Source organism: Lysobacter concretionis Ko07 = DSM 16239 (genome assembly GCF_000768345.1).
Lineage (GTDB): Bacteria > Pseudomonadota > Gammaproteobacteria > Xanthomonadales > Xanthomonadaceae > Novilysobacter > Novilysobacter concretionis.
Map to the genome: position 1 here is coordinate 57,065 of NZ_AVPS01000008.1, position 111,993 is coordinate 169,057.

Here is a 111,993-nt window from a genome sequence, read left to right on the forward strand (position 1 = left end):
TGTTCTGGGCGCGGCGCGCGGCGAGTTTCCCGGCGGCGCCGGCGACCTCCTCTTCCAGCTTGAGGTAGTTGGCGAAACGCCGCGGGTCGAGTTTCCCGCCTTCGATCGCGGCACGGATCGCGCAACCGGGCTCCTGCGCGTGCCGGCAGTCGCGGAACCGGCAGTGCGCGGCCAGTGCCTCGATGTCGCTGAAGTTTTCGGCGACATCCTCCTCGCCGGTCGGTTTCAGCTCGCGCATGCCGGGGGTGTCGATCAGGCAGGCGCCAGTGGGCAACGGGATCAGCGCGCGGTGGGTGGTGGTGTGGCGGCCGCGTTCGTCGCTCTCGCGCACCGCGCCGGTTTTCATGCGCTCGTGGCCGAGCAGGGTGTTGGTCAGCGTCGACTTGCCCGCGCCCGAGCTGCCGACCAGCACCGCGGTGGTGCCCGGGCGCAGCCACGGATCAAGCGCGGCGACGCTGTCGGGATCGCGTGCATTGACCGCGCGTATCGCGACGTCCTGCGCCGCCAGATCGATCAGCGCTTCCAGCGAGCCGGCCACGTTTTCGGCTTCGTCGGCCTTGGTCAACACCACCACGGGTTCCGCGCCGCTGCCGCTGACCAGCAACAGATAGCGCTCGATCCGGCGCGGGTTGAAGTCCGCATCCAGCCCGCAGACCACGAACACGGTGTCGACGTTGGCCGCGATCAGCTGCTGGCTGTAATGCTCGCCGGCGGCGCCGCGCTTGATCGCGCTGCGGCGCGGCAGCAGGGCGACGATCTGGTCCGGGGTGTTGACGGTGCCGGCCGGTGCCGGCTCCACCAGCACCCAGTCGCCGACCCCGGCGCGCTGCTCGGCCGGGGTCGCGCCCTTTTTGTAGCTCGGTGCCCGCTGCCATTCCGGGGGCGACTCCACCGGCGAGCTGTGGTCCGGCCCGTCGGCGACGACGTAGCCGCTGCGGTGCTGTTCGACCACCCGCGCCGGATGCGCGGCGGGGAAGCGGGCCAGCATCTCGCGCCATTCCGCCACCGCCGGCCGGCCGTCGTCGTCAAGCGGCCAGCCAATCGCCTGCAGGGCGCGGTCGGGGTTCACGGAGCGTGCTGGAATCGGGGCATGGCGCGATTCTACATAGCGGACGGGTGCCTGCTTCCGGTCCAACGGGGACTTCCCTGGTCGCAGGAGCGGCTTTGGCCGCGATCGGGAATCGTTCGCCCGCGCCAACTCCCGATCGCGGCTGAAGCCGCCCTGCACGCGAGCCAAACACCCTGCAACGTGCTCCCGGCAGGAGCGACGTGAGTCGCGACAGCACGGCGAAATCGGATGCCAGTGCATTCGCGACTCACGTCGCTCCTGCAGAAAAGTGCGTGCCGTTTGATAAGGACAGTTACTCCTACAACCGCCCGGGAATCGGCTAGGCTTCGTTTTTCCCCCTATTCTGCCCGCCCCGATGTCTCCTGCCCGCCTGAAAACCCGTGCCCGCCTGTCGGAAGTCCGTTATGAAATCCGCGGTGAGCTCGCCCGCCGGGCGCGGGAGCTGGAGGCCCAGGGCCGCACGCTGATCAAGCTCAACATCGGCAACCCGGGCGCGTTCGGTTTCCGCGCGCCGGCGCACCTGCAGCGCGCGATCGCCGGGCGGATCGCCGACACCGACCCCTACACCCACCAGCAGGGACTGCCGGCTGCGCGCGAGGCGATCGCCGCCTTCCATCGCGGGCGCGGCACGCCGCAGGCATCGGCGGAACGGGTGTTCATCGGCAATGGCGTCAGCGAGCTGATCGACCTGTCGCTGCGCGCGTTGCTGAACCCCGGCGACGAGGTGCTGCTGCCGTCGCCCGACTACCCGTTGTGGTCGGCGGCCACCATCCTCAACGACGGCCGGCCGGTGTATTACCGCTGCGCACCCGAGCACTCCTCCTCAGGGCAGGGTTTCCTGCCCGACCCGGTGGAGATCGAGGCGCTGGTGTCGCCGCGCACCCGCGCGATCGTGCTGATCAACCCCAACAACCCGACCGGCGCGACCTACCCGCGCGCGCTGCTGGAGCAGATCGTCGCCATCGCCCGCCGGCACGGCCTGCTGCTGATGTGCGACGAGATCTACGATTCGATCCTGTACGACGGGGCGACGTTCGAGCCGGTCGCGCCCCTGGCCGGCGACCTGCCGTGCCTGTCGTTCGGCGGACTGTCCAAGGTCCACCGCGCCTGCGGCTGGCGGGTCGGCTGGGCGGTGCTGTCGGGCGATCCCGCCGCGAGCGCCGACTTCCACCACGCGATGGACCTGCTGGGCGCGCTGCGGCTGTGCGCGAACGTGCCGGGCCAGTTCGCGATCGACGCCGCGCTGCATGGCGAGGACACCATTACCGCGCTGTGCGCCCCCGGCGGCCGGCTGCACGAGGCGCGGCGGGTGGTGGTGGAGGCAATCAAGGCCAGCGCGCACCTGCAACTGGTGGCCCCCGCCGGCGCGCTGTACGCGTTCCCGGCGGTGACCGGCATCGCCGCCCGCGGTTTCGACGACCACGCCTTCGCGCTGGAGCTGCTGGAAACCGAGGATGTGCTGGTGGTGCCGGGTTCCAGCTTCAACGTGCCGTACCGCAACCACTTCCGGGTCACCCTGCTGCCGCAGCCGGAGCAACTGGCCGAAGTGTTCCGGCGGATCGAGCGGGTGCTGGACCGGGTCGCCGAGCGTGCGACCGGACTCGCCGCCGCAAGTTCGCCGGAACCTGCGACCGCTGCAGTCGCGGTGGCCTGAGATGGCCGCGATGCGCTGGCTCGCGCTGGGCGACAGCTACACCATCGGCGAGGGCGTGGCCGAAACCGCGCGCTGGCCGGTGCGGCTGGCCGCGCAGCTGCGTCATGCGGGGATCGACATCGCGGACCCGCGCATCATCGCCACCACCGGCTGGACCACCGACGAGCTGTCCAGCGCGATGGACGCCGCCGAGCCGCTGGGCCGCTGGGACCTGGTGAGCCTGCTGATCGGCGTCAACAACCAGTACCGCGGCCGCAGCGTGGCCGACTACCGGGGCGAGTTCCACGGCCTGCTGCGCCGTGCGATCGCGCTCGCCGGCCAGCGTGCCGACCGCGTGCTGGTGCTGTCGATACCCGACTGGGGCGTGACCCCGTTTGCGGCCGCGCAAGGTCGCGACCGCGCGCTGATCGCGCATGAGCTGGACGCCTACAACGCCACCGCCGCGGAATTGTGCAGCGTGCACGGCGTGGCCTTCGTCGACATCACGCCGGTCAGCCGCGCACACGGCGGCGAGCCCGCGATGCTGGTCGACGACGGCCTGCACCCGTCCGCGTCACTGTATGCGCTGTGGGCGGAGCAGGCGTTGCCGGTGGTTCGCGGACTGCTGGCGGGAGCGTCGGCAAACGCGCCGGCAAACGCGCCGGCCGGCATGCGCCAGCCCGGCGGCGACATCCGCTGATGGATCCAGCCGCGCTGGCGCTGCATTGATGGAGGCGACAACGCGTCCGATGTCGCCGGAAAGCGCGCACGGGATTGCCGCCGCATTCGCATCGGCAGGCCGGTTCGGCAAGGGCTGGGATTACCACTACGCCCGCAGCAAGTTGCTCAGCGATCCGCTGTACCCCGGCGTCTGCGCGGCGCTGCAGGGCAGCCAGCCGCCGCTGCTCGACCTGGGCTGTGGCCTGGGCCTGCTGGCTCACGCCCTGCGCGCCGATGGCAGCGGGCTGGCCTACCGCGGCGTCGACAACGACGCCGGCAAGATCGAACGCGCGCGCCATGCATCGCGACGGCGGGAGCTGCTCGACACCCGTTTCGAGTGCATCGACCTGGCCCGCGGACTGCCCGCGCACCAAGGCAGTGTGGCGATCCTCGATGTCCTGCAATTCCTCGATGCCGATGCCCAGCAACGCACCCTGGACGCGGCCATCGCGATGCTGACGCCGGGCGCGCGGCTGGTGATCCGTACCGGTCTGGACGATGGCAGCCGCCGCGCGCGCCTTACCCGCGCGGTCGATGTGTTCTCGCGCCTGATCGGCTGGATGAATGCCGGGCCGCGCCGTTACCCCGACCCCGACGCATTGCGCGGGCGTTTCGCCGCCGCCGGCCTGCACAGCCGGTTCACCCCGCTGCACGGCAGAACCCCGTTCAACAACTGGCTGGTGGTCGCGACCCGGCCGGATCAGTAGCGGCGGGCGCGCGCGTCAGTCCAGAGCCAGTCACAGCGAGCAGTCATCGTCAGCCCGTCACAGCGAGCCGGTCACAGCCAGCGCGCGTCCCAGAACGGGTAATCGCCGACCCGCTCCACCAGTCCCGCGCGCACCGGGTTCATGACCAGATAGCGGGCGGCGTGGATCAAGGCTTCGTCCTCGCGGATGGCGCGGTCGTGATAGCCCGTCGCCCATGTCCGTTCCAGTGCGGGGTTTGCCTGCCGGGCGTGCCGGCTGGTGTTCGACTTGATCCGTTGCACCAGCGACGGAAGGTAGTCCAGATCGCCCAGCCTGATCAGCCCATGCCAGTGATCCGGCATCACGACCCACGCGAGCAGCTCCGAGGACACCCACAGGCGGCGGTCGATCAGTGCCCGTGCTACCGCGCTCGCGCAGTCGGGATCCTTGAAAAGGGTGAGCCGCGCGAAGGTGGTGAACGTGACGAGGTAAACCTGATGGGTTACCGAAGCCCGCCCGCGCCGCAATGCAGCGTGGCCTCGGCGAACGGGAGACAATGCGCTCATGCCACGAGGGTGCGTGCCCCCGAGTTGCGGAAACATCGGGATTGGCCCCGGCGTCGCATCGGATAACCCTGCGCGTTCGCGACTGACGTCGCTCCTACCAAGCGCTTGGTTACGTTTTGTCCGACTGGACCAGCCTCGATCGTAGGAGCGACGTCAGTCGCGAACGCCCAGAACCTCAATGTGCGACCGGCTCACGACCGTTCCTGGACGAGCCGGCCCAGACCGCCTGTCGGAAGCGCCGCCGGGCCGTCCCTCCGCTTTGTCGGGCCCACTCCGCGGATTGCGGCGGATGCCGCCCCATACGCCGCCCCACGGTCGCGTCGCCGTGACCCCGGTCAGCCGTCCATCGCACCCGCGCGGTAGAATCGGCCGCATCGATCCCACCTGTTCACGAGGCGCGGCCACGGGGCCGCGAGGCGCATGACCCATACATACGAAAGCCCGCTCAACGAGCTGATGCACAACGATCCGGACCCGACCGAGACCCGGGAGTGGATCGAGTCCGTCGAGGCCGTCATCCAGCGCGACGGCACCGACCGTGCGCACCAGCTGCTCGAGCGCATGGTGGAGGTCTCGCGCCGCGCCGGCGCGCACCTGCCGTTCGAGCCGACCACCGATTACATCAACACCATCCCGCCGCACCTGGAGGCCAAGAGCCCCGGCGATGCCGCGATGGAATGGCGCATCCGCTCGATCATCCGCTGGAACGCGATGGCGATGGTGGTGCGGGCCAACCGCAAGCCCGGCGACCTGGGCGGCCACATCGCCACCTTCGGCTCCTCGGCGACGCTGTACGACGTCGGCTTCAACCACTTCTGGCGTGCCCCGAGCGACGACCACCCGGGCGACCTGCTGTTCATCCAGGGCCACGGCTCGCCGGGCATCTACGCCCGCTCGTTCCTCGAAGGCCGCATCAGCGAGGACCAGCTCGACCACTTCCGCATGGAAGTCGATGGCCGCGGCATCAGCTCCTACCCGCACCCGTGGCTGATGCCGGACTACTGGCAGACCCCGACCGTGTCGATGGGCCTGGGTCCGATCAGCGCGATCTACCAGGCGCGCAACTTCAAGTACCTGGAAGGCCGCGGCCTGATGCCGAAGACCGACCGCAAGGTCTGGTGCTTCCTCGGCGACGGCGAGACCGACGAGCCCGAATCCCTCGGCGCGATCTCGGTCGCCGGCCGCGAGGGCCTCGACAACCTGGTGTTCGTCATCAACTGCAACCTGCAGCGCCTTGACGGCCCGGTGCGCGGCAACGGCAAGATTATCCAGGAGCTGGAAGGCCAGTTCCGCGGCGCCGGCTGGAACGTCATCAAGAACGTCTGGGGCAGCTACTGGGATCCGTTGCTGGCCCGTGACAGCAGCGGCAAGCTGCGCCAGCTGATGATGGAAACCGTCGACGGCGAGTACCAGAACTGCAAGGCCTTCGGCGGCGCGTACACCCGCGAGCATTTCTTCGGCAAGTACCCGGAGACCGCCGAGCTGGTCGCCAACCTGTCCGACGAGGACGTCTGGCGCCTCAACCGCGGCGGCCACGACCCGCACAAGGTCTACGCCAGCTACCACCAGGCGGTGAACACCAAGGGCATGCCGACCGTGATCCTGGCCAAGACGGTCAAGGGCTACGGCATGGGCGTGGCGGGCGAGTCGCTGAACCCGGCCCACGGCACCAAGAAGATGGATGACGATGACGTGCGCGCGTTCCGCGACCGCTTCAACATCCCGGTGACCGACGACCAGCTCAAGGACAGCGCGGTGCCGTTCTACCACCCCGGCAAGGACTCGCCGGAGATCGAATACCTGCTCGAGCGCCGCAAGGCCCTCGGCGGCTTCCTGCCGCAGCGCCGCCGCAAGGCCACCCAGCAGCTCGAAGTGCCGCCGCTGGCGACCTACGAGCGCCTGCTCAAGTCCACCGGCGAGCGCGAGATCAGCACCACGATGGCGTTCGTGCAGATGCTCAACATCTCCCTGCGCGACAAGCTGGTCGGCCCGCGGCTGGTACCGATCGTCGCCGACGAGGCGCGCACCTTCGGCATGGAAGGCCTGTTCCGGCAGATCGGCATCTACGCCCCGTTCGGCCAGAAGTACAAGCCGGTCGACCGCGACCAGCTGATGTACTACCGCGAGGACACCGCCGGGCAGGTGCTGCAGGAAGGCATCACCGAGGCCGGCGCGTTCGCCTCCTGGCTCGCCTGCGCCACCAGCTACAGCAGCAACGACCTCGCCCTGCTGCCGTTCTACATCTACTACTCGATGTTCGGTTTCCAGCGCGTCGGCGACGCCGCCTGGCAGGCCGGCGACATGCGCGCGCGCGGCTTCCTGCTCGGCGCCACCGCCGGCCGCACCACCCTCAACGGCGAAGGCCTGCAGCACGAGGACGGCCACAGCATGGTGCAGGCCGGGCTGATCCCGAACTGCCGCAGCTACGACCCGACCTTCAGCTACGAAGTGGTGACCCTCATCCAGCACGGCATGCAGCGCATGCTCGTCGAGCAGCACGACGAGTACTGGTACATCACCCTGATGAACGAGAACTACGCCCACCCCGACATGCCCGAGGGCAGCGCCGAGGGAATCATCAAGGGCATGTACCTGTTCCGGGATGCCGGCAAGCCGAAGAAGGACCAGTTGCGCGTGCAGCTGCTGGGCAGCGGCACCATCCTGCGCGAAGTCATCGCCGCGGCCGAACTGTTGGAGAAGGATTTCGGCGTGGTCGCCGACATCTGGTCCTGCCCCAGCTTCAACGAACTCGCCCGCGAAGGTGCAGACGTCGAGCGCCACAACCGCTTCCACCCCGAAGCCAAGGCCCCGCGCAAGGCCCACATCACCGGCCTGCTGGAAGGCCGCCAGGGCCCGGCGATTGCCGCCACCGACTACATCCGCACCTACGCCGAGCAGGTCCGCGCCTACGTCCCGATGCACTACACCGTGCTCGGCACCGACGGCTACGGCCGCAGCGACACCCGCGCCAACCTGCGCCGCCACTTCGAAGTCGACCGCTACTACGTCGCCCACGCCGCCATCGCTGCGCTGGCAGCGGAAGGCAAGATGACCGCGAAGGACGTCGCAAGGGCGATCAAGACGTACAAGATCGATGCGGAGAAGCCGAATCCGTTGGGGGTTTGATTGGAGTTATGAGGAAAGATAAAGGCGGCCAATGGCCGCCTTCGTGCCCGCTCCCTGGACTTCCGCGAGAGCCTAGATTTCGCATGTCTAGGTAAAGCTGATCGCCGCTGTAGTCGATTTCCAAACAAGTCGCTCGCTTGCTGAACTAAGTGTGCCAGTCACTTATACGGCGGTCAGATCCAATAACAATTAAAAAGCGATCTACTTGCACCAGCGTTGGCTTGAGTTCCGCAAGGGCGGCGCCAAGTGAATGCCAGTTCTTTCGCGATCTTCCGCCGATCATTTTCGTCTCACGATAGAAACCACGATTTTCTTCGAGGAAAAGATAATTCGTGGCGGTCGATATGTCATGTTGCTGCGCAGGAACCGTGGGAAGCCGCGAGATCATTCTCAACTTCGCGCTTAAAACTATGTCGAGTGCGGCGGCGATTGCAAGAATTTCGTGCGCCATCGACGTAAGCCAAGTATGGCTGAACTTAAAACCAGCAACGTGAGCAGCGCTATGACGTCTATCCGCTAGATTTTGATATGCCTGCGCGAGGTCAGGTAAGCCGCCACCAATAGCATCGCAAATAGCTTTCAATGTACCCCATCCTCCGCTTATGCCGAAAGCAACAAGTATTTCGGAAATTTCAGATGCGGTGACATTCGAACCGCCTGAAGCCAGGGATACGCTTGATAGCTCGTAAGTATGGCCAGCCGTAGAATATATTTTTTGTGATTCAGTTTGAATCAGGGTGAGCCAGTCGCGCCCAGACTTTTTTTCAATCTTTGCTCGCGCGTTTAAAGTCTCCAAGGCATTGAGGGTGGCCGCAGTTCGCATCTTCTCCGGGAGGTTATCGAAGGCCAAGCCAGAGGATGAAATTGTGGACAAAGCCTCAATCGTCCTGCTTTTTACATAATCCTCAAGCAAGTTAAATCCAATAATACCCACGCCCTTTCGCAGCAGGTTCGCTCTTCCATTGTGCTCGCTTTGAGCTATTCCATTGTCAACAAGTTCTCCGAGAGCGATTGCTGAGCCGAGGTACCTAAGCCGTTCAAACAGATCAGTCTTCGCAGACATACTTAGATCCCTTTTAAGCGATCCAAGTAGGTGCTAATCCGATAGTGAACGTTTTTTGGATTAGATGTGAACTGCGTTACGGATAGGTAAAAATCCTGATCGCTTTTTAGAAGGTCGTTCAGTGCCTTCTTTGCATGTGTCGGATCGCCGAGTACTTTTTTCTTTTGATTCTGACTTAGCAGGCTAAAACAGATCATTTCAATGTCGTAAAAGCCTTGCAAAAATCTGCTGTTTGATCTCGGGTTAGTGAAGGCTTGGTCGCCCCAACATTTCTCACAGAAATCAATCGACGATTCAAATATAGCTTTTAAATTTTCGACTTCTTTCGCTGAGGTCTTTTGGTGCTCCTGCATGTAAGCGTCCATCGCCTTGTCCATGTTTCCAGGAAAGTTCGACCAGTACTCGCGGATTGTGAAAAATCTGAGAACGTACTGAACATCGGTCATTTCACGATAGACTTTGGACTGAGGCGTGGTCTTCAGGCGGGTAGAAAAAAATTGATTCTCAGATAGGCTAAAGAGCAGGTCATTGAGCCGTCCTCGAAATGCCACGTTTCTGATTTCTTGGGAGTTAAGTGCGACACCAGCCTTGTTTAGCCTAAGGAATACCTCGTGCTTGAGGTCTGGATCCGATTGTCGCAAAAGCGTCACTACGCGCAAGTAAGGTCTAATCTTAAGGGCATTTGCTAGGGGGCTTGGCAGCGTGTCAAAGGTGAAGTCCTCAAGTTCAGTAAACTTTTTCAGCGACGTGAGTTTCAAGTTGCTATTGAGGAATTTATGAATAGCTGTTATTCGTTGCTTTCCATCAATGACTGAATATGTCCCGTACTCATCTTCAGCTAGGTAGATTGGGGGTACTGGTATGTTGAGAAGAAAGGACTCAATTAGCTCAGATTCTTTTATATTGTCCCATCGTTCTCGGCGCTGATATTTTGGGCTTATGTCTATCGCACCCGAGGCCACCATGTCAGATACCGACTTAAGAGATAGGTCTGATTGCTGAAGAACCAGAGCATCCTGTGATCGAGCGAACTTTTCGATAATTTTGTTTCTTAATTTGTCGTCCATGCCGTACCCTCGATTTCAAGTTGCTGGCCCACTAGCTGCGCTAATTGATCCCACACATGTGCGACCCGCGAGCTGCGGTTGCGTGTGAAGTAGTAGGGCAAATTAGCATGGGCTACGGCACCTCGCTCGAGAGGCGCGCTGTACTGCGGGTGCGGGGCGCATGTCCTTGGCGGCTGGACTTGAATGCCGACGGGTTCACGGGGTATGCGCTTCGACGCGTGGGGGCGAAGGGTGAAAAAGGTCAGAGAACATTGATGCGCTCAGCCAATAAAGACCGTCTCACCGCTCAGTAGAATGGTGCTTCCTTCGTCACTCCGGCATCGCACCGTCATGTGTCCGCCCCTTTTCATCCGCTTTCTCGCTGCCACCTTGTGCCTGATCCTCGCGCTGCCATCGGCAGCCCGGGATCAGCAGCCGCCGACCATCGGCGAACAACGCGAGGCCGTCCTATTCTGGCCGCAGGCGCAGCGGGAGGCGGAGTTCCGAGAGATGGATCGGCGCTTCCCCAGCGACCGCGTCGAGCGTGCTGCACATGTCCGCGAATTGCCCGAAGGCCAGCCCCTGACGTTGGGCGAGGCCGGCGATTCCTCGTGGCTCGACAACTACATGGATCAGCACCACATCGCCGGCCTGATGGTGCTGCAGGACGGTCGCGTCCGTCTGCAGCAATACGCGTTGGACTTCGGGCCGGAGCAGCGCTGGGAGTCGTTCTCGGTCGCCAAGTCGGTCACGTCGGCCTTGCTCGGCATCGCGCTGCAGCAGGGGCATATTGGCAGCCTGGACGACGCGCTGGTCACCTACATCCCGGAGTTGCGCGACAGCGCCTACGCCGATGTCACGGTGCAGCAGTTGCTGACGATGACCTCGGGTGTGCGCTGGAACGAGGACTACGCCGATGAGCAGTCGGACGTGGCGCAGATGTATCGCGGTGCCTGCGTCGATGGCCGTGCGCACGTGCTGTCGTACCTGATGAAACTGCCGCGGCAATGGCCGGCCGGCACGCACTGGAACTACAACACCGCCGAGACCGACCTGCTCGGCATCGTGGTGGAACGCGCCACGCGCCGATCGCTGGCGGCCTACCTGTCGGACACGATCTGGCAGCCGTACGGCATGGCGGCCCATGCGAGCTGGATCAGGGACGAGTGTGACGGCAGCGACACCGGTGGCAGCGGCCTGTCGGCGACGCTGGGCGACTACGCGCGGTTGGGGCAGTTCATGCTCGACGGCGGCCGCATCGCGGGCGAGCCGGTGATCGCCGAAGTCTGGCTGCAGGGCGCGATCAGCGAGCAGGAAAGCGTGGACGCGCCCGAGCGCGGCTACGGGTATCTGTGGTGGACCGATACCGACGGCAGCTACGCCGCGGTCGGCATCTTCGGCCAGATGGTCTACGTCGATCCCGCGCGCCGGCTGGTCATTGCCCAGGTGGCGGCGTGGCCGAAGGCGACGTCGAACGAACTGGTCGCCGCGCGGCGCGGGTTCGTGGCGGCGGTCAAGCGTGCGGTGGATGCGGAGCGGAAGCCGACAGTCCACTGATCGGCTGGCTTCTGTGCGACGGCCGCAGTAGCCGTGCCCGCACCAACCCGTGCCGCCCTGCGGCGGCTGTCGATCTTTTCGGCACGCAGGCGGGAAGGGCGCGGCGGTTTGCCGGCGTCCCGCGCGTCGCTTGCCTAACGGCTGGCGTTTCGGGCCGTCCGCTCTACCTGCGCCATCGCGTCGTCGGTGGCGCGGCGGGTGCAGACGGTAGTACTCGGCGTGCCGTCCGGAAACAGCTCGGTCAGCTCCCCGCATATCCGGGTGGCCGCGGCCTCGACGCGTCCCTTCAGCGTGTAGAGGTCGGCGGTCCGCGTGAGGTCGAGATCACCGTAATCGACCATTGCGCTCTTTTGTGCGATCTCCAGTTTCTTTGGAATCGCCGATTCGCGGTCGCGGGTGGTCTGGTAGGTGATGCGCGGCGCCAGGACCGTGATCGTATTGAGATCCGTCGGTTCCTGGGCAACGGCCGAGCCAGCGGCCGAAACCCCGATCAACAACGCGGCAAAACCGGCTCCAGTGGCAGAAATCCTGCTGGTCATGGTGGTTCTCCTCGAGAGGTGTCGCGACCCATTCAGAGATGAACGGGCATCGCCACGCCACGGTCGAATGGGACCGTAGCGCTGATAGGTAATACGCACCGGGCTGGAGAAAGTGGCCACGCCGGAGGACCACCTCCACCATCGAGACGCAGCAGCATCGGCGGGGACCCGGTTGCGAGGCGGATGCAGGTCTCAGTGGGCGGCGGGGATGCGTTCGTCACCCAGTCTTGATCGGCACGTAACCCCGATGCGCGCAGGGTGTCTCCCCCGCCCGCATGCGGGCAGCGACAGGAGAGCGAGATGGCCTACATCGATGGTTTCGTGCTGGCCGTACCCACGGCGAACAAGCAGGCCTTCATCAACCAGGCCGGGCAGACGGATGCGGCCTGCCTGGAGTACGGCGCGACGCGCGTGCTGGAGTGCTGGGGCGATGACGTCCCGGCGGGCAAGCAGACCGATTTCCAGCGCGCGGTGCAGGCCAAGGACGACGAGACGGTGGTGTTTTCGTGGATCGAGTGGCCGGACAAGGCGACGCGCGACGCCGGCATGGAAAAGATGATGAAGGACCCGCGGATGAGCCCGGAGAACAACCCGATGCCGTTCGATGGCAAACGCATGATCTACGGCGGCTTCGATCCGGTCGTCACTCTGGCGCCGGGCGCCCGTCCGAACGCCTGACCCGTGCAGATGTCCCGGCTACGTGACCGGCATGCGGTCCGCCGGATGGCATGACCGCGCGGGCCCTTGACGCAACTTCCGGAGGCGAGGAATGGACAAGGTAAGCACCTGGCTGTGGTGTAACCGCGATGCCGAGGCGATGGCGGCGTTCTACACCGGGCTGATTCCCGACAGCCGCATCGTCGAGGTCGTGCGCTCGCCGGCGGACTATCCCAACGGCAAGGCCGGCGATGTGCTGACGGTCGAGTTCACGCTGGCCGGGCGCAGCTTCTGCGCGCTCAATGGCGGCCCGGAATTCACCTTCAGCGAGGCGATCTCGCTGCAGATCAGTTGCGAGGATCAGGCCGAGGTCGACCGCTACTGGCACGCGCTCAGTGCGCACCCGGGGAACGAGCAGTGCGGTTGGGTGAAGGACAGGTACGGCCTGTCCTGGCAGATCGTCCCGCGCCGTCTCACTCAACTGATCGCCGACCGCGACCGCGCCCGGAGCAAGCGCGTGATGGAAGCCATGATGTCGATGAAGAAAATCGATCTGGCCGAGCTGGAGCGCGCGGCGCAAGGGTGAAGGCGTGGCGCGTGTCGCCGTTGGCACCCGCCACCCTCTAGCATGGAGCCCCGCCCACGCACGTCCGCGGCCGAATCCGCTGGCGGTTCCAGGAAATGCCCATGAGCAGTTACAGCAAGACCCCCGACGCGATCGCCCGGCTCACGCCCGAGCAGTTCCGTGTCACCCAGCAGAACGGCACCGAGCGTCCCGGCACCGGCGAATACCTGGAAAACCACGCGCCCGGCATCTACGTGGACATCGTGTCGGGCGAGCCGCTGTTCGCCTCGTCGGACAAGTTCGAGTCCGGTTGCGGCTGGCCGAGCTTCACCAGGCCGATCGAGCCGGCCCACATCAACGAGTTGCGCGACACCACCCACGGCATGGTCCGCGTCGAAGTGCGCTCGACCCACGGCGACAGCCATCTGGGCCACGTGTTTCCCGACGGCCCGGCGGATCGCGGCGGGCTGCGCTACTGCATCAACTCCGCGTCACTGCGCTTCATCCATCGCGACGACATGCAGGCGCAGGGCTACGGCGAATACCTTGATCAGGTGGGGGAGCGGCGATGAGCACCGAACGCGCGGTGCTGGCGGGCGGCTGCTTCTGGGGCATGCAGGACCTGATCCGGCGGCAGGACGGCGTGATCTCCACCCGGGTCGGCTACAGCGGTGGCGACGTCCCCAACGCGACCTACCGCCATCACGGCAACCACGCGGAGGCGATCGAGATCATTTTCGATCCCGCGGTGCTGAGTTACCGCCGGCTGCTGGAGTTCTTCTTCCAGATCCACGACCCGACCACCGTGGACCGGCAGGGCAACGACCGCGGCAGCTCGTACCGTTCGGCGATCTTCACCACGTCCGACGAGCAGCGCCGGATCGCCGAGGACACCATCGCCGACGTGGATGCCTCCGGCCTGTGGCCCGGCAAGGTGGTCACCGAGGTGGCGCCGGCCGGCGATTTCTGGGAGGCCGAGCCGGAGCACCAGGACTACCTGGAGCGTTACCCCGAGGGCTACACCTGCCACTTCATCCGGCCCGACTGGACGCTGCCGCGCCGCGGGGCAGCCGGTTGATGACGGCCCTATGAGTGGCGCGTCCGAATCACCGGCCGCCAGACGCGCAAAGCCGACCCAGGGTTCCGGCGCGGCGGCCGGGCTGCACCCGCGCAACCGGCATCAAGGCCGGTACGACTTCGCGCTGCTGACGGCGCACTGCCCGGAGTTGTCGGCTTTCCTGATCACCACGCCCGCCGGCGGGACGAGCCTCGACTTCGGCAATCCGCAGGCGGTGCGGGCCTTGAACCGCGCGTTGCTGAAGGTCCAGTACGGCGTCGCGCACTGGGACATTCCGGACGGCTACCTGTGCCCGCCGATCCCGGGCCGGGCCGACTACCTGCACGGGCTGGCGGACCTGCTGGCCGAAGCCAATGGCGGGGTCGTCCCGCGTGGCCCGGGGGTGCGCGCGCTGGACATCGGCGTGGGGGCGAACTGCATCTACCCGCTGCTGGGTCACGGCGAGTACGGCTGGCGGTTCGTCGGTTCGGAGGTCGATGCCACCGCATTGCGCTCGGCCGCGGCCATCGTGCGGGCGAATCCCGGTCTGGGCGAGGCCATCGAACTGCGCCACCAGCCCGGGCGAGGGGCGATATTCGCCGGTTTGCTGCGCCCGGACGAGGCGTTCGACCTGACGCTGTGCAATCCGCCGTTCCACGCCTCCGCAAAGGAGGCCGCGCGCGGCAGCCGCCGCAAATGGCAGCAGCTCGGCAAACCCGCTCCGGGCCGCGACGGCCCGGCGCTGAACTTCGGCGGCCAGGCGACCGAGCTGTGGTGCACCGGCGGCGAGGCCTCCTTCATCCGCCGGATGGTCCGCGAGAGCGCCGGCATCGCGCAGCAGGTGTTGTGGTTCAGCAGCCTGGTGGCGAAGTCCGAACACCTCGCCGACGTGCGCCGCCATCTGCACAAGGCCGGTGCACAGGACGTGCGCGAAGTGGCGATGGCGCAGGGCAGCAAGCAGAGCCGGTTCGTCGCCTGGACGTTCCACGATGCGGCCCGGCGCGAGGCGTGGGCGGTGGCGCGCTGGAAAGGATGAGGCGGGCGGCTGGGCCTTGCGCCGACGCGATGCCTGGGACGTGTGCGGTGTGGTCGAAGCGGTAGCCGGGTGCGCGGTGGCCGGCAGAATGTGCCGGCATCGTTTGTCAGTTGGCCGGCGCAGTCCGCGACCGGGTCCCTCCCGGAGATTCCCCCATGAATATGCTCACAAGCGTTTCCGTTTCGCTCGCGGCGGCGGGCATCGTCGCGATAGCCGCAGCCACCCCGGCCCAGGCCGCCAGCGTGAATATGGAACTGACCCAACTGCGCCAGGCCACCGCCGGATTCCAGGCCCTTGATCGCGCCTTTGTCGCCGGATGGACCCAGGACATCACCGGCTGCCTGGCCACGCCCGCGGGCGGCATGGGCCACCACTTCGCCAACTTCGATGCGCTGGGGGACGGCGGCGTGGTGGAAGCAACGCGGCCGGAACTCCTGGTCTATGCGCCGCAGCCCAATGGCGGACTGAAGCTGGTCGCGGCGGAGTACCTGGTGTTTGCCGACGACCTGGCCGTCGGTGACCCGATCCCGGTGCTGTTCGGCCAGCAATTCCACTTCAACCCGGTGGTGAATGCGTGGGTCCTGCACGCGTGGATCGGGCAGCACAACCCCAGCGGCATGTTCGCGGACTGGAACCCGGACGTCAGCTGCGACTGACGTGCGGCGGCTGCCGGGCTCGCGCAACCACGACGCTCACCGCTGGACGAGCGACTCCGCTGGTTCGCAATCCGGGCCCGGCATGCCGCCGTCGGCACGGACGCAGAGATGGAAGCCGTGCAGACCGGGGACTTGCCGGCTGTCGCCGTTCGCCAGTGCGAAACGCTCGATCGGCCCGGACCGGCAGCGATCGGTCGTGCAGGTACGCGGATACACGGTGTAGTGGCACTGCCCGCTGGTGCTGCGCACGCACTCGAAGCGGGCGCTGCCGGCCGCGGTGGTGGCGCGGCTGTACAGGACATCGGCACCATCGACGGTGTTGCGGGTGACGTAGGTGCTGCCGCCGATGTCGAAGCCGAACAACGACAGCGCGAAATAGATCAGGGCGATGAGTTTCATAAGTCACCTCGCGAAAACATGGAACGGTCGGTGCGCGGGTCGGGCACCGGCTTTGCGGTTGCCCGCTATGGACGGCGGCAGGCGGCGATCACATGTGCCGGTCACATATGGCGGTCACATGTGACGAAACAGGGTCATGAACGGTGCGCTGACGGCCAGGGTTTCGGGCCGGGTCTTGAGGCGCACGGTGCCGCGGCCGCTGTCGTCGCGGACGATGCCCGCGATGGCGCGCAGGTTGACGATGGTCGAGCGGTGGATCTGCTTGAACGTGGTCGCGTCCAGCACCGTCAGCAGTTCCTTGATCGGCGTGCGCAGCAGCGCCTCGCCCTCGGCCGTCATCACCGTCGTGTACTTGTTGTCGGCACGGAAGTAGGCGACGTCGTCGACCAGGATCAGCCGGGTCTCGCGGCCGGCGCTGGCGGTGATCCAGGTCAGCGGTTCGGGTGCGTCGACGGCGCGGGCGGCGGGCGCCAGCCGTTGCAGCAGGGCGGACAGCGCGGCGGCCTCGTTGTTGCCGCTGCGTGCCTGCAGGCGCTGGACGGTGGCGGCGAGGCGTTCGGCGGTGATCGGCTTGAGCAGGTAGTCGACCGCGCCGCGCTCGAAGGCGTCGATGGCGTACTGGTCGTAGGCGGTCACGAACACGATCTGTGTGTGCGGGCTGGCTTCGATCGCGGCGGTGGCGACCTCCAGCCCGGTCAGGCCGGGCATGCGGATGTCGAGGAAGGCGACGTCCGGCCGGTGCTCGGCCAGCGCTTCCAGTGCACTGGCGCCGTCCTCGCATTCGGCGAGGATCCGCAGCTCCGGCCAGGCCTTGCCGAGGCGCTCGACCAGCGCCCGGCGCAGCAGCGATTCGTCTTCGGCAATGATGCAGGTGGGGGTGGTGGACTCAGCCATGACGGGCCTCGTGTTCGGGCGTTGTCGATGTGGCGGGCACGGTGAGCGTGGCGGCCACACCGGCGGGGAAGTTGGCGACCACCGCCAGCGCGGCGTCGCTGCCGTAAACCAGCCGCAGGCGTTCGCGCACGTTCTTCAGGCCGATGCCGGTGCCGCTGGTTTTTGTGTTGAAGCCGTCGCCGTCGTCGGCCACGGTCACCGCAACAATGTCGTCGCTGCGGCGCGCGCGGATCCAGACCGTGCCGCCGCCGGTGCGCGGTTCCAGCCCGTGCTTGATCGCGTTCTCGACCAGGGTCTGCAGCATCATCGGCGGCAGCGTCGTGGCACGCAGGTTCTCCGGGATGTCGACCTGGACCGACAGGCGCGGGCCCATGCGGACCTTGAGGATCTCCAGGTAGGCCAGCGCGCGTTCCAGTTCCGCGCCCAGGGTGGACAGTTCGTTCTCGGTGCGCGGCAGCGAGTGGCGCAGGTACTGGATCAGATGGCCGAGCATCTCGTCGGCGCGCGCCGGGTCGCTGCGGGTCAGCAACTGCGCGCTGGCCAGGGTGTTGTAGAGGAAGTGCGGCTCGACCTGCGCGTGCAGCAGACTCAGCTTGGCGACGGTGAGTTCCTTCTCGGTGGCGGTCTGCGCCGCGTCGGCCTGCTCGTTGCGGCGGCGCTCGGCGACGCGGCGGGTGATCGCGCGGGTGATCGCCTCGGCGTTCTCGAAGTTGGTGGCGTCGTCGAACAGGAACCAGTCGCTCCAGGCCAGGGTTTCCGGCTCGCAGATCAGAGTGACGCTGCCGCTGTCGTCGCCGGGCGTGACGGTGGCCAGGATCTGGTTGCGCGGTGCGCCGAACCACAGCATCGGGTTCCAGCGCCCCAGCGGGCGATCGAGATATGCCTCCGGCCGCGCCGCCGTGGCCCGCACCTGCAGGCTGTCACGCGTGCTTTCCACCTGCTGGATGCGCGGCAGTTCGCGGATCGCGGCATCGATGAGGTCGAACGCCTCGCCGGCCTCGAACGGCACTTCCACCTGCCGGCGATGCCGGTTGCCCAGCGTGGTCCGGTCGATGCGTCCGGCGATCAGCCGGACCCGGCCCACGTGGGAGATCGCGCCGATCACCACCAGCGCCATGACGATCATGCCCGCCAGCGTGACCGGCCATTCCAGCCGACCGATCAGCGGCAGCTCCGACCACAGTCCGGCGAACAGCAGGATGGCAAGCAGCCACGCGGCGGCGATGCGGATGACGAAGAAGATGCTCTTGATCACGGGGTTTTCCGGACGGGTTTGGATTGCCGTGGAGCATAGTGACCCCGGCCCCGTCAGGGGTGCGGTGTGCGACGGAACCGCGGCTGCGGCGACGGATCATCGCGATCCGGCGATGGAGCGTTGCAGGACGCGTCGAGTGCCCGTGATCCTGCGGTGGTTGGTACCCGGCTGGCACGGATTGGTGGTTCCCGTTCGCCCGCTACTTGCGCTCGAGTTCGAACACGGCCGATACGCGCTCGGTGTACTCGACGCTGGGCTGCAGGTACTTGCCCGCATTGAGCCGGGCGCCGGTCACCACGATGCGATCCAGTCGGCCGCCATATCCGTTGGCGAGGTGCGAATGAACACTGTTGATGCTGTAGATGGCGCCGGCCTCGGATCCGAATGCGTGCGCCAGTCCGGAGGCTTCCTCGCGGGCACCTGCGACGGCCTTGGCGCGCGCCTCTCGCTGCAATTCGGCCTTGTGTGATGAGGCGAACACCACGTTCTCCACGCTGTTCAAGCCCGCCGCCAACGCCGAGTCGATAAATTCGCCAAGCCGGTGCAACTGGCGCAGTTCCACCGTGACCGCCCGGCTTGCAACGAAGCCGTTGTTGCGGCGACGGCCGGCATCGTCGTAGTCGATGTCCTCCGATAACGACAGATCGGAGGCCGTGACGTCGGTGGTTGCCAGCCCAAAACCGGGCGCGGCCCGAAGGAATGCCTCGATGGCAGCATCCACCCGTTGCTTGGCGGTTGCCGCTGCCATGTCGCGATGGCGAACCTGCAGGGTGATGGTGGCCAGATCCGGGGCAATGGTCACCTTGCCTTCACCGCTGGTGACCACATGCGGGCCGTCGGGCAGCGGCGAACCCGCAAAGCATGGCGGGACGAGCAGCAGGGCGGCGAGCAGTGCGATGCGCATGGGACGGGTCCTCGGGTGGTTAGGGAGGGGTGGTGGGATGGTTCAGTCCAGTGTGCTGCGGGCGTGGATGTCGTATTGCCCGATCCGCCCGACCCGCTCCACCGCTGCGATGACGTCGTCACGTGCGAGCAGTTCCTCGCGCCGGCTCCGGTACACGTGATCCGCAGGAAGCGGAGGAAGGCTGCGGAACCGCTGCACCCAGACGAGGGTGTCCAGGCGGGTTTCGGTTGACTCCAGAAGTGACGCGAGCGTTCCGGCCGCTTCGTCCAGATGATTGGCTTCCAACAGCGCCTGCAACAGCGCCGAGGGCGCCGTCGCGCTGTGGTCGCGCAGATAGGCCAGCGCTTCGTCCGCACCGGTCGCATCCCCGCTGCGTCGCATTGCGCAATGCTGCACGGCGGCGCGGACCATGCGTCCGTAGTCACTCATGTCGTTGACCGATGAGATGGCGGCGAGTGCTTCAGGGAACCGCCCCAGGCTGCAGTAAAAGCGGCCAAGGTTCAGTGCCTGGCTGACATTGGCGCCGCCGTTTTCGGCGAATCCGCTTGCGATCTCCATCTGCACCAACGCTTCATCGATGCGGTCGAGCCGGCGCAAAGCAATCGCGCGGTTGTTCATCAGCCAGACCTGATCCTCGATGTTCTCGAATAAAGCAGATTCCACCGTTGCCGACGAAAGCGCCGCCAGGGCGGCATCGGTCATCGCCAGGACTTGCCGCTCCTCGCCTGCCGCGAGCATCGCGTAGGTCAGCTCCATCAGCAGATCCAGGCGCTCCGGGGCGAGCATGGCCTTCGTGCGCAGGTCGTCGGACCGCAAGCGCGCCGCGCGTTGGATGTCGAAGCGTTTCAAGGTCGGATCCACCAGTGCATCGAACCGGCGGTCGATGCGCAGCATGACCAGGTCCATCGGTCCGTCGATGTGTTCGATGCTCGCCCGCGCCGCATCCGTGTCACCGCGTTCGACCTGCATCAGCGCAAGCTCGTGCCAGAAATGGCTGGTGCCAAGACCGTTCAGTGTCCACGGCCTTGCGAGCAGGGCGTGCAACACGGTCAACCGTGTTTCGGGGAAAGGAATCAGCTCCCGTACCAGCTGGGCGAAGTACCCGTCAGGCAGTTCTTCCTGCAGCTCCGGCCAGTGTTGCAGCAGGTGCAGCAGGCGGTCGGCGGAGGCTTCGGGGTTGTCTAGATCGAACTCCAGCAATGCCAACTGGTACCAGACATGCGATTCGTTGGCGGACAGGTCGATCGCGGCCAAGTAGAAATCGCGCGCGCGGGCAAGCTCGCTCCGTTGGATGGCGCTCCAACCGGCGGCCGAGAACGTCGCATGGCGGATGTCGGCGGGCAGCGCGTCGAAATCTGGATGAGCCATGAGCGTGGTCAGTGCAATCCCGGTGGCGGTCGGGTCGTTGTCGTCCACAGCCGAGAACGCGATCGCCAGCTGCTCCTCGACGGTTGCCGCAGCGTCCACGATGGATACGCCGGCCGGTGGCCGCTGTGTGCCTGCCATTGCCACCGTAAGGACTCCGGTCCAGAGCACCAGTCCCGCGAGGATGCCTGCTATTTGATTGGTTGGTCGCATGCTCGGGTCCATGTCGATTGAGGAGTATGTCGGCGCCCGGATCGCCTACCAGATCTCCACCCGGTCCTGCGGTGCGAGGTACAGCTGCTGCCCCTGTTTGACGTCGAACGCGGAATACCACGCGTCGAGGTTGCGCACGGTCTGGGTGCGGAAGCGGCCGGGGGCGTGCACGTCGGTGAGGATGGCATTGCGCAGTGCGGGCTCGCGGTACTTGCCGCGCCAGGCCTGGGCAAAACCGAGGAAGAAACGCTGGTCGGGGCTGAAGCCCTCCAGGGTCGCTGGCGGCTTGTCTTGCAGTGACAGGTGGTAGGCGTCGTAGGCGGTGGCCAGACCGGCGACGTCGGCGATGTTCTCGCCCAGGGTCAGCTTGCCGTTGACCGGCAGGTCGTCGAACGCCTTGTACTGGCTGAACTGTGCGGCCAGCGCGTCGCCGGCGGCCTCGAAGCGCTGCAGGTCCTGCGGCGTCCACCAGTTGTGCAGCTTGCCGTCCTTGTCGAACAGCGCGCCGAGGTTGTCGAAGCTATGGCTGATCTCGTGGCCGATGACCGCGCCGATTGCACCGTAGTTGACCGCATCGTCGGCGGCGGGATCGAAGAACGGCGGCTGCAGGATCGCGGCCGGGAAGATCAGCCGGTTCTCCAGCGGCACGTTCAGCGCGTTGACCGTCTGCGGCAGCAGGTACCACTCGTCGTGGTTGACCGGCTGGCCCAGCTTGGCGAGGTTGCGGCGGTATTCGAAAACCTCCGCACGCCGGGCGTTGCCGAGGGCGTCGTCGGGCTTCACTTCCAGTGCACTGTAGTCGCGCCAGCGGTCCGGATAGCCCAGCGCCACATGCAGGCCGGCGACCTTGGCCCGCGCCTCGGCCTTGGTCTGCGGGCTCATCCATTCCAGCGCGTCGATGCGCTTGCCGAACGCCGCGATGAGGTTGGCGACCATCGCCTCGGCGCGGGCCCTGGTCTCGGCGTTGACGTGGCGCGCCACGTACTGCTGGCCGACGGCCTCGCCGAGGGCGTCGTTGGTCGCCGCGACCGCGCGCTTCCAGCGCTCGCGCTGCTCGGGTGTGCCGTTGAGGGTCTTGCCGTAGAACGCGAACTGCTCGTCGGCGAAGGCCCTGGGGAGGTATGCGGCGGCGCGGTCGAGCGCGTGGAAGGCGAGATAGTCCTTCCAGGTAGCGAGCGGCTGCGATGCCACCAGCGCGGAGATGCCGGCGACGGCGTCGGGCTGCCAGACGATGAAGTCCTGCTGGCCGGCCAGTCCGGCCGCCTGCAGGAAGGCCGTCCAGTCCAGTCCGGGTGCCTTGGTCGCGAAGTCCGGTTGCGCCCAGGAGTTGGCGCCGGCCTCGACGTCGTTGGTCTGTTCCTGGGTGGCGTGCACGCGGGCGATCGCGGTTTCCAGCACGACAATGCGTTCGGCGCGGGCCGCGGCATCATCGATCCCGGCCAGCTCCAGCACTTTGGCGACATGGGCCTGGTAGGCAGCGCGCAGCTCGGCCATTCGCCCGCCGTCGAGGTAGAAACTGCGGTCGGGCATGCCCAGGCCCCCTTGCACCAGGTACGGCACGTTGCGCGTGGGCTGGTGCAGGTCCTGCGAGACCCACAGGCCGAACAGGCGGTCGGTGTAGTAGTCGGTGGCATTGAGCAGGTCGACGTCGGCGCGTAATTGGCCGCCCAGTTCGGTCGCCAGTGCCCGTTGGTCGGTGATGGATGCGATGGCGTCCAGTTGCGGCTGGATCGGTGCGATGCCCTTGGCCTCGATCCCGGCCTCGTCCATGAACGCGGTGTAGGTGTCGCCGATCTTGCGGGTCTCGCCCTGTGAAGAGGTATCGGCGGCGGCGTCCTCGATGATCCTGCGGACGTTCTGCTCGGTGTCGATGAGGATGCGGGTGAAGCTGTTGAAGCTCGACCGGTCGGGCGGAATCTGCGTGGTGGCGACCCAGGTGCCGTTGGCGTACTCGAAGAAGTCGTCGCCGGGGGCCACGTTGCGGTCCATGCCGGCGGCATCGAAGCCGAAGCTGCCCAGTGCCGGCGCGCCAGCCTTGGCATCCGTCGTCGCAACGGGCGCCGTCTTGCCGGTATCGGAGTGGTCCGGAGAGCAGCCGGGCAGGCCGGTGGCGATCAAGGCGGCCAGGGCCAGCGACAGCAATGTGGGGTCGGGTTTGCGGGACATGGTCGGGCACCGGCGGGAGGGTGCCTGCCAGCGTAGGACTGGCGATGGCATGACGCAAAGGTTGCGGGGCCGGTGGCCAGGCGTTGGCGACGGGTCAGTCCATCACGGGCTTTGCCGGTGCGGTCGGTGCGTGGGACTTCCCGTTCAGCGCACCACCACCGTGGTCGCCTTGTTGGCGATCAGGTAAGGCTGCAGGTCGTCGATCTGGCGCAGCTTGCCGATCGCGCGCTGGGCGAACTTGCGGGTGGTGATTCGGACGTGGCAGTTCTGGAACGGGGCGTCCGGGTTCTTGCCCTTCGAGGAATAGACGACCCGGCCGTCGCGGTCCCAGCCCAGTACCAGCCGCTCCTGCTGGTTGCTGGTCTGGTAGATCCAGCCTTTGTGGATATCGCTTTCCGACATCGCCATGGTGGTGGCCCTCGTGTGGTGGACGGCGCGGTCGCGACGTGGCCGGGAATGATGACAGCGTGCGATGGCGGGTTCCATGCGGCATCGCCCGCGCGTCGCGCGGGCGGTCGCTGGCGCGGAGTGTTAGAAAGGGGCGGACGCCGGCACCGACCGGGCCAGTGTTGGAGTGACGACCATGGCACGACCCGCCGACCGGATCCGCCCGCGGGGGATGAGCAACCACGAGGCTGCCATGAACGAACAACTGCAGCGGATGCGCGCCGCCCACGCCGCCGACCCGATGCCGCCGTGGTCGGCACGCGCCAGCCGCCTGCAGGCGCTGCAGTCGATGCTGACGGAGCAGCGGCAGGCGTTCGCCGACGCGATCCAGGCCGATTTCGGCCAGCGCCCGGCGGAGGAGACCGACCTGCTGGAGATCTTCCCCAGCCTGTCGGGCATCCGCCATGCCCTGCGTCATGGCCGCCGCTGGATGCGGCCGCGGCGCGCCTGGGCCGGACTGGCGTTCCTGCCGGCGCGCACCGAACTGCGGCCGCAGCCGCTGGGCGTGATCGGCATCATCGTGCCGTGGAACTACCCGCTGTACCTCGCCATCGGACCGCTGGTGGACGCGCTGGCGGCCGGCAACCGGGTGATGCTGAAGATGAGCGAGTTCACGCCGCACTTCTCGGCACTGTTCGCCGAGCAGGTCGGTCACTATTTCAAGCCCGACGAGGTCGCGGTGGTGAACGGCGATGCCGCGGTGGCGCAGGCGTTTTCGGCGCTGCCGTTCGACCACCTGTTGTTCACCGGCTCGACCGCGGTCGGCCGTCACGTGATGCGCGCGGCGGCCGCGAACCTGACTCCGGTGACGCTGGAGCTGGGCGGCAAGTCGCCGGCGATCATCGGTCCGGATGCGCGTTTTGCACACGCGGTGGAACGCATCGTGTTCGGCAAGCTGGTCAATGCCGGCCAGACCTGCATCGCGCCCGACTTTGTGCTGCTGCCGCGTGCGCGGGTCGACGAATTCATCGACATCGCCGGTGGCGCGATGGCGCGGATGTATCCGCAGCTGGAGCGCAACGCGCAGTACGCCAGCATCATTTCCGACCGTCAGTACCAGCGCCTGGTCGCGCTGCGCGACGACGCGGTGGCGGCGGGCGCGCGCGTGCATCCGTTGAGCCCGGCCGCCGGTTGTTGCCGCCGGTGTTGCTGAGCGACATCCACGACGACATGGCGGTGATGCGCGAGGAGATCTTCGGGCCGCTGTTGCCGCTGGTGCCGTACGACAGCTTCGACGAGGCGGTGGCCTACGTCGCCGCGCGGCCGCACCCTCTGGCGCTGTACGTGTTCGAGCAGGACACGCGCCGCATCGACGGCGTGCTGTCGCGGACCCAGGTCGGCGGCGTCACCGTCAACGACACCCTGTTCCACATCGCCCAGCACGGCCTGCCGTTTGGCGGCGTCGGGCCTTCCGGCATGGGCGGCTACCACGGTGAAGCCGGGTTCCGCACGTTCTCACACATGAAGCCGGTGTTCCGGCAGGCCCGTTTCAACGGCAGCGGACTGCTCGATCCCCCGTACGGCGCGCGCTTCCGCCGGATGCTGGAGCTGCTGCTGAAGCGCGGCTGATCCGCGGCCGAAGCCCTGTTGCAGAGGCGCTCCGGCAAGCTGTGAACCTTGATTTCCAAGGTGTCCGACGCCATGCCGGATGATCCCACCGTCACGGAGTCCGACATGAAAAACGTCCTGATCACCGGTGCCAATCGCGGCATCGGCCTTGCGCTCACGCGCCGGTTCACCGCGCGTGGCGACCGCGTGATCGCCGTCTGCCGCCAGACCAGCGAGGCGCTGGATGCCACCGGCGCGCAGGTCGAGGCGGGCGTCGACGTGACCGATGACGCCGCCCTCGCCAAGCTGGCGCAGCGCCTGGGGGACACCCGCATCGACGTGCTGGTGCTCAACGCCGGGATCATGACCCGCGAGGTGCTGGGCGAGATCGGTTCGACCGGCTGGGACGACATGCGCCGCCAGTTCGAGGTCAACGCGCTGGGCCCGTTGCGGGTCGCGCAGGCGCTGCTGGGCCATCTGGGCGAAGGCGCGAAGATCGGCATCGTCACCAGCCGCATGGGCTCGGTCGCCGACAACGGCTCGGGCGGCCGCTATGGCTACCGCGCGTCGAAGTCGGCGGTGAACGCGATCGGCAAGTCGCTGGCGGTGGACCTCGCGCCGCGCGGCATCGCGGTGTTCCTGCTGCACCCGGGCTTCGTCGCCACCGACATGGTCGGCGGGACCGGCGAGGTCAGCCCGGAGCACGCGGCCGGGCAACTGGTCGAACGGCTGGACACGCTCGGCCTGGCGCAGACCGGCACGTTCTGGCACGCCAACGGCAGCGAGCTGCCCTGGTAATTCCTTCGCGCAATCGATGCGCGCGTGAAACTCCCGACGCCATGGTTGCGCCAATGGGTGCAACGGCGGCGGGAGCGGTTGGTCATCCGCCGGATGATCCTCACCGGTTCAAAGGGTGTCTGAACAGCTGTTGCCGTGCCCGGCGAAGGCAGGCGCCCATGGACGTTAAATCAGGGACGTTAAATCAGGGACGTCAAATCAGGGACGTCAGATCGCTGATTGGCGACGTCCCTGGACTCCCGCCCGGGCGGGCGTGACGATCAGAGGCGGGTTGATCGGAACCTCCTTGCTTGCTTACTTGCGGGCCATCCGGAACGTGCCGGTGAACGGCCGGGTATTGCCTTCGGGGTCCGTGAACAACCCGTCGAAACTGCCGTCGACCGCGATCACCTTGGCGCTGTAGCGGCCTTCTTCGACCTGCGCCGACTTGATGGTCAGGGTGCCGGATTGCGAGGTGTATTCGGCGGGCAGTCCGGCGCCCTTGTCCTGCGGAATCACCACGGTGGCGCTGTCCTCTCCCGACACCTCGGGGCCGAGCTGGTAGGTTCCCGGTCCGGTCTGGCCGGCGGCGACCTCCAGGGTGAACGTACCGAAGCTGGCGAGCGCCTTGTCGCGCAGTGCATCCGGATCGGCCTCCTTGCCGGCGGCGGTGACCCGTTCGGTATCCATCCAGCCAGCCATCAGCCGGAAGCTGAGCGGCGCAGACAGGTAGCCGGGCAGGAAGGCTGGAGAGGTCGTGGCGTCCAGCGACCAGTCACCGCTGGCGAGCGTCACGCCATTCGCGTTGCTGTCCGCCTTGCCGCCCGATGCGCGGGAACCGGCCTCCGTGCCGGCACCGCCACAGCCGGCCAGGGCCAGGGCCGAGATCACGAGTGCGGCGGGCAGTGCGAATCGCGCGATCGCATTGAAGCGGTTTCCGGTGGATACAGGCATCACGTCACTCCTTTTGAATCGTTGATTGGATCGTGTGGTCGATGGAATGCACGCTGCTTCGTGTGGATACCGGACAGCCAAGCCGCATCGATATGGAAATCCCGGGTCCCGAGGGTGGAGTTCCGGCCGATGACAGCCCGGCGCCCGGGAGTCGCGCGCCGGCACCACCGGCGTGGTTGCGGCGGCTGCTCGATCAACTGCATCCGGCGTTAACGCGGTGGGGACGAAGCTGGCATGGCGCGTGATATTTCCCACCCGTTCCGGAGTCCACCATGGCCACCGTCCTGATGATCGTCACCAGTGTTTCCGCGATGCCGACGGGCGATCCGACCGGACTGTGGCTGGAGGAGTTCGTGGTGCCGTATCAGGTGTTGACCGAGGCCGGGCACGAGGTGGTGGTCGCCAGTCCGGAGGGCGGGACGACGCCGGTGGATCCGCGCAGCGCGAAGGCGGAGCAGCACCACGATTGGACCGATGCGGTCGAGCGGCTGCGCGATACGGTGCCGCTCGCCGGCGTGCGCGCGGAGGACTTCGCGGCGGTGTTCATTCCCGGCGGGCACGGGCCGATGTTCGATCTGCCGGGGAATCCGGAGGTCGGCCGGTTGCTGGCGGACTTCCATCGGCAGGGAAAACCCATCGCCGCGGTCTGCCACGGCCCGGCGGCCTTCGTCGGCGTGCTGCGTGCGGACGGCAAGCCGCTGGTCGAGGGCTACACGCTGACGGCGTTTTCCGATATCGAGGAGAAGCTGGGCGGTCTGGATGACCGCGTGCCGTTCCTCCTGTCCCACCGGTTGAAGGAGTTGGGGGCGGACGTGGAAAACAGCGTGCCGTGGCTCAGTCACGTCAAGCACGACCGCCAGTTGATCACCGGCCAGAACCCGGCCTCCAGCTGGCATGCGGCGGAGCTGCTGCTGAAGGCGCTGGACGAGGCGTGACCGGCGCTGCGGATGGCGCTGCGGACGAAAGTCTGTCCGCGCCTACCAGCTGTCCTCCAGCATCCTCGGCTTGCACGCCAGCCAGCCGCCGAACGCCAGCGCGACCAGGCTGCTGCTGAGAAACGCGAACGGCCACAACCAGCCGCCCGACAGCTCGTGCAGCCAGCCGAACATCAACGGGCCGGCGCAGCTCAGCGCGTAGCCCAGCCCCTGGGTGAAGCCCGACAGCGCGGCGGAGCCGGCCGGGGTGCGGGTGCGCAGGTTGATCAGCGTCAGCGCGAGCGGGAAGGTGCTCGGCCCCAGCCCCAGCAATGCGGTCCACAACAAAGTCAGGCTCATCGGCGCCAGCAGCAGGCCGAGGAACGCGCCCAGGTGCAGCACGCAGCACAGGATCACGATCGGGAACGGGTTCCTCACCCGCACCGCGATGACCGGCATCACGAAGCCGCTGACCAGCCCCATCGCCGAATACAGCCCGACCATTGCGCCGCCCAGCGTCGGGCTGCCGCCGGCATCGACCAGCAGCTTCGGCAGCCAGGTGAAGATCGAGTAGCTGTTCAGCGAGGTCATGCCGAACATCAACGCCATCCCCCAGGCCACCGGCGAGCGCCACACGCGGCCGCCGGGCGGCGGCGCGGCCAGCTCGGGCGCGGCGTCGCCGGGCGTCACGGCGCGGTCGTGGATGGCCGCCAATGCACGCGCCTTGGCGGAGCGGCCATAGCGCTCGTGATACAGGGTGATCGCCCACGGCAGCGCGGCGGCCACGGCCACCAGCGACCACGCCCCCAGCGACACCCGCCAGCCCAGCGCCTCGGCCACCGGCACGGCGGCCAGTGCGGGCAGGATCGTGCCCATCTGCAACATGGTGATGTACATCGCGCTGACCCCACCGACCCGGTCGGCGAAATAGCGCTTGACCAGCGGCGGCAGCACCACGTTGCCGATGCCCATGCCGGACAACGCCACCGCCGAGGTCAGCAGCAGCTGTCCGGTGTCGTTGGCGAAGCTGCGGGACAGCAGACCGATGGTCGCCAGCAGCATCGCCCACAGCGCGGTCCGTTCCAGACCGAGGCGGTGGGCGATGGCCGGGGTGGCGACGCCGAACACCGCGAAGGCCGCGGTCGGCACGATGCCGAACACGCCGGTCATGGTCGGGCCGAAATCGAAGGTCCGGCCCAGGCTGTCCAGCAGCGGGGTCAGCGAGGTCACCGCGGTGCGCAGGTTCAGGGCGGACAGCGCGATGCCGAGCAGGATCAGGCCGCGGCCGTGCCACAACGGCAGGCGGGGTCCGGCACCCGGACCGGTGACGGCGTGTTCGGGTGAAATGGGTGGGGAAGTCATGGGCGCTGGAGGGGAGGGAGGCGGTCGCGCCGTCGGCCGCGGAGGCGGATTGGTGGACAGGGTGGCGGCAAAGTATAGAAGCCGGTCGTGACGGCGGCTGTGCCGGACGTGCCTGTCGCCCGCTTCTCGAGGTCCGGGCGAGGTGCTGGTCTGCGTGCCGGGGTCAACCGGCCCGACCTGCGGCCGCGTGAGGACGGGTATCCCCCGCAGGCGCACGCCGACCCGGAAGGCGGAGGCCACACCGGCAAGGTGGTGCTGGAGGTATGAGCGCCGCGACCTCAGAACCGCGATGCCACCAGTTCCACATCGGCGTGCTGCCACGCCTGCGCGAACCGGCGCTCGGCATCGGCCGCTTCGCGCGTTCGCTGCTGCGCCTGCAGGCTCTGCGCCAGGCCGTGCAGTGACCAGCCGTTGCCGGGGTTGCGCTCCAGCTCTTCGCGGTACACCGCTTCGGCGTCGGCCGGCCGGTTGGCCGAGAGCAGCAACGCGCCGAGCGAGTGGCGAACGGGGGCGTGCCAACCCGGTGGCTCGTCGTAGGGAATCCGGTCCTCGATGGCGACGGCTTCACGCAAGGCGGCGATCGCGGCGGCCTGGTCGCCGCGGGCGGCGGCCACCTCGGCGCTGACGCTGCGCTCGGCGATGCGGACGGCATGGCTGAGCGGGTAGCGGTCCCACATGGTCAGCGTCTCCATCACCGGGTCGGCGGCGAGCGTGCGCAGCGCGTCGCGGTGTTTCACGGCGTCGTCCTGCCGGCCCTGCCGCACCGCGGCGATGCCTTGCGCGTAGTGCCAGATCGCGGTGACGTAGGGCAGGTCGCTGGCCGGGTTGGGAGCGGCCGCGATCTCGTCCCAGCGGCCGAAGCGCACGCGGTCGAACCACGGCGTCATCCAGTAGTGCTGCAGGCTGGCGAAACCGGGTTGGCGCATCAGTTCGGGCAGGTGGGTGCGTTCGGCGGTCGCCAGTGCCGCCGCGCGGGCCACCTGGCTGTCGCCCTCCATGCTGGCGGCGAACCACAGGAAGTCGTGGTTGTGCGGCACGTAGCCCAGCGGGTACACGCCGCGGGTGTTGCCGCGGCACATCGCCAGGTATGCATCGTCGGCCTCGATCGCGCGCTGGTTGGCGATCACGGCGTCGTGCCAGCGGCCGACCCGCGCGTAGATGTGGGCGGGCATGTGGACCAGGTGGCCGGAGCCGGGGATCAGCTCGCGCAGCCGGTCGGCGGCGTTGACGCCTCGCTGCGGATCGGCCGAGGCCTCCACCGCGTGCACGTACAGGTGCAGTGCACCGGGATGGTCGGGGTGGCGGTCGATGACGGATTCGAGCGTGCTGACGATCTCGCGGGTGTTGCCGATCGGTTGCCGCTGGTCGTCGTAGTAGTGCCAGGGCTGCAGGTCCATCAGCGCTTCGGCATGGAAGGTCGCGGCATCCAGGTCGTCGGGGCGCTCGCGCACCAGCTCGCGGGTGGCGTCGGCATAGGCCTGGTCGAGCGATGTGCGGTCCTCGGGCGGGTCCTTGGCATAGCGCGCCGACAGGGCCTCGATGAAGGCCTGTTCGCGCCGGCTTGCGTTCGGCGCCAGGGCACGGGCCTTCTGCAGCCGCGACCAGGCGTGGGCGTTGTCGGCCGGATTCATGCTGGCGTTGACATGCGGCCCGAGCACCAGCGACGCGCCCCACCAGCACATCGCGCAGTCGGGATCGAGCTGGGTTGCCTTGAGGAAGCTGCGTTCGGCGGCGTCGTGGTTGAAGCCGTAGCTCAGCATCAAGCCCTGGTCGAACCAGCGTTGCACGTCGGGATGGCGGCTGGTGACCGCGAAGTGGTGGTCGCCGAGGCCCTCCAGCAGGTTCGCGCCGAGCGCGGCTTCGGGCGGGGACACCGACTGGACCGCGGTGGCGGGGCCCTCGTGGGAACCCTGGCACGCACTGGTCGCGAGCAGGATGGTGGCAGTCAGCAAGGCGAGTTGGCAGGGACGGAACATGGCAACCTCCAAACTCCCTCCCGTCGCCCGTTCTACGCCCCGCTTGCGGGTCCTGCAAGAGCGCCGCAACGACGCAAGAAGCGAGCCAGGTGAGGCGCGCGGCGCCTTCACGGATCCTCGCGTCGAGGGCGCGCACAAGGCCGGCGACAGACGCAAAGCGCCGCGACGCCGGCGGATATCGGCATGGAAGCGGGCGCCGCGGATAATCCCGGCGGTGGCGCACGGCATCGGGACGGAAGCACTACCATCGGGCATCGGGTGCCGTCCTCGCCCGGCGCGGAATTCCGCGACCGTTGCCCGCGATCCCGATCGCCTTCCTCCCAGGACCAAAGAATCATGGCCCACATCCATGCCCCCGGGCTGGTGCTGCATATGTATCCCGACACTCTGCTCGCATTCGGCGCCAGCCACACGGTGGAGCCCGAAGACGCGGCCGCCGCCCAGCGCTACTTCGTCTGCCTGTCCGCCGATGCGGTCGAAGGCCTGTGGACGCCGCTGCATGTCACCCGTGGCGAGGACCGGCTGATGATTCCCGAGGAGGCCAAGTCCGGCCATCCGCGCTGGCGTCGCGGACCGTCCTATTACGACCCCGACGAGCTGTGGTGCATTCCGCACAAGGCCGCCCAGCGCGGCGCTGCCGAAGCGCGCGACCAGAGCAGTCCGAAGGCCCCGAACACCGTGGCGCTGTCGTCGCTGCCCAGCCGCAGCCAGTTTCCATCCGCCGCCGCGTTTCGCGGGGTGGTCAAACACCCGGCGCAGGGCTGAGCATCGCCGGTCTCGCCGGTCTCGCCGGTCTCGGCATGCGGCCGGCACCGCGTGCACTGAGCGGACGCTAAAGATCCGTCCGGGGCGGCCGATAACGTGCCGAAGCCCGGCGATCCGGGTGGCCGTCGGGAGTGCGCGTGCGTCCGGTCGTTGCAGACGAAGTGGAGCTTGGTTCGCCCTTGGCGTGGTCGGTATACGACCGCGACGGCAAGCTGTTGTTCGTGCAGGGGATGGTGCTGACAAGCCCGGCCCACGTCGACCTGGTACTGGAGCGCGGCATGCTGGTGCCCGATACCGACGCCACTGCGGGCGTGCTGGTGCCCGAATTCGATCATTTGGCGGACGGCGCGGAGACGCCAGAGACCCCTGACGACGCCGGGGAAGACGCGCCGCCCGCGGCGCCGGAGCCGCCGGTGTTCCGCGAGATGCAGAAGCTGCGCCGCGAGTTGCGCGCGCTGCACGACGAGCTGCTGCAACGCAGCGGCGAGCCGCTGACGGAGCGCCTGTTCGAACTGGCGCTGCGCTTGCGTGCGCTGGTCGCACGCGATGCGGATGCGGCGCTGGCGGCGATGCAGCTCGAGGTCGGCGACGACGGCCAGGTGGCGAGGATCCTGCATGCCGCAACCCTGTGCGAATTGCTGGTGCGCGCGCGCGGGTGGGACGAGGTGGAAAGCCTGTCGGTCATCGCGGCCGCGTTGACCTACGACATCGCCTTGAATCCGTTTGCCGATGCCATGAACCAGCAGCAGACCGAACTGTCAGCCGACCAGCGGCTGGTGATCGCCGGCCATCCGCAAGCCGGCGTCGAACTGCTGCAGGAGGCCGGCGTGGAGGACCCGGTCTGGCTGGCGGCGGTGTTGCAGCATCACGAGCGCATCGATGGCAGCGGTTACCCCAACCGCCTGTCCGGCGATGCCATCAGCCGCGGCGCACGCAAGCTGGCGATTGCCGACATCTACTCGGCAATGGTGCGGCCGCGCGCCTATCGCGAGGCGGTGCACGCCCGGCATGCGCTGCGCAGCCTGTTCCTGGAGCGCGGCAAGGCCGTCGACGAAAGCCTGGCGAGCCTGCTGGTGCGCGAGATCGGCGTGTTCCCGCCGGGCACGCCGGTGCGGCTGGCCAACGGCGAGGTCGGCGTGGTGCTGCGCCGTGGCCGCGGTGCCACGCGGCCGATCGTCGCGCGGCTGATCAACGCCAACGGCACCCTCGCCGCGCTGGCCGCCCAGCGCGACAGCGCCGTGCCCGGATACGCGATCACCGAGACCGTCCCGCCGCGCAAGTACCAGGCTCTGGTGGCCAGCGCGAGCGAGCTGTGGTGCAGCGAGCGGACCTTGCTGCGGCCGTAGCTGCTGGGTTCAAGGTCGCTGCAGCCGATCCCCCTCCTGGGTGTCTTCTTGACTGCACCCCGCCCAGGTCGACTCGCGGCGCGCGAGTTCACGCCGTGATGTCACTCACCGCGATTGCCGACGGCATGACGTTGCCTCCACTGCAGGGCATGTCACGATTCCCCGACCCGCCTCCGGATGTGCCCCATGAACGCCGACGACCCCGAGTTCGACCCCGACGACAACTTCGCCAACCACCTGCAGGCCGACGCGGATATCGACCCGGAGGCCGACGACACGCCCGAGGCACTGGTCTGGCAGTTGCTGTTGCTGATCAATCCCGGCGACGAGGAATCGGCGCTGCAGCAGTTCGCCGAGTACCGCGACGCGCTGGCCGAGAGCGCCCCGGACGAGGTCCAGCCGGTCTGGTTGCTGAAGGACGTGATCGACTGGAAGGCCGGCTTCTACGTGGACGGCACGGATGCGGTGTCATTCATCGACACCATCACCGAGCTGGCCGCGCGCTGGAACCTGCGCATCGACTGGGGCGTGGAGGATGCCAGCGACGAGGACTTCCTCGCCGATGCCGACGTGCCGTCGCTGATGGCAGTGGCCTACGACCGCCTGCGTGAATACGGCTACAGCCTGTGGACCTGGAACACCGCCAACGGACCGTCCGGCGACGAGGACATGCAGGCCGGCTGGATCACCCTGAGCAGCGACGACGAGGCGATGCAGGAGCTGGCGCACGCGCTGGACATCGAACTGCGCCCGGGCAGCGATCCGTTCCATTGAGGTCGATGGATGCCGGGGCGTCAATCACGGCTCATCCCGCCGCTTGCCGTACCACAGCGCCAATTCATCCCTCGACCTGAGCATCCTCCGGCCGCGCCACAGGAACCGCGCCAGCAATCGCAACTGCTCGCCCAGCGTGTGGGTGCGCAGTTTGCGCGCCGAGGTCATCACGATCTCCTTGAGGATCACCAGCCGCCCGTGCCGGGCCAGCGCGCGGCCCATCGCGACGTCCTCGCCGGCGTAGTACGTCTCGTCGAAACCGCCTACCGCATCGAACGCGGCGCGGGTGCAGAACAGGCTGCAGCCCGGGGTCACGCCCACCCAGCGGAAGATGTGGATCAGCAGCAGCTGACCGATCCGCTCGTGCAGCCGCGCCTTGCCGAGCAGCTTCACGCCCGCACCGCCGCCGGCCGCGCCGCCGCGCATCGCGGCCATCGCGGCGCGCACGTAGGCCGGGTGGATCAGCGTGTCGGCATCGATGAAGAACAGGAAATCGCCGCGTGCTTCGCGTGCGCCGGCATTGCGGGTGGCGGCGATCTGCCGGTGCGAGACGTGGATCACGCGCGCACCGTGTTTGATGGCGACCTGCGCGGTGCGGTCGGTGGAGGCGTCGTCGACGACAATGATCTCGTAGTCACGCCCGGTTCCGAGTCCGACCCCCCGCGCGGCGGCGTGGATCGCAACGAGGGTGTCGGTGATCAGGCGCTGCTCGTCGTGGGCCGGGACGATGAAGGAGACCATGCTCGCTATCGTGGCACAGCGTGCTTGCCGTCCACCGCGCGATGCACCGGGTTCGCTACGATTCCCCACTTGCCGACGCAACCCCGGAATCCCGCGTGCCGCCGATCATCTCCGTCCAGAATCTGACCAAGACCTACGCCTCGGGTTTCCAGGCGCTGAAGGGCATCGACCTGGAGATCCGTCGCGGCGAGATCTTCGCCCTGCTCGGCCCCAACGGCGCCGGCAAGACCACCCTGATCAGCGTCATCTGCGGCATCGTCAACGCCAGCAGCGGCACGGTAACTGCCGACGGCCACGACATCGTGCGCGACTACCGCGCCGCGCGCGGCAAGATCGGCCTCGTGCCGCAGGAGCTGTCGACCGACGCGTTCGAGAGCGTCTGGGCGACGGTGCGGTTCAGCCGCGGCCTGTTCGGCAAGCCGCCCAACCCCGCGCACCTGGAGAAGGTGCTGCGCGACCTGTCGCTGTGGGACAAGCGCGACAGCAAGATCCTGGCGCTGTCGGGCGGCATGAAGCGGCGGGTGCTGATCGCCAAGGCGCTCGCGCACGAGCCGCGGATCCTGTTCCTCGACGAGCCCACCGCCGGGGTCGACGTCGAGCTGCGCCACGACATGTGGCAGATGGTGCGCGGGCTGCGCGAGCAGGGCGTGACCATCATCCTGACCACCCACTACATCGAGGAGGCCGAGGAGATGGCCGACCGCATCGGGGTCATCAACCATGGCGAGCTGGTGCTGGTGGAGGACAAGCACGTGCTGATGCGCAAGCTCGGCAAGAAGCAGCTGACCCTGGTGCTGCAGGAACCGCTGGCGCACCTGCCCGAGGGCCTGGCCGGCCTGCCGCTGGAACTGGCCGGGGACGGCAGCGCGCTGGTCTACACCTTCGATGCGCAGGGTGAGGCGACCGGCATCGCGCCGCTGCTGCGCCAGTTGAACGCGCTTGGGATCGACTTCAAGGATCTGCATTCCAGCGAGAGTTCGCTGGAGGAGATCTTCGTCAGCCTGGTGCATTCGTCGACGTCGCGCGGGCAGGGGGCCGGCGCATGAACGTCCACGCGATCCTAGCGATCTACCGCTTCGAGATGGCGCGCACGTTCCGCACGCTGGCGGAGAGCATCGTCTCGCCGGTGCTGTCCACCTCGCTGTATTTCGTCGTGTTCGGCGCCGCGATCGGCTCGCGCATGGGCGATATCGACGGAGTCGGCTACGGCGCCTTCATCATCCCCGGCCTGATCATGCTGTCGCTGCTCAACGAGAGCATCTCCAACGCGTCCTTCGGCATCTACATGCCCAAGTGGTCGGGCACGATCTACGAGCTGCTGTCGGCGCCGGTGTCGTACGTGGAGGTGGTGATCGGCTACGTCGGCGCGGCGACGACCAAGTCGGTGATGGTGGGCTTCCTGATACTGCTCACGGCGCGGGTGTTCGTGCCCTACGAGATCGCCCACCCGGTGTGGATGCTGTGCTTCCTGCTGCTGACCGCGGTGAGCTTCAGCCTGTTCGGTTTCATCATCGGGCTGTGGGCGGACGACTTCCAGAAACTGCAGGTGATCCCGCTGATGGTCATCACCCCGCTGACCTTCCTCGGCGGCGCGTTCTACTCGATCAGCATGCTGCCGCCGGTGTGGCAGAAGATCACCCTGTTCAACCCGGTGGTGTACCTGATCAGCGGGTTCCGCTGGAGCTTCTACGGCGTGTCCGACGTCAACGTCGCGGTCAGCGTCGGCGCGATCCTCGGCTTCCTGGCGCTGTGTCTGGTCGCCGTGTGGTGGATTTTCCGCACCGGGTGGAAGCTCAAGGCCTGAGCGGCGGCATCGGCGGTGTCAGCGCCGCCCGCGCCCGCACGCGCTCGATCAGGGGCGGCAGTGAACCGCCCCGCGCAATTGGGGTGATACAGCGGGGCGCTGCCGGTTGCCGGGATGTGCGGCCGGCCCTGGTGCGTCACGCCCTGTTCGGAATCCGCTATTCGGTATCCGCTTCGGCATCGCCGATTTCGGCATCGAGGAAATATGCCTCGACGGTGCCGTTGAACTTCATCGTCATCGCGTTGCCGCGACGGTCCAGCGACTTGCCGACCGGCAACCGCACCCAGCCCTCGCTGATGCAGTACTCCTCGACGTTGGTCTTTTCCTCGCCGTTGAAGCGGATGCCGATGCCGCGCTGGAACAGCTCCTCGTTGTAGTACGGGCTGCGCGGGTTGGCGGCGAGGCGGTCGGGCGGGGTGGTCGGGTCGGTCATGGCAAAAGCTCGGTTGAACGGAAGAGTGGGCGGCGTCAGCCCGTCGGGATCGGCACAGGATAATCGGCGCGGCCGGCAGATGGGGCTTTGCGGGTCCCGCCGCGCCGGCCGGCCCGGGCGGCGGCACTGAATGCAGACACACCGCGGTGCAAAAGTTGTTGCAATCCGAATCTGCTGCCGTTAGGGTTCGCCTTGCTGTTTGCCAGGGTCACCGTGAATCGTGGCCCGATGCTGTAGATCCCAGATCCGCTACATCGTTGCACCTCGCTTACTCCTTGCAACCAGCACCTCGCCGCGAAAGCGGTATTTCAGAAAACTAGTTCCAAGGAGCAAGAAAATGTCGAACCGTGAAACCGGTACCGTCAAGTGGTTCAACGATGCCAAGGGCTTTGGCTTCATTTCCCGTGAGAATGGCGAGGACGTGTTCGTTCACTTCCGCGCGATCCAGGGTCAGGGCTTCAAGTCCCTGCAGGAAGGCCAGAAGGTCAGCTTCACCGTCACCCAGGGCCAGAAGGGCCTGCAGGCTGACGCGGTCGAAGCGCTGTAAGCATCGATCGACTGCAGCTGCTTCGGCAGCCGCACGAGATACCAGGAAAACCCGGCTTCGGCCGGGTTTTTCTTTGTGCGTTGACAGAGCCTCGGTGAGGCGGGGCAGGTGCAGCCCGTCGTGGTCGGCACGCCTTCTCCGCTCATGTCCCCCGGTCTCCGCCTTTACTTCGCTGCGAAGGCCTGCCGACCACGACGGGCCCGGCTTGCGGAGGTGCTGAACCTACGAGCGGGGACACCCGCGTGCGACCGGCCTGGGCTGGCGCCGTGGCTTGATCGTCACGGCCACTGCCCCAATCCATAGGTATCGGTCCCTTCGAGCCACTGCCATGTCCAAGCCCCTGCGAATCGATTTTGTCTCCGACGTTTCATGCCCGTGGTGCGCGGTCGGGCTGAAATCGCTGCAGCAGGCGATGGCCAACGTGGGCGACCAGGTCGCGGTCGAGCTGCACTTCCAGCCGTTCGAGCTGAATCCGCAGATGCCGCCCGAGGGCCAGGACACCAACGAGCATCTGGCCGGGAAATACGGGCTGGACGCCGATCAGCTGGCGCAGAACCGCGAGGTGCTCCGCCAGCGCGGTGCCGAGGTCGGGTTCACCTTCAACCAGCGCAGCCGGGTCTACAACACTTTCGATGCCCATCGGCTGCTGCACTGGGCAGGCGCGCAGGGGCGCGCGCAGGAGCTGGCGCTCAAGGACGCGTTGCTGCACGCGTACTTCACCGATGACCTGGACGTTTCCTCGCACGAGGTGCTGGTGCGGCTGGCCGGCATGGCGGGTCTGGACGTTGCGCGGGCCCGCCAGCTGCTGGCTTCCGACGAGTTCGCCTCCCAGGTTCGTGCGCAGGAGCGGTTGTATCAGGAGCGCGGCATCCACGCGGTGCCGGCGGTGATCATCAACGGGCGCCACCTGATCCAGGGCGGGCAGCCGGTGGAGCTGTTCGAGCAGGCCCTGCGGCAGATCGCGGCGGCGGACTGAACCGGCCGGCGTCGGTTCACGCGGACCAACCAGCCGGCATCAGGCAGTAGCGATTCCTCCCGGATCCAGGCGCTTGATTGCGAGGATCCGGTCCACCCAGACATCGTGCACACGCGCGGTTTCCGGGTGGTACATCGCGGGCTGTTCCAGTCGCAGCACCGCGTTGGTGCCCTCCTCGCCATCGGGGCCGAAGAACACCTGGGCGACCGGCCGTGCGGCGACGATGCCCTCGACCTGACTGCCGTCCTCCATCCGCAGGCTGACGTGGGCGCCGTTGGGAAGCTGCTCGATCTGCTGCTGTATCCGGGCGATGTCGGCCGGGTCGGTATGCACGCGTTCGGCATTGCGGGTCATGGGGCGCGCCTTGCGGGGAAGTCCAGCGCCAACCCTATCGCCGTGGACAGCAATGGGCGGTGAAATCCGCTCGACACGTACATCACGCCGGACTTTCGATACTTGATGGCCGCATGTGGCTGCCGCAGGAGTCCCCATGGCCCGCCCGATCTGGTCCGGAACCTTGTCATTCGGTCTGCTCAACATCCCGGTGTCGCTGATGTCGGGCGAACGTCGCACCGACATCTCGTTCCGCATGCTCGACGCGCGCGACAACACGCCGATCCGCTACGAGCGGGTCAACGCGGACAGCGGCGAGGAGGTGGCCTGGAAGGACATCGTCAAGGCGTTCGAGTACGACAAGGGCAGCTACGTCGTGCTCGAGCCCGAGGACATCAGGTCCGCCGCCCCGGAAAGCCATGACGCCATCGAGGTGGAAGCCTTCGTCCAGGCCAGCCAGATCGACCCGCGCTATTTCGAGAAGCCCTACGTGCTGGTGCCCGCCAAGAAGGCCGAAAAGGGCTACGTGCTGCTGCGCGAGGCGCTGTCGGCCACCGGCCGGATCGGCATTGCGCGGGTGGTGATCCGCACCCGTGAGCACCTGTGCGCGGTGATGCCGCACGGCGATGCGCTGCTGTTGCTGATGATGCGTTACCCGCAGGAACTGGTGGACATCGACGAGTACCGGATCCCCGAAGGCAAGGGCGCCGATTACCGGATCACCGCCCGGGAGCAGGCGTTCTCCGAGCAGTTGATCGAGACCATGTCCGGCGATTGGGATCCGACCCAGTACCAGGACGAATTCCGCGAACGCCTGCAGCAGGTGATCCGCCGGCGGATGAAGGACAAGGGCGTGGTCAGGCGCGAGGACGAGGAGCCGGAGCTGCACGAGAACGCGGCGACCAATGTGGTCGATTTCATGTCGTTGCTGCAGCAGAGCATCGCCAGGAAGCGGCGCACGCCGGCCCAGGCATCTGCGACCGGTTCGGATGCCCCGCAGTCCGATGGCCCGGCGAAGAAGGCCGCGAAAAAAGTCACGGCAAAACCGGCGCCGAAGGCCAGCACGAAAGCCGCGAAGGCCGCTGCCGAAAAGGCGGCCGGCGCGGCTTCCAAACGCGCCTCCAGGAGCGATTCCAGCCCGGCCAAGCCGGCGCGCAAAGCGGTCACGAAGAAGCGCGGCAAAGTCGCCTAGGCCGGGTTCGGCATGAGCCTGCAGGAGTACGCCCGCAAGCGCCGGTTCGGCCACACCCCCGAGCCGGTCGGCGCGACCGGCACCCGGCGCAGCAGGCGGTCAATCTTTGTCGTCCAGCTGCACCACGCCAGCGTGCGGCACTACGATTTCCGGCTGGAGATGGACGGTGCATTGAAGAGCTGGGCGGTGCCGAAAGGGCCGTCGCTGCGGGCCGGCGAGAAGCGACTGGCGGTGCAGGTGGAGGATCACCCGCTGGAGTACGCGACCTTCGCCGGCGACATCCCGGCGGGACATTACGGCGCCGGCCACGTGGACGTGTTCGACCACGGGGTGTGGAGCTGTGACGGCGACCCGCTGGAGGCATTGGCGGCGGGCAAGATCGATTTCGTCCTGCACGGCGGCAAGCTCGGCGGCGGCTGGAAGCTGATCCGCACCGCGAAGCCGGCGGCCAAGCCGCAATGGCTGCTGCTCAAGCGCGACGACGAGTACGCCGCCGACGCGGAGGCCGACGATCTGGTCGACGCACCAGCGCCGGCAGGCTGGAAGGGACGGCGGCCGTCGGGCCCGGAAAAACCTGTGGGAACAGCAGCGAAACCGGGGGGCGCGAAATCGGCAGCAAGGAAGTCGACAACCGCTGCCTCGTCCACCGCCCCCGCCAAGGCAACGGGCGTGAAATCGGCCCGCGCCACCGCCGGGCCGTCACCCGCGCGACGCCGGAAAACCGACTGGCATCGCCGCGCCGCGGCCCTCGACGGCGCCAGGCCGTTGCGCGGCGATACCGGATTCGCTCCCCAGCTGGCGACCCTGCGCGGGTCACCCCCGACCGGCGACCATTGGCTGCACGAACTCAAGTGGGACGGCTACCGCCTGCTCGCGCGCATCGACGATGGCAAGGCCCGTCTGCGCTCGCGCAATGGCCTGGACTGGACGGCCGACTACCCCGAGATCGTCGTCGCGCTGGAAGGCCTGGGCGTGGCGTCCGCGAGCCTGGACGGCGAGCTGATCGCGCTGGATGCCCAAGGTCGCAACAGTTTCTCCGCGCTCCAGCGCACGATCGAGGGCACCGCCAACGCGACCTTGCGCTACGTCGTGTTCGACCTGCCGAGCCTGGCCGGGATCGATCTCACCGGCACCCGTCTGGACGCACGCAAGGCGTTGCTGGAGAAGCTGCTGGCGGGCGCGCCGCAGGACGTGCTCGCCTACAGCCAGCACATCGCCGACCACGGCGCGGAGGTGTTCGCGGCCAGCCGGAAGCAAGCCATGGAGGGCATCATCAGCAAGGCCATCGATGCGCCCTATACGCCGGGGCGGTCGAGCACCTGGCTCAAGATCAAGCACGCGCAGACCGACGAGTTCATCGTCGTCGGCTTTACCGCGCCCAAGGGCTCGCGGGTCGGCTTCGGCTCGTTGCTGGTGGCGACGCGCGATGCCGGGCAGCTGAAGTACCTCGGCCGGGTCGGCACCGGTTTCGACGATGCGCTCCTGCGCGACCTGGGCATCCGGCTGCGGCGGCTGTCGCGTGACGAGGCGACGGTAAGCCTGCCGCCGCATGTGCCGTTTGCCGCACGCGAGGTGACCTGGGTCGCGCCGGAGCTGGTGGTGGAAGTGGCGTTCCGCGGTTGGGGCAAGGAAGGACTGCTGCGCCAGGCCAGCTACCAGCGGATGCGCGAGGACAAAGACCCGGCCGATGTCGGAGCAAGCGAGGTGGAGGGCACCAAGGTGGACAGGCAGAACGTGCGCGATCAAGCCACGGCACGGCTTACCAGCCCGGACAAGCTGATCTATCCGGCCGAGAAGATCACCAAGCAGCAGGTCGCGGAGTACTACCGCGCGGTCGCCGCGCGGTTGCTGCCCGAGGTCGTGCAGCGGCCGTTGTCGCTGCTGCGCTGTCCGGACGGCGTGCAGGGCCAGTGCTTCTTCCAGAAGCACCACGCCGCCAGCCTCGGCGGGCGCGTGCATGCCGTGGCAATCAAGGAGAGGGGCGGCGCGCGGGCGGAGTACGTCTACATCGACGACCTCGACGGCCTGCTCGATCTGGTGCAGATGAACGTGCTGGAGCTGCACCCCTGGGGCGCGCGGATCGAGGACGTCGAGCATCCCGACCGGCTGGTGTTCGACCTGGACCCCGGCGACGGCGTGCCGTGGTCTGCGGTCAGGGCGGGCGCCCGCGACGTGCGGGCCCGGCTGGACGAGATCGGCCTGGCGAGCTTCCTGCGCCTGTCGGGTGGCAAGGGCGTGCACGTGGTGGTGCCGATCGCGCCGGGGCCGGGCTGGAGCGAGACCAAGGCATTCTGCGAGGCGTTCGCCGATGCGATGGCGACCCACGCGCCCGACAGGTACGTGGCGACCGCGTCCAAGGCCAAGCGCGGCGGGGTGATCTTCATCGACTGGCTGCGCAACAGCCGCGGTGCGACCAGCGTGGCCAGCTGGTCGCTGCGGGCGCGTCCGGGGGCAGCCGTCGCAATGCCGCTGCGCTGGGACGAGCTTGGCCGCACCCGATCCGGTGCCGACTATCCGCTGGCGCGGGCGTTGCGGCGGGCGGCAAGCTTGCGCGGCGATCCGTGGACCGGGTGGCAAGACGCGCAACGACAGGAGCTGGCAAAGCTTTCACGAGCGGACCAGCAGGTCTGAACGCCGGCCCGGACGTTCATCCAGCCCGCGGCGGCGGCCGCTAAAATGTGCCGATGTTTTCGCCACCGGTATTTCGTGCCTGCCTGCGCGCGCTGGCGGTGCTGTCCGTCGCCTTGATGGCGGGTTGCTCCACCACACCCGGCGCGGTTGGCGTGTCTGTACCAACCCTGCCCGCATCACCGGCCATCCTTGCGGCAACAGAACCGACGCTTGCCGAACGCCTGGTCGCGGCAGCGCCGGCTGCGGACCCGGAAGTGATCGCCCTGGCGGTGCAGGCACAACGTTGCGCGGTCGCCCACGGTGAAGCGGCGCCGCCGCAGCGGCTGGCGGTGATCGACTACTCGCGCCCGTCGACCGAGCCGCGGCTGTGGGTGTTCTCACTGGCGGACGCGCGTTTGCTGTATTCCGAGCATGTCGCGCACGGCAAGCACAGCGGGGCGAACCTGGCCACCGCGTTTTCCAATGTCGAGGGCAGCCTGCAGTCCAGCCTGGGCCTGTTCAGCACGGCCGAGACCTATGTCGGCGGCAACGGGTATTCGCTGCGCATGGACGGGCTGGAGCCGGGGATCAACGACCGCGCGCGCGAGCGCCTGCTGGTGATCCACGGCGCCGATTACGTCAATCCGCGGCAGGCGGTGCAGCAGGGGCGGCTGGGTCGCAGCTACGGCTGTCCGGCCGTGCGCGCCGGCGTCGCCCACGAATTGATCGACAGTCTGAAGGGCGGCCAGATGCTGTTCGCCTATTACCCTGACATGCAGTGGCTGCATGGCTCGCGGTTCATCGGCTGCAACAGCAACGCCGGTGGCGCGGGCGCGGGCGCTTCAGTCGCCAGCAAGGCGGGACGCTAGCGTTCACGTCGTCGCCAATGCGTATCACGCAGCATCGGTCGCAATCTGATCCGGAGCGACCCCATGAGTGAATCTGCGAACCGTTGTCACGTCCGCGCCCTGTGCGCCCAGCGTCCCCACCGCGGGTGGGCGCTTGCCTGCGCGCTGGCGTTGCTGCCAGCCGCCGTGCTCGCCCAGGACAGCGCCGGACGACTGGCCCCCGCCGCGGTGAACGACGTGCGGATGGTGACGGCGGTGGGTGCCGATGCCGGCAACCAGAGCAAAGCCGCGATCTTGCGCGCGCAGGTGCTGCTCGATCGCGCGCATTTCTCGCCCGGGGAGATCGACGGCGGCTTCGGTTCCAACACCCGTCGCGCCATCGAGGGCTTCCAGCGCAGTCGCGACCTGGAGATCACCGGCGTGGTGGATGAAGCCACCTGGGCCGCGCTCAATGCCGACAGCGCCGATGCGTTGATCGGCTACCCGCTGACCGACGCCGATGTCGCCGGACCATTCAGCAAGATCCCCGCCGACATGGTCGACAAGGCCAAGCTCGACACGCTCGGTTACACCTCGGCGATCGAAGCGTTGGGGGAGCGATTCCATGCCAGCCCGAAGTTGCTGCGCGAACTCAATCCGGACACGAAACTGCAGGCCGGGGTGACCTGGCAGGTTCCCAACGTGAGCGATGCCGCGCTGCCGAAGGCGGGCAAGGTCGTGGTCGACAAGTCCGACTCGGTGGTGATGCTGGTTGACGAGTCCGGCAAGACGGTGGCGCAATGGCCCGCCTCGATGGGCAGCTCGCACGACCCGCTGCCGCTGGGCGAATGGACGATCAAGGGCGTCGCCAGCGAGCCGACCTTCCACTACAACCCGGAGCTGTTCTGGGACGCGGATCCCGCGCACAGCAAGGCGGAGATCGCGCCGGGTCCGAACAATCCGGTCGGCGTGGTGTGGATCGACCTGTCCAAACCGCACTACGGCATCCACGGCACGCCGGAGCCGTCCACGATCGGCAAGACCCAGTCCCACGGCTGCATCCGCATGACCAACTGGAGTGCACTGGCGCTGTCCAAGGCGGTCGCGCCGGGGACGCTGGCGGTGCTGCAGCCATGATCGACGCCATCGGCACGTGGGCGACGGGTATCCGATGAGGGCGCTGCTGATCTTCCTCGCCGGGCTGCTGGTGGGCGCCAACGCGGTGTACTTCCTGATGACCTGGAAGCACGCCGACCCGGCCGCGGTGGGGGTGTTCGAACGCGAACGCACCCGGCATGCGCAAGCGCCGGACGCGCCGGACGCGCCCGCCCGCCCGGGCCCCGACGACGGTGTTCCGGCCGCCGCCGAACCCGGGCGGGAACCGGTTGCGCCGGATCGCGTCCGGATCGATACCCCCCCGATCACGCCCCCGCGCGCCAACGCTGGCGGAGGGCACCCGCCGCGCCTGATCGTGCCGGTACGCGGGGTCGAGGTCGCCGAGCTGGACAACACCTTCGAGGACGCCCGCGGCCAAAGCCGGGTGCACGAGGCGATCGACATCATGGCGCCGCGCGGCACCCCGGTGCTGGCCGTCGCCGACGGCACGGTGGAGAAACTGTTCGACAGCGAGCCGGGTGGCTTGACCATCTACCAGTTCGAGCCCAGTGGCCGTTACGCCTACTACTACGCGCATCTGGACCGCTACGCCGCCAACCTGGCGGAAGGCCAGGCGCTGAAGCAGGGCGAGGTGATCGGCTATGTCGGCAGCACCGGCAACGCCAGCGACGACGCCCCACACCTGCACTTCGGCATTTTCCGGCTTGGTCCGGAAAAGCGCTGGTGGGAAGGCACCGCGATCAACCCGTATCCGGTATTGACCGGCCAGGCGACGCTCTAGTCGCCGGCCCGGTCTGTCGCGCTCGAACCGGCGGTTTCATCCAGTCGCGCCTGCGCCTTGCGCAGGCTGCCGCCCGTGACGCTGCCGTCCATCGCCTTGGCGCCCGTACACAACCATCGAGCCGATCGCGGCGTGGGCAGGCAGGCGACCGGCAGCGCAGATGGCGGTTCAGTCGTCCAGCAGCGGGACCAGCCGGGACCAGACATGGTCGCGCAGCTGCGGCTGCACGGCGGCGGTCGGGTGCAGGTTGTCGGCCTGGTAGGCATCGCGGTCGGTCGCGATCGGGGCCAGCAGGAACGGCAGCAGGGCGACATGGAAGCGGTCGGCGAGGTTGCGGTAGTTGGCCTCGAACGCGCGGGTGTAGGCCGGTCCGAGGTTCGGCGGCATCTGCATGCCGATCAGCAGCACTTTCGCGCCCGCGCCGTGCGCCGCGCCGATCATGTAGGCGAGATGGTTGGCGCTCTGCTGCGTGGGCAGGCCGCGCAGGCCGTCGTTCGCACCCAGTGCAATCACGACCACCTCCGGACGCTCCCGGACCAGCGCGTCGATGATCCGCGCCGCGCCGCCGGCGGTGGTCTCGCCGCTGATGCTGGCATTGGCCACGCGCCAGCCGGGCTTCTCGCTCGCGATGCGCCGGGCCGTCAACGCGACCCAGCCCTGCTCGGCCGCCATGCCGTAGCCGGCCGAGAGCGAGTCGCCCATCACCAGTACGGTGTGGGTGGTGGGCGCTGCGGCCTGCACGCGCGCCGGCATCAACAGCATGGCGACTGCCAGCAGCAACAGGCCCGCCACGCATTGAATACGCGGTCGCCAAGCCGCATATCGCGCAGTCATCGTCATGGTTGTTGCGGTTCGGGCCGTCATCGTTGGTGTCGTTGTGGATGCCGTCACGTTCCGGATTCCCTCTTCTGCTTCATTTTCTTTTCCACCTTGGCGCAGCGCAGGTTCGCGCCACCAGGAGCCATCATGGCCAATCGTTCTGCCGCCGTTGCTGAAACCCCGATCCGACCGGACTCCGCCACGTCGACGTTTGCGCTGGAAGTCAGCGGGCTGGGCAAGCGCGTGCCTCTGCCTTCGGGCGAGCTGACCATTCTCGATGGGGTCGACTTCACGATCGCGCAAGGCGACACGGTGGCGATCGTCGGTGCATCGGGCTCGGGCAAGAGCACGCTGCTGTCGCTGATGGCCGGCCTGGACACGCCCAGCAGCGGTGAGGTGGTTCTCGATGGCGAGGTGTTGTCGGCGCTCGACGAGGACGGCCGGGCGCGGGTGCGCGGGGCGAAGGTCGGTTTCGTGTTCCAGAACTTCCAGCTGCTGCCGTCGCTGACCGCATGGGAGAACGTGATGCTGCCGCTGGAGCTGCGCGGCGACCGCGAGGTCGAAAGTCCGGCCCGCGCGATCCTGCAGCAGGTCGGGCTGGGCGAGCGGCTGGGCCATTACCCGCGCCAGCTGTCGGGCGGCGAGCAGCAGCGCGTCGCGCTGGCCCGCGCGTTCGTGACCCGGCCGTCGCTGCTGTTCGCCGATGAGCCCACCGGCAACCTCGACAGCCGCACCGGGCAGGCGATCATCGAGCTGCTGTTCGCGCTCAACGCGCAGGCCGGCACGACCCTGGTGCTGGTGACCCATGACGAGCAGCTTGCCCGGCGCTGCGGCCAGCGGCTGCGGCTGGACGGTGGCCGGCTGGTGGCGCACGAGTCGCAGGCGGCATGAAGGCGCTGTCCACGGACAGGCGCGCCCGCAACGGCGTGATGAAGATCGCTGCGATGGCCTGGCGGCAGTTGCGCCGTGACCTCAAGGCCGGCGACGTGCGCATCCTGCTCGCCGCGCTGGTGCTGGCGGTGCTGGCGGTGACCGCGGTCGGCTTCGTCACCGATCGCGCCGAACGCGCGCTGGCCATCGAGGCCAACCGCCTGCTCGGTGGCGACGCGGTGGTGCGCGGCGATGCGCCGATCGGCGCGGCGCTCGAACAGGCGGCGCGCGCGACCGGCCTGCGGCGTGCGGACACGGTCGAACTCAACACCATGATCAGCGTCGGCGAGGGCGGCAGCGCGCGGTTGAAGTTGGGCGACCTGCGCGCGCTGGGCGACGGATTTCCGCTGCGTGGCGCGTTCCGCATCGTCGGCAGCGACGGCATCGAGCACGACGCAACCGGCGTGCCTGCCCCCGGCTCCGCCTGGCTCAGCCGCGCCGGTGCCGACACCCTGGGCGCACGGATCGGCGACACCCTCGGCATCGGGGAATCGCGCTTCACGCTGGCGGCGCTGGTGGTCGCCGAGCCCGATGCGGCGCTGGACTATTTCAATATCGCGCCGAAGGTGTTCGTGAATCTGGGCGATCTGGCGACGACCGGCCTGGTGCAGGAAGGCAGCCGCATCCGCTACCGGCTGGTGGTCGCCGGCGAGCCGGGCGCGGTGGAAAAGTTCGTCGCCACCGCCAAGCCGGCACTGGCCCGTGGCCAGCGGCTGGAGACGGTTGCCGATGCGCGCCCGGAGATCCGTTCCGCGCTGGATCGCGCCGGCCGCTTCCTCGGGCTGGCGGCGCTGGTGTCGGTGGTGCTGGCCGCGGTCGCGGTCGCGATGGCCGCGCGCCAGCACAGCGAACGGCACCTGTCGGGCACCGCGGTGATGCGCTGCCTCGGCGCCAGCCAGACGACGCTGGCCGGCATCCACATCGGCGAGTTGCTGATGCTGGGCCTGATTGCCAGCACCGTCGGCGTCGGTCTGGCGCTGGCCTTGCAGTGGGGTATCGGCCTGTGGCTGGAGCCGATGCTGGACATGGCGATTCCGTCCGCCGGCTGGATGCCGGCGCTGCAGGGATACGGTGTCGGCCTGGTCGTGCTGCTCGCATTCGGCGCGCCGCCGGTGTTGGCGCTGCGCCGGGTGCCGGCGTTGCGGGTGTTGCGCCGCGATCTCGACCCGACCGAACCCAGCGCGTGGCTGGTGATGGCGGCCGGACTGGCCGGGCTCGGCGCGCTGCTGTGGTGGAAGGCCGGCTCGGCGGCATTGGGCAGCGCGATGCTGGTCGGCATCCTCGCCACGCTCGCGGTGCTGTCGGCGCTGGCCTGGGGCCTGATCGTGCTGCTGCGCGCCGTGCGCTCGCGCCTGCGTGGCAGCCTGCGGTACGGGCTGGCCAACGTCAGCCGTCGCCCGGTCACCAGCATCGCCCAGGTCGCGTCGCTCGGACTGGGGCTGATGGCGCTGCTACTGCTGACTTTCGTGCGCACCGACCTGCTCGACCGTTGGCAACTGCAACTGGCCGCCGATGCGCCCAACCGTTTCATCATCAACGTGCAGGACGACCAGGTGGACCCGGTGCGCGCGTTCATCGCCGACCAGGGCATCGCCGCACCGACCCTGTACCCGATGATCCGCGCGCGGCTGGTCGCGCACAACGGCCAGCCGGTGACCGGCAAGGATTTTGCCGAGGAGACGGACGACGGCGACAACCGCGCCCAGCGCCGCGCCGACCGCGAGTTCAACCTGTCGATGGCGGCGACGCTGGGCGACGACAACCGGGTGGTGGCCGGGACGTTCTGGGGCGCGGAGGTGCCGGCGAGCCCGCAGATCTCGGTCGAGCGCGGCTACGCCGAATCGTTGAACTGGAAGATCGGCGACAACGTGACATTCGACATCGCGGGGCAGATGTTCAGCGCGACCATCACCAGCCTGCGCGAGGTCGACTGGGAAAGCTTCCGGCCGAACTTCTTCGTGGTCGCCTCGCCCGGATCGCTGGACGGGTTTCCCGCCAGCCACATCACCGCGGTCAGCGTGCAGCCGGAAAACAGCCGGTTCACCGCGGAGCTGGTCGGGCGGTTTCCCAACCTGTCCGTCATCGACATCGACGCGGTGCTGGCGCAGGTGCGCGGCACCGCCGACCAGGTGTCGGTGGTGGTGTCGGTGGTGTTCTGGTTCTCGCTGGCGACCGGCGTGCTGGTGCTGATGGCCGCGGTCAGCGCGAGTCAGGACGAGCGTCTGCTGGAAGGCGGGGTGATGCGCGTGCTCGGCGGCAGCCGGCGTCAGTTGCGGCTGGCGCAGGCGTCGGAGTTCGCCACGATCGGGCTGCTGTCGGGCGCGGTGGCCGCGATCGCCGCCTCGGTGCTGGCCGGCGTGGTGGCGACACGGGTGTTCGACCTGCCGTGGCAGGCCAACTGGGGCATGGCGGCGGCCGGTGCGCTGCTGGGCATGCTGGCGGCGTTGGCGGCCGGCATGTACGCCACCCGCAAGGTGCTCGACGCGCCGCCGTCGGTCACGCTGCGCGAACTGCAGGGCTGAGGGACGGATGCCGCCGGCCGCCGGCCGTCGTCAGCGGCCCCGGCATTACCTGTACAGGCACGGCCGCAACGCATGGCAGCCGCCGGGCCGCTGCGGATTCATCGCTCCACCATGACCGGCGTTGCCAGGAACCGGCGGGCGTAATCGCGCTCCTCGACGACCCGCTGGACCTCCTCGTTATCCATCTCCGGCGCGGCATACACCGCATAGGCCACCTCGCCGTCGCGCTTGCCGAGTTGATGCAGGCGGTAGCGCGGCCGGCCCGCGCCGGTGCTGGCCGGGTAATGAACCGGCGGCGCGCCGTCGATGTCCATTTCGCTGTTGTCGATGGTGCCGCCGATGAAAAGTGCGCGCATGGCCTGCTGCTCCGGTCCAGAACTGCGGTCAGGGTGGCCCGGCGGGTGTTGTGCCGCGATGAAGCCGGCCTGGCGTTCACCACGATGGCAAGCACCGGCCCGCCACGCGCGCCACGCTAAACTGCGCGACTTCCCCGAACCGATGCACGCCGTGGCCATTGACGACCCCGCCCTGGAAACCCTGTTGCTGCCCTTCGTCCAGGGCCTGTTGCCATGGCCGCAGGAAGGTGGCGCGTTGTTCCTGCGCGCCCGCGACGGCTGGCCGCTGCACCAGCGCCCGTTGCCCGGACTGGTCTGCGAACAGAGCTTCAAGCCCGACGCCGATGCGTTGCAGCGCGCCGGTCTGACCCTGGTCAAGCCCGACGATGAGGCGCGTTATCCGCTGGTGCTGGTGTTGCCGCCACGCCAGCGCGATGAGGCGCGCGCCTTGTATGCCCGCGCGGTCGAGCGGGTCGCGCCGGGTGGCCGGATCGTCGCCTGTGTCAGCAACAACGAGGGTGCGCGCTCGGCCCAGGACGACCTGCGCAAGCTTGCCGGCGCGGTCGGCGACCTGACCAAGAACAAGTGCCGGGTGTTCTGGACCGCGCCGCTGCACGTCGCCGACAGCGCGGCGTCGCTCGACACCGCGTTGCAGGCGCAATGGCGGAAGCTGGATGCGCCGCGCCGCATCGCCGGCGACCGCTTCACCAGCCGGCCCGGCGTGTTCGCCTGGGACCGCATCGACCCGGCTTCGGCCCTGCTTGTCGAGCAGCTGCCGGCCGATCTCGCCGGCGCCGCCGCCGATCTGGGTGCGGGCTTCGGTTACCTGTCGGTCGAGCTGCTGGCGCGTTGCCCCGGGATCACCGCGCTCGACCTGTACGAGGCCGAAGAGCGCGCACTGGATCTCGCCCGCATCAACCTCGGCGCGGTCGAAACGCCAGCGACCCTGGGCTTCCACTGGCACGACGTCACCGCCGGCCTGCCGAAGCAGTACGACGTGATCATCAGCAATCCGCCGTTCCATACCCAGGGACGTGCCGACCGGCCGGACATCGGCCGTCGCTTCATCGCCGTCGCCGCCGAGGCGCTGAAGCCCGGCGGCCGGCTGTGGCTGGTCGCCAACCGCCACCTGCCTTACGAATCGGTGCTGACCGACAGCTTCGGCAGCGTGCGCACGGTCGCCCAGAACGACGGCTTCAAGATCATCGAAGCGGTGAAGGCGCTGCCCGCCAAGCCCGCGCCGAAGGTCAAGCCGTTCAACCGCGGCGAGTTGCGCAGGCAGTCGCGGTGAAACTGGTCAAGCTGATCGCGAACCTGGGCTACGGCAGCCGCAAGCAGGTCGCGCGGATGTTCCGCGAGGGCCGCATCACCGACGCCGATGGCGAGGTGCTGTACGCCGATGACAAGGTCGGCCACGACGCCATCCGCATTGACGACGAGCCACTCGATCCCCCCGCTGGTCTGGTGCTGATGCTGCACAAGCCGGTCGGCTACACCTGCTCGACCAAGGATCCCGGCCGGATCATCTACGACCTGCTGCCCCCGCGTTTCCGCCTGCGCTCGCCGCTGTTGTCACCGGTCGGCCGGCTCGACCGCGACACCAGCGGCCTGCTGCTGATGACCGACGACGGCCAGCTGCTGCACCGGATCGTGTCGCCGAAGGCGCGGCTCGCCAAGGTCTACGACGCCACCCTCGCCGAGGATCTGCGTGGCGACGAGGGGGCGGTGTTCGCCAGCGGCGAGTTGCTGCTGGAGTCGGAAACCACGCCGCTCGCACCCGCGGCACTGGAAGTGACCGGTCCGCGTTCGGCCCACCTGACGTTGACGGAAGGCCGCTATCACCAGGTGCGGCGGATGTTCGCCGCGGTCGGCAACCACGTGGAGGCACTGCATCGCAGCCGTGTCGGTGGTCTGGCGTTGGATGGGTTGCCTGCGGGGGAGTGGCGGGTGCTGGGGGCAGGCGATCTGGAACTGCTGTTTGGCGCTGCAGCCGGCTGATTCTGATTCCGGGCGGCATCGTCGCGGGTGATGCATCGGGGGCAGCGGCAACAACAACCAAGAGCCAAGAGCGGCTTCGATGGTTTCTGCGTTGCGGGAGCCGGGCCGCGGGGGCGATTGCTGCACCCCTCGGTCAGGGCGTCCTGCCCTGACTCGGGGACGCAGGCCGTCCCTGGCCTGCTTTCCGCAATACCCCCACGCCCCGACTCCCTCTGGTCGGGGCGTGGGCTTGGGGGAGTAGGCCTAGATCTGGCGCTATGCACTGTCAGGAAGCCGAAGCCTCACGAGCGGCTATGGTTTTTTCGCGCTGCGGGAGCCGGGCCACGGGGGCTATTGCTGCACCCCTCGGTCAGGGTGTCCTGCCCTGACTCGGGGCCGCGCTCACCCATGGCCTGCTTTCCGCAATACCCCCACGCCCCGTCTCCCGCGGGTCGTTGCGGCTGTTCTGGGAAGGAGAGCGGTCCGCGCTATCGGCTGCCCCAGTGGGTGATTGGGAGGGAACGCGGCTTTTTGTAGGAGCGACGTCAGTCGCGAAGCTGCGAATGTTGGACACGATGTGCAGGTCGCGACTGACGTCGCTCCTACACAAGCTCCGCGGCCTTGTTCTCGCGGGCCTCATGAAAACCACTCGCCGATGCGGTGTCCTGGATGGGTGTTGCGTAGAGCGGACATGGATGTCCGCGGCGGCGAGTCGGGTAGGGGTGAGCGCAGGCGGTTTGCGCGGCACTGCCGCGCGCCTGCGCGAACGCCCGGTGCGCTGCGCCGGGCCGGACCGCGCAGCGGGCCGACCGAGCCGAGGAGCGATACCCGTTCAGGGCGTCGATCTCTCCGAAGCGGGCTTTCGCGGATCGGGCGGTTTCGATGTTTTTCATGTTGCGGGCTTGCTGCACCGCATCGCGAAATTCCTACGGCTCCAACAGCCGCCGATAGCCCTCTACACCCAGCTTTTCCAACGTCGCGATATTGCGCTCGACAATCGCATCCGGATCGGGGAATGCCTCCACCGCGCGTTCCACGCTGGCCTCGCGCAGCAGGTGCAGCATCGGGTAGGGGGAGCGGTTGGTGCAGTTGGCGGCATCGTCGAAGTCGCTGCCGGCGAACTGGTAATCGGGATGGAAGCTGGCGACCTGGATCTCGCCTTCCAGGCCGAGTGCGTCGATCGCGGCATCGACCTGGTCGAGGAAGTCGTTGTAGTCGTGGAAGTCGGTCAGTACCTGCGGGTGGATCAGCAGGGTGGTATCGACCACGGCGGGGTCGGTGTCGTGCAGCCAGACCAGTTCGGCGGCCAGTTCTTCCAGCAGCGCGTCGGCGGTGGCCGCTTCACTGAGCACGTAGCGGATCTGGTCCTTGACCTGCACCGCCTTGGCGAACGGGCACAGGTTCAGGCCGATCACCGCGCGCTGCAGCCAGCGGCGGGTCGCGGTGATCGGGTCTTCGGCGGTCATGGGCACGAGGTCGAAACGTGGCCGGTCAAAAACGGCCCGGCGCGATCAATCGCGGAAGTTGTCGAACTGCAGCGGGCGCTCGAACTCGGCGGCCTTCAGCAGCGCCATCGCGGCCTGCAGGTCGTCGCGCTTCTTGCCGTTGATGCGCAGTTTCTCGCCGTTGATCTGGCTGTCCACCTTGAGCTTGGACTCCTTCAGCGTGGCCTGGATCTTCTTCGCCAGCTCGCGCTCGATGCCCTGCTTGACGGTGACCTTCTGCCGCGCGGCGGCCAGGTTGGTCTCCACGTCGCCGAACTCCAGGCAGCGCGCGTCGATGCCGCGGGCGATCAGGCGCGCGCGCAGGATGTCGGTCATCTGCTGGAGCTGGAACTCGCTGGGCGCCGACAGGCTGATGACCTCGTCGTCGAGGCTGAAACTGGCGTCCACGCCCTTGAAGTCGAAGCGGGTCGTGAGCTCGCGGCTGGCCTGGTCGACGGCGTTGGTGAGTTCGTGGCTGTCGACTTCGGAGATGACGTCGAAGGAAGGCATGGCGGGCTCCGGGAATGAACGACAGGCAAGGGTAGCGCAGCCGGGCGGAAACGGGCTGCCGGCGATCGTGGCCCATCGTGCCGACGGGCTTTTCGCCGCCACCGGTCTAGACTCGCCGGCTTCAGCACCGAACCGGAACCGCCATGCTCAAGACCGCCGCCTATGCCGCCCCCGATGGCCAGTCGCCGTTGGCTCCCTGGACGATCGAGCGCCGCGAACCGCGCGCCGGGGAGGTGCTCATCGACATCCTGTATTGCGGCGTCTGCCATTCCGATGTGCACCAGGTGCGGGCGGAATGGGGGAGCTCGGGCATCTTCCCGATGGTGCCGGGGCACGAGATCGTCGGCCGGGTCGCGCGGGTGGGCGAGGGCGTGCAGCGGTTCAAACCCGGCGATGCGGTCGGGGTCGGCTGTTTCGTCGACTCCTGCCGCCGTTGCGGGCAGTGCCGGGCCGGCGAGGAACAGTACTGCACCGAGGGCATGACCGGCACCTACAACTCGCGCGAGCGCGACACCGGGGCGCCGACCTACGGCGGCTATTCGACCCGGATCACGGTCCACCAGGATTACGTGCTGCGGGTGCCGGAATCGATCCCGCTCGATCGCGCCGCGCCGCTGCTGTGCGCGGGCATCACGACCTGGTCACCGTTGCGCCGTTACGGCGTCAAGGCCGGTCACCGGGTGGCGGTGGTCGGGCTGGGTGGGCTGGGCCACATGGCGGTCAAACTGGCCGCGGCGATGGGCGCGGAAGTGACCGTGCTCAGCACGTCCGAGTCCAAGCGCGAGGCCGCCCTGACGCTCGGCGCGCAGCAGTTCGCGGCGACCCGCGACCCGGCCACGTTCAAGACCCTGGCGCGCCGGTTCGACCTCATCATCGACACCGTCTCCGCGCCGCATGATTACAACGCCTACCTGGGATTGCTGAAGTTCGACGGCACGATGGTGCTGCTGGGCATCCCCGACCAGCCGGTGCCGGTCGCCGCCGGCCCGCTGATCATGCAGCGGCGCAAGCTCGCGGGCTCGCTGATCGGTGGCATCCGCGAGACCCAGGAGATGCTCGACTTCTGCGCCGAGCACGGGATCGCCTCGGACATCGAGCTGATCGACATCGCCGACATCAACCAGGCCTACGACCGCATGATCCGTGGCGATGTGCGCTACCGCTTCGTGATCGACATCGCCAGTCTGGGCGGCGCGGACTGACCCCACCCGCGCGACGGTCCGGGGTGACGGGCGTACGCCGGTTATGCTGGCCGCCCGTCGCCCGGTGAACGCCCCCATGACCGCCTTGCCGCCCCGCCTGCCGGCGCCGTTGATGATGCTGGTGGCCGTCGCCGCGTTCGCGCTGATGGATGCGGGATTGAAGCAGCTGGCCGGGATCTATCCCGCGATGCAGGTGGCCTCGTTGCGCGGCGCCTCCTCGCTGCCGTTCATCCTGGTCTGGGTGTTGGCGAGCACCGGTCTGGCGCCGCTGCTGCGGGTGCGCTGGTCGCTGCACCTGCTGCGTGGCGCGATCGGCATCGCGATGATGGCGTCGTTCGCATTCGCCCTGCGCAGCCTGCCGCTGACCACCGCGTATTCGATCTTCTTCGTCGCGCCGCTGCTGATCACGGCCCTGTCGGTGCCGATCCTGGGCGAGCACGTCGGCCCGCGGCGCTGGACCGCGATCGCGATCGGCCTGCTGGGAATGCTGGTGCTGCTGCGTCCCAGCGGCGAGGGCATGCTCAGCTGGGCCGCGTTGGCGGTGCTGTTCGCGGCCACCGGCTATGCGGTCAGCGCGCTCACCGTGCGCGTGCTGGCGCGGACCGATTCCAGCGCGTCGATGATCGTCTGGCTGCTGGTGATGCTGGCGCTGGGGGCGGGCGCGCTGGCCTGGCCCAACTGGGTGCCGCTGCGGCTGCAGGATGGCTGGGTGATCGCCGGAATCGGATTGGCCGGTGCGATCGGCCAGTACGCGATCACCGAGGCCTTCCGGACCGGTTCGGCATCGCTGCTGGCCCCGCTGGAGTACACCGCGCTGGTCTGGGGCGTGCTGCTGGACGTGACGATCTGGGGCGTGCTGCCCGATGCGGTGACCTGGCTGGGTGCGGGCATCATCGTTGCCAGCGGTCTGTACATGCTGCGCCGCGAGCGCGTACACGCCGAGGCTGAACACCCGTAGGGCGCATTAGCCGCAGGCGCAATGCGCCACCCGGCTACGCGGCTATCCGGCCACCCGGGGATCTTTGACCGGCCGCAACCGCACCAGCGGCGGAAAACAACGACGGGCCCGAAGGCCCGTCGCAGGAAGCGGATTACGTGCCGGATCGGATCAGGCCGGATTGAATCGGCCCACTGGATCGGCCCACTGAATCGGCGCGGTCGGATCAGAAGCGTGCGCCCAGACCCACGCCCAGCACGACCGGATTCAGTTCCGCCTTGCCGGCGTTCTGGCCGTCCAGCATCACGTTCGAGTCGCCGTGCAGATAACGCAGGTCGGCGCGTGCGAACCAGCTCGGGCTGAGCTTGACGTCCACGCCGGCGGTCGCCATCGCACCCTTGGTGGTTTCCACCCCGATGCGTTGGCCGGCCAGTGCGCCGGTCGGCTCGGCGGATTCGCCGTCGTAGTTGGTCTCGTAGTAGCCCAGGCCCACGAACGGACGCAGGGTCTGCTCGCTGGTGCCGAAGTGGTACTGGCCGCTGACCGCGTACGGCTGCGCGTTTACGCTGCCGAGCTTGCCGCCGTTGGCGTTGCGGACGCGGTGGCCGAACTTGTCGGCCGCGCCCCACGCCTCGACCGCGATGTTGTCGGTCACGTAGTAGCTGGCGCTCAGGGTGGCGGCGCCATCACCATCGACCGGGGTGCGTGCGCCGGCAATGGAGGGGTTGCTGGTCGGCTCGCTCAAGGCGTAGCCGCCAACCACCGCGAAGCGCTTGGTCGCGCCGTCGGTGCTGCTGGTGGTCTGGGTGGCATAGGCGTCCTGCGCAAACGCGGCCGCAGGAGCGAAGGCCAGGGTACCCAACAGGGCGAGAGTCAAATGACGGAAGCGGATCATGGGGGACTCCAGGTTTCTTGTGACTTGTGGGGGATGCCGGCCGGGTTTCTGGCAGGCCCGGCCACCCTAGTCACCCGCGAATGAACATCGATTGGTGCGCGGTATCGCCGGTGCGGAACTTTTTTCGCCTGCCGTGGCCATGCGCGTGACGCGGATGTCATGTCACGGCTGAACCGGCGCTGGATCCGGTGCGCGGTTGCGTGCGGCACCCGTCCCACCGCGGCGGCGTGCGGCAGTCGGGTCGGTTGTCGATATCAGATGCAGGGCACATCGGCCGCAGGCGTAATACGCCACGCATCGCACGGTGTCGGGGAGCGGCAAGCGGTGTCGGGTACACACTCCCGCGCGCAAGCCTGGCTTGCGCAGACCGCCAGCCTGGCGCCGGTGTTTCCACTTCGATGCTGCGTCCGGCGACCTCGCCGCCAGCAGACCAAACGCCACGGTACGCCGCGTCCCGACGGTTGGCGCGTCCTGCCTGCAGCGGCCACAATAGGGCTTTCGCGCAAGGCGGAGCCGAACATGGCTGAGTTGAAGGAAGCACGCGTCCCGGATATCGGTGGTTACGACGGCGTGCCGGTGATCGAAGTGCTCGTTGCGGTCGGCGACACGGTCCAGGTGGATCAGGGGCTGGTCACGCTGGAGTCCGACAAGGCGACGATGGAAGTGCCTGCGCCGTTCGCCGGCGTGGTGCGCGAGCTCAAGGTCAAGCTGGGTGACGAGATCGCCGAAGGTTCGGTGGTCGCGTTGATCGAGCCGTCCGCCGATGCTGCTGCCGGTCCGGCCGCTGCCGCCGCAGAGCCGGCCGAACCATCCCGCGTCGAACCAGCCCGCGCCGAGCCAGCCCGCGCCGAGCCGGTCGCTGCCAGCCAGGAAACCCGCGCCGTCGAGACCGCGACCCAGGTCGAGCCGACCGCTGTCGGCACACCCGACAGGCTGGCCCAGCGCGAGACCGCTGCCGCTACGTCGCCGAGCTCACCGCCGGTGGTGTTCGACGCCAGCGAGCTGCTGCCCGGCAAGGTGCCTTACGCCAGCCCGGCGGTACGCCTGTTCGCGCGTGAGCTGGGAGTCGATCTGATGCAGGTCGCCGGCAGCCAGCGTGGTGGCCGGATCGGCAAGGAAGACGTGCAGAAGTTCGTCAAGGACGCGATGCAGGGCGGCGGTGCGGTCGCCGCGGCCGGCAGCGGCAACGGCCTGAGCCTGTTGCCGTGGCCGAAGGTCGACTTCAGCAAGTTCGGCCCGACCGAAACCCGCGCGCTGTCGCGGATCCAGAAGATTTCGGGCGCCAACCTGGCGCGCAACTGGGCGATGATCCCGCACGTCACCCAGTTCGAGGACGCCGACATCACCGGCCTGGAAGCGCTGCGCGTGCAGCTCAACCGGGAGAACGAGAAGCTCATCGCCAAGGGCAAGGCGACCAAGCTGACCATGCTGGCCTTCCTGATGAAGGCGGCCGCCAACGCGCTGCAGAAGTTCCCGGATTTCAACGCCTCCCTGGATGCGGACGGCGAGACCCTGGTACTCAAGCAGTACTTCCACATCGGTTTTGCCGCCGACACGCCCAACGGGCTGGTGGTGCCGGTGGTGCGCGACTGCGACCGCAAGGGCGTGATGGAGATCGCGATGGAAACCGGCGAGCTCGCCGCCAAGGCGCGCGAAGGCAAGCTCGGCCCGGCCCAGATGAGCGGCGGCTGTTTCTCGATCAGTTCGCTGGGCGGCATCGGCGGCACCAAGTTCACCCCGATCGTCAATGCGCCGGAAGTGGCGATCCTGGGCGTGTCCCGGGCGGCGATGCAGCCGGTCTGGAACGGCGAGAAGTTCAAGCCGCGCCTGATCCTGCCGCTGTCGCTGAGCTACGACCATCGCGTGATCGACGGTGCCGCGGCGGCGCGTTTCGCCGTCTACCTCGCCCAGGCATTGGCCGACATGCGCCGGCTGCTGCTGTGATGTCGCCTGCTTTCATGCCGCGTGCGCCCGGGTGGCGTGCATTGACCCTGGCCGGCTTGCTGGCCGTCGCCCCGCTGGCCTACGCGGAGAGTGGATGCCTGCTCGATCTCGGCCACGGCTGGCCGCCGGCCACCCAGAACCACGGCAGCGCGGTGGAGGAGTTGTTCGCCGACGGCGACGTGCCGGCGCTGAGCCTCGTGCGCCTGCCGGTGCGCGGCAAGGAAAGTGGCGTGATGCTGATGCGCCCGGTAGGCGGCAACACGGCCTGGGCGCTGCGCTCGGCGAGCGCCAGCGAGCGCGTGGACAGCGTCAGCACGATTCCGGGCGGCATCAGCCGCAGCCTGAAGACCGACCAGTCGCCCAAGGTGCGCGAAGTGCCGATGCCGGCCGCGCTGGCCGAGCGCTTGCTCGACACCTGGCAACGCGCCTTGCAGGCCACGGTGCCGGCCGGAAGCGAAGCCGTGTTCCATGACGGCGAACTGCTGCTGTTCACGGTGGGCGATCAGCGCGTCACCGGCCTGGAGCCATCCTGCGGCCCGGCCCGGATGCTGGTCAGGCAGTCGTTGCTGTTGATCGAGGCCAGCGACACCAAGGAAAAGAACCGCGGCAAGCGCTGGCGCGACCTGGCGCAGTCGCTCGACAAGCTGGACGGGCAATTGGCGGGCGTCGACTGACCCGGCGATCGCTTCACGGCGTCGTCGAGGCCGTGGCTTTCCGGTGTCCGCCGCCACCATTTGCTTCACCACCCGTAATGACGGTCGCGCCCAGGCGCGTGCGGCCACCCAGGAGACACAGGCATGGCACTGATCGAGATCAAGGTTCCTGACATTGGCGACTACGACGGCGTACCGGTCATCGAGGTGCTGGTCGCGGTCGGCGACAGCGTGGCGGTCGACCAGGGCCTGGTCACGCTGGAGTCGGACAAGGCGACGATGGAGGTGCCCTCCAGCGCCGCCGGCATCATCCGCGAGCTGCGGGTGAAGGTCGGCGATACCGTGGCCGACGGTGCCGTGATCGCGGTGATTGAAACCCAGGCCGAAGGCGGAAGTGAGGCGGAGAGCGACGGCAAGGATGAAGGCGCCAAGGCAGACGCATCGCGGAAGGATGTGAAAGCGGCAGCTGACACCGCGGGTGCGGCCGACAAGTCGCCTCGCCCTCCTGCGGGAGGGGCCGGCGCGAGCAGCGCGGGTGAGGGCGCTCCGAAAACGTCACCCACTGCGCCGACCGCTGCGCCCGATTCCGGCCGCAAGGCCGACATCGAGTGCGCGATGCTGGTGCTGGGCGCCGGCCCGGGCGGCTACACGGCTGCGTTCCGCGCCGCCGACCTCGGCCTCGATACCGTGCTGGTCGAGCGCTACCCCGACCTGGGCGGGGTCTGCCTCAATGTCGGCTGCATCCCCTCCAAGGCACTGCTGCATGCCGCGGCGGTGGTCGAGGAGGCCGCCCACGCCGGCGACTTCGGCATCGACTTCGGCGCGCCGAAAATCAGCCTGGACAAGCTGCGCGGCTACAAGGACAACGTCGTCGGCCAGCTGACCAGAGGCCTGGCCGGCATGGCGAAACAGCGCAAGGTGCGCGTGGTTACCGGGGTGGGCACGTTCCTGTCCGCCCACGAGCTGGAAGTGCGGAGTGAGGACGGCAAGACGCAACTGCTGCGCTTCCAGCAATGCGTCATCGCCGCCGGCAGTCAGGCGGTGAAGCTGCCCGGTTTCCCGTGGGACGACCCGCGCGTGATGGACTCCACCGACGCGCTGGCGCTGGCCGAGGTGCCGAAGAAACTGCTGGTCGTCGGCGGCGGCATCATCGGCCTGGAGATGGCGACGGTGTACCGCGCGCTCGGCAGCGAGGTGACCGTGGTCGAGTTCATGGATCAGCTGATGCCGGGCACCGACAAGGACCTGGTCAAGCCGCTCGCCGACCGCTTGAAGAAGCAGGGCGTGGCAATCCACCTCAAGACCAAGGCCGCCGCGGTCGAGGCGCAGAAGAAGGGCCTCAAGGTCCGCTTCGAGCCGGCGGCCGAAGGCGGCAGCGCACCGGAGGCGCAACTCTACGATCGCGTACTGGTGGCAGTCGGCCGCGCGCCCAACGGCGGCAAGCTGGAGGCGGGCAAGGCGGGCGTGGAGGTCACCGATCGCGGCTTCATTCCGGTCGACCGGCAGATGCGCACGACCGCGCCGCACATCTTTGCGATCGGCGATCTGGTCGGCAATCCGATGCTCGCCCACAAGGCGTCCCACGAAGCCAAGCTCGCGGCCGAGGTCGCTGCGGGTGAGAAGAAAGAGTGGGTGGCACGGGTGATTCCGTCGGTCGCCTACACCGACCCGGAAATCGCCTGGGTCGGCGTTACCGAAACCGAAGCGAAGGCCAAGGGCCTGAAGGTCGGCGTCGGCAAGTTCCCGTGGGCGGCGTCGGGCCGCGCCATCGGCATCGGCCGCACCGAGGGCTTCACCAAGCTGCTGTTCGACGAGGCGACCCGGCGCGTGATCGGCGGCGGCATTGTCGGCGTGCACGCGGGCGAGCTGATCGCCGAGATCGCGCTGGCGATCGAGATGGGCTGCGAGGTCGGCGACATCGGCCACACGATCCACCCGCACCCGACCCTGTCGGAGTCGGTGGCGATGGCGGCCGAGATGTTCGACGGCACCATCACCGATCTCTACGTGCCCCGGAAAAAGTCCTGAATTGATCGTGCGCGGGTCGGCCGGCAAACGCCCGACAAGAAGAAGCCCCGGCGGATCAGGCCGGGGCTTCGAACCCGCCGCTGCTGTTTGCCATTGACGAGGAGAGAGTGGCGGCGGGGTGTGCCCGACTATTGACCGGCGCTTGCGGAAAAGGTTCCGTGGCCGCGGCAGTTGATTTTCGCCTCCGGCCAGAGTGCGTTCAGAAGGGCCTCAGGTGGGCAGTACGGCACCTTGCCTGCGCTGCTGGATGCGGGTCCAGACCTTCTCGTGGAAGTGGTAGGCGACCGTGTTGCAGGTCGGCTCGACGACGGCCAGTGCGCCGCCCACCCACAAGCTGCCGGTCATCAGTGTGCCGACGCTGAAGGCGACGGTGAAATGGACAAGCGCGAAGCTCAGGGTCTTGCTCATGATCGTCTCTCCGGCGGGAGGTGGTCGGCAGGGCTGCGTCGGACAGATCGACTATAGATGATAATGATTATCATTTGCACGAGTGTTCGATTGCCCCGCCAAACCCTGTTCAGGGTGGTTCATGCAGCGGTGGCCGCCGGCAGTTGCCGCAAACATCCGGGCCCTCTATAATTCGGCGGCTTCATCGGGCGAACGTCTGCCCACCCTCCTGACCGACGAGCCGAGCGTGCACGATCCAATGTCCGCAGGGCGCCGGTTGGCGTTGCGCGCGATCGCCTTCCAGGCTGGCGCGACGGCGTTGACCACGCTGGCTTTCCTCGCCTTCGGAGTGCCTTCCGCACTCGGGGCGGTTATGGGCGGCGGCGCGGTTGTCGCCGGTGGCGGGGTGGCGACGCTGGTCGCGCTCGGTGGCGGTGTTCAACCGGCTGGCACGGTCATCGGCCGGTTGCTGGCCGGTGTCATATTGAAGTGGTTGGTGGTGTTTGCAGTCCTCGCGCTGGGTCTGGCGGGGTTCAAGTTGCCCCCGCTGCCGATGCTGGCCGGGGTAGTGGCAACGACGCTGGCCTATGTGCTGGCCCAAATCCTGAATCGAGAAGGTGTCCTTCGTGAGTGAACAGACCGGCTCTGGCGGCCTGAACGAATACATCCAGCATCACCTCCTGCAGAACTCGGTCGAGTTGTTTGGAGGAACTTTCCACATCGACACGTGGGCGGTCTCGCTGGTGCTCGGGTTGCTGTTCATCGCGTGGTTCGGCTACTACGCCCGCAAGGCGACCTCCGGCGTGCCCTCCAAGGGTCAGGCCTTCGTCGAGATGGCGCTGGAGTTCGTCGACAACCAGGTCAAGGACAATTTCCACGGCGACCGCAGTTCGATCACGCCGCTGGCGATCACGATCTTCATGTGGGTCGTGCTGATGAACGGCATGGACCTGCTGCCGCTGGATACCCCCGGCGTGGCGATCCAGGCCGTGGCCGGCGCGGAAGCCGCACAGCACACCTTCTTCCGTTGGGTGCCGACCGCCGACCTGAACACCACCGCCGCGATGTCCGTCGTCGTGTTCTTCCTGATCCTGTACCACTCGATCAAGGCCAAGGGCGGTTTCGGCTTCGGCAAGGAATTGATGACCTCGCCGTTTGCCGCCGAGAACAAGGTGACCAAGTCGATCCTGATGCCGGTCAATCTGGTCATGAACGTCATCGAGTACTGCGTCAAGCCGGTGTCACTGGCGATGCGACTGTTCGGCAACATGTACGGTGGCGAGCTGGTGTTCATGCTGATCGCCGGACTGCTCGGCGGCGGCCTGTTGATGTTCGTCCCCGGCGTGCTGTTCAACTTCGCCTGGGCCGTGTTCCACATCCTCATCGTGCTGCTGCAGGCCTTCATCTTCATGATTCTCTCGGTCGTCTATATCGCCGGCGCCTACGAGAGTCATTGATCGCGTCATCGCTCCCGTTCCAAGTTTCCCAACGCTTCATCCTTCCGCCAATCCAAACCAAACGTTTCAGTAGGAGAAAACCATGGAATTCATCGCCAGTGTGCAGGGCCTGACCGCTATCGCGATCGGCATGATGGTCGGCCTGGGCTCGATCGGTGCGTGCCTCGGCATCGCGATCATGGGCGCCAAGTTCCTCGAGTCGGCCGCGCGCCAGCCCGAGCTGGTGCCGATGCTGCAGGGCCGCATGTTCCTGCTCGCCGGCCTGATCGACGCCGCGTTCATCATCGCGCTGGCCGTCGGCCTGCTGTTCGCGTTCGGCAACCCGCTGCTGGGCGCGCTGAACGTCGGTTGATCGACCTGCTTGAATCGAGACGTCCGGTTTTCCGGACGTCTCTCCCGGGCACCCTCGCCCGCAGCGCCCCTACGGAGCTGTCATGAATATCAACATGACCTTCTTTGGTCAGATGATCTCGTTCGCGTTGCTCATCTGGTTCACCATGAAGTTCATCTGGCCGCCCATGAACCGGGCGATCGAAGAACGCCAGAAAAAAATCGCCGAAGGCCTCGCGGCTGCCGAGCGTAGCCAGCATGACCTCGCGCAGGCGCAGCAAAGCGTCGACGCGGCCATGCGCGAAGCCAGGGCCAAGGCCAATGAAGTGATCGAGCAGGCGCACCAGCGCGCCAACCAGATCATCGAGCAGGCCAAGACCGACGCGATGGTGGAAGCCACGCGCCAGAAGGCCCTGGCCGACGCCGAGATCGTCGCGGCGCAGAACCGCGCCCGCGAGGACTTGCGCAGGCAGGTCTCGTCGCTGGCCGTCAGCGGCGCCGAGAAGCTGCTGCGCCGGGAAATCGATGCCAACGCCCACAAGGCGCTGCTCGACGAACTCGCCGCCCAGCTTTGATCCCGCCACTGACCGGATGCCCTGAGCAATGAGCCAGTCCCTGACCCTCGCCCGTCCCTATGCCCGCGCCGCGTTCGCCGCGTCGAGCCAGGGCGGTCGCACCGCCGCGTGGTCGCAGGCGCTCGGGCTTGTCGCCCGCATCGCCGCCGACCCGCGGGTGGAGGCGTTGTTGAAGCACCCGCAGCTGTCCTCCAGCGAAGCGGTGGCCCTGTTGGCGGTGGATGGCGCGGACGAGGATTTCGGCCGCTTCATCGGACTGCTGGCCGACAACCGTCGCCTGCCGCTGCTGGCCGAGATCGCCGGAATGTTCGAGCAGCTGCGTGCCGAGGCCGACCGCATCGTCAAGGCCCGGGTCACCGCGGCCAGCGAAATGCCGGCGGCCGAGCTGGAATCGATCCGGCTGGCGCTGAAGCAGCGCTTCGGCCGCGAGGTCGAGCTGGAAACCGCGATCGACGAATCGCTGATCGGCGGCGCGGTGATCGATGCCGGCGACGTGGTCATCGACGGGTCGCTGAAGGGCAAACTCTCGCGCCTGCAGACGGCGCTGGCCAGTTGATCGCAGTCCATCGCCGCGCCGAGTCATCGCGCTCCGAATCATCGTTTACTTCCGACGCCTGCGTCGGGTACTAGGGAAACACCCATGCAAACCACGCTCAACCCGTCCGAAATCAGTGAACTGATCAAGACCCGCATCGAGAAGGTCAAGCTGTCCGCGGAGTCGCGCAACGAAGGCTCGGTCACCTCGGTGGCCGACGGCATCGTGCGCATCCACGGCCTGGCCGATGTGATGCAGGGCGAAATGATCGAGCTGCCGAACAACATCTTCGCGCTGGCCCTGAACCTGGAGCGCGACTCGGTCGGCGCCGTGGTGCTGGGCGGCTACGAGAACCTGCGCGAAGGCGACGTGGCCAAGACCACCGGCCGCATCCTCGAGGTGCCGATCGGCAACGAGCTGCTGGGTCGCGTGGTCAACGCGCTGGGCGAGCCGATCGACGGCAAGGGCCCGATCGACGCCAAGCTGACCGCGCCGGTGGAGCGCGTCGCCCCGGGCGTGATCTGGCGCAAGTCGGTCGACCAGCCGGTGCAGACCGGTTACAAGTCGGTCGACTCGATGATCCCGATCGGCCGTGGCCAGCGCGAGCTGGTCATCGGCGACCGCCAGACCGGCAAGACCGCGATGGCGATCGACGCGATCATCAACCAGAAGGGCACCGGCATCAAATGCGTGTACGTCGCGATCGGCCAGAAGGCCAGTTCGGTCGCCAACGTCGTGCGCAAGCTGGAAGAGCAGGGCGCGATGGACCACACCATCGTGGTCGCCGCGACCGCGTCCGAGTCGGCCGCGATGCAGTACATCAGCGCCTACTCCGGCTGCACCATGGGCGAGTACTTCATGGACCGCGGCGAAGACGCGCTGATCGTGTACGACGACCTGTCCAAGCAGGCCGTGGCGTACCGCCAGATCTCGCTGCTGCTGAAGCGCCCGCCGGGCCGCGAAGCGTATCCGGGCGACGTGTTCTACCTGCACTCCCGCCTGCTGGAGCGCGCCGCGCGCGTGTCCGAGGAATACGTGGAGAAGTTCACCAACGGCGAGGTGAAGGGCAAGACCGGTTCGCTGACCGCACTGCCGATCATCGAGACCCAGGCCGGCGACGTGTCCGCGTTCGTGCCGACCAACGTGATCTCGATCACCGACGGCCAGATCTTCCTGGAAACCGACCTGTTCAACGCCGGCATCCGTCCGGCCGTGAACGCCGGCATCTCGGTGTCGCGCGTCGGTGGCTCGGCCCAGACCAAGATCATCAAGAAGCTGTCGGGCGGCATCCGCATCGCGCTCGCCCAGTACCGTGAGCTGGCGGCGTTCGCGCAGTTCGCCTCGGACCTGGACGAAGCCACCCGCAAGCAGCTCGAGCGCGGCCAGCGCGTCACCGAACTGATGAAGCAGAAGCAGTACCTGCCGATGTCCATCGCCGACCAGGCTCTGTCGATCTACGCGGTCAACGAGGGCTACCTCGACGACGTCGCGGTGAACAAGATCCTGGCGTTCGAGGAGGGCCTGCATGCGCACTTCGCCAATACCCAGGGTGAGCTGATCGGCAAGATCAACGCCAGCGGCGCATGGAACGACGAGATCGAGGCGACGTTCAAGAAGGGCATCGAAGAGTTCAAGCAGACCGGCACCTGGTAAGGCGGAAAAGACGATGGCAGGCGGACGTGAAATCAAAACCAAGATCAAGAGCGTGCAGAACACCCGCAAGGTGACGCGCGCGCTCGAGATGGTCTCGGCTTCCAAGATCCGCAAGGCGCAGGAGCGGATGAAGGTATCGCGCCCGTACGCGCGGGTGATGAAGCAGGTGATCGGGCATCTGGCCCAGGCCCATTCCGATTACCAGCATCCCTACATGACCGAGCGCGCGGATCCCAAGCGCGTCGGTTACGTCATCGTGTCCTCCGACCGCGGCCTGGCCGGTGGCCTCAACAACAACCTGTTCCGCAAGCTGCTGGGCGAGATCCGCCAGTGGCAGGAGCAGGGCGTCGAGGTCGACGTGGTCACCATCGGCCAGAAGGCATCGGTGTTCTTCCGCCGGGTCAAGGTCAACATGCTGGCCTCGGTCACCCACCTGGGCGACCAGCCGAAGCTGGAGCAGCTGATCGGCGTGATCAAGGTCGTGCTGGACGGTTACAGCGCCGGCACCATCGATCGCGTGTTCATCTGCTACAACGATTTCGTCAACACCATGGTCCAGCAGGCGACGTTCGAGCAGTTGCTGCCGCTGCCCGCGTCGGATGCGCCGGTCTCGCGCCACGACTGGGACTACATCTACGAACCCGATGCGCAGACCGTGCTGGATCACGTGCTGACGCGCTACATCGAGTCGCTGGTGTACCAGGCGGTGCTGGAGAACGTGGCGTCAGAACATGCCGCGCGCATGGTCGCGATGAAGTCCGCTTCCGACAACGCCAACAAGCTGATCGACACCCTGCAGCTGGTCTACAACAAGGCGCGGCAGGCGGCAATCACGCAAGAGATTTCCGAAATCGTCGGCGGCGCGGCGGCGGTCTGACCGGCGACGCAACGGTTCCCATCCAACATCCCGCGGCCGCGACCTGCGATCCGCAAAGCAGCATTTGAGATACGAGGAAACATCATGAGCCAGGGCAAGATCGTTCAGATCATCGGTGCCGTCGTCGACGTCGAGTTCCCGCGCGAGTCCGTTCCGCGCGTGTACGACGCGTTGAAGGTCGACAACACCGAGATCACGCTGGAAGTGCAGCAGCAGCTGGGTGACGGCGTGGTGCGTGCGATCGCGCTGGGCTCCACCGACGGCCTGAAGCGCAACCTGATTGCGACCAACACCGGCAAGGGCATCACGGTGCCGGTCGGTCTGGGCACGCTGGGCCGCATCATGGACGTGCTGGGTCGCCCGATCGACGAAGCCGGTCCGGTCGAGTCGTCCACGCAGTGGGAAATCCACCGCGAGGCGCCGTCCTATGAAGAGCAGGCCGCGGCCAACGACCTGCTGGAAACCGGCATCAAGGTCATCGACCTGATGTGCCCGTTCGCGAAGGGCGGCAAGGTCGGCCTGTTCGGCGGCGCCGGCGTCGGCAAGACCGTCAACATGATGGAACTGATCAACAACATCGCCAAGGCGCACGAAGGCCTGTCCGTGTTCGCCGGCGTGGGCGAGCGTACCCGCGAGGGCAACGACTTCTACCACGAGATGAAGGACTCCAACGTCCTGGACAAGGTCGCGATGGTGTACGGCCAGATGAACGAGCCGCCGGGCAACCGCCTGCGCGTCGCGCTGACCGGCCTGACCATGGCCGAGTACTTCCGTGACGAGAAGGACGCCAGTGGCAAGGGCCGCGACGTGCTGTTCTTCGTCGACAACATCTACCGCTACACCCTGGCCGGCACCGAAGTGTCCGCGCTGCTCGGCCGCATGCCGTCGGCGGTGGGCTACCAGCCGACCCTGGCCGAGGAGATGGGCGTGCTGCAGGAGCGCATCACCTCGACCAAGACCGGCTCGATCACCTCGATCCAGGCCGTGTACGTGCCCGCCGACGACCTGACCGACCCGTCGCCGGCGACCACCTTCGCCCACCTCGACGCCACCGTCGTGCTGAGCCGCAACATCGCCTCGCTGGGTATCTACCCGGCGGTCGACCCGCTCGACTCGACCTCGCGCCAGCTGGACCCGAACGTGATCGGCAACGAGCACTACGAGACCGCGCGCAAGGTCCAGGCGACGCTGCAGAAGTACAAGGAGCTCAAGGACATCATCGCGATCCTGGGCATGGACGAGCTGTCCGAAGAGGACAAGCAGGCCGTGTCGCGCGCGCGCAAGATCGAGCGCTTCTTCAGCCAGCCGTTCCACGTCGCCGAAGTGTTCACCGGCTCGCCGGGCAAGTACGTGCCGCTGAAGGACACCATCCGCGGCTTCAAGGGCATCGTGGACGGCGAATACGACCACCTGCCGGAGCAGGCGTTCTACATGGTCGGCAACATCGAGGAAGCGATCGAGAAGGGCAAGAAGATCACCGGCGAAGCCGCCTGATCCCGCCGGTCGGCGGCTGAGTCTTCTCCCGTTCGTGGGAGAAGCGCCTGCCCCCGGATGCTGTAGCCGGGGGTGCCCGCAGGGTGGATGTGGGCACCTATCGCCAAGGCATCCCATGCAAACCGGTTCGCACGGCCTCACCCCAGCCCTCTCCCGCAAGCGGGAGCGGGGGAATAGGAAGAAGAGACAATCATGGCAAGCACGTTCCGTTGCGACATCGTCAGCGCCGAGGAAGAGATCTTCCACGGCGAGGCCACCCTGCTGGTGGCGACCGGCGAGATCGGCGAGCTCGGCATTGCGCCCAAGCACGCCCCGCTGATTACCCGCCTGAAGCCGGGCAAGGTCGTGGTGACCCTGCCCAACGGCGAGCAGCTGGATTTCGCCGTCACCGGCGGCATCCTGGAAGTGCAGCCGCAGGTGGTCACCGTGCTGGCCGACACCGCGATCCGTGCCCAGGACATCGATGAGGCCGCCGTCCGCGCCGCCAAGGAAGAGGCCGAGCGCATCCTGGCCCGCCGCGGCGAGCCGATGGAAGTCGCCGAAGCCCAGGCCCGCCTGGCCGAGGTGACGGTCCAGTTGCAGGCGCTGGAGCGCCTGCGCAAGAACATGAAGCACTGAGGCAGGACACCGCCGATTGCAGTACCGACGCCGGCCTTGTGCCGGCGTTGTTGTTTCCGGGGAGGTGGGGCGGCGCATTGTTGATGCGCCCTACGGTGCGTTGCCGTTTCCCCGCGTTGTAACAATGCGCGGGACCGCGTCAATCGTTTTCCGGAGTTGTAGAGCGCATCAACAATGCGCCGGACCGCGTCGGGGTGTTGTTCCCGGGGATGTAGGGCGCATTAGCCAACGGCGTAATGCGCCGGACGACCGCGTCAGCGCCGATAGACCCAATGGCGTGACAGCAGGAATCCGATGCCGCCCAGCACGACTTCCACGCCCGGCTTGGCCAGCCAGGCCCATTTCAATCCGGCGAAGTGGTTGATCGCTCCAAGCGACCAGGTGCTGATGGCGGTGGTCAGCAGCCACATCAGCAGGAACCGCAACAACTGGCGCCGGCCGACGCAGGTGTCGTCGCCGGCAAAGGTGATGCGGCCGTTGAGCCAGAATCCCAGCAGAGCGCCGCTGATCCGGCCGACGATGTTGGCTGCCTCCACGGACATTCCGTGGTGGCTCAGGCCGACCATCACCGCCCAGTCGAGCAGCCATTGCACGATGCCGATGCCCAGGTAATGTCCGCCTTGTCGCGACAGACTCATGGCGATTGCGGCCTCGGGCTCGCGGCGGGCATCCGCCACCATTGCGCGTCGCCGACCGTCAATTCCAACCGGGCGCCGGTTCTCTCCAGGCCGGCACGGCGCGCGGCCGTCAGGCCGTCGGTCGACACGATCAGCTCGCCGATCCGGCTGCGACCCAGCAATTGCGCCCAGGCCGCGCCGGTAGCGTCGGCATCGGCGGCATCGCCTTGGGCCTGCATGTCCGGCGCGTACCAGCTGATGGTGCGGCCGCGTCCGGCGAACTCCGCGTAATACGGATTCGACAGCACCAGCACCGCGCCCGAGTCCGGTGCCCGCTCGCGGATGGCCGCCGCGATCACCCGCTCAGGAGCGTAGCGGGTGAACAGCGCCTCGTCGTTGCCCAGCGTCGCCAGGCTGCGCTTGGCACCACCGACATGCAGCAGCCAGTGGGAGTTGGCCTGGAAGGCGAGGTTGAGCAGGCAGGTCGCCACGATCAGGCAGGTCGCGGCCCGCAGCGGCAGCCATCGCTGGATGGCCAGCAGCAGCGCGGGCAGCAGGAGCACCATGCCCGGATGCACATAGCGGCCGTACTGCAGCGCTACCAGCGGTAACACCATCGCCAGGCTGGCGCAGATCGTCAGGCCACGGGCGCGTTTGTCGAAAAGCGCCAACAGCCACGCGCCGGCCAGTGCCACCAGCACGAATCCCATGCCGCCATTCCAGCCTTCCAGGTACCGCGCGGTGTTGAAGGTGAGATTCCAGGGCAGACCCGGACTGAAGCCGGCGTGCCAGCGCCCGTCGTCAAAATTGAGCGCTGCGAAATAGGGCGACTGGAACATGCCGTTGAACAGCGGCAGCACCGGATTGCCGGCCACCAGCCACGCGTAGATGAAGCTGGAGCCGCCGGCCATCAGCACGAGCAGTGCCGCACCGGCCAGCGGCTTGATCGCCAGTCGATCGCGGTGACGCCAGCCGGCCCATGCCAGCAATGGCAATGCGGCCAGCCCATGCATCAATTTCAGCGAGCACAGCAACACGAACAGCAGCGCACCGATCCACAGCCGGCGACGGACCTCGCCCTTATCCAGAACCAGCAGCGCCAAGGCGATGGTGACCGCCGTGGCCGGGGTTTCGGTCTGCATGCCGCTGAGCAGGCCGGCGGTCATCGGCAGGCTGGCAAACAGTGCCACCGTTGCCCAGCGCAGGGCGGGACGCAGGCCGATGTGCGCACCGATCTGACACAGGCCTGCCGCGCTGGCGATCAGCCAAACCAGATTGAGTGCGCTGCGGGCCTCGGCGTGTGCCAGCACTTGCGGCACCGCCTGCAACACGTCACCCGCCCACGGCGCCAACGCCCATACCTGATGGGCCGGATCGAGTGCATAGCGCCCGTGGAGCATCAACTGCCAGGGCAGGCCGAGGTGGTAGGCCAGATCGTCGTGCTGCATGGTCGGCAACCAGGCGCCGGTCGATGCCAGTCCCAGCGCCAATACCGTCCATGCGGCGGCGCGTGGCGCGGAGCGTACGGCGTCGAGCCAGCCGGCGATGCCGCATTGCAGTTGCTCATGCAGAGCACGACGCCGCCATATGATCGTCAGCAGCAGCAACGGCAGGTAGACCCACCAGCGATGTAGCGGCAGCGGCAGGGTCCAGCCGACCAGTGCGGCAATCAGGGCAAGCCCGGCCAGGCAGGCCAGCAGCGGGCGCGCCGGCCCGGTCAACAGGCTGCCCACGGAAATCGCCGCCCCGACCAGCGCGGCCACCGCCAATGCCGGCAGCACGCCGGTCAATGCGACCAGCATCAGCAGCCACACCGCAGCCAGGGCGTCTGCCCATGCCCCGCCGCGCCAGCGCCGGAGCGACCAGGCGACCAGCGAAACGATCGTCGCAATCGCCAGGCTCTCGGCAAAACGCCCACCCGGCAGCACCTGCCAGAACCGGTGCAGCGCGAGGCCGGAAACGCAGGCGGCAACGCCCGCCCAGATGGTCGCCTGGGCCGTCAGGAGTCTGGCGCGAGGGGCGGCAGGATCGGGCACCGCGGCATCCTAGCAGGTGGTCGGGTGTGCGGGCCGGGGGCGCGACGATCAGTGGTGAATCGAGCGGTGCCCGTCTGACGGGCGGTCGAACGCGGTCGCGGAGATGCGGATTGCCTCGGAGTTTCACGAACGACCTAGAATTGCCGTGTACTGCCTTTCCTATCGGAGTCCGCATGCCCGCACCCCTGCACGTCGTGATCCTCGCCGCCGGCGAAGGCAAGCGCATGAAATCCACAGTGCCCAAGGTGCTGCAGAAGATCGCTGGCGAGCCGATGCTCGGCCACGTCATCGCGACCGCGCGGGTGCTCGATCCGGCCGGCATCCACGTGGTGTTCGGGCACGGCGGCGAGCAGGTGCGCGAGGGGTTTTCCACGCAGCAGGATCTGCACTGGAGCGAGCAGGCCGACCGCCTCGGTACCGGCCACGCGCTGCAGCAGGCCATGCCGGCGGTGCCCCAGGACGCGCGTGTGCTGGTGTTGTACGGCGACGTGCCGTTGATCGCCGCGCAGACCCTGAAGCGGTTGCTCGCCGCGGACGGCCGCATCGCGGTCCTGGTCGCCGATCTGGACGATCCGACCGGTTATGGCCGCGTCCTGCGCGATGCCGAGGGCCGGGTCGCGCGCATCGTCGAGCACAAGGACGCCAGCGGCGAGCAGCGCGAGATCAAGACCGTCAACACCGGCATCCTGGTCGCCGACGGCGAGCCGTTGCGGCGCTGGCTGGACCATCTGGAAAACGACAACGCCCAGGGCGAGTACTACCTGACCGACGTGTTCGCGTCGGCCTCGGCGGAGTTCAACGCGGCGGAGATGGTCCACGTGCATGACGCGGTGGAGGTCGAGGGCGCCAACGACCCCTGGCAGCTTGCGCAACTGGAACGCGCCTACCAGCTGCGCGCTGCGCGGGAACTGTGTGCGTCCGGCGCTCGGCTGGCCGACCCGGCGCGGCTCGACGTGCGCGGTGAAGTGACGGTCGGCCACGATGTCGAGATCGACGTGAACGTGGTGCTGGAGGGCCGCGTGGTGCTCGGTGACGGAGTCCGGATCGGGCCGTTCTGCCGTCTGCGCAACGTCACCCTCGGCGCCGGCACCATCGTGCGCGCGCATTGCGACCTCGACGGCGCGGTGGTCGAGGGGGCCGCGACGATCGGCCCGTTCGCGCGCCTGCGCCCGGGCACCGTGCTCGCCGATGGCGCGCACGTGGGCAATTTCGTGGAGACCAAGAACACCCGCCTCGGCGTCAGCAGCAAGGCCAACCACCTGACCTACCTGGGCGATGCGGTGATCGGCAGCGGCGTCAACATCGGCGCCGGCACCATCACCTGCAATTACGACGGCGTGAACAAGTCGACGACGACGATTGAAGACGGCGCGTTCATCGGCTCCAACACCTCGCTGGTCGCGCCGGTGACGGTCGGCAAGGACGCGACCATCGCGGCCGGCTCGGTGATCACCCGGCCGGCGCCGGATGGCCAACTGAGCGTTGCCCGCTCCCGTCAGACGGTGGTGGAAGGCTGGCAGCGACCGAAGAAGAAATGACCTCTGTAGGAGCGGCTTCAGCGGCGACGGAAAGATGGTTCCCCGTGCCTGGCCCCGTGATCGCGGCTGACGCCGCTCCTACAGACAGATCGCGCGTTAATCCGGCAGCACCAGCGACACGCACAGTCCACCGCCTTCGCGGTTGAGCAGGGCGATGCGGCCGCCGTGGGCTTCGGCGATCTCGCGCGCGAGCGCCAGGCCCAGGCCGGTGCCGTGGCGCTTGGTCGAGTAGAACGGCAGCAACGCGTTGGCCAGCACGGCCTCGTTCATGCCCTGGCCGCGGTCGAGTACGTCGATGCGCCAGGCCTCGGGCATACGACGCAAGGACAGCTGAACATCCCCGGGCGCCGAGCCGGATTCGTGCGCGTTCTTGAGCAGGTTCAGCAGGCACTGTTCCAGCTGGGCCACGTCCAGGTGGGCGATGCCGTCGGTGCCAGCGTCCGCGGTGACGAAATCGATCTGGCTGCGCAGCTGCCCGATGAAGTGCGACCAGACGACCGGTTCGCGGCGGGGATTGGGCAGCTTGGCGAAGCGGGCGTAGTCGCGCAGGAAACCTTCCAGGTGGCGGGCCCGGTCCTCGATGGTGGCCAGCGCGGTTGGCAGTCGCTCGTGCTGGCCGCGCCGCAGCAGCTCCGCACCGGAGTGGGCGAGCGAGGCGATCGGCGCCAACGAGTTGTTGAGCTCGTGGCTGATGACGCGGATGACCTTCTTCCAGGTCTGCACTTCCTGCCGGCGCAGCTCGGCAGTCAGCACCCGCAGCAGCACGAGTTCGTGACGGCGGCCGTTGAGGCGGAACTGGCGCCGGCTCAGGTGGTAGATGTCCTCGCTGGCGTTGTCGAACTCGTCGTTGTCGTTGCCGACGGTGAACATCCCGTCGCCGCCGCGTTCCAGCGCGTCGCGCATTGCCTCGGGGGTCCGTGCCACCACCGTGTCGAATGACTGGCCCTCCAGCTTGCGGCCTTCGCCGAGCAGCTTGCGGGCCGCGAGGTTGGCGTGGACGATCCGCCGCGACGGGTCGACCAGCAGCATCGCCACCGGCGAGTTCTGCACCATCGTGTCGAGCAGCAACTCGCGCTCCACCAGTGCGAGCCGCTGCTCGCGCAGGGTGTCGCCGAGACGGTTGTGGGCCCGCACCAGCTCGCCCAGTTCGCCGTGCACGTCGGCGGACAGGCTGAAGTTGTAGTCGCCGTCGCGGTAGCTGGCGACGCTGCCGGCCAGGGCGCGGAACAGCGAGTTCATCGGCGCGAACACGCGCCGCACGTGGTAGATGAGCAGCGGCAGGTCGATGGCGAGCGCCGCCGCCCAGGCCATCCACAGTGGCGAAAACCAGTGCGTGAGCCACAGCGCCAGTGCGGTGACCCCGGCCACGTGCAGCAGCGCCAATGCGGTGAAGACGAGGCTGATCGGGAGTCGCCGTAGCCAGCTCATGGCGGGTCAGTCGCGCTTGATGCCGAGCCGGTCGAGGCGGCGGTACAGCGCCTGTCGCGACAGCCCCAGCTCGTTCGCGGCCTGCGCCAGCACGCCAGCGTTGCGTTCCAGCGCGGCTTCGATCTGGTCACGGTCGGGTTCCTCGGGAGCGATGGCTGCGCCGCCCGCGGATGGGCCTCGCGCCGTTGGCGGCGGCAGGCCGAGGTCGGTGGCGACGATGCGTTCGCCGCGGCCCAGCAGCGCGGCACGCTGCAGGGTGTTGCGCAGCTCGCGCACGTTGCCCGGCCAGGCGTGGGCGAGCAGCGCGCGTTCGGCGCCGGCATCGAGTTGCTTGCCTGGCGGCAGGAAATGCCGCGCCAGCGGCAGGATGTCATCGGGCCGGTCCGCCAGCGCGGGCAGTTTCAGCTCGATCGCGTTGAGCCGGTAGTACAGGTCCTCGCGGAAACGGCCGTCGGCGATCAGCGTCGGCAGGTCGGCATTGGTGGCGCTGATGATGCGCACCTTGACGCTGCGCTCGCGGTTGCCGCCGAGGCGTTCAAAACGGCCGGTTTCCAGTACCCGCAGCAGCTTCACCTGGCCGGCCGGGGACAGGGTGCCGACCTCGTCCAGGAACAAGGTGCCGCGATCGGCAGCTTCGAACTTGCCCTCGCGCGCGCGGGTCGCGCCGGTGTAGGCGCCAGCCTCGGCACCGAACAGTTCCGCCTCGATCAGCTCGCCCGGCAACGCGCCGCAGTTGAGCGCGATGAAAGGGCCGTCGTGCACCGCCGAATTGGCGTGCACGATCTCGGCGAACTTCTCCTTGCCGGTGCCGTTGGGGCCGGTGATCAGCACCGGCAGGTCGGAGCGCGCGACCTGGCAGGCCAGTGATAGCACGCGCTCGCTGGCGGGGTCGGCATAGACCAGTCCGCACAGGTCGTAGTCGCGTGCCAGCGCTTCGCGACGGCGCCGCTCGCCCTGGCGGAGGCGCCGCAGCTCGCGCCGCGCCTCCGACAGCTCCAGCAGGTTGTTGACTGTGGCGAGCAGCTTGCGGTCGTCCCAGGGCTTGGCGAGGTAATCGGCGGCGCCGGCCTTGACCAGATCGACCGCCGATTCCAGATGCGTCCACGCGGTCAGCAGGATCACCGGCAGGTCCGGATGGCGTTCGCGGATCTGGCCGAACAGCGCCATGCCTTCCGCGCCGGAGGTGGTGTCGGCGCGGAAGTTCATGTCCTGCACGACCAGATCGATGTCGCCTTCGGCCAGCGCCGCCAGCCCGTCCTCCGGGCTGGTCACCGCGCGGGTGTCGATGTCGTGCAGCGAAAACAGCACGTCCAGCGCAGTGGCGACCGCGGGGTTGTCGTCGATGACGAGGATGGTGGGCATGAAGGCTCGAAGTCGGAGGGTGTTGTTCCCTCTCCCGCCGGGAGAGGGACTCAGCGGTCACTCTAAACGCTGCCTGCTTCAGACACTGCGTGTTGCCACCGCCGGCGGTACCGCGGCGGCGCGTCGCGCGGGACCGAACACCGCGAGCTGGCCCAGCACCCACAGGGTGATTGCGCCGATGGGCAGGTAGATCGCGGGCAGGCGGGCCAGCTCGTAGTGCTGCATCAGCAGCTGGTTGATGCCGTAGGCCATCGCCATGCCGAGCGCGATGCCGACGCTGGCCAGCAGGAAGTTCTCGGTCTGGAAGTAGCGCAGGATCTGGCCGCGGGTCGCGCCCAGCGCACGGCGCACGCCGATCTGCTTGGTGCGCTGCTGCACCCAGAAGCTGGCCAGCCCGACAATGCCCAGCGCGGTCACCACCAGCAGGCCGATGCAGACCGCCACCAGCAGCCAGACCATCGCGCGGTCCTGGGCGTAGAACTTGTCGCGCAGGACTTCAAATGTCTCGTCCTTCAGCAGGATACGGTTCGGATTGATCTGGTCGAGCTTGTCGACGGCGGCCTTCAACACCTCGTCGCGGCGGTCTGGGTCGGTGCGCAGGACGTAATTGCTGCCGATGCTGTAGGGCACCCGGATCGGCATGATCATCGAGTCGTACAGCGTTGCCGGGCTGGCGTTGCCGGGCCGGATCAATGTCTCGATCACGCCCACCACCCGTTTCGGTTCCTTGCCGCTGGCGTAGATCGACTTGCCGATCGCACTCTCGCCGGGGAACAGCTTTTCGGCCATGGCCCGGGTGATGATGATCGCGGGGACGGTGGTCTTGGAGTCGGCCGCATTGATCGATTCCCAGTCCACGTATTCATCGTCGTTGAAGTCGCGCCCGGCCACCAGCTGCAATCCCAGTGCTTCCAGCAATTGCTCGTCGCCGAGATACATCGCCGCGTTCATGGTCGGGTTTTCCTGGTCGGGCGCCAGGTTGATCGACGTGTTCCAGGAAGAGTTGCCATACGGGATCTGGTTGGTCAGCGCGGCCGCCTTGACGCCGGGGATGGCTTGCAATGCGGCCACATCCTCGCGGCTGAGTGCTTCGGCATTGTCGTCACGGCCGATGCCGGTGAGCTGGATGCGGACGATCTCCGACTCGGCCACGCCGCTGGGGCGTTCGATGCGCTCGATGCGGGTACCGATCAGGAACACCGCGTTGCAGATGATCGCGCAGCTCAGCGCGATCTCCAGCACGATCAGCGCCGAGGCGGTCTTGTGGCGACGCAGGGTCGACAGGATGGGGCGGATATCAAACATGGCGGGGCCTCACTGGCTCTTGAGCTGGATGGCGGGCGTGACCTGGCAGGCGCGCCACGCCGGCAATACACCGGCGAGCAGGCTGGCGACGATCGCGAGCACGAAGGTGGTCAGCAGCATCAGCGGATCCAGCCGGGCCAGCTCGGCGTAGCTGGCGGGTTGCTGACGCACGGCCCACAACCCGAGCAACGCCAACCCGAGTCCCAGCACCCCGCCGGCCAGGCCCACCGTGCCGGCCTCGACCAGGCACTGGGCGAAGATCGCCCGGCGCGAAGCCCCGAGCGCTCGGCGCACGCCGATCTCGCTGGAGCGGCGCAGGAACTTGGCCAGCAGCAGGCCGACCGTGTTGACCAGGCACACCAGCAGGAAGCCGAACGCCAGCCAGGTCTGCAGGCGCACGTCGTTGGGCACCACGCCCTTGAAGTCCAGCCATTGCATGACATTGCGCAGGCGCACGTTGGTCGGGCGCTCGAAGCGGCCGGCGGCGCGCTGCTGGTCGGAGTAGTTTTCCAGGTAACGGCGGTAGTCGGCGGCCTTGGCCGGGCTGTCCAGCTGCACCCAGTACTGCAGCCAGGTGCAGGGCGCGTTGAGGCCGTACTGGCCTTCGTCGGTTTCGCGTGAATCGCCCCAGCAGTTCATGCTTCCGGCGTGGCCGAGCTTCAGGTCGCGCGAGGTCCAGAACGGCAGGAACACCTGCTCCAGATCCCCGAAACGGCTGGTGTTGAGATCGTAGAAACGCGGCGTCAGGCGCCAGTCGTCGACCACCCCGATCACCCGGAAGCTGGTCTGCTCCAGCCGGATCGTCTGGCCGACGCTGTTGCCGCCCTCGAACAGCTTGTCGTTGAGCGCCTTGGAGATCACCGCGACGCGATCGCGGGCCTGGTCCTGCGCCGCAGTCCAGCCGTTGCCGTAGGCGAAGGGCACGTCGAACATCGGGAAGAAGTCGCCGGTGGTGTAGCGCGCATCGGCGTTGAACGGCTTCAGGCCATCGCGCTGTGGTTCCACCGATACATTGCCGCCGGCCATGATCGCCTGGCGATCGCCCTTGGCATCGGCCTGCAGGGCTTCGGCGTCGAAGCGGGTGAGTTGCTCGTCGGGCTCCTCGCCGGGGACGTGGCCGCCTTTTCCGCCGGGGTCCAATTGCGGATAGAACAGCGTCTGGCTTTTGCCCGGCAGCGGATCGCCGGAGAGCACATGGAACACCGTCAACGTGGTCATGCTGGCGCCGATGCCCAGCGCGATCGCCAGCACCATCAGCGCGGTGAGGACCTTGTTGCGGCGGAAGCTGCGCAGGGCGAGGTCGAGATAGTAGCTGAACATGGCAATCCTTCGAAACAGATTCTGTAGGAGCGACGTAAGTCGTGATGGGTCTTGTCGGACAAGTTGTGGTCGCGACTTGCGTCGCTCCTGCAGCCGAAGTCCCAGCGGGATCTGAAAGGAATCAGGCGGACGCTTCGACCGGCTTGCGGACCAGCCCCGCCCCGGCCGCCATATCCGTCGCCATGCCATCGACTATGTGCACGTTGCGCTGCGCGCGCGCGGCCAGTTCCGGATCGTGGGTCACCATCACGATGGTGGTGCCTTCGGCGTTGATCTCCTCCAGCATCTCCATCACGCCGCGGGCCATCTGCGAGTCCAGGTTGCCGGTTGGCTCATCCGCCAGCAGCAGGCGCGGGCTGCCGGCCAGTGCACGCGCGATCGCCGCGCGCTGCTGCTGGCCGCCGGACAGTTCGGCCGGGTAATGCTTCATGCGCGAGCCCAGTCCGACCCGCGCCAGTGCGCTTTCGATGCGCTGCCTGCGGTCGGCCGCCGACATGCCGCGGTAGCGCAGCGGCACGTCGACGTTGTCGAACAGGTTGAGGTCGGGAATCAGGTTGAAGCTCTGGAAGATGAAGCCGATCTTGCGGTTGCGCAGCTTCGAGCGGGCGTCGTCGGACAACGTGCTGACATCCTCGCCGTCGAGCCGGTAGGTACCGCTGCTGAAGGTTTCCAGCAGGCCGGCGATGTTGAGGAAGGTGGTCTTGCCCGAACCCGACGGGCCGGTGACGGCGACGAACTCGCCTTCGCGCACGTGCAGGTCGAGCGCGCGCAGGGCGTGGGTCTCGACCAGTTCGGTGCGGTAGACCTTGGTGACGGCGTGCATCTGCAGCATGGGGAAACTCCGTGGTTTGCGGCGGCCGGTGGCCGGCCGTGAATGGGGATGTGGGTGAAGGCGCAGGCGGGGTGGCAGTGGCTACAGCCCGCTGATGCGGACCCGTTCGGCATCGCCGAACTGGTCCGCGCCGGAGACCACGACGCGGTCGCCGGGCGCAAGGCCTTCGACGACTTCCACCGCGCCGATGCTGCTGACGCCGGTCTGGATGCGCTTTCGGACCGCAATGTTGCCATCCATCACGTAGGCGAGGTTGCCGCTGCCTTGCTCCAGGAACGGGCCGCGCTCGACCATCAGCACGTCTTCGCGGGTGTCCAGCACGACGCGCGCGCGCATGCGCTGGTTCTGCCGCAGGCCGGGCGGTTGCTGGTCGGCAAAGCGCAGGCGCGCGGTGACCTCGCCGTTGACCACTTCCGGGGACACCGCCGACACCGTGGCCGGATACGGTTCGCCACCACCGCCGGTCAGTTGCGCCGACATGCCGATGGCCAGATCGCGGGCGAAGCTCTCCGGCACCTTGACCTCGACCTCGAACCGGGTCAGGTCGACCACGCCCAGCACCGGCGCGTTGGCGGCGACGTTCGCGCGCTGCTCGACCAGCACCTGGCCGACCTGGCCGTCGAACGGCGCGCGCAGGGTCAGCGCGTCCACCTGCCGCTGCAATTCGGTGACCACCGAGCGCTGGCGGTCGGCCAGCAACTGCTTGTTGCGGCTGTCGAGATTCGCGCCCTGGCCCTGCAGGGAAAACTCGCGGCGGGCGTGGATCAGCCCCAGATCGGCCTTCTTGAGCGCATCGTCGGCGCGCGCCACGTCGATCTGCGAGACCGCGCCGCCCTCGAAGCCCTTGCTGAAGCGCTGCAGGTCGCGCTCGGCCGCCTGGCGATCCACGCTGGCCTGGTCCAGCGCGCGTTGCGCCGCCGACAACGCGACCTGTGCGTCCAGCGCCGCGCGCCCGGCCTCGGCTTCCAGACTGGCCAGGGTGGCCTGCTCCTGCGCGAGCTGGCTGCGCAGCTCGGGACTGTCGATGACCGCCAGTTCCGTGCCCTGCTCCACCACGTCGCCGGCGACCACGTTGAGGCTGACCGTGCCGCCAGCAATCGCGTACAGGGTCGGGCTGTTGGCGGCGATCACGCGGCCGTCGGCGGAGATGTCGCGGACCAGGTCGCCGCGGGTCACCGTGGCCACGCGCACCCGCGCGGCATCGAAGGAGCGGCTGCCGGCACTCCAGCCCGACACCAGCCAGCCGGCCAGCAACAGCACGGCGACCCCGATCGCGCCGCCCAGCAGCCAGCGCCGACGTTTGCGCGCCTGCCCGGAAGTGGCGGCAACGGGTTGGTCCTGGCCGGAGGTGTCGCGGATGCTCATTCGGGTCTGCCCTGGGTATGTCGACGATCTATCAAGATAGTCAAAGCAGGTTCCATGCCAAACCCCAAGCGATTGATTTGAAAGAAAAACACTGCCAGCCGCCTGCGTCCGCCGGACGGTTCCGGGTGTCCGCGCGGACAGCCTGCCGGTCGGTCGTCCGGCCGGTGCGGGGTCGCCTTCCCGGCTAAACTGTCCGGCTTACCTGCAGGAGTTCTCGCCATGTGTGGAATCGTCGGTGCGATCGCGGATCGCGATGTGGTCCCGGTCCTGATCGAAGGCCTGAAGCGGCTGGAATACCGCGGCTACGATTCCGCCGGCATCGCCGTGATCAACGACCAGGAAGTGCGCCGCGTACGCCGCACCGGCCGCGTGGCGGAGATGGAAGGCGCGGCGCTGGCCGAGGGTTTCCAGGCCCAGCTCGGCATCGGCCACACCCGCTGGGCGACCCACGGCGGCGTGACCGAGGCCAACGCCCACCCGCACGTCAGCGCCGGCGTCGCGCTGGTGCACAACGGCATCATCGAGAACCACGACGAGCAGCGCGAAAAACTCATCGCGATGGGCTACGTGTTCGAGTCGCAGACCGATACCGAGGTCATCGCCCACCTGATCCATTCGCACCTGACCGAAGGCAAGGACCTGCTGCACGCGGTGCAGGCGGCGGTGCATGAGCTGCACGGCGCGTACGCGCTGGCGGTGGTGAGCCGCAAGGAGCCGGGTCGCCTGATCGCCGCGCGCATGGGCTGCCCGCTGCTGATCGGCCTGGGCGAGGGCGAGAACTTCATCGCCAGCGACGTCTCCGCGATCCTGCAGGCGACCCGCAAGGTGATCTTCCTGGAAGAGGGCGACACCGCCGAGATCACCCGCGACAGCGTCACGGTGTTCGGCCCGGACAACGCCCGGATCGAGCGCGAGGTGCACCTGTCGGACGTGTCGCTGGCGTCGCTGGAGCTCGGCCCGTACAGCCACTTCATGCAGAAGGAGATCCACGAGCAGCCGCGCGCGATCGCCGACACCATCGAGGGCGTGATCGACGCCGGCACCTTCTCCGCCGAGCTGTTCGGTGACGACGCGGCGGACGTGCTGGCCGGTATCGAGGGCGTGCAGATCCTCGCCTGCGGCACCAGCTACTACGCCGGCATGACCGCGCGCTACTGGATCGAGGCGATCGCCGGGCTGCCGTGCTCGGTGGAGATCGCCAGCGAATACCGCTACCGCGACGTGGTCGCCAACCCGAAGCACCTGATCATCACCCTGTCGCAGTCGGGCGAGACGCTGGACACGATGGAGGCGCTGAAATACGCCAAGTCGCTGGGCCAGGAGCGGACGCTGTCGATCTGCAACGTGCCCGAAAGCGCGATCCCGCGCGCCAGCCGGCTGGTCTGCTACACCCGCGCCGGTGCCGAGATCGGCGTTGCCTCGACCAAGGCGTTCACGACCCAGCTGGTCGCGCTGTTCACCCTGACCGCAACCCTGGCCAAGCTGCGCGGCCGCCTCGATGAAGCGCGCGAAGCCGAGTACCTCGACGCCCTGCGCCACCTGCCCGGCAGCGTGCAGCACGCGCTCAACCTGGAGCCGCAGATCACCGCCTGGTCGGAGCATTTCGCACCGAAGGAGCACGCGCTGTTCCTCGGCCGTGGCGTGCATTACCCGATCGCGCTGGAAGGCGCGCTCAAGCTCAAGGAAATCTCCTACATCCACGCCGAGGCCTACCCCGCCGGCGAGCTCAAGCACGGCCCGCTGGCGCTGGTGACCGACGCCATGCCGGTGGTGGTGATCGCCCCCAACGACAGCCTGCTGGAGAAGGTGAAATCCAACATGCAGGAAGTCCGCGCCCGCGGCGGCGAGCTGTTCGTGTTCACCGACGAGGAAAGCCAGTTCGGCCCCTCCGAAGGCGTCCACGTCATCCGCGCCCCCCGCCACGTCGGCGTGCTCTCGCCCGTGATCCACACCATCCCGGTGCAACTGCTCGCCTACCATGTCGCCCTGGCCCGCGGCACCGATGTGGACAAGCCGAGGAACCTGGCCAAGTCGGTGACGGTGGAGTAACCGGGCCCGGAAATTCTCCGCGCCTCAAGCGACCTACGATCCGCGGATGGTCTCGCTCACCGGCTCGGTGAGCGCCTGCGGGCCCGAGGTTGGCACAGCGTGCAGATCGCTGGGCTGGCGCTCGATCATCCGCCGCACCCGAGGCCCGTCGGGGCCGCAGTGCAGCGCGCGCAGCTGCGCCGGAATGGTCGCGTCGTCGTGGGTGAGACGGCTGTTGTGGCGGACGTAGTCAAGCCAGGTCGGGGTCAGGTAGCGCTCGATCCAGACCTGCGGATCGGCGAGATCGCGCAGCACACGCCAGTGGCGGGCGCCGTCGCGGCGCCGGATGCGTCGCCGCTCCGCCATCGCGCCAAGGAACGCCGGCACGTCCTCGTCGCGGATGCGGTATTCGATCGTGATCACCACCGGTCCGGTACGCGGCTGGATGGGCACGGCGGTGGCGGGCTCCTGCCAGTGGCTGAACGGATCCAGGTTGAGTTCGGTCAGCCGGGCCAGCGGACGCCAGAACCCCAGCAGCGCGCAGGCGAGCATGACCAGCGCTGCCGCCAGCAAGGACATGCGCACGTCGCCGTGGTCGGCCATGATCCCCCACAGCCAGCTGCCCAGCGCGATGCCGGCGAACGCCGCCATCTGGTACAGCGACAGCGCGCGCGCCACGACCCAGCGCGGCGTGGACAGCTGCACCGTCACGTTGAACGTCGACAACGCCAGCACCCACGACGCGCCGCCCAGCATCAGCGCCACCATCGTCAACAGCAGCCAGCTGCTCATGGCGGCAACCGCCGCGGCAATCGCGAAGGCGATGCAGGACCAGCGGACCAGGCCTTCGGTTGACAGCAGGTCGCGCAGGCGCGTGCTGCCCATCGCACCGGCGATCGCGCCCAGGCCGAATGCACCGAGTAGCAGGCCATAGGTCAGCGGTCCGCCCGCGACCAGGTCCCTGGCAACCAGCGGCATCAGTGCCATGACCGCGCTCGCGCCGGCGCCAAAGACGAAGGCGCGGCCGAGGACGGCGCGGATGGCGGGCGACATGACCACGTAGCGCACGCCCGCAGCCATCGCGCTGCCGAGCGCTTCGCGCGGCAGCAGCTGCGGATTCGGCGGCGGGCGCCAGCGCGCCAGCACCACGAGCAAAGCGACATAGCTGACGGCATTGATCCCGAACGCCGCCGCCGCGCCGGCAGCCGCAACGATCGCACCGCCAAGCGCCGGGCCGACGCTGCGCGCGATGTTGAAGCCCATGCTGTTGAGGGCGACGGCGCCCGGCAGTTCCGCCCGCGGCACCATGTCGCCGACCGAGGCCTGCCACGCCGGCGCATTGAATGCCGCGCCGCAGCCGATGAGAAAAGTAAAAAGCAGCAGCAGCCACGGCGTGATCAGGCCCGACCAGGCGCACAGCGCCAGCGCGACCGACACCAGCAACATGAACAGCTGCGCGCCGAACATCATCCTGCGGCGGTCGTAGTTGTCCGCCATGGCGCCCGCGACCAGCGAGAACAGCATGACCGGCAGGGCGACGGAGGCCTGCACCAGCGCGACCATGTCGGCTGACTTGGCGATCGAGATCATCAGCCAGGACGCGCCGACCGACTGGATCATGCCGCCGAAGTTCGAGGACGCACTGGCGAACCAGACCTGGCGGAAGATCGGATAGCGCATCGCCGACAGCGCCGAAGGACGCTGCGCTGGATCAGTCACGCGGTTGGGAGTGTGTGCCATCAGGAGCCTGACCGAAGGGAGCGGCGGCCATTGGGCCAGAATCTTCGTAGGACATGATGGGCATGGTACCGCCGGGCGTCGCCGACATTGGTATTCAACCCCCCAAAGCGCGTGCTAGTCTCCGCGCTCGAAGGGGAGTAGCTCCCGAACGCTGTACCCGTCAATACGAGCTTCGGCTCCGGCGCAGCGGCATGGCCTCCACGGCCATGCGAGCAAGACCTTCGCGAGTCACTGCATGGCACCGGTCACCACCGGTGTCGCGCAGCGGCGACCGACTGCGTGCTGGCATTCCGCCAGCAGGTCGGCAACGCGAAGGAAGCATCCGATGGAAACTCTCGCCAATCCCGAACTGTGGGTCGCGCTCGCCACGCTGACCGCGCTGGAACTCGTGCTCGGGATCGACAACATCATCTTCATCTCGATCCTGGCCGGGCGGCTGCCGGTCCACCAGCGCGACCGGGCGCGCAAGATCGGCATCCTGCTGGCCGCCGTTTCCCGGCTCCTGCTGCTGTTTACGATCGTCTGGATCATCGGTCTGACCGCGCCGTTGTTCAGTCTCCTCGGGCAGACGTTCTCGTGGCGCGACCTGATCCTGATCGGCGGTGGCCTGTTCCTGATCGCCAAGGCCACCCATGAAATCCACCAGAAGGTCGAAGGGGCATCGCAGCATGTCGTCTCGGCCGCGACCGCATCGTTCGCTGCCGTCCTGGCCCAGATCATGGTGCTCGACATCGTGTTCTCGCTGGACTCGATCATCACCGCCGTCGGTATGGTCGACGAGCGCTGGGTGATGGTGACCGCGATCGTGATCTCGATCGTCTTCATGCTGGCGTTTGCGCGCCCGATCAGCGAGTTCGTCGAACGCCACCCGACGGTCAAGATACTGGCGCTGAGCTTCCTGCTGATGATCGGCCTGGTGCTGATCGCCGACGGCTTCGGCGTGCATATCCCGAAGGGCTACGTGTACGCGGCCATGGCGTTCTCGGTGTTCGTCGAGCTGATCAACCTGTGGATCCGTCGCCGCGCCGGGGCGCCACAGGTCGGCGCGCCCGTGGCCTGACCGCCGCTACCCGAACCGCATCGCCATGAAGGCTTCCCTGGCGGCGCCGACGACACTTCCATCGTCTGCCTGGGTTGGCGGGCTGGTCTTGACCAGCTTCCGGCCGCGAAGGAACAGCTTGATGCCGAAGAAAATGGTGCCGGCGCGGATCAGGAACGTGACGGCGCCGATCACCAGAAGCAGCAGTCCCAGGCCCAGTCCGCCCCATCGGATCGCCTTCCGGGTGCCGAGCTCGAGCACTCCCCTGGAAGGTGCTGCGGCGAGGTAGTGGACATCGACCGGCTCACCGATGCTCCGGTTGCAGGTCCTGTCGGAGCCGAAGCCCGAGTTGACGGTGTAGTCCCTGCCGTCAACGGTGTAGCTGGCGTCGTAGGAGCAGGTCCTGCTGCCGTCGTCCTTGTCGACCCTCGGTGCTGATATGCGCGAGATGGAGCCCGCAACCACGGAGTCGACCTGCGGGACTTGCACGATGAAAAACGCGCCGGCCGCGATGGCCAGACCCATGATGGAAAGCACGAGCGCGCCGAAGATTCCCGCGCGGGATTTCGTTCTGTTGAAGGGGTTTTCCAGCCCGACCAAACCATCGGCCACCAGCAGCCCGCCGACGGCCTGGCAGACGCGGCCGGCGGTACGGGGATTTTCCCCCTCGTGCCTGCGGACGATGTCGCTGGCACCGGACTTGAGTCTTGCGATCTGCTTGAACATGGGAATCCTGCCCGGATCGGGCCGGTTGGCGATCAGGCGCTCGAAGGCCTGCCTGACAGCGTGGAAAATTGATGGCGCGGCGGATGTCCGCGTTCGGAAGTGATGTGGTTTGTCTGGTGGTCGTGCCGCCGTGTCGGTGGGTCTTCGGCGGGCCGGACTGTCCATCGCTGGCAGCCCGCTCACCAGTACACGAGCCCCGATGCGGGATCCGGACAGCGGCGGAGGCTGTCCCAACCCGGCTGGCTGCCGCGGCAGCGTTTCGCTGCAGTTGGGGCGCTTCCGGAACAGGTCCTTTGCCGCGGCGCCGGCCGATGGCGTAGACTTCGCCGGCTTTCAGGTGACCTGTGGACACTCCCGTCCGCAGGTTGAAACGGGAAGCCGGTGACCTCCATCACGTCCTCATGGACCGGGGATGGAGCATTCCGGCGCTGCCCCCGCAACGGTAAGCGAGACGAGTCGAAGCACGTCGCCACTGTGCACTGCACGGGAAGGCGCTTCGGCGGCAACGGCACGACCGTTGCGCTCGCGAGTCCGGAGACCGGCCTGGAAGTCGACTGGTTGCGACGCGGCGGGCGTTGCGGCGGCGTGCCGTCGTCCGCCCGGCATCTCCGCAGCTCTCCCGCCTTGTCCAACTCCCCTTTCTTGCCGGCGCGGGCGTGCGTCGGCGCCTGGAGTTTCCCGACAATGCCCCAGTTCCGCCTCCTTTCCATGGCCGTTGCACTGGCCCTTCCCGTGGCCGCGTTTGCGCAGAGTGGCAACACCGACACCGCCACCGACCTGGACCAGATCGTGGTCACCTCCACCCGCACCGCCATCGCGCTGGAAGACAGCATCGCGCCGACCCAGGTGATCGACCGCGCGACCATCGAGCGCAGCCAGGCAACTTCGCTGCAGGAGCTGCTGCAGGGCCGCGCCGGCATCAACCTGGTCAATTCCGGCGGCGCCGGCAAGCTGACCACGTTGTTCATGCGCGGCACCAACTCCGCCCACACGCTGGTGCTGATCGACGGCGTGCGGGTCAACCTGGCCGACTTCGCATTCGCCACCTTCCAGAACATTCCGGTCGAGCAGATCGAGCGCGTCGAGATCATGCGCGGGCCGGGTTCCAGCCTGTACGGATCGGAGGCGATCGGCGGGGTGATCCAGATCTTCACCCGCCGCGACCACGGCGCGTTCGCACCGCATTTCCAGCTTGGGGCCGGCAGCAACGGCCTGCGCGAGGCCAGCGGCGGGTTCGGCGGCAGCATCGGGCGTGGCTGGTTCGGTGCCGACGCGGGTTACCAGCGCACCGACGGCATCAATGCCTGCCGCGGATCTGCGACGTTGTTCCAGGGTTGCTACGCCGACGAGCCCGACCGCGACGGCTACCGCAACCACTCGCTCAACCTGCGCGGTGGCTACACCTTCAGCGACGCACTTAGCGTCGAGGCCAGCGCGCTGCGTACCGAGGGCGAGAACGAGTACGACGGCTTCTACAACTACTCCGAGATCATGCAGCAGGTGTTCAGCGGCAAGCTGCGCTACACCCCGAGCGAGCGCGTGGCGGTGACCGTCAACGCCGGCCGCAGCGACAACGAGTCCGACAACTACACCGGCGACGTCCACGCCAGCACCAACAACACCCACCGCGACACCGCCTCGGTGCAGGCCGATGTGACCGTCGCCAGCGGGCAGCTGCTCAGCGCCGGCGTGGACTGGTACCAGGACCACCTGGACAGCAGCACCGCCTACCTGGTCGACAGCCGCGAGAACACGGCGGTGTTCGTGCAATACCAGGGCACATTCGGCGCCCAGCAGTGGCAGGCGGGCGTGCGCAACGACGACAACGACCAGTTCGGCAACCACACCACCGGTTCGCTCGGCTGGGGCATGACGCTGGACAACGGGTTCCGGCTGTCGGCGAGTTACGGCACCGGCTTCAAGGCGCCCACCTTCAGCGATCTGTACGACCCGTGGAGCGGCGTGCCGGGCCTGAAGCCGGAAGAGTCCGAAAGCCTCAACCTGGGTCTGGCGCAGACCGCGGAAAACTGGAACTGGGCGCTGGACGTGTACGAGACCCGCATCGACGACCTGATCACCTACGACTCGACGACGTGGATGATGAGCCAGGTCGAGCGGGCGCGGATCCGCGGCGCGGAGTTCACCTTCAACACCACCGTCGCCGGTTGGGACCTGTCGACCCAGCTCAGCCACACCGATCCGCGCAACCGTTCCGCGGGTGTCCAGCACGACAACCTGCTCGCGCGCCGGGCCCGCAACACAGCGCGGGTGGATCTGGACCGCCGCTTCGGCGACTTCCGCTTCGGCACCACGCTTATCGCCGCCGGCGAGCGCTTCGACGATGCCGCCAACAACGTGCGCCTGGGCGGTTACGGCACGCTGGACCTGCGGGTGGAATACGCGCTCAGCCCGGCCTGGTCGCTGCAGGCACGGGCGAGCAACGTGCTGGACCACGACTACGAGACCGTGGCCTGGTACAACCAGCCCGGCCGCGAGTACGGACTGCGCCTGAAGTACCGCCCGGCGCATTGACGCGGCCGGGTTGGAAACAGTGATTGATTGAAACGACAACGCCCCTGGACCGGGGCGTTGTTGCTGGTGCGCGGGCAGACGGTTGCGGCTACCCGTCCGCGACGTCATCCGGCCGTGGCGCGACGGTGTCGGCGGTCAGCACGGTGACGGTGACCGGCCCGGCTGGCGGCTTGTTCCGCGGTGCTGGCAACTGGTCGATGGCCTCGTTCGCGGCGGCGGCCAGCTCGTTGCGGCGGTGCTCGGGAACGTCCTGCCAGTGGCAATCCAGCAGCGCGCCCTCGATCGAATAGAGCAGGTTCAAGGTCGGCCGGAAGCCCGCGCGCTTGACCCGCATGAACGCCTCGACCGGGCCGACCTGGGCCAGTTCATGGCGGCTGCGCAGACCGACCTGGCGCAACCAGGCGGTGGATTTCGGGCCGATGTTGCGCAGTTTTTCCTTCATTCCAGTGACTCCAGGAAGATCTGCGCGATCGCTTCCATGCCGCGCTGGTCGTCGGCATCGAAACGGTCGAGCTGCGGACTGTCGACATCCAACACGCCGATCAGTTCGTCGCCGCGTACCAGCGGCACCACGATCTCCGAGCGGGACGCCGAGTCGCAGGCGATGTGGCCGGGGAATGCGTTGACGTCGGCGACCCGCTGGGTCTGCCGGGTGGACGCGGCCGCGCCGCAGACGCCCTTGTCGAGCGGGATGCGCACACAGGCCGGCTGGCCCTGGAACGGCCCGACCACCAGTTCGCGGCCGTCGAAGAAATAGAACCCGACCCAGTTCAGCGCCGGCAACGCGTGGTAGACCAGCGCCGACAGGTTGGCCGCGTTGGCGATCCGGTCGCGCTCGCCGGCGAGCAGGGCGCGGAGCTGGGCGGCCAGGTCCGCGTATTGTTCCGGCTTGCTGCCGGACAGCACGGTTGAAGTGAACATCGGGCCAGTCTAGCAGCGCCGGTCCGGGCGGGTCGGACAACGCCGGCATCGCCGGGCCGGGCTTTGCAAGGCCGGACTGGGTCGGCTCGGGCGGGGCACCGGTCGAGTGGCTCAGGTCCGGTGGCGGTCAGATGGGGCCGGGTTCATATCGGCCGGATACAGCGGTCTCGACACGGCCGGCAGTGGGTCAGGCCAGGCGCTGATCCGGCGGCTTCTGGTCAGGCCAGCTCCATGTCAAGCATTACCATGCCCGCATGGATATCCGCGGTTTCTATGTGACCGGCACTGATACCGGGGTCGGCAAATCGGTGGCCAGCGCGAGCCTGCTGCATGCGCTGCGCGCGCGCGGCCGGCGCGCAGTCGGGATGAAGCCGGTTGCGAGCGGTTGCGAGTACATCGACGGCGCCTGGCGCAACGAGGATGCGCTGCTGTTGCAGGCGGCCAGCGAGCCGCGGCCGGCGTATGCCGACATCAACCCGTATGCGTTGCGTTCGCCGGTCGCACCCGAGCTGGCGCTGCGCGAGGACGGGGTCGAACTGGGCTTCGACCGGATCCTGGCCGCGCACGCGCGACTGGCGGCACAGGCCGACACGGTGGTGGTCGAAGGCGTCGGTGGCTGGGCCGCGCCCTTGTCGGTGCACCATGACCAGCTCGATCTGGTGCGCGCGCTGGATCTGCCGGTGGTGCTGGTGGTCGGCCTGCGGCTGGGCTGCATCAACCACGCACGGCTGAGCGTGCGGGCCATCCAGGCCGACGGCGTGCGGCTGCTGGGCTGGATCGCCAACGAGGTGGACCCGGCGATGGCCCGCATCGACGACAACGTCCAGATATTGCGTGATCGCCTGCCGGTGCCGTGTTGGGGCCGGCTGCCTTACCGGCCCCGGCACGACCCGGCCGAACTGGCCAGTTGCCTGCACTTGCCGGATGCCGGATTGACGGAGCGGCAGTCGCCGGCCTGAGCGCAGGCAACAAAAAACCCGGAAGCCTGCGCTTCCGGGTTTCGTGTTCCGGCCGTGGCTGGAGAGAGAGACGGTTTACTTGGCCTTGGCAGCCTTGGTCGCGCCCTTGGCAAACGACTCGGCCTTCTCGGTCACGCTCTTGGCGACCTGCTCGGCGTTGGCCTGGGTGGTCTTTACCGCGGCTTCGAGCTGCGACTTGGCGATATCGCCGATCTGCTCATTGGCCTTGGTGGTGCGGCCGATGACTTCCTGGCCGACGGCGACGCCGCGCTCGACGTTCTCGCGGGCGACCTGCACGCCCTTCGGCCAGATCTTCTTCAGGCCGTCGGCGTCGCGCACTTCGGCGAACTCGCCCAGGAACGCGAAGGTGGCATTGGCGCGGTCTTCGATCGCGGCCAACTGCAGGCCGAACAGGGCCTCGGTGTTTTCGATGGCGAGACGGTTGACCTGTGCCGCGGCTTCCGCGAACTGACGCGTGGCGACGGCGAACTGCTCGTTGAATTGCTGGTACATGACGGGAGTCTCCTGCTTGCGTCGACAAGAGATTTGTCGATTTGTGCGGTGCAGCATAATCCCGATTATGTTGCGATGCAACAACAGGTGCTCTGTCAGGTGGAATCCGTTCAGCTTCGGCGGCGACCGGCTCGCCCGGCCGCGCGATCAACCCCGGTAACGGCAGCCTGACGTGCAGGTCTCGTGCACCACGACCTCGCTCAGCAACGGCAACGTAGGTTTCAGGCGCTCCCAGATCCACATCGCGATGCGCTCGCTGGTGGGGTTGTCGAGGCCCTCGATGTCATTGAGGTAGTTGTGGTCGAGCTGCTCGTACAGCGGGCGGAAAGCCGCCTTGATGTCGGCGAAATCGACCACCCAGCCGGTGTCCGCGCCGGGTTCGCCCTCCAGGTGGATCTCGACCCGGAACGAATGCCCGTGCAGGCGGGCGCACTTGTGCCCTGGCGGGACGTTCGGCAGCCGGTGGGCGGCCTCGAGGGTGAAGATCTTGAAAATATTCATCCACGCATTGTATCGCCGCCCGAACCGGTATCACGTTCCGGCCCCGGGCATGGCACGATGACGCCCCATGAACACTTCTGCCGCGGCTTCGTCCGTCATCGACCTTGCCTCCCTGCGCCGGGGCTGCGCGCAGTGCTCGCTGCGGCAGTTGTGCCTGCCGGCGGAGATCGGGCCGGTGGACCTGCAGCAGCTTGACGAGATCGTCCGCCGCCGGCGTCCGGTGGAGCGCGGTGAGTGGCTGTTCCGCACCGGCGACCGGCTGGGCTCGGTGTATGTGGCCCGCGACGGCGCGTTCAAGACCGTCAGCACCACCGAGGATGGGGATGCGCAGGTGGTGGGTTTCCATCTGCCGGGCGAACTGATCGGGCTGGATGCGCTGGGGACCGGTACGCACCGCTGCGATGCGGTGGCGTTGACCACCGCGAATGTCTGCGAAGTGCCGTTCGAGCAGCTCACCACGATCGCCGCGCAATTGCCGAGCCTGCAGCAACAGCTGATGCGGGTGATCGGCCAGAGCGTCGGCCGCGACCAGGACCACCTGGAGATGCTGGTGCGCCGCCAGGCCAACGAGCGCATCGCGTTGTTCCTGCACGGCCTGGGCGAGCGGCTGAGCAATATCGGCCAGTGCGGCAACAAGTTCCGGTTGCCGATGGGCCGGCAGGACATCGCCGATTTCCTGGGCCTGGCGCTGGAAACCGTCAGCCGCGGCTTTACCCGCCTGCAGGACGACGGTGTGATCGTGGTGCTCGGTCGCAGCGTGGAGATCGTCGATGTCGCCGAACTGCACCGCCTCGCGCACGGCTGCGAGCCACCGGCGCCGGCCGCGCAAGCGCGGCAGCGATAGGGCTGCGACTCGACGGGTTGAAGATACAAGGGCGCAATAAGCCGCCCTGGCGGTGCATTGCGCCGGGGTCCGGTGCGGCGTGCAGGTCCGCGGCGCAATACGCCTCCGGCTATGGCGCCCTACAGATCCGGTGGATTCACATTGACCGCGGCAGGCAGCCCAGCGCGGCCAGCAGGCCGTGCATCGCCGGCACCTGCATCAGCCACGGCGATGCCAGTGTCAGCAGGCCCGCCGCGAGCACGAGCAAGCCCGCACCCAGCCGCCAGCCGCCGCGCTGCAGGCGCTGGCCCAGCCGCGCGCCCGACCAGGTCAGCGACACCATCAGCGGCAGGGTCCCGAGCCCGAATGCGGCCATGGTCAGCGCACCGTTGCGCGTGTCGGCCTGCAGCCAGGCGGCGGCGAGCATGGTGGTGCTGAGTCCGCACGGCATCCAGCCCCACAACATCCCCAGTCCGATCCGTTTTGCGCTGGTGTTGGCCGGCAGCAGGCGGCGTTGCAGCGGTCGCAGTCTTGCCCACAGCGCGCCGGTGCCCGGCCCGGACAGGAAGGCGAGCCGGCCCTTGCGATCCAGCAGGCGCACGGCGACCACCACCAGCACCAGTCCGACCGCCGCGCGCAGGCCCATGGCGAGCCAGTCCAGCCGGGCCAGGTCGAGGATGCCGTGGCCGATGCCGCCGGCGATCGCGCCGGCCGCGGTGTAGCCCAGTACGCGGCCCAGGTTCGGTTCGATCGCGTATTTCCAGCTGGCGCGCGGGCCCATCGCCGAGAACCCGGTGGCGATGCCGCCGCACATCGCCGCGCAATGCACGCCGCCCATCAGGCCGGTCAGCAGCGCCGCGCCGAGGGTGAGCCAGTCCAGCGGCATGCTCAGCCGTCGCGCCCGTCGCGGGACGGGGTCTGCGCGGCATCCAGTGGTTTGCTGCCGGTCTCCGTCTCACCGCTCGTGTCAGTGCCGGTGGAGGTCGCCGCCGGAGTCGGGTCGGCCGGAGTCGAGTCGGCTGGTGTCGTGGCGGAGGCGGGCCTGTCGAGCGGCACCGCCGGGGAAGCCTGGCCCGGACCGGTCGTGGGGCTGTCGCCGGTCGCCGGCGTGGACGGGGCGCGCACCGGCCGGTCGTGTTCATCCTCGCGCAGGATGTCCAGCGCGGGCGTGTCCAGGTCCTCGAACTGGCCGCGCCTGACCGCCCAGACGAACGCCCAGGCCGCGAGGATCAGGGCCGCCATGCTGACCGGGATGAGAAACAGCAGGATGTTCATGGGTGGGCGCTCGCGGTGGCGGAAGTGGTGGCTGCGGGCGCCGAAGGGGCCGTGGTCGCCCGCACACGGGTGAGGCGCAGCGCGTTGGCGGTCACGATCAGCGATGACAGCGCCATGCCGAGCGCGGCGATCCATGGCGTCACCAGGCCGGCCGCGGCCAGCGGCAATGCCAGCAGGTTGTAGCCCAGTGCCCAGCCGATGTTCTGCCGGATCACCCGGCGGGTGCGGCGGGCGACCGCGATCGCCTCGGGCACGCGCGTCAGCGAACGCCCGGTCAGCACCAGGTCGGCGGCGCGCTGGGCAAGGGCGGCGCCTTCGCCGATCGCCAGCGACACGTCGGCACCGGCCAGCACCGGCGCATCGTTGAGGCCGTCGCCGACCATCGCCACGATGCGCCCGCGCTGCTGCAGCCCGCGCGCGTACGCGAGCTTGTCTTCCGGGCTTTGCCGCGCGTGCGAATCCTCGATGCCGACCTGGTGCGCGAAACGTTCCACGGCCTGGGCGGCATCGCCGCTGGACAGGTGCACCGCCAGTCCCTGCGCGCGGAGCGCGTCGACCGCCGCGCGGGCATCGGGGCGCTGGGATTCGGCCAGCTGGAAGCACGCGACGCCACGCCAGCCGTCATCGGGATGGTGGTCGCCGAGCCAGATCCGGCCATCATCGACGGCTTCGGCGGCGAAACCGGCCTGGCCCAGTCGCCAGTGCCGCCCCTCGACATCGCCCTGGATGCCCTGGCCGGGCACCGCGAGCACGTCGCGGGCGGGCGGCGGGTTGTCGATCTTCGCGAACGCGGCCGCGATCGGGTGGCCGCTGTCGCGTTCCAGTGCGGCGGCGATACGCAACGCCTGGTCGGACGTGAAGTCGCCGAAAGTCTCCACGTCGGCGATCACCGGGCGGCCGTCGCTGAGGGTGCCGGTCTTGTCGAACACGACGTCGGTCGCGTCGGCAAGCCGGTCCAGCGCGTTCTCGCGCACCGCCAGCACGCCCAGCCGCGCCAGTGCGCCATGGGCCGCCGCAAGCGCGGTGGGCACGGCCAGCGACAGCGCGCAGGGGCAGCTGATCACCAGCAGGGCGAGGGTGACCTCGAACGCGCGCGAAGGGTCGTGGGCGCGCCAGCCGAAATACACCGCGACCGTCGCCAGCAGCAGCCCGCTGACGAAGTAGTGGGCAATGCGCTCGGCCGCGCGCGCCAGAGCTGGCCGCTGCGCCTGCGCCTGTTCGACCAGCCGCGCCAGTTGCGACAGCCGGGTCGCGCTGCCGGTCTCGGTGACGCGCAATCTTGCGGGCTGTTCGCGGCAGACGGTGCCGGCGTACACGCGGTCGCCGGCGGCCTTGTCGACCGGGCTGGATTCGCCGGTCAGCAGGGCTTCCTCGAACCGGGCCTGGCCGTCGACCAGCTCGCCGTCGGCCGGCACCACCTCGCCGACCGCGACGCAGGCGAGATCCCCGACCAGCAGGGCAGACAGCGGGATCGACTCGCGGCTTCCGTCGGCCAGCTCGCGGGTCGCGAACGCCGGCCGCGCCCGCGCCAGTGCATCGACCTGCGCGTTGGCGATGTTGCGTGCGCGCTGCTCCAGCAGCCGCGCGATCGACAGCAGGAACACGAACATCACCGCCGCGTCGTACCAGACGTGCTCGCTGCCGCGGATGGTGCCGACCACGCTGGCGAAGTAGGCCAGCAGGGTCGAGCCGGCGATCAGGGTGTCCATGCCGAGCTGGCGATGGCGCAGCTCGCGCCAGGCACCGGTGATGAACGGCCAGCCGGCGTAGAACACCACCGGGGTGGAGACCAGGAAGGTCAGCCAGCGGAAGAAGTCGCGGGTCGGCACCGGCATCGAGCCGGTGGTGTCCAGGTACAGCGAGCCGGCCAGCATCATCGCCTGCATCGCGCCCATCCCGGCGACGCCGACCCGGATCAGGTCGCGGTTGCGCTGGCGCCGCCTGGCGCTTTCACGCGCTTCGCCGCTGGCCAGATAGGGCCGGTAGCCGAGCGTCACCAGCCGTTGCAGCGGTCGCGACAGGGTGGTTTCGGCCGGGTTCCAGGCCAGCCGGATACGGCCGGTGACGGCGTTCGCGCCGGCCTCCAGCACGCCGGGTTCGCGCGCCAGCACGCGGTCGATCAGCCACGCGCAGGCAGCGCAGCGCATGCCGTCGGTGAGCAGGGTGATTTCGCGGCCGCCGTCGATGTCGTGGGCGTGTTCGGCCAGCAACTCGTCGCGGTCCCACACGGCCAGGTCGACCGGCTCCGGGTCGACGCGGCCGGCGTGTTCGCTGCGCAGGCGGTAGTAGTCGCCCAGGTCGGCCTCGCGGATCCACTGTGCGGCGGCCGCGCACCCGTCGCAGCAGAAGGCGCGTACCGCACCGTCCAGCTCGACCCGCGCCGGCGTCGCGGGCAGGGCCTCGCCGCAGTGATGGCAACCGCCGGTGTCGGCGAGCAGCGCATCGGGGTGTGCGGCCACGCCGGAGGTCAGCGCCACGCTCATCGCATGCCTACGGTGCCTGCAACGAAGGCCGCAGGTCGGTGGCTTGCTGGTCCTTCGGCAGGCGTCCCCGCAGACGCCAGTGGCTGTCCTCGGGGCCGAGCGAGACCTTCCAGTCGTGGCTGATATCCAGCTCGGCCGGCGCACGCCAACCCAGTTCGTAGGGCTCCAGCACGAAGGCCTGGTCCTGCGACGAGAGCGTGGGATGGGCGAGGGTCAGCCACAGCGGTGCGGCAGTGTCGAACTTCCCGCTGACCGGCAGCACCTCGATGATTCCGAGTTCGGCGTCGATGCGCACGATCGCGCTGAGCTTCTCCTGCGCGGCGACCGCGTCCGGGCCCAGGTCGGCGGTCTGGATCTGCGCGGTGCGCTGGACATCGTCGCGGATCACGTCGTTGTTGCCGTCGCTGGCGATGAAGATCAGCCCGATGCTGGCGATGACCACCACCGCCGGCAAGGCGATCACCAGCCAGATGATCGGCATGCGCCACGGCGACTCCGGCTTGCCGTCGTGCTGGCCGGCGGAGGGTTTGTCGTTGGGGTCTGGTCGGTTCATTGGGTCGGTCCGAAGAAGCTGCTGTCCACGACCTGGCGGGTCTTGCCGTCAGCGGACTCAATCACGAACCGCAGGTCGTGGCGGCCCTGCACGGTGGCTGGCGCGGTCACCTCGACCGGCAGCGAGATCACCTGCGCCGCGTCGGCCTGGGCGGACTGGGTGCCGCCGCGCAGGACGATCCCGGGCGTGGTCGACTCCAGCTCGATGCGGTACTGCTGCGGCCGGTCGGTCTTGTTGACGAGCTTCAGGGTGTAGCCGTTGTCGATGCCGTCCGTGGTTACCCGGTACAGCGCATTGCGGTCGCGCAGCACGTCGACGATCAGCGGGCTGCGTGCAGCGATGCCCCAGGCCCAGGCGCCGACCAGCACCACCAGCAGCGCGGCATAGATGAACACGCGCGGACGCAGGATACGGGTGGGCTCGCCGTCGATCGCGTTCTGGGTGGAATAGCGGATCAGGCCACGCGGGTAGCCCATCTTGTCCATCACCTCGTCACAGGCGTCGATGCAGGCGCCGCAGGCGATGCAGTCGTATTGCAGGCCGTCGCGGATATCGATGCCGGTTGGACAGACCTGGACGCACATGGTGCAGTCGATGCAGTCGCCGGCGGCGTCGGGCGCGGGACGCGGCAGTGCGACTTCCAGACTGGCGCCGAAGGCCGCGTCGTTGGGCTTGCCGGCCTCGGTGCGCGCGTACTCCATCGCGTTGCCGGCCGCGTCATGGCGGCTGGCGCGGAATACCAATTCGTACGCCAGCGCCTTGTCGAGCAGGCCGCGACCGCGGGAGATCACGTCGCCCAGGCCACGGCGGCGCGGGCCGCGCGGCTCGCCGCGCATCGGGTCGTAGGCGATGATCAGGGTGTTGCGGTCGAACATCGCGCTCTGGAAGCGCGCATACGGGCACATGTACTTGCACACCTGTTCGCGCAGGAAGCCCGCGTTGCCCAGCGTGGCCAGGGCATAGAACAGCACCCAGAAAGTCTCCCAGCCGTTCCAGTCGAACGGCCAGGCGCGTTCGGCCAGGCTGACGATCGGGGTGAAGAAGCCGACGAAGGTGAAGCCGGTCCACAGCGCGAACGCGATCCACAGCACGTGCTTGGAGCCCTTGCGCAGGATCTTGTCGCGGTTCCACGGGCCGGCATCGAGCTTCATCCGCTTGGCGCGGTCACCCTCGGTCCAGCGCTCCATCCACAGGAACACCTCGGTCCAGACCGTCTGCGGGCAGGCGTAGCCGCACCAGATCCGTCCCGCCAGCGCGGTGACGAAGAACAGCACCAGCGCCAGGATGATCAGCAGCATCGCCAGGAAGGTGAAGTCCTGCGGCCAGAAGGTCAGGCCGAACACGTAGAACTTGCGCGCCGGCAGGTCGAACAGCACCGCCTGGCGGCCGTCCCAGTCCAGCCACGGAAACACGTAGTACATCCCCAGCAGCCAGAACACCGCCAGTTTGCGCAACCGGTCCAGCCGGCCGCTGACATCGCGCGGATACACCTTGCGCTCCTTGACGTAGACGGAGCTTCCGCTGCCGTCGTCGAGGAGGTCGATGTCGATTTTCTTGCTCACCGCGGACTGCCTTTCTGGATGACTACTTCTGGGGGGGTAAGGACCGGTTGAAACGGCTCGCCGGCCGCAGCAGCAGCCAGGTGAACAGGCTCGACGACGCCGTCGCCAGCCAGAACATGAAGAAACCGATCGTGTAACCGACCCCGCTGGTGATCGGCACGTCCGGGAAGGTCATGTCGCGCAGCTGCAGCGGGTCGATGAAGGCGAAGAACACCATCGTCGCCACGCCGGCGGCGAAGAAGCTGGGCCAGAGGATCGCGCCGACCCGCTGCGCCATCGGGCGCGGCGGGTGGTCCATCGGGGATGGCGGCGCGTACTGGCTCACGGGGCGGCCTTGGGCGTGGTGCCCGTGGCTCCTGCTGCGGGCGGGTTGGACAGCGACCACACGTAGGCCGCGACCAGCCGCGAACGGGTCTCTCCGAGCAGCTCGCGATGCGCCGGCATCACGCCGTGGCGACCATTGACGATGGTCTGTCGGAGGCTTTCCTTGCTGTCGCCGTACATCCAGTAATTGTCGGTCAGGTCGGGCGCGCCGACGGCCTGGTTGCCCTTGCCATCGACCCCGTGACAGGCCACGCACACGCCGTCGTAGAGCTTCTTGCCCTGCGCGGCCATGAAGTCGTTCTGCACCGACTGGCCGGGCGTGCCGAGGACGTGCACGTAGGCGATGACGTAATCCACCGCATGCTCGCCGCCCATGCCGGTCAACACCTTGCCCCACTCGGGCATCACGCCTTCGCGGCCGTCGAGCACGGTTTCCAGCACCTGGTCGGGTGCACCGCCCCAGTGCCAGATGTCGTCGGTCAGGTTGGGGTAGCCGATCGCGCCCTGCGCCGACGAGCCATGGCAGGTGGCGCAGGTGTTGGCGAAGATCGAGCGGCCCAGATTGAGCGCGACCGGGTCGTTCGCCAGCTGGTCGATCGGCTTGCCGTCATACGGACGGAAGGTTTCGGCCAGGGTGGCATCCCAGACCTGCTTGTCGCTGGCGTGCTCAGCCTGCGAGCTCCAGCCGCTGAGGCCGGAGTAGGTACCCCAGCCGCCGTACCAGAACAGGTAGGCAAAACCGAACGCGATCGCGATGAAGAAGCCCTGGATCCACCAGCGCGGCATCGGTTTGTTGTACTCGGTGATGTCCTCGTCCCAGTAGTGACTGGTCTCCTCCGGCTTGGGATCGCCGGGGCGGCGCTTGGACGTCCACCACAGCAGCCAGACGCAGCCCAGCAGGTTGAACGCCGCAAGGACGATGACATACCACGACCAACTGGTGCTCATGCGTGCGGCTCCCCCGCGCCTTCGGCGGTGTTGTTGCCCGGACCCTCGTCGAGCGCGAGGCGTGCGGTTTCATCAAAGGATTGCTTGTTCCGTGGGCTCCAGGCCCAGACCCAGACCGCCACGAATATCAGCATCAGCACGACGGTGATGATTCCCGAAAGCATGGCTCAACCTCCACGCGGGGCATTCAGGCCCAGGCCCTGCAGGTACGCCACCACCGCGTCGAGCTCGGTCTTGCCGGCCACGTCGTCGGCGGCGCTGGCGACTTCCTCGTCGGTATACGGGTCGCCCAGGCGCTGCAGGGTCTTCATGTGGCGGGTGATGGCCTTGCCGTCGACCTCGTTCTTTTCCAGCCACGGGAACGCCGGCATGTTCGACTCCGGCACCACCGCGCGCGGGTCGGTCATGTGGACGCGGTGCCAGTCGTCGGAATAGCGTCCGCCGATCCGGGCCAGGTCCGGCCCGGTGCGCTTGGAACCCCACTGGAACGGGCGGTCGTACACCGACTCGCCGGCCAGCGAGTAGTGGCCGTAGCGCTCGGTCTCGAAACGCAGGGTGCGGATCATCTGCGAGTGGCAGTTGTAGCAGCCCTCGCGCACATAGACGTCGCGGCCGGCCAGCTGCAGTGCGGGGTAGGGCTTGACGCCCGGCAGCGGCTCGATCGCCTCGGCCTGGTACATCAGCGGCACGATCTCCGCCAACCCGCCCAGCGATACCGCCACGGCGACCAGGACGGCCATCAAGCCGATATTTTTCTCAACCTTCTCGTGTCCAATAGCCATCTTTTTGTCCTCAGCCCTGCACTTCGGCCGCGTGCGGCGCCAGCACCGGATGTGCGGCCGGAGCCAGCACGCTCTGGCGCGTGCGCCACATGTTCCAGGACATCAGGCAGATGCCGGCCAGCACCATCAGCCCGCCGAGCAGGCGTCCCAGGTAGTACGGATAGGTCACCGCCAGCGACTCCACGAAGCTGTAGGTCAGCGTGCCGTCGGCGTTGGTGGCGCGCCACATCAGGCCCTGGGTGATGCCGGCGATCCACATCGAGGCGATGTAGAACACCACGCCGACGGTGTGCAGCCAGAAATGGCCGTCGATCCACTTGGTCGAGTACATCGCCTTGGCACCGATCAGGCGCGGATACAGCGAGTACAGCGAGCCGAAGGAAATCATCGCCACCCAGCCCAGGGTGCCGGCGTGGACGTGGCCCACGGTCCAGTCGGTGTAGTGGCTGAGCGAGTTGACGGTCTTGATCGACAACAGCGGGCCTTCGAAGGTCGCGATCATGTAGAAGCTGATCGCCACGATCAGGAACTTCAGGATCGGGTCGGTGCGCAGCTTGTGCCACACGCCCGACAGGGTGAGGATGCCGTTCATCGCGCCGCCCCAGCTCGGGGCCAGCAGGATCACCGAGAACACCATGCCGACCGACTGTGCCCAGTCCGGCAGCGCGGTGTAGTGCAGGTGGTGCGGACCGGCCCACATGTAGACCGAGATCAGCGCCCAGAAGTGCACGATCGACAGCCGGTAGGAGTAGATCGGCCGCTGCGCCTGCTTGGGCACGAAGTAGTACATCATCGCCAGGTAGCCGACGGTCAGCAGGAACGCCACCGCGTTGTGGCCGTACCACCACTGCGCCATCGCATCGACCGCGCCGCTGTAGACCGAGTAGGACTTGAACAGCCCGGCCGGGAAGACGAGGTTGTTGACGATGTGCAGCAAACACACGCCGATGATGTAGGCGCCGTAGAACCAGTTGGCGACGTAGATGTGCTTGACCCGGCGTTTGGCGATGGTGCGGAAGAACAGCCAGCCGTAGGCGACCCAGACCACCGCGATCAGGATGTCGATCGGCCATTCCAGCTCGGCGTATTCCTTGCCCTGGGTGATGCCCATCGGCAGGGTGATGACGGCACTGACCATCGCCGCCTGCCAGCCCCAGAACACGAAGCTGGCCAGCTTGTCGGAGATCAGCCGGACGTGGCAGGTGCGCTGCACGACATACAGACTGGTGGCGAACAGCACCGAACCGCCGAACGCGAAGATCACGCCGTTGGTGTGCAGCGGCCGCAGCCGGCCGTAGCTCAGCCAGGGGGTGTCGAAGTTCAGAGCCGGCCAGTAAAGCTGGGCGGCGATGAACACGCCGACGGCCATCCCCACGATGCCCCAGAACATGGTCGCGACCACGAACTGGTGGACCACCTTGTCGTTGTAGTAGCCGCGGGGCGCGGCCAGCGCGGAGTCACCCAGCGCGGAGTCACCGGGGCCAGCCGGCATCGCCATGGCATCGTCATGCACAGTCATGGAAAACCTTCATTTGTGTAGGCACCTATTTTCCTGGAGCCAACTGGGTGGGGAGTTGATCTGGATCAAACCGGTCCGGGCCGTGGGGAGGTACGGCGGGCGGGGTCGCAAGGCCGGTCAGGCATCGCCAGTCAGGCACCGACACCGTGAGGCTGGAGGATCCCCATGGCGATGCCGGCAATCACCAGCCCGATCAGCACGATCGATAGCGTGATGCGTCTGGTCAACGCGTTGACCGTGCGTTTGCTGGTGCCGGTATCGACCAGCATGTAATACAGGCCAGCGCCGAGATTGTAGATGATCACGCCGAGGAAGCCGAGGATGAGCAGGGTCTTCATGACGCGAACTCCCGGGTCGAGGCGGGTGCGGAGGCGGTTGCGGCCTCCGGCGAGGGGGCGCCGGCGTCGCGGAGCCGCCGCAGCCAGCGGTGGCGCAGGCCGACGGCGACCGTCATCGCCAGCAGGAACATCCCGTACGCGCCCATCGTGGCGACCACCTGCTTCCACATGGCGCCATAGGCCGGGTCGGCCAGGTGGTAGCCGCGCTGCATGCCCCACGCGGCCAGCGCGGTGGCGGTCGCCAGGCTGAGGCTGTCGAACACGGTGCGGGCGGGCATCCGCGGCTGCCGTGGATAGACCCAGAACAGCACCGCGAGGATGGAAAACCACGGCACGAACAGGATCAGGGCGAGGGTGATTTCGACTTGCGGGTTCATCGGAAGCGGTTCCGTTGGGGGGTGTCCGGTCGGAACGTCCGGCAGGAACATCCATTCAACGTCGCAGGATACGGTGACCGGATCAGTTCCCGTAGACTCAGGCGATTGGTAAAAAACCGTATCAGTTCAGCGGGTTCAGGTTCGACCGAAGGCGAGGAGCCGACGATGAAGCTCTATGAAGCGCTGGCCGAGGACGTCGCCGGGTCGATCCGGCAGGGGCTGCTGAAGCCCGGCGACCGCTTGCTGTCGGTGCGCCAGGCCAGTGCCGCCCACCGGGTCAGTCCGTCGACGGTGTTCCAGGCGTACTACCTGCTGGAGGCGCGCGGGCTGGTCCATTCGCGGCCCCGTTCGGGCTACTACGTGAACGCCGCCGCGGTGGCCCGTGCGCCGGAGCCCGAGTTGCCGTCGCAGCCCGATGGCGAGTCGCGTTCGGTGGAGGTCAGCGACCTGGTGTTCCAGGTGCTGGAGTCGTCGATGGCGCGCGACGTGGTGCCGCTGGGCTCGGCGTTCGTGGATCCGGAGCTGTTCCCGCTCCGGCAGCTGGGCCGCGCGCTCGCCTCCACCGCCGTCCATCTCGATCCCCGCAGCACCGTCGATGACCTCACGCCCGGCAACGCGGAGCTGCGCCGGCAGATCGCGTTGCGGTACCGGCTCGGCGGCATGCAGGTCGGCAGCGACGAGATCGTCGTCACCAACGGCGCATTGGAGGCGCTGAACCTGTGCATCGGCGCGGTGACCGGGCCGGGCGATGCGGTGCTGGTCGAGTCACCGTGTTTCTACGCGACCTTGCAGGTGCTGCAGCGCTTGCGCCTGCGCGCGATCGAGGTGCCCACCCATCCGCGTGAGGGTATCGACCTGGCGGCGATGGAGGCGGCGATCGCGCGGCATGCGCCGAAAGCCTGCTGGCTGATGACGAACTTCCAGAACCCGCTCGGCGCGAGTCTGTCGAGCGAGCGCAAGCGTGCGCTGGTGGAACTGCTGGCGCGGCACCGGATTCCGCTGATCGAGGACGACGTCTACGCCGAGCTGTATTTCGGCCACGAGCGTCCACTGCCGGCCAAGGCGTTCGACCGCGAAGGACTGGTCATGCACTGCTCGTCGTTTTCCAAGAGCCTGGCGCCCGGTTACCGGATCGGCTGGGTCGCACCGGGCCGGTTCGCGCAGCAGGTCGCCCGTCGCAAGTTGACCACCACCCTCAACACCAGCGTGCCGACCCAGGCGGCGCTGGCGAAGTACCTCCAGCACAGCGGCTTCGACCGCCACCTGCGGCGGCTGCGCAAGGCTCTGGCGACGCAGCAGGCGCAGTACCTGGATGCAGTGGCCCGGCACTTTCCGTCCGGCACCCGGGTGACGCGACCGGCCGGCGGCTACTTCCTGTGGCTGGAGCTGCCGCCGCCCGCCGACGCGCTGGTGATCCAGCAGCGTGCCGCGCAGTTGGGCATCAGCATCGCGCCGGGACCGATGTTCTCGGCCGGCCGCAGCTTCGGCCATTGCCTGCGGCTCAACTGCGGCCACCGGCTGGACGCGCGGACGGAGTCGGCGCTGGCGACGCTGGGGCGACTGGCCCGCGAGACCGCGTAAATCCCTTCTCCGCCCTGCACGCCGTTCTGCCTCAGCCCGCCGGGTGTGCGTGGCTGAGGCGGTGTCCGGCAGGGATGCAGGCCAGCCATTGCCTGCGTCTTGAGCTGCGACGCGGCGTCGCCCGGGCGGATCGGTCCATGGGGTGCGTCAGCGCAACGCCTTGCGGACGGCGGCAACGAACTCCGGATCGGGCTGGCTGCCGACCTTTTCAGTGCGCGCCAGTATCCGGCCTTCGCTGTCCAGCAGGACCAGCGCACTGGTGTGGTTGAACTCGCCATCGGCGAGCGCGCGGTAGCGGATGCCGAGCACGCCGGCGATTGCACGCACGTCGCTGGCGGGCGGGCTGGCCAGGGTCCAGCGCGCCGGATCGAGCTTGCGCTTGTCGGCCACGGTCTTCAGTGCGGCCGGGGTGTCGCGCACCGGGTCCATGCTGATCAGGGTGATGCCCAGGCGCGCGCGTTCGGCGTCGGTCAGCTGCTTCTCGACCGCCTTGCCGCTGTCGATGATCAGCGGGCAGATGTACTGGCACGAGGTGTAGAACATCGACACCAGCTGGGGCGCGCCGCGCTTGCTGGCCCAGGCGGCCTGCCGGCCGTCCTGGTCGGTCAGCTGCACCTGCAGCTGGTACACCGAGTCGCGCGGCAGGGGTGCCTGTTTCTGTGGGGTGGGCGGGGCCGCCAGCGCGTTGCTGCACAACAGCGCGGCGGCGAGGGTGAGCATCAGTCGTTTCATGGTGTGTCCTTGACGCACCGGAAACCGAGGTTGCCGGTGGTGGCTTCGGCACTGAGCGAGGACAGCATCGCCACCCGCATCAGTACGGCGTAGTTGTCGCGGTCGTTCATCGACAGCGCGCCGGCGCCGCAGAAGCGGGCATTGTCGGGATCGCCCTGGTTGCGGTTGTCGGCGTCCATCAGCAACGAGGAGAAGTCCTCGGTCCATTCCCATACCAGGCCGTGCAGGTCCTGTATCCCGTACACGTTGGCCGGCTGCAGGCCGGCGCGCGGCAGGGCGGTGTTGGACGGGCGCGAGTACCAGCGCAGGATGCGTTCGCGCCAGGCCCGGTCGCGGCGGGCGTCGCGGCGGGTCTCGTCGGCCGCCGCGACGTACTCCCATTCGGTCCAGGTCGGCAGCCGCGCGCCCTGCGCGGCGCAGTAGGCATCGGCGGCGAACCAGCTCACCTGCACGACCGGCTGGCCGGGCTTGGCGTCCTCGCCCAGTTCCACCGGGCCGGCCCAGTGCGACAGGTAGCGCGCCTCGGCCAGCACGCCGGGGACGCGGTCGCGCCGCCATTGCGGCTGGGCCTTCACGAACGCGAGGAAGTCCGCATTGGTGACCGGCGTGCGCATCATCGAGAAGGCCGCGACCGGCTGCTTGCCGGGCGCGTCCTCGTAGTTGAGCGCGCTGGCGAAGCTGCCGCCGGGTACGGGCAGGTAGTCCGCGCCGCCGGCGAGAGCACCGGCGACGGGGATCGCGACCAGCAACGCGGCGGCGAGCTTGCCGATCACGTCAGTGGCCCGCCGAGGCGTTGGCCGGCTTGGTCTTGCGCATCTCGGCGACCTCGGCCTTGGTCACCTTGCCGCCCGGGTTGTTCCAGCTGTTGAGCACGTAGGTCGAGATGTTGGCGATCTCGTCGTCGGTGAGCTGGTTCATCGGCGGCATGATCGAGTTGTAGTCGGTGCCGTTGACCGTGACCGGGCCTTCCAGGCCATGCAGGATCACCCGCGGCAGGGACTTCGGGTCGGCCTTGATGTAGTCCGAGTCGGCGATCGGCGGGAACACGCCGGCCATGCCCTGGCCGTTGGCCTGGTGGCAGGTCGAGCAGGTGCCCATGAACAGTTCCTTGCCGGCCTGGATCTGCTCCTCCACGGTCAGCTCGCCGGTCTTCTGCGCGGCGGCGGCCACGGCGACGGCGGCCAGGTTCGGTGCCGCGCGGTCGCCGATGTACATCTCGTCGACTTCCAGGCCCGAGTAGATCTCCTTGTTCTCCGGCCCATCGGCCTTGAGGATCGCCAGCGCACCCTTGTTGAACGCGCGGAAGATGCTGTGGTCGACCAGCACGTAGCTGCCCGGCACTTCCAGGTGGAACTCCATCATCGCCGCGCCGCCCGCCGGGATCAGCGTGGTCTGCACGTTCTCCTGGTACTTGGTGCCGCCTTCGTACCAGACCTTGTCAAAGATCTCGCCGATCACGTGGAAGCTCGACACCAGGTTCGGGCCGCCGTTGCCGACGTACATCCGCACGGTTTCGCCGACTTTCGCGGTCAGCGACTTGTCACCGGTGGTGGAGCCTTCCGAGCCGTTGAACAGCACATAGGTCGGGTGCTCATCGATCGCCTTTTCCATGTCGAACGGCTGCAGGCCCTTCTCGCGGTATTTGCCGGTGGTGTAGAAGTCGCCCTGCATCACGTAGTACTCCTTGTCCACCGCCGGCAGGCCCTCCGGCGGCTCGACCAGGATCATTCCGTACATGCCGTTGGCGATGTGCATGCCGACCGGCGCGGTCGCGCAGTGGTAGACATACAGGCCGGCGTTGAGCGCCTTGAAGGTGAACTGGGTGCGGCGGCCGGGCGCGGTGAAGCTCGAGGCCGCGCCGCCGCCGGGGCCGGTCACGCCGTGCAGGTCGATGTTGTGGGGCATCTTGCTGTCGGGCATGTTGCGCAGGTGGAACTCCACCGTGTCGCCCTGCCGCACGCGGATGAAGCTGCCCGGCACGGTGCCGCCGAAGGTCCAGAACGTGTAGTCCACGCCTTCGGAGATCGGCATGACTTTCTCGATCACGTCCAGCTCGACGATGACCTTGGCTGGGTGGCTGCGGCCGGTGGCCGGTGGCACATGCGGCGGGCTGGTCAGCACGGCCTTGATCGGTTCCCCCTGCGGCGGTCCGAAATCGCCCTTGCGGGAACCGCCGGTCTCCTGCGCGGTGGCATCGGCCGCCGGCGTGGCAGTGGGTGTGCTGCTCCGGTCACAGGCCGGCAAGGCCAGTGCCAGCGCCGCCAGCAGCGGTATCAGGTAAACGGTTGTGCGCTTCATCTGCGGACTCTCCGGGAGAGGGGAAACGGTGGGTAATGCGGACAGGAATGGCGGGCGGAATTGCGACCGGCGTGGATTTTCGGGAAGGGTGGCAGGAATGACGCAGCGGATTCTGATCTGGATCAAATTTTCCGGGCTGCCGGAGCCGTTGTGGCAAGCGCTTGATCCAGATCACGGGTGTCGCGGGCTGTGCGTGGTCTGCTGCAGGCGCAGTGCGGTGATTGCCTGCGTGTCGCGGTAAAGAGGTCCATACGTCATGAGTGAGTACGAATTCGGCGGGTTTCAGCCCATGCCGTGCTGCGGCCTGGCCGAATGCCTGGACGCGGCCGGAATCGATGGCCGGGTGCCGGTGTCGCATCTTGTCAAGGATCTGCCGCGGATGTCGTCGACGCCGGTCGTGGAGTCGCGCAGCGAGACCCTCCAATGAGCATCCGTCCGTGTCGTTGATCCGTCGGCTGTGGACACCGGCGGCGCCGGCCATGGACGACGATGCCGGGCCGTCAATGGATGCACGGCCTGAAACCGCGCTCGACTTCCGCGGGTTGCCGGCGCCCGAGCCGATGGCGCGTGCGCTGGCGGCCGCCGATACGTTGCTTCCGGGCGGAGAGGTCGCGGTGCTGACCCCGTTGATGCCGCTCCCGTTGCTGGATCTGTTGGCGGCGCGTGGCCTGCTGACGCAAAGCCGGGCGCTGGCCGATGGCGGCGTGCTGACGCTGATCCGGTGTCCGCATGGACAGGGTGCTGCGGACCCGCCGGAGCAGGGCGAGCCGGCGCAAGCCCGGCAAGCACAGGCCCGACAAAAGCAGGGCGCGGACATTGGCACGACTCGCCCTTGATCGCGCGCCGGCACCGGCGTTGCCGCGCCGGTTCCTGCTCAGCGCACCGCTGTGGGGTGCGTTGACGGGCGTGCTGCTGTTGGCCGGCGGCGAGGCGGCCGTGGTCGATCGCTGGTCGCCGATGACGCTGGCGGCCGTGCACATGTTGACCCTGGGAATGCTGGGCAACGTCATGTTCGGCGCACTGCTGCAGTTTCTGCCGGTGGTGGCGGGGGTGCGGATCACCGGCGGCCCGCGCGCAGCGCATCTGCTGCACGCGCTGCTCAATCTGGGCGCGGCCGGACTGGTGGCGGGATTCCTGGGCCGGTGGTGGGACGGTTTGCTGATGGCGGCGGCGGTGCTGGCGTTGGCATTCGGCTGCCTGGCGGTGATGACATTGCCGGGTCTGTGGCGGGCGGCCGGCCAGGCATTGCTGCGGACCGGTATCGCGATGGCGATCCTGGCGGCGCTGGTGACCGCGGCGCTCGGGATCGGCATGACCGTGGGGCTGTCGGGCCGTGCCGGACTGCCACTGCAGCCCTGGGCGGACATCCACGCCGGCTGGGGCGTGCTGGGCTGGATGCTGGTGCTGATCGCCAGCGTGGGGCGGGTCACGATGCCGATGTTCCAGGGCACGGCCAGCACGTCGGTGCGCAGCCAATCCACCTGGCTGCTGGCCGTACTGATGGTGCTGCTGCCCGGATCGATCCACTGGGTGGTGGACGGCGAGCCGGGCGCGCTGCGGCTGGGTGCGGCGCTGCTGGTGACCGCCTTCGCGCTGGCGGGCTTGTGGTTGCAGTGGAGCGCGCCGCGCAAACGCGGCCGGCCGCTGGTGCGCAGCTGGCGCGCAGGCCTGCTCGCCCTGCTGGTTGCACCGTGGCTGCTGGGCGTGGGCGACGGGATGCTGGCGGGCATCTTGGCCATTGCGGTCGGCGTGCCGCTGCTGGTGATCGGCATGCAGATGGAGATCGTGGCCTTCCTGGGCTGGATCGGCCTGCAGCGCGCCTGCCCGCGCGGCGTGCTGGTTCCGAGCGTGCAGCAGTTGCTGCCCGATGCCGACAAGGGCCGCGTGCTGGCCTGGCACGTGGCGGCGTGTGCGTTGCTGATCGCCGCCGTGGCGTGGCCGCACGACGGGCTGGCGCGGCTGGCCGGGCTGGCGTTGCTTCTGGCGTATGGCGCGCTGTGGTGCGCGTTGCGCCGGGTCGGACGGCGCAGCGATGACTTCCTGTCGTCGCGTCCTTTCCACCCACCGGCGAGCGCGCCGGACCGCCATTCCGCCGCGGAGCCCGCCAACCAGGACGACCGCCATGCAGCCGACCCCACCCATGCCACCAACGACGCCTGACCCGGTCGCGCTGGCCTGGGTACGCCGGGCGATCGACGGTGTCGACGACGCGATGCTGCTGCTGCTGGCCGGTCGCGGCCGGCTGGCGCGCCACGCCGCGCGGATCAAGCAGCGCGCCGGCGTACCCGGTCGCGATGCGGGCCGCGAGGCGCGGGTGCATGCACGCGCGCAGTCGCTGGCATCGCGGATCGGCCTGCCCGCGGCGACCGCGCGGGCGATGACCTGCCTGGCGATCGACCACGCCTGCCGCCAGCAAGGGCTCGCAACTGATCTGGATCAAGGCCGGCAACCTGCCATCCACCGCATGATCGTTCCCGCCATGCACGACACCTCCGCACACAACGCTCCCTCCCCTCGCCATTCGGCGCTGCTGCGTCTGATCCCGCCGCCGTCGCGGCTGGCGCCGTTGTTGCGCGTGGTGCCCCTGACCGCCCAGCGGCGCCTGCTGGAACGTGCGATGCAGCGCGTGCTGGCGGCGCCGCTGGCGGACGGCACGCTGGACTTCATGCAGGGCCGCCGGCTCGGCATCGAAGTCACCGACCTGGGCCTGCGCTGGGTGATCGAGCAGCACGGCACCCGGTTGACGGTCACCGACGAGGCGCCCGAGGCCAGCGTGCGCGGTACCGCGACCGACCTGCTGCTGCTCGCCAGCCGGCTGGAGGATGCGGACACGCTGTTCTTCCAGCGCCGGCTGGTGCTGACCGGCGATACCGAGCTGGGCCTGACCGCGCGCAACCTGCTGGAGCGGTTGCCGTGGGAATCGGTGCCGCTGGGCCTGCGCATCGGCCTCAACCGCGGCGCGCGCCTCGCCCGCGCGGCCCGCACGGCGCATGCGGCGGGTCGCCAGCGCACCTGATCCGCCTCGTCCGCACGGTGTTTATTCCCGCACGGTGTTTTACGTGCCTGATCCCTTCAGCTATGTGATGCCATGAACCACTCCACAGCCCTCGCCACACCGCGCTGGCGGCCCGGACTCGAGCTTGAATACGCGCCGCTGGTGGAAAAGCTCGAGCAGTTGATCCCCTGCATGGAGGTGCCGATCCATCTGCCATGGATCGACGCGATCAACATGCTCAAGCAGCAGCGCGGCGCGGTGATCATGGCGCACAGCTACCAGTCGCCGGAGATCTTCCACGGCGTGGCCGACATCACCGGCGACTCGCTGGCGCTGGCGCAGGCGGCGGCCGATTGCGACGCCGACCTGATCGTGCTGTGCGGCGTCCACTTCATGGCCGAGAGCGCGAAGATCCTCGCGCCCGACAAGACCGTGCTGCTGCCGGACCTGGAAGCCGGCTGCTCGCTGGCGTCCTCGATCACCGCCGCCGACGTGCGTGCGCTGCGGGCGCGCCATCCCGGCGTGCCGGTGGTCAGCTACGCGAATACCTCCGCCGCGGTGAAGGCCGAATCCGACGCGATCTGCACCTCCGCCAACGCGGTGCAGGTGGTCGAGTCGATGGGCGCCGCCAAGGTGATCTTCCTGCCCGACCAGTACCTGGGCAAATGGGTCGCCGGCCAGACCGACGTCGAGCTGGTGCTGTGGAACGGCACCTGCGAAGTGCACGACCAGTTCACCGCGCAGCAGGTCCGGCATACGCGCGAGCAGTTCGACACCCTGGTGGTCGCGCACCCCGAGTGTTCGCCGGAGGTGCTGGCCGAGGCGGACTTCGTCGGCTCCACCAGCGCGATGGGCCGGTGGCTGGAGAAGGTCCAGCCGGCGCGGGTGGCGATGGTCACCGAGTGCTCGATGGCCGACAACCTGCGCGACCAGTTTCCGCAGGTCGAGTTCATCAAGCCCTGCAACCTGTGCCCGCACATGAAGCGGATCACCCTGCAGAACATCCATGCCTGCCTGCGCGATCTCCAGCACGAGATCACGATCGCGCCCGAGGTCGTCACGCGCGCCCGCGCCGCGCTGGACC

At 67.9% G+C, this 111,993-nt stretch carries 109 protein-coding genes, 1 pseudogene and 1 riboswitch (2 of these 111 only partly in view); of the genes and pseudogenes, 56 read left to right on the plus strand and 54 right to left on the minus strand.

The features are described from left to right. Positions 1-1,069: the 5' portion of a ribosome small subunit-dependent GTPase A gene (gene rsgA, locus N792_RS10520; RefSeq protein WP_224743880.1), read on the minus strand. It extends 122 nt beyond the left edge of the window; the window shows 1,069 of its 1,191 coding nt (coding positions 1-1,069); it begins with the start codon at positions 1,067-1,069; its stop codon lies beyond the left edge, outside the window. 355 nt (positions 1,070-1,424) lie between these two features. Here rsgA and N792_RS10525 point away from each other — a divergent pair, with 355 nt between their 5' ends. Genes N792_RS10525 through N792_RS10535 form a run of 3 tightly spaced genes read left to right on the plus strand, consistent with a single transcriptional unit; the run spans position 1,425 to position 4,129 of the window. Continuing rightward, complete coding sequence (locus N792_RS10525) at positions 1,425-2,723, plus strand: aminotransferase class I/II-fold pyridoxal phosphate-dependent enzyme (protein WP_052103966.1); 1,299 nt, start codon at positions 1,425-1,427, stop codon at positions 2,721-2,723. 1 nt (position 2,724) lies between these two features. Continuing rightward, positions 2,725-3,402: an SGNH/GDSL hydrolase family protein gene (locus N792_RS10530; protein WP_052103968.1), complete on the plus strand. Its 678-nt coding sequence runs from the start codon at positions 2,725-2,727 to the stop codon at positions 3,400-3,402. Between the two features lie 49 nt (positions 3,403-3,451). Continuing rightward, on the plus strand, positions 3,452-4,129 hold the full coding sequence (locus N792_RS10535; RefSeq protein ID WP_036195154.1) for a methyltransferase domain-containing protein: 678 nt from the start codon (positions 3,452-3,454) through the stop codon (positions 4,127-4,129). Between the two features lie 71 nt (positions 4,130-4,200). Here N792_RS10535 and N792_RS10540 read toward each other — a convergent pair whose 3' ends face one another. After that, on the minus strand, positions 4,201-4,710 hold the full coding sequence (locus N792_RS10540; RefSeq protein WP_198025593.1) for an REP-associated tyrosine transposase: 510 nt from the start codon (positions 4,708-4,710) through the stop codon (positions 4,201-4,203). 384 nt (positions 4,711-5,094) lie between these two features. On the opposite strand from N792_RS10540, the gene aceE reads away from it, so the two are divergent. Next, positions 5,095-7,800, plus strand: coding sequence for a pyruvate dehydrogenase (acetyl-transferring), homodimeric type (gene aceE / locus N792_RS10545; RefSeq protein WP_036194916.1), 2,706 nt, complete (start codon positions 5,095-5,097; stop codon positions 7,798-7,800). Positions 7,801-7,945: 145 nt separating this feature from the next. Here the strand turns inward: aceE and N792_RS14030 are convergent, their stop codons facing one another. Beyond that, positions 7,946-8,863, minus strand: coding sequence for a HEPN domain-containing protein (locus tag N792_RS14030; protein WP_156969381.1), 918 nt, complete (start codon positions 8,861-8,863; stop codon positions 7,946-7,948). Positions 8,864-8,865: 2 nt separating this feature from the next. Further along, on the minus strand, positions 8,866-9,930 hold the full coding sequence (locus N792_RS13835; RefSeq protein WP_084105715.1) for a DUF262 domain-containing protein: 1,065 nt from the start codon (positions 9,928-9,930) through the stop codon (positions 8,866-8,868). 330 nt (positions 9,931-10,260) lie between these two features. Between N792_RS13835 and N792_RS10550 the strand changes: the two genes are divergently transcribed. Then, entirely contained in the window at positions 10,261-11,466 is a 1,206-nt protein-coding gene (locus N792_RS10550) for a serine hydrolase domain-containing protein (RefSeq protein ID WP_036194918.1), read from the plus strand. Between the two features lie 134 nt (positions 11,467-11,600). On the opposite strand, the gene N792_RS10555 is transcribed toward N792_RS10550, so the two are convergent. Beyond that, positions 11,601-12,005 carry a UrcA family protein gene (locus N792_RS10555; protein WP_084105717.1) on the minus strand — a complete coding sequence of 135 codons (405 nt, stop codon included), beginning with the start codon at positions 12,003-12,005 and terminating at the stop codon, positions 11,601-11,603. Between the two features lie 300 nt (positions 12,006-12,305). Between N792_RS10555 and N792_RS10560 the strand changes: the two genes are divergently transcribed. From N792_RS10560 to N792_RS10585, 6 genes are all read left to right on the plus strand, one after another. Further along, complete coding sequence (locus N792_RS10560) at positions 12,306-12,683, plus strand: DUF1428 domain-containing protein (RefSeq protein ID WP_036194925.1); 378 nt, start codon at positions 12,306-12,308, stop codon at positions 12,681-12,683. Positions 12,684-12,774: 91 nt separating this feature from the next. Beyond that, positions 12,775-13,248 (plus strand): VOC family protein, encoded by a 474-nt coding sequence (locus N792_RS10565; protein ID WP_036194930.1) that lies wholly within the window; start codon positions 12,775-12,777, stop codon positions 13,246-13,248. A 101-nt stretch (positions 13,249-13,349) separates the two neighbouring features. Further along, a complete protein-coding gene (gene msrB / locus N792_RS10570) occupies positions 13,350-13,799 on the plus strand; it encodes a peptide-methionine (R)-S-oxide reductase MsrB (RefSeq protein ID WP_036194933.1) in 450 nt (149 codons plus the stop codon). Beyond that, positions 13,796-14,305, plus strand: coding sequence for a peptide-methionine (S)-S-oxide reductase MsrA (msrA, locus tag N792_RS10575; protein ID WP_036194936.1), 510 nt, complete (start codon positions 13,796-13,798; stop codon positions 14,303-14,305). Before msrB ends, msrA begins: the two co-directional genes overlap by 4 nt. A gap of 10 nt (positions 14,306-14,315) precedes the next feature. Continuing rightward, positions 14,316-15,320, plus strand: coding sequence for a 23S rRNA (adenine(1618)-N(6))-methyltransferase RlmF (rlmF, locus tag N792_RS10580; protein ID WP_036194939.1), 1,005 nt, complete (start codon positions 14,316-14,318; stop codon positions 15,318-15,320). Positions 15,321-15,475: 155 nt separating this feature from the next. Then, positions 15,476-15,976, plus strand: a complete 501-nt coding sequence (locus tag N792_RS10585) for a hypothetical protein (RefSeq protein ID WP_036194940.1) — start codon at positions 15,476-15,478, stop codon at positions 15,974-15,976. A gap of 36 nt (positions 15,977-16,012) precedes the next feature. On the opposite strand, the gene N792_RS10590 is transcribed toward N792_RS10585, so the two are convergent. The 7 genes from N792_RS10590 to N792_RS10620 form a co-directional block, all read right to left on the minus strand. Next, a complete protein-coding gene (locus N792_RS10590; RefSeq protein ID WP_052103972.1) occupies positions 16,013-16,375 on the minus strand; it encodes a hypothetical protein in 363 nt (120 codons plus the stop codon). Positions 16,376-16,489: 114 nt separating this feature from the next. Beyond that, the gene (locus N792_RS10595; protein WP_036194941.1) at positions 16,490-17,269 is read right to left on the minus strand and encodes a LytR/AlgR family response regulator transcription factor; all 780 of its coding nucleotides are present in this window, start codon (positions 17,267-17,269) and stop codon (positions 16,490-16,492) included. Further along, positions 17,262-18,524, minus strand: coding sequence for a sensor histidine kinase (locus tag N792_RS10600; RefSeq protein ID WP_052103974.1), 1,263 nt, complete (start codon positions 18,522-18,524; stop codon positions 17,262-17,264). The genes N792_RS10595 and N792_RS10600 overlap by 8 nt, the downstream gene beginning before the upstream one ends. A 199-nt stretch (positions 18,525-18,723) precedes the next feature. Beyond that, a complete protein-coding gene (locus tag N792_RS10605; RefSeq protein ID WP_036194944.1) occupies positions 18,724-19,428 on the minus strand; it encodes an SIMPL domain-containing protein in 705 nt (234 codons plus the stop codon). Between the two features lie 42 nt (positions 19,429-19,470). Next, positions 19,471-20,940: a hypothetical protein gene (locus N792_RS10610; RefSeq protein WP_156969382.1), complete on the minus strand. Its 1,470-nt coding sequence runs from the start codon at positions 20,938-20,940 to the stop codon at positions 19,471-19,473. Between the two features lie 111 nt (positions 20,941-21,051). Further along, positions 21,052-23,172, minus strand: coding sequence for a M13 family metallopeptidase (locus N792_RS10615; RefSeq protein ID WP_036194948.1), 2,121 nt, complete (start codon positions 23,170-23,172; stop codon positions 21,052-21,054). 144 nt (positions 23,173-23,316) lie between these two features. Then, positions 23,317-23,574 carry a hypothetical protein gene (locus N792_RS10620; RefSeq protein WP_052103976.1) on the minus strand — a complete coding sequence of 86 codons (258 nt, stop codon included), beginning with the start codon at positions 23,572-23,574 and terminating at the stop codon, positions 23,317-23,319. Positions 23,575-23,860: 286 nt separating this feature from the next. Here N792_RS10620 and N792_RS10625 point away from each other — a divergent pair. After that, positions 23,861-25,188, plus strand: a pseudogene (locus tag N792_RS10625) (coniferyl aldehyde dehydrogenase). A gap of 105 nt (positions 25,189-25,293) precedes the next feature. Continuing rightward, positions 25,294-25,965 (plus strand): SDR family oxidoreductase, encoded by a 672-nt coding sequence (locus N792_RS10630; protein ID WP_036195160.1) that lies wholly within the window; start codon positions 25,294-25,296, stop codon positions 25,963-25,965. Positions 25,966-26,259: 294 nt separating this feature from the next. Here the strand turns inward: N792_RS10630 and N792_RS13520 are convergent, their stop codons facing one another. Beyond that, a complete protein-coding gene (locus tag N792_RS13520; protein WP_052103978.1) occupies positions 26,260-26,898 on the minus strand; it encodes a hypothetical protein in 639 nt (212 codons plus the stop codon). Between the two features lie 272 nt (positions 26,899-27,170). Here N792_RS13520 and N792_RS10645 point away from each other — a divergent pair, with 272 nt between their 5' ends. Further along, on the plus strand, positions 27,171-27,833 hold the full coding sequence (locus N792_RS10645) for a type 1 glutamine amidotransferase domain-containing protein (protein ID WP_036194953.1): 663 nt from the start codon (positions 27,171-27,173) through the stop codon (positions 27,831-27,833). 42 nt (positions 27,834-27,875) lie between these two features. On the opposite strand, the gene N792_RS10650 is transcribed toward N792_RS10645, so the two are convergent. Together N792_RS10650 and N792_RS10655 are read right to left on the minus strand one after the other, a co-directional pair. Continuing rightward, a complete protein-coding gene (locus tag N792_RS10650; protein ID WP_224743960.1) occupies positions 27,876-29,090 on the minus strand; it encodes an MFS transporter in 1,215 nt (404 codons plus the stop codon). 362 nt (positions 29,091-29,452) lie between these two features. Next, positions 29,453-31,150 carry a tetratricopeptide repeat protein gene (locus tag N792_RS10655; protein ID WP_036194954.1) on the minus strand — a complete coding sequence of 566 codons (1,698 nt, stop codon included), beginning with the start codon at positions 31,148-31,150 and terminating at the stop codon, positions 29,453-29,455. A 336-nt stretch (positions 31,151-31,486) separates the two neighbouring features. Here N792_RS10655 and N792_RS10660 point away from each other — a divergent pair, with 336 nt between their 5' ends. The 3 genes from N792_RS10660 (at position 31,487) to N792_RS10670 (ending at position 34,035) form a co-directional block, all read left to right on the plus strand. Beyond that, positions 31,487-31,915, plus strand: a complete 429-nt coding sequence (locus N792_RS10660) for a hypothetical protein (protein ID WP_036194955.1) — start codon at positions 31,487-31,489, stop codon at positions 31,913-31,915. 137 nt (positions 31,916-32,052) lie between these two features. After that, positions 32,053-33,261 (plus strand): HD-GYP domain-containing protein, encoded by a 1,209-nt coding sequence (locus N792_RS10665; RefSeq protein ID WP_156969383.1) that lies wholly within the window; start codon positions 32,053-32,055, stop codon positions 33,259-33,261. Positions 33,262-33,438: 177 nt separating this feature from the next. Continuing rightward, positions 33,439-34,035, plus strand: coding sequence for a DUF6630 family protein (locus tag N792_RS10670; protein WP_036194957.1), 597 nt, complete (start codon positions 33,439-33,441; stop codon positions 34,033-34,035). A 24-nt stretch (positions 34,036-34,059) separates the two neighbouring features. Here N792_RS10670 and N792_RS10675 read toward each other — a convergent pair whose 3' ends face one another. After that, positions 34,060-34,776 (minus strand): glycosyltransferase, encoded by a 717-nt coding sequence (locus tag N792_RS10675; protein WP_036194958.1) that lies wholly within the window; start codon positions 34,774-34,776, stop codon positions 34,060-34,062. 95 nt (positions 34,777-34,871) lie between these two features. Between N792_RS10675 and N792_RS10680 the strand changes: the two genes are divergently transcribed. Then, positions 34,872-35,822 carry an ABC transporter ATP-binding protein gene (locus tag N792_RS10680; RefSeq protein ID WP_036194959.1) on the plus strand — a complete coding sequence of 317 codons (951 nt, stop codon included), beginning with the start codon at positions 34,872-34,874 and terminating at the stop codon, positions 35,820-35,822. Continuing rightward, a complete protein-coding gene (locus tag N792_RS10685; RefSeq protein WP_036194960.1) occupies positions 35,819-36,580 on the plus strand; it encodes an ABC transporter permease in 762 nt (253 codons plus the stop codon). Before N792_RS10680 ends, N792_RS10685 begins: the two co-directional genes overlap by 4 nt. A gap of 157 nt (positions 36,581-36,737) precedes the next feature. On the opposite strand, the gene N792_RS10690 is transcribed toward N792_RS10685, so the two are convergent. Then, on the minus strand, positions 36,738-37,013 hold the full coding sequence (locus N792_RS10690; RefSeq protein WP_036194961.1) for a DUF3297 family protein: 276 nt from the start codon (positions 37,011-37,013) through the stop codon (positions 36,738-36,740). Positions 37,014-37,350: 337 nt separating this feature from the next. On the opposite strand from N792_RS10690, the gene N792_RS10695 reads away from it, so the two are divergent. Both N792_RS10695 and N792_RS10700 read left to right on the plus strand, forming a co-directional pair. After that, entirely contained in the window at positions 37,351-37,560 is a 210-nt protein-coding gene (locus N792_RS10695; RefSeq protein ID WP_036194962.1) for a cold-shock protein, read from the plus strand. 328 nt (positions 37,561-37,888) lie between these two features. Continuing rightward, entirely contained in the window at positions 37,889-38,536 is a 648-nt protein-coding gene (locus tag N792_RS10700; protein WP_036194963.1) for a DsbA family oxidoreductase, read from the plus strand. A gap of 39 nt (positions 38,537-38,575) precedes the next feature. On the opposite strand, the gene N792_RS14115 is transcribed toward N792_RS10700, so the two are convergent. Next, a complete protein-coding gene (locus N792_RS14115) occupies positions 38,576-38,890 on the minus strand; it encodes a DUF3247 family protein (protein ID WP_036194964.1) in 315 nt (104 codons plus the stop codon). A 136-nt stretch (positions 38,891-39,026) separates the two neighbouring features. Between N792_RS14115 and ku the strand changes: the two genes are divergently transcribed. The 5 genes from ku to N792_RS10730 all read left to right on the plus strand — a co-directional run bounded on the left by ku (position 39,027) and on the right by N792_RS10730 (position 45,395). Then, positions 39,027-40,061: a non-homologous end joining protein Ku gene (gene ku / locus N792_RS10710; protein ID WP_036194966.1), complete on the plus strand. Its 1,035-nt coding sequence runs from the start codon at positions 39,027-39,029 to the stop codon at positions 40,059-40,061. Between the two features lie 12 nt (positions 40,062-40,073). Next, positions 40,074-42,692, plus strand: a complete 2,619-nt coding sequence (gene ligD / locus N792_RS10715; RefSeq protein WP_036194967.1) for a DNA ligase D — start codon at positions 40,074-40,076, stop codon at positions 42,690-42,692. Positions 42,693-42,808: 116 nt separating this feature from the next. Then, the gene (locus N792_RS10720; RefSeq protein WP_052104011.1) at positions 42,809-43,540 is read left to right on the plus strand and encodes a murein L,D-transpeptidase catalytic domain family protein; all 732 of its coding nucleotides are present in this window, start codon (positions 42,809-42,811) and stop codon (positions 43,538-43,540) included. A 63-nt stretch (positions 43,541-43,603) separates the two neighbouring features. Then, positions 43,604-44,635, plus strand: a complete 1,032-nt coding sequence (locus N792_RS10725) for a L,D-transpeptidase family protein (protein ID WP_425478883.1) — start codon at positions 43,604-43,606, stop codon at positions 44,633-44,635. Positions 44,636-44,669: 34 nt separating this feature from the next. Next, positions 44,670-45,395, plus strand: a complete 726-nt coding sequence (locus N792_RS10730; protein ID WP_036194969.1) for a M23 family metallopeptidase — start codon at positions 44,670-44,672, stop codon at positions 45,393-45,395. Between the two features lie 168 nt (positions 45,396-45,563). On the opposite strand, the gene N792_RS10735 is transcribed toward N792_RS10730, so the two are convergent. Beyond that, the gene (locus tag N792_RS10735; protein WP_224743879.1) at positions 45,564-46,187 is read right to left on the minus strand and encodes an arylesterase; all 624 of its coding nucleotides are present in this window, start codon (positions 46,185-46,187) and stop codon (positions 45,564-45,566) included. Between the two features lie 174 nt (positions 46,188-46,361). Between N792_RS10735 and N792_RS10740 the strand changes: the two genes are divergently transcribed. Both N792_RS10740 and N792_RS10745 read left to right on the plus strand, forming a co-directional pair. Continuing rightward, the gene (locus N792_RS10740; RefSeq protein WP_036194970.1) at positions 46,362-47,105 is read left to right on the plus strand and encodes an ABC transporter ATP-binding protein; all 744 of its coding nucleotides are present in this window, start codon (positions 46,362-46,364) and stop codon (positions 47,103-47,105) included. Continuing rightward, complete coding sequence (locus N792_RS10745; RefSeq protein ID WP_224743878.1) at positions 47,102-49,666, plus strand: ABC transporter permease; 2,565 nt, start codon at positions 47,102-47,104, stop codon at positions 49,664-49,666. Before N792_RS10740 ends, N792_RS10745 begins: the two co-directional genes overlap by 4 nt. 98 nt (positions 49,667-49,764) lie before the next feature. On the opposite strand, the gene N792_RS10750 is transcribed toward N792_RS10745, so the two are convergent. Then, positions 49,765-50,022, minus strand: coding sequence for a hypothetical protein (locus tag N792_RS10750; protein WP_036194973.1), 258 nt, complete (start codon positions 50,020-50,022; stop codon positions 49,765-49,767). Positions 50,023-50,164: 142 nt separating this feature from the next. Here N792_RS10750 and N792_RS10755 point away from each other — a divergent pair, with 142 nt between their 5' ends. Then, the gene (locus tag N792_RS10755) at positions 50,165-51,292 is read left to right on the plus strand and encodes a class I SAM-dependent methyltransferase (RefSeq protein ID WP_036194974.1); all 1,128 of its coding nucleotides are present in this window, start codon (positions 50,165-50,167) and stop codon (positions 51,290-51,292) included. After that, a complete protein-coding gene (locus tag N792_RS10760) occupies positions 51,289-51,999 on the plus strand; it encodes a pseudouridine synthase (protein ID WP_036194976.1) in 711 nt (236 codons plus the stop codon). Before N792_RS10755 ends, N792_RS10760 begins: the two co-directional genes overlap by 4 nt. Before the next feature lie 581 nt (positions 52,000-52,580). Here N792_RS10760 and N792_RS14035 read toward each other — a convergent pair. Genes N792_RS14035 through N792_RS10770 form a run of 3 tightly spaced genes read right to left on the minus strand, consistent with a single transcriptional unit; the run spans position 52,581 to position 53,972 of the window. Next, positions 52,581-52,871 carry a hypothetical protein gene (locus tag N792_RS14035; RefSeq protein WP_156969384.1) on the minus strand — a complete coding sequence of 97 codons (291 nt, stop codon included), beginning with the start codon at positions 52,869-52,871 and terminating at the stop codon, positions 52,581-52,583. 33 nt (positions 52,872-52,904) lie between these two features. Next, positions 52,905-53,444 (minus strand): DUF1415 domain-containing protein, encoded by a 540-nt coding sequence (locus tag N792_RS10765; RefSeq protein ID WP_036194977.1) that lies wholly within the window; start codon positions 53,442-53,444, stop codon positions 52,905-52,907. 45 nt (positions 53,445-53,489) lie between these two features. After that, a complete protein-coding gene (locus tag N792_RS10770) occupies positions 53,490-53,972 on the minus strand; it encodes a YajQ family cyclic di-GMP-binding protein (RefSeq protein ID WP_036194979.1) in 483 nt (160 codons plus the stop codon). A 143-nt stretch (positions 53,973-54,115) separates the two neighbouring features. On the opposite strand from N792_RS10770, the gene N792_RS10775 reads away from it, so the two are divergent. Together N792_RS10775 and N792_RS10780 are read left to right on the plus strand one after the other, a co-directional pair. Continuing rightward, positions 54,116-55,174, plus strand: coding sequence for an NAD(P)-dependent alcohol dehydrogenase (locus N792_RS10775; RefSeq protein ID WP_036194980.1), 1,059 nt, complete (start codon positions 54,116-54,118; stop codon positions 55,172-55,174). A gap of 76 nt (positions 55,175-55,250) precedes the next feature. Further along, positions 55,251-56,132 (plus strand): DMT family transporter, encoded by an 882-nt coding sequence (locus N792_RS10780; RefSeq protein ID WP_052103980.1) that lies wholly within the window; start codon positions 55,251-55,253, stop codon positions 56,130-56,132. Positions 56,133-56,337: 205 nt separating this feature from the next. Here the strand turns inward: N792_RS10780 and N792_RS10785 are convergent, their stop codons facing one another. Further along, positions 56,338-57,006, minus strand: coding sequence for an OmpW/AlkL family protein (locus N792_RS10785; RefSeq protein ID WP_036194982.1), 669 nt, complete (start codon positions 57,004-57,006; stop codon positions 56,338-56,340). 258 nt (positions 57,007-57,264) lie between these two features. On the opposite strand from N792_RS10785, the gene N792_RS10790 reads away from it, so the two are divergent. The 3 genes from N792_RS10790 (at position 57,265) to lpdA (ending at position 61,631) form a co-directional block, all read left to right on the plus strand. Then, the gene (locus N792_RS10790; RefSeq protein WP_425478884.1) at positions 57,265-58,950 is read left to right on the plus strand and encodes a dihydrolipoyllysine-residue acetyltransferase; all 1,686 of its coding nucleotides are present in this window, start codon (positions 57,265-57,267) and stop codon (positions 58,948-58,950) included. Next, on the plus strand, positions 58,950-59,624 hold the full coding sequence (locus N792_RS10795; RefSeq protein WP_156969385.1) for a hypothetical protein: 675 nt from the start codon (positions 58,950-58,952) through the stop codon (positions 59,622-59,624). Before N792_RS10790 ends, N792_RS10795 begins: the two co-directional genes overlap by 1 nt. Before the next feature lie 123 nt (positions 59,625-59,747). Next, positions 59,748-61,631: a dihydrolipoyl dehydrogenase gene (lpdA, locus tag N792_RS10800; RefSeq protein ID WP_036194984.1), complete on the plus strand. Its 1,884-nt coding sequence runs from the start codon at positions 59,748-59,750 to the stop codon at positions 61,629-61,631. Positions 61,632-61,841: 210 nt separating this feature from the next. Here the strand turns inward: lpdA and N792_RS10805 are convergent, their stop codons facing one another. Further along, positions 61,842-62,039 carry a DUF2061 domain-containing protein gene (locus N792_RS10805; RefSeq protein WP_036194985.1) on the minus strand — a complete coding sequence of 66 codons (198 nt, stop codon included), beginning with the start codon at positions 62,037-62,039 and terminating at the stop codon, positions 61,842-61,844. 82 nt (positions 62,040-62,121) lie between these two features. Here N792_RS10805 and N792_RS14205 point away from each other — a divergent pair, with 82 nt between their 5' ends. The 9 genes from N792_RS14205 (at position 62,122) to N792_RS10850 (ending at position 69,557) form a co-directional block, all read left to right on the plus strand. After that, positions 62,122-62,652, plus strand: a complete 531-nt coding sequence (locus tag N792_RS14205) for a hypothetical protein (RefSeq protein ID WP_224743876.1) — start codon at positions 62,122-62,124, stop codon at positions 62,650-62,652. Continuing rightward, on the plus strand, positions 62,645-63,475 hold the full coding sequence (atpB, locus tag N792_RS10815; protein ID WP_036194989.1) for a F0F1 ATP synthase subunit A: 831 nt from the start codon (positions 62,645-62,647) through the stop codon (positions 63,473-63,475). The genes N792_RS14205 and atpB overlap by 8 nt, the downstream gene beginning before the upstream one ends. An 82-nt stretch (positions 63,476-63,557) precedes the next feature. Beyond that, positions 63,558-63,827 carry a F0F1 ATP synthase subunit C gene (gene atpE / locus N792_RS10820; protein WP_036194991.1) on the plus strand — a complete coding sequence of 90 codons (270 nt, stop codon included), beginning with the start codon at positions 63,558-63,560 and terminating at the stop codon, positions 63,825-63,827. A gap of 82 nt (positions 63,828-63,909) precedes the next feature. Further along, positions 63,910-64,380, plus strand: a complete 471-nt coding sequence (locus tag N792_RS10825) for a F0F1 ATP synthase subunit B (protein WP_036194994.1) — start codon at positions 63,910-63,912, stop codon at positions 64,378-64,380. A gap of 28 nt (positions 64,381-64,408) precedes the next feature. Next, on the plus strand, positions 64,409-64,936 hold the full coding sequence (locus tag N792_RS10830) for a F0F1 ATP synthase subunit delta (protein ID WP_036194996.1): 528 nt from the start codon (positions 64,409-64,411) through the stop codon (positions 64,934-64,936). Positions 64,937-65,020: 84 nt separating this feature from the next. After that, complete coding sequence (gene atpA / locus N792_RS10835) at positions 65,021-66,568, plus strand: F0F1 ATP synthase subunit alpha (protein ID WP_036194997.1); 1,548 nt, start codon at positions 65,021-65,023, stop codon at positions 66,566-66,568. A gap of 13 nt (positions 66,569-66,581) precedes the next feature. After that, entirely contained in the window at positions 66,582-67,445 is an 864-nt protein-coding gene (gene atpG, locus N792_RS10840; protein ID WP_036195000.1) for a F0F1 ATP synthase subunit gamma, read from the plus strand. Positions 67,446-67,529: 84 nt separating this feature from the next. Then, positions 67,530-68,939 (plus strand): F0F1 ATP synthase subunit beta, encoded by a 1,410-nt coding sequence (gene atpD / locus N792_RS10845; protein ID WP_036195001.1) that lies wholly within the window; start codon positions 67,530-67,532, stop codon positions 68,937-68,939. Between the two features lie 192 nt (positions 68,940-69,131). Further along, positions 69,132-69,557, plus strand: coding sequence for a F0F1 ATP synthase subunit epsilon (locus N792_RS10850; RefSeq protein ID WP_036195004.1), 426 nt, complete (start codon positions 69,132-69,134; stop codon positions 69,555-69,557). A gap of 254 nt (positions 69,558-69,811) precedes the next feature. On the opposite strand, the gene N792_RS10855 is transcribed toward N792_RS10850, so the two are convergent. Both N792_RS10855 and N792_RS10860 read right to left on the minus strand, forming a co-directional pair. Next, positions 69,812-70,195, minus strand: a complete 384-nt coding sequence (locus N792_RS10855) for a GtrA family protein (protein WP_036195180.1) — start codon at positions 70,193-70,195, stop codon at positions 69,812-69,814. Continuing rightward, entirely contained in the window at positions 70,192-72,210 is a 2,019-nt protein-coding gene (locus N792_RS10860; protein ID WP_036195006.1) for a hypothetical protein, read from the minus strand. Before N792_RS10860 ends, N792_RS10855 begins: the two co-directional genes overlap by 4 nt. A gap of 173 nt (positions 72,211-72,383) precedes the next feature. On the opposite strand from N792_RS10860, the gene glmU reads away from it, so the two are divergent. Next, positions 72,384-73,748 carry a bifunctional UDP-N-acetylglucosamine diphosphorylase/glucosamine-1-phosphate N-acetyltransferase GlmU gene (gene glmU, locus N792_RS10865; RefSeq protein ID WP_036195008.1) on the plus strand — a complete coding sequence of 455 codons (1,365 nt, stop codon included), beginning with the start codon at positions 72,384-72,386 and terminating at the stop codon, positions 73,746-73,748. A 96-nt stretch (positions 73,749-73,844) separates the two neighbouring features. Here the strand turns inward: glmU and N792_RS10870 are convergent, their stop codons facing one another. The 6 genes from N792_RS10870 to N792_RS10895 all read right to left on the minus strand — a co-directional run bounded on the left by N792_RS10870 (position 73,845) and on the right by N792_RS10895 (position 81,360). Then, positions 73,845-75,176: a sensor histidine kinase gene (locus tag N792_RS10870; RefSeq protein WP_036195010.1), complete on the minus strand. Its 1,332-nt coding sequence runs from the start codon at positions 75,174-75,176 to the stop codon at positions 73,845-73,847. A 6-nt stretch (positions 75,177-75,182) separates the two neighbouring features. Beyond that, positions 75,183-76,538 carry a sigma-54-dependent transcriptional regulator gene (locus N792_RS10875; RefSeq protein WP_036195012.1) on the minus strand — a complete coding sequence of 452 codons (1,356 nt, stop codon included), beginning with the start codon at positions 76,536-76,538 and terminating at the stop codon, positions 75,183-75,185. A gap of 78 nt (positions 76,539-76,616) precedes the next feature. Then, entirely contained in the window at positions 76,617-77,843 is a 1,227-nt protein-coding gene (locus N792_RS10880; RefSeq protein ID WP_036195014.1) for an ABC transporter permease, read from the minus strand. A gap of 9 nt (positions 77,844-77,852) precedes the next feature. Next, on the minus strand, positions 77,853-79,163 hold the full coding sequence (locus N792_RS10885) for an ABC transporter permease (RefSeq protein ID WP_036195017.1): 1,311 nt from the start codon (positions 79,161-79,163) through the stop codon (positions 77,853-77,855). A gap of 121 nt (positions 79,164-79,284) precedes the next feature. Next, on the minus strand, positions 79,285-79,995 hold the full coding sequence (locus N792_RS10890) for an ABC transporter ATP-binding protein (protein ID WP_036195019.1): 711 nt from the start codon (positions 79,993-79,995) through the stop codon (positions 79,285-79,287). Positions 79,996-80,076: 81 nt separating this feature from the next. Next, positions 80,077-81,360 carry an efflux RND transporter periplasmic adaptor subunit gene (locus N792_RS10895; RefSeq protein ID WP_036195021.1) on the minus strand — a complete coding sequence of 428 codons (1,284 nt, stop codon included), beginning with the start codon at positions 81,358-81,360 and terminating at the stop codon, positions 80,077-80,079. A gap of 219 nt (positions 81,361-81,579) precedes the next feature. Here N792_RS10895 and glmS point away from each other — a divergent pair, with 219 nt between their 5' ends. Beyond that, positions 81,580-83,409, plus strand: a complete 1,830-nt coding sequence (glmS, locus tag N792_RS10900; protein WP_036195022.1) for a glutamine--fructose-6-phosphate transaminase (isomerizing) — start codon at positions 81,580-81,582, stop codon at positions 83,407-83,409. A gap of 33 nt (positions 83,410-83,442) precedes the next feature. Here glmS and N792_RS10905 read toward each other — a convergent pair whose 3' ends face one another. Beyond that, entirely contained in the window at positions 83,443-85,107 is a 1,665-nt protein-coding gene (locus N792_RS10905) for an MFS transporter (RefSeq protein ID WP_198025594.1), read from the minus strand. A gap of 346 nt (positions 85,108-85,453) precedes the next feature. Between N792_RS10905 and N792_RS10910 the strand changes: the two genes are divergently transcribed. Further along, positions 85,454-86,188 (plus strand): TerC family protein, encoded by a 735-nt coding sequence (locus N792_RS10910; protein WP_036195026.1) that lies wholly within the window; start codon positions 85,454-85,456, stop codon positions 86,186-86,188. A gap of 6 nt (positions 86,189-86,194) precedes the next feature. Here the strand turns inward: N792_RS10910 and N792_RS10915 are convergent, their stop codons facing one another. Further along, positions 86,195-86,893: a DUF3592 domain-containing protein gene (locus tag N792_RS10915; RefSeq protein ID WP_036195029.1), complete on the minus strand. Its 699-nt coding sequence runs from the start codon at positions 86,891-86,893 to the stop codon at positions 86,195-86,197. 318 nt (positions 86,894-87,211) lie between these two features. Continuing rightward, a riboswitch (cobalamin riboswitch) is annotated at positions 87,212-87,454 on the plus strand. A gap of 147 nt (positions 87,455-87,601) precedes the next feature. Here N792_RS10915 and btuB point away from each other — a divergent pair. Beyond that, positions 87,602-89,425, plus strand: a complete 1,824-nt coding sequence (gene btuB / locus N792_RS10920) for a TonB-dependent vitamin B12 receptor (RefSeq protein ID WP_084105727.1) — start codon at positions 87,602-87,604, stop codon at positions 89,423-89,425. Between the two features lie 88 nt (positions 89,426-89,513). On the opposite strand, the gene N792_RS10925 is transcribed toward btuB, so the two are convergent. Together N792_RS10925 and N792_RS10930 are read right to left on the minus strand one after the other, a co-directional pair. Continuing rightward, positions 89,514-89,867: a TfoX/Sxy family protein gene (locus tag N792_RS10925; RefSeq protein WP_036195033.1), complete on the minus strand. Its 354-nt coding sequence runs from the start codon at positions 89,865-89,867 to the stop codon at positions 89,514-89,516. Further along, positions 89,864-90,346, minus strand: a complete 483-nt coding sequence (locus N792_RS10930; RefSeq protein WP_036195035.1) for a GAF domain-containing protein — start codon at positions 90,344-90,346, stop codon at positions 89,864-89,866. The genes N792_RS10925 and N792_RS10930 overlap by 4 nt, the downstream gene beginning before the upstream one ends. Before the next feature lie 254 nt (positions 90,347-90,600). Here N792_RS10930 and bioD point away from each other — a divergent pair, with 254 nt between their 5' ends. After that, the gene (bioD, locus tag N792_RS10935) at positions 90,601-91,305 is read left to right on the plus strand and encodes a dethiobiotin synthase (protein ID WP_036195037.1); all 705 of its coding nucleotides are present in this window, start codon (positions 90,601-90,603) and stop codon (positions 91,303-91,305) included. 75 nt (positions 91,306-91,380) lie between these two features. Here the strand turns inward: bioD and N792_RS10940 are convergent, their stop codons facing one another. Then, on the minus strand, positions 91,381-91,818 hold the full coding sequence (locus N792_RS10940) for a phasin family protein (RefSeq protein ID WP_052103986.1): 438 nt from the start codon (positions 91,816-91,818) through the stop codon (positions 91,381-91,383). Positions 91,819-91,965: 147 nt separating this feature from the next. After that, on the minus strand, positions 91,966-92,319 hold the full coding sequence (gene queD / locus N792_RS10945) for a 6-carboxytetrahydropterin synthase QueD (RefSeq protein WP_036195039.1): 354 nt from the start codon (positions 92,317-92,319) through the stop codon (positions 91,966-91,968). Positions 92,320-92,386: 67 nt separating this feature from the next. On the opposite strand from queD, the gene fnr reads away from it, so the two are divergent. Further along, a complete protein-coding gene (gene fnr, locus N792_RS10950) occupies positions 92,387-93,163 on the plus strand; it encodes a fumarate/nitrate reduction transcriptional regulator Fnr (RefSeq protein ID WP_052103988.1) in 777 nt (258 codons plus the stop codon). Positions 93,164-93,299: 136 nt separating this feature from the next. On the opposite strand, the gene N792_RS10955 is transcribed toward fnr, so the two are convergent. The 12 genes from N792_RS10955 to N792_RS11005 form a co-directional block, all read right to left on the minus strand. After that, complete coding sequence (locus tag N792_RS10955) at positions 93,300-94,028, minus strand: sulfite exporter TauE/SafE family protein (protein WP_036195041.1); 729 nt, start codon at positions 94,026-94,028, stop codon at positions 93,300-93,302. A gap of 2 nt (positions 94,029-94,030) precedes the next feature. Continuing rightward, positions 94,031-94,417, minus strand: coding sequence for a cbb3-type cytochrome oxidase assembly protein CcoS (gene ccoS / locus N792_RS14320; RefSeq protein WP_084105729.1), 387 nt, complete (start codon positions 94,415-94,417; stop codon positions 94,031-94,033). Then, complete coding sequence (locus tag N792_RS10965) at positions 94,414-96,900, minus strand: heavy metal translocating P-type ATPase (protein WP_036195044.1); 2,487 nt, start codon at positions 96,898-96,900, stop codon at positions 94,414-94,416. The genes ccoS and N792_RS10965 overlap by 4 nt, the downstream gene beginning before the upstream one ends. Before the next feature lie 7 nt (positions 96,901-96,907). Continuing rightward, on the minus strand, positions 96,908-97,453 hold the full coding sequence (locus N792_RS10970) for a FixH family protein (protein WP_084105731.1): 546 nt from the start codon (positions 97,451-97,453) through the stop codon (positions 96,908-96,910). Beyond that, positions 97,450-99,015, minus strand: coding sequence for a 4Fe-4S dicluster domain-containing protein (locus tag N792_RS10975; protein WP_052103990.1), 1,566 nt, complete (start codon positions 99,013-99,015; stop codon positions 97,450-97,452). The genes N792_RS10970 and N792_RS10975 overlap by 4 nt, the downstream gene beginning before the upstream one ends. 22 nt (positions 99,016-99,037) lie before the next feature. Continuing rightward, positions 99,038-99,313, minus strand: coding sequence for a hypothetical protein (locus N792_RS10980; protein WP_191150543.1), 276 nt, complete (start codon positions 99,311-99,313; stop codon positions 99,038-99,040). Positions 99,314-99,336: 23 nt separating this feature from the next. Further along, a complete protein-coding gene (ccoP, locus tag N792_RS10985; protein ID WP_036195050.1) occupies positions 99,337-100,287 on the minus strand; it encodes a cytochrome-c oxidase, cbb3-type subunit III in 951 nt (316 codons plus the stop codon). After that, entirely contained in the window at positions 100,284-100,451 is a 168-nt protein-coding gene (locus tag N792_RS13850; RefSeq protein ID WP_084105733.1) for a cbb3-type cytochrome oxidase subunit 3, read from the minus strand. Before N792_RS13850 ends, ccoP begins: the two co-directional genes overlap by 4 nt. Before the next feature lie 3 nt (positions 100,452-100,454). After that, the gene (gene ccoO, locus N792_RS10990; RefSeq protein ID WP_036195052.1) at positions 100,455-101,069 is read right to left on the minus strand and encodes a cytochrome-c oxidase, cbb3-type subunit II; all 615 of its coding nucleotides are present in this window, start codon (positions 101,067-101,069) and stop codon (positions 100,455-100,457) included. 10 nt (positions 101,070-101,079) lie between these two features. Beyond that, positions 101,080-102,561: a cytochrome-c oxidase, cbb3-type subunit I gene (gene ccoN, locus N792_RS10995; protein WP_084105745.1), complete on the minus strand. Its 1,482-nt coding sequence runs from the start codon at positions 102,559-102,561 to the stop codon at positions 101,080-101,082. Between the two features lie 158 nt (positions 102,562-102,719). Next, the gene (locus tag N792_RS11000) at positions 102,720-102,926 is read right to left on the minus strand and encodes a twin transmembrane helix small protein (RefSeq protein ID WP_036195054.1); all 207 of its coding nucleotides are present in this window, start codon (positions 102,924-102,926) and stop codon (positions 102,720-102,722) included. Further along, positions 102,923-103,303, minus strand: a complete 381-nt coding sequence (locus N792_RS11005; RefSeq protein ID WP_052103993.1) for a hypothetical protein — start codon at positions 103,301-103,303, stop codon at positions 102,923-102,925. The genes N792_RS11000 and N792_RS11005 overlap by 4 nt, the downstream gene beginning before the upstream one ends. A gap of 165 nt (positions 103,304-103,468) precedes the next feature. Between N792_RS11005 and N792_RS11010 the strand changes: the two genes are divergently transcribed. Further along, positions 103,469-104,884 (plus strand): aminotransferase-like domain-containing protein, encoded by a 1,416-nt coding sequence (locus tag N792_RS11010; protein WP_036195057.1) that lies wholly within the window; start codon positions 103,469-103,471, stop codon positions 104,882-104,884. Between the two features lie 147 nt (positions 104,885-105,031). On the opposite strand, the gene N792_RS11015 is transcribed toward N792_RS11010, so the two are convergent. Genes N792_RS11015 through nirK form a run of 3 tightly spaced genes read right to left on the minus strand, consistent with a single transcriptional unit; the run spans position 105,032 to position 107,914 of the window. Beyond that, positions 105,032-105,616: an SCO family protein gene (locus N792_RS11015; RefSeq protein ID WP_036195059.1), complete on the minus strand. Its 585-nt coding sequence runs from the start codon at positions 105,614-105,616 to the stop codon at positions 105,032-105,034. Next, positions 105,613-106,389, minus strand: a complete 777-nt coding sequence (locus N792_RS11020; protein WP_036195062.1) for a formylglycine-generating enzyme family protein — start codon at positions 106,387-106,389, stop codon at positions 105,613-105,615. The genes N792_RS11015 and N792_RS11020 overlap by 4 nt, the downstream gene beginning before the upstream one ends. A 1-nt stretch (position 106,390) precedes the next feature. Beyond that, complete coding sequence (nirK, locus tag N792_RS11025; RefSeq protein ID WP_036195064.1) at positions 106,391-107,914, minus strand: copper-containing nitrite reductase; 1,524 nt, start codon at positions 107,912-107,914, stop codon at positions 106,391-106,393. Between the two features lie 256 nt (positions 107,915-108,170). On the opposite strand from nirK, the gene N792_RS14040 reads away from it, so the two are divergent. The 5 genes from N792_RS14040 to nadA all read left to right on the plus strand — a co-directional run. Beyond that, positions 108,171-108,341 carry a hypothetical protein gene (locus N792_RS14040; RefSeq protein WP_156969387.1) on the plus strand — a complete coding sequence of 57 codons (171 nt, stop codon included), beginning with the start codon at positions 108,171-108,173 and terminating at the stop codon, positions 108,339-108,341. A 10-nt stretch (positions 108,342-108,351) separates the two neighbouring features. Next, positions 108,352-108,750, plus strand: a complete 399-nt coding sequence (locus N792_RS11030; protein ID WP_224743875.1) for a DUF2249 domain-containing protein — start codon at positions 108,352-108,354, stop codon at positions 108,748-108,750. Further along, positions 108,731-110,074, plus strand: coding sequence for a hypothetical protein (locus N792_RS11035; RefSeq protein WP_191150479.1), 1,344 nt, complete (start codon positions 108,731-108,733; stop codon positions 110,072-110,074). The genes N792_RS11030 and N792_RS11035 overlap by 20 nt, the downstream gene beginning before the upstream one ends. Further along, positions 110,037-110,930: a ubiquinone anaerobic biosynthesis accessory factor UbiT gene (gene ubiT, locus N792_RS13525; RefSeq protein WP_224743874.1), complete on the plus strand. Its 894-nt coding sequence runs from the start codon at positions 110,037-110,039 to the stop codon at positions 110,928-110,930. Before N792_RS11035 ends, ubiT begins: the two co-directional genes overlap by 38 nt. 72 nt (positions 110,931-111,002) lie before the next feature. After that, on the plus strand, positions 111,003-111,993 hold the 5' portion of the coding sequence (gene nadA / locus N792_RS11045; RefSeq protein WP_036195066.1) for a quinolinate synthase NadA. 35 nt of this gene lie beyond the right edge of the window; only the first 991 of its 1,026 coding nucleotides appear in the window; it begins with the start codon at positions 111,003-111,005; its stop codon lies beyond the right edge, outside the window.

Excerpts from the sequence above, each read along its gene's own strand:
- N792_RS10785 (WP_036194982.1), bottom strand. The coding sequence starts at position 57,006 with ATGATCCGCTTCCGTCATTTGACTCTCGCCCTGTTGGGTACCCTGGCC.
- N792_RS10655 (WP_036194954.1), bottom strand. The coding sequence starts at position 31,150 with ATGTTCCGTCCCTGCCAACTCGCCTTGCTGACTGCCACCATCCTGCTC.
- N792_RS10795 (WP_156969385.1), top strand. The coding sequence starts at position 58,950 with ATGTCGCCTGCTTTCATGCCGCGTGCGCCCGGGTGGCGTGCATTGACC.
- atpG (WP_036195000.1), top strand. The coding sequence starts at position 66,582 with ATGGCAGGCGGACGTGAAATCAAAACCAAGATCAAGAGCGTGCAGAAC.
- glmS (WP_036195022.1), top strand. The coding sequence starts at position 81,580 with ATGTGTGGAATCGTCGGTGCGATCGCGGATCGCGATGTGGTCCCGGTC.
- N792_RS10615 (WP_036194948.1), bottom strand. The coding sequence starts at position 23,172 with ATGTCCCGCAAACCCGACCCCACATTGCTGTCGCTGGCCCTGGCCGCC.
- N792_RS11010 (WP_036195057.1), top strand. The coding sequence starts at position 103,469 with ATGAAGCTCTATGAAGCGCTGGCCGAGGACGTCGCCGGGTCGATCCGG.
- N792_RS10740 (WP_036194970.1), top strand. The coding sequence starts at position 46,362 with ATGGCCAATCGTTCTGCCGCCGTTGCTGAAACCCCGATCCGACCGGAC.
- N792_RS10755 (WP_036194974.1), top strand. The coding sequence starts at position 50,165 with ATGCACGCCGTGGCCATTGACGACCCCGCCCTGGAAACCCTGTTGCTG.
- N792_RS11005 (WP_052103993.1), bottom strand. The coding sequence starts at position 103,303 with ATGAACCCGCAAGTCGAAATCACCCTCGCCCTGATCCTGTTCGTGCCG.
- N792_RS10895 (WP_036195021.1), bottom strand. The coding sequence starts at position 81,360 with ATGAGCATCCGCGACACCTCCGGCCAGGACCAACCCGTTGCCGCCACT.
- N792_RS10855 (WP_036195180.1), bottom strand. The coding sequence starts at position 70,195 with ATGAGTCTGTCGCGACAAGGCGGACATTACCTGGGCATCGGCATCGTG.
- N792_RS10790 (WP_425478884.1), top strand. The coding sequence starts at position 57,265 with ATGCAGGGCACATCGGCCGCAGGCGTAATACGCCACGCATCGCACGGT.
- ccoN (WP_084105745.1), bottom strand. The coding sequence starts at position 102,561 with ATGCCGGCTGGCCCCGGTGACTCCGCGCTGGGTGACTCCGCGCTGGCC.
- N792_RS10685 (WP_036194960.1), top strand. The coding sequence starts at position 35,819 with ATGAACGTCCACGCGATCCTAGCGATCTACCGCTTCGAGATGGCGCGC.
- N792_RS11000 (WP_036195054.1), bottom strand. The coding sequence starts at position 102,926 with ATGAAGACCCTGCTCATCCTCGGCTTCCTCGGCGTGATCATCTACAAT.
- N792_RS10875 (WP_036195012.1), bottom strand. The coding sequence starts at position 76,538 with ATGCCCACCATCCTCGTCATCGACGACAACCCCGCGGTCGCCACTGCG.
- bioD (WP_036195037.1), top strand. The coding sequence starts at position 90,601 with ATGGATATCCGCGGTTTCTATGTGACCGGCACTGATACCGGGGTCGGC.
- ubiT (WP_224743874.1), top strand. The coding sequence starts at position 110,037 with ATGCAGCCGACCCCACCCATGCCACCAACGACGCCTGACCCGGTCGCG.
- N792_RS13835 (WP_084105715.1), bottom strand. The coding sequence starts at position 9,930 with ATGGACGACAAATTAAGAAACAAAATTATCGAAAAGTTCGCTCGATCA.
- N792_RS14035 (WP_156969384.1), bottom strand. The coding sequence starts at position 52,871 with ATGAAAAACATCGAAACCGCCCGATCCGCGAAAGCCCGCTTCGGAGAG.
- N792_RS10550 (WP_036194918.1), top strand. The coding sequence starts at position 10,261 with ATGTGTCCGCCCCTTTTCATCCGCTTTCTCGCTGCCACCTTGTGCCTG.
- N792_RS10585 (WP_036194940.1), top strand. The coding sequence starts at position 15,476 with ATGAATATGCTCACAAGCGTTTCCGTTTCGCTCGCGGCGGCGGGCATC.
- rlmF (WP_036194939.1), top strand. The coding sequence starts at position 14,316 with ATGAGTGGCGCGTCCGAATCACCGGCCGCCAGACGCGCAAAGCCGACC.
- N792_RS10765 (WP_036194977.1), bottom strand. The coding sequence starts at position 53,444 with ATGACCGCCGAAGACCCGATCACCGCGACCCGCCGCTGGCTGCAGCGC.
- N792_RS10670 (WP_036194957.1), top strand. The coding sequence starts at position 33,439 with ATGTGCCCCATGAACGCCGACGACCCCGAGTTCGACCCCGACGACAAC.
- N792_RS10660 (WP_036194955.1), top strand. The coding sequence starts at position 31,487 with ATGGCCCACATCCATGCCCCCGGGCTGGTGCTGCATATGTATCCCGAC.
- N792_RS10530 (WP_052103968.1), top strand. The coding sequence starts at position 2,725 with ATGGCCGCGATGCGCTGGCTCGCGCTGGGCGACAGCTACACCATCGGC.
- N792_RS10535 (WP_036195154.1), top strand. The coding sequence starts at position 3,452 with ATGTCGCCGGAAAGCGCGCACGGGATTGCCGCCGCATTCGCATCGGCA.
- N792_RS10750 (WP_036194973.1), bottom strand. The coding sequence starts at position 50,022 with ATGCGCGCACTTTTCATCGGCGGCACCATCGACAACAGCGAAATGGAC.
- ccoP (WP_036195050.1), bottom strand. The coding sequence starts at position 100,287 with ATGAGCACCAGTTGGTCGTGGTATGTCATCGTCCTTGCGGCGTTCAAC.
- N792_RS10645 (WP_036194953.1), top strand. The coding sequence starts at position 27,171 with ATGGCCACCGTCCTGATGATCGTCACCAGTGTTTCCGCGATGCCGACG.
- glmU (WP_036195008.1), top strand. The coding sequence starts at position 72,384 with ATGCCCGCACCCCTGCACGTCGTGATCCTCGCCGCCGGCGAAGGCAAG.
- N792_RS10630 (WP_036195160.1), top strand. The coding sequence starts at position 25,294 with ATGAAAAACGTCCTGATCACCGGTGCCAATCGCGGCATCGGCCTTGCG.
- N792_RS10925 (WP_036195033.1), bottom strand. The coding sequence starts at position 89,867 with ATGAAGGAAAAACTGCGCAACATCGGCCCGAAATCCACCGCCTGGTTG.
- N792_RS10605 (WP_036194944.1), bottom strand. The coding sequence starts at position 19,428 with ATGCGCATCGCACTGCTCGCCGCCCTGCTGCTCGTCCCGCCATGCTTT.
- ligD (WP_036194967.1), top strand. The coding sequence starts at position 40,074 with ATGAGCCTGCAGGAGTACGCCCGCAAGCGCCGGTTCGGCCACACCCCC.
- N792_RS10980 (WP_191150543.1), bottom strand. The coding sequence starts at position 99,313 with ATGGACCACCCGCCGCGCCCGATGGCGCAGCGGGTCGGCGCGATCCTC.
- N792_RS10560 (WP_036194925.1), top strand. The coding sequence starts at position 12,306 with ATGGCCTACATCGATGGTTTCGTGCTGGCCGTACCCACGGCGAACAAG.
- N792_RS10525 (WP_052103966.1), top strand. The coding sequence starts at position 1,425 with ATGTCTCCTGCCCGCCTGAAAACCCGTGCCCGCCTGTCGGAAGTCCGT.
- msrA (WP_036194936.1), top strand. The coding sequence starts at position 13,796 with ATGAGCACCGAACGCGCGGTGCTGGCGGGCGGCTGCTTCTGGGGCATG.
- fnr (WP_052103988.1), top strand. The coding sequence starts at position 92,387 with ATGAACACTTCTGCCGCGGCTTCGTCCGTCATCGACCTTGCCTCCCTG.
- N792_RS11015 (WP_036195059.1), bottom strand. The coding sequence starts at position 105,616 with ATGAAACGACTGATGCTCACCCTCGCCGCCGCGCTGTTGTGCAGCAAC.
- N792_RS10730 (WP_036194969.1), top strand. The coding sequence starts at position 44,670 with ATGAGGGCGCTGCTGATCTTCCTCGCCGGGCTGCTGGTGGGCGCCAAC.
- N792_RS10540 (WP_198025593.1), bottom strand. The coding sequence starts at position 4,710 with ATGTTTCCGCAACTCGGGGGCACGCACCCTCGTGGCATGAGCGCATTG.
- atpE (WP_036194991.1), top strand. The coding sequence starts at position 63,558 with ATGGAATTCATCGCCAGTGTGCAGGGCCTGACCGCTATCGCGATCGGC.
- queD (WP_036195039.1), bottom strand. The coding sequence starts at position 92,319 with ATGAATATTTTCAAGATCTTCACCCTCGAGGCCGCCCACCGGCTGCCG.
- N792_RS10590 (WP_052103972.1), bottom strand. The coding sequence starts at position 16,375 with ATGAAACTCATCGCCCTGATCTATTTCGCGCTGTCGTTGTTCGGCTTC.
- atpD (WP_036195001.1), top strand. The coding sequence starts at position 67,530 with ATGAGCCAGGGCAAGATCGTTCAGATCATCGGTGCCGTCGTCGACGTC.
- nirK (WP_036195064.1), bottom strand. The coding sequence starts at position 107,914 with ATGAAGCGCACAACCGTTTACCTGATACCGCTGCTGGCGGCGCTGGCA.
- N792_RS10805 (WP_036194985.1), bottom strand. The coding sequence starts at position 62,039 with ATGAGCAAGACCCTGAGCTTCGCGCTTGTCCATTTCACCGTCGCCTTC.
- N792_RS10725 (WP_425478883.1), top strand. The coding sequence starts at position 43,604 with ATGAGTGAATCTGCGAACCGTTGTCACGTCCGCGCCCTGTGCGCCCAG.
- ccoO (WP_036195052.1), bottom strand. The coding sequence starts at position 101,069 with ATGGCTATTGGACACGAGAAGGTTGAGAAAAATATCGGCTTGATGGCC.
- N792_RS10890 (WP_036195019.1), bottom strand. The coding sequence starts at position 79,995 with ATGCTGCAGATGCACGCCGTCACCAAGGTCTACCGCACCGAACTGGTC.
- N792_RS13850 (WP_084105733.1), bottom strand. The coding sequence starts at position 100,451 with ATGCTTTCGGGAATCATCACCGTCGTGCTGATGCTGATATTCGTGGCG.
- atpA (WP_036194997.1), top strand. The coding sequence starts at position 65,021 with ATGCAAACCACGCTCAACCCGTCCGAAATCAGTGAACTGATCAAGACC.
- N792_RS10780 (WP_052103980.1), top strand. The coding sequence starts at position 55,251 with ATGACCGCCTTGCCGCCCCGCCTGCCGGCGCCGTTGATGATGCTGGTG.
- N792_RS10770 (WP_036194979.1), bottom strand. The coding sequence starts at position 53,972 with ATGCCTTCCTTCGACGTCATCTCCGAAGTCGACAGCCACGAACTCACC.
- N792_RS10850 (WP_036195004.1), top strand. The coding sequence starts at position 69,132 with ATGGCAAGCACGTTCCGTTGCGACATCGTCAGCGCCGAGGAAGAGATC.
- N792_RS10870 (WP_036195010.1), bottom strand. The coding sequence starts at position 75,176 with ATGAGCTGGCTACGGCGACTCCCGATCAGCCTCGTCTTCACCGCATTG.
- btuB (WP_084105727.1), top strand. The coding sequence starts at position 87,602 with ATGGCCGTTGCACTGGCCCTTCCCGTGGCCGCGTTTGCGCAGAGTGGC.
- N792_RS10620 (WP_052103976.1), bottom strand. The coding sequence starts at position 23,574 with ATGTCGGAAAGCGATATCCACAAAGGCTGGATCTACCAGACCAGCAAC.
- N792_RS14115 (WP_036194964.1), bottom strand. The coding sequence starts at position 38,890 with ATGACCCGCAATGCCGAACGCGTGCATACCGACCCGGCCGACATCGCC.
- N792_RS10830 (WP_036194996.1), top strand. The coding sequence starts at position 64,409 with ATGAGCCAGTCCCTGACCCTCGCCCGTCCCTATGCCCGCGCCGCGTTC.
- ccoS (WP_084105729.1), bottom strand. The coding sequence starts at position 94,417 with ATGAACATCCTGCTGTTTCTCATCCCGGTCAGCATGGCGGCCCTGATC.
- N792_RS10565 (WP_036194930.1), top strand. The coding sequence starts at position 12,775 with ATGGACAAGGTAAGCACCTGGCTGTGGTGTAACCGCGATGCCGAGGCG.
- N792_RS10695 (WP_036194962.1), top strand. The coding sequence starts at position 37,351 with ATGTCGAACCGTGAAACCGGTACCGTCAAGTGGTTCAACGATGCCAAG.
- lpdA (WP_036194984.1), top strand. The coding sequence starts at position 59,748 with ATGGCACTGATCGAGATCAAGGTTCCTGACATTGGCGACTACGACGGC.
- N792_RS10915 (WP_036195029.1), bottom strand. The coding sequence starts at position 86,893 with ATGTTCAAGCAGATCGCAAGACTCAAGTCCGGTGCCAGCGACATCGTC.
- N792_RS10880 (WP_036195014.1), bottom strand. The coding sequence starts at position 77,843 with ATGTTTGATATCCGCCCCATCCTGTCGACCCTGCGTCGCCACAAGACC.
- N792_RS10555 (WP_084105717.1), bottom strand. The coding sequence starts at position 12,005 with ATGACCAGCAGGATTTCTGCCACTGGAGCCGGTTTTGCCGCGTTGTTG.
- N792_RS10965 (WP_036195044.1), bottom strand. The coding sequence starts at position 96,900 with ATGAGCGTGGCGCTGACCTCCGGCGTGGCCGCACACCCCGATGCGCTG.
- N792_RS10955 (WP_036195041.1), bottom strand. The coding sequence starts at position 94,028 with ATGCCGCTGGACTGGCTCACCCTCGGCGCGGCGCTGCTGACCGGCCTG.
- N792_RS10970 (WP_084105731.1), bottom strand. The coding sequence starts at position 97,453 with ATGAACCGACCAGACCCCAACGACAAACCCTCCGCCGGCCAGCACGAC.
- N792_RS10910 (WP_036195026.1), top strand. The coding sequence starts at position 85,454 with ATGGAAACTCTCGCCAATCCCGAACTGTGGGTCGCGCTCGCCACGCTG.
- N792_RS10930 (WP_036195035.1), bottom strand. The coding sequence starts at position 90,346 with ATGTTCACTTCAACCGTGCTGTCCGGCAGCAAGCCGGAACAATACGCG.
- N792_RS10595 (WP_036194941.1), bottom strand. The coding sequence starts at position 17,269 with ATGGCTGAGTCCACCACCCCCACCTGCATCATTGCCGAAGACGAATCG.
- N792_RS10700 (WP_036194963.1), top strand. The coding sequence starts at position 37,889 with ATGTCCAAGCCCCTGCGAATCGATTTTGTCTCCGACGTTTCATGCCCG.
- N792_RS10940 (WP_052103986.1), bottom strand. The coding sequence starts at position 91,818 with ATGTACCAGCAATTCAACGAGCAGTTCGCCGTCGCCACGCGTCAGTTC.
- N792_RS13520 (WP_052103978.1), bottom strand. The coding sequence starts at position 26,898 with ATGCCTGTATCCACCGGAAACCGCTTCAATGCGATCGCGCGATTCGCA.
- ku (WP_036194966.1), top strand. The coding sequence starts at position 39,027 with ATGGCCCGCCCGATCTGGTCCGGAACCTTGTCATTCGGTCTGCTCAAC.
- N792_RS14040 (WP_156969387.1), top strand. The coding sequence starts at position 108,171 with ATGAGTGAGTACGAATTCGGCGGGTTTCAGCCCATGCCGTGCTGCGGC.
- N792_RS10745 (WP_224743878.1), top strand. The coding sequence starts at position 47,102 with ATGAAGGCGCTGTCCACGGACAGGCGCGCCCGCAACGGCGTGATGAAG.
- aceE (WP_036194916.1), top strand. The coding sequence starts at position 5,095 with ATGACCCATACATACGAAAGCCCGCTCAACGAGCTGATGCACAACGAT.
- N792_RS10720 (WP_052104011.1), top strand. The coding sequence starts at position 42,809 with ATGGCGGGTTGCTCCACCACACCCGGCGCGGTTGGCGTGTCTGTACCA.
- msrB (WP_036194933.1), top strand. The coding sequence starts at position 13,350 with ATGAGCAGTTACAGCAAGACCCCCGACGCGATCGCCCGGCTCACGCCC.
- N792_RS10885 (WP_036195017.1), bottom strand. The coding sequence starts at position 79,163 with ATGTTCAGCTACTATCTCGACCTCGCCCTGCGCAGCTTCCGCCGCAAC.
- N792_RS10690 (WP_036194961.1), bottom strand. The coding sequence starts at position 37,013 with ATGACCGACCCGACCACCCCGCCCGACCGCCTCGCCGCCAACCCGCGC.
- N792_RS14030 (WP_156969381.1), bottom strand. The coding sequence starts at position 8,863 with ATGTCTGCGAAGACTGATCTGTTTGAACGGCTTAGGTACCTCGGCTCA.
- N792_RS10775 (WP_036194980.1), top strand. The coding sequence starts at position 54,116 with ATGCTCAAGACCGCCGCCTATGCCGCCCCCGATGGCCAGTCGCCGTTG.
- N792_RS10675 (WP_036194958.1), bottom strand. The coding sequence starts at position 34,776 with ATGGTCTCCTTCATCGTCCCGGCCCACGACGAGCAGCGCCTGATCACC.
- N792_RS10825 (WP_036194994.1), top strand. The coding sequence starts at position 63,910 with ATGAATATCAACATGACCTTCTTTGGTCAGATGATCTCGTTCGCGTTG.